The sequence below is a fragment of the Sporolactobacillus shoreicorticis genome (assembly GCF_024125445.1).
Classification (GTDB): Bacteria; Bacillota; Bacilli; order Bacillales; family Sporolactobacillaceae; genus Sporolactobacillus; species Sporolactobacillus shoreicorticis.
In genome coordinates, this window is the sequence record NZ_JAMXWM010000006.1 from 57,672 (window position 1) to 173,014 (window position 115,343).

Annotated in this window: 104 protein-coding genes, 2 pseudogenes and 1 riboswitch (2 of these 107 cut by a window edge); of the genes and pseudogenes, 67 read left to right on the plus strand and 39 right to left on the minus strand. The window is 45.5% G+C overall.

The window, feature by feature from the left end:
* Window positions 1-1,797: the 5' portion of an alpha-galactosidase gene (locus NIE88_RS06840; RefSeq protein WP_373689412.1), read on the minus strand. 393 nt of this gene lie to the left of the window's left edge; 1,797 of the gene's 2,190 nt are visible here — the first part of the coding sequence; it begins with the start codon at window positions 1,795-1,797; its stop codon lies beyond the left edge, outside the window.
* Between the two features lie 217 nt (window positions 1,798-2,014).
* Between NIE88_RS06840 and NIE88_RS06845 the strand changes: the two genes are divergently transcribed.
* The 7 genes from NIE88_RS06845 to NIE88_RS06875 all read left to right on the plus strand — a co-directional run bounded on the left by NIE88_RS06845 (window position 2,015) and on the right by NIE88_RS06875 (window position 8,937).
* Window positions 2,015-2,524 (plus strand): PTS sugar transporter subunit IIA, encoded by a 510-nt coding sequence (locus tag NIE88_RS06845; protein WP_253060582.1) that lies wholly within the window; start codon window positions 2,015-2,017, stop codon window positions 2,522-2,524.
* A 554-nt stretch (window positions 2,525-3,078) separates the two neighbouring features.
* The gene (locus NIE88_RS06850; protein ID WP_253060583.1) at window positions 3,079-3,810 is read left to right on the plus strand and encodes a Crp/Fnr family transcriptional regulator; all 732 of its coding nucleotides are present in this window, start codon (window positions 3,079-3,081) and stop codon (window positions 3,808-3,810) included.
* 42 nt (window positions 3,811-3,852) lie between these two features.
* Complete coding sequence (locus NIE88_RS06855; RefSeq protein ID WP_253060584.1) at window positions 3,853-5,160, plus strand: ABC transporter substrate-binding protein; 1,308 nt, start codon at window positions 3,853-3,855, stop codon at window positions 5,158-5,160.
* A gap of 105 nt (window positions 5,161-5,265) precedes the next feature.
* Window positions 5,266-6,153 carry a carbohydrate ABC transporter permease gene (locus NIE88_RS06860; protein ID WP_253060585.1) on the plus strand — a complete coding sequence of 296 codons (888 nt, stop codon included), beginning with the start codon at window positions 5,266-5,268 and terminating at the stop codon, window positions 6,151-6,153.
* Window positions 6,140-6,970, plus strand: a complete 831-nt coding sequence (locus NIE88_RS06865; protein WP_253060586.1) for a carbohydrate ABC transporter permease — start codon at window positions 6,140-6,142, stop codon at window positions 6,968-6,970. The genes NIE88_RS06860 and NIE88_RS06865 overlap by 14 nt, the downstream gene beginning before the upstream one ends.
* Before the next feature lie 18 nt (window positions 6,971-6,988).
* Window positions 6,989-8,077: an ABC transporter ATP-binding protein gene (locus NIE88_RS06870; protein WP_253060587.1), complete on the plus strand. Its 1,089-nt coding sequence runs from the start codon at window positions 6,989-6,991 to the stop codon at window positions 8,075-8,077.
* A 23-nt stretch (window positions 8,078-8,100) separates the two neighbouring features.
* Window positions 8,101-8,937 carry a metallophosphoesterase family protein gene (locus tag NIE88_RS06875; protein ID WP_253060588.1) on the plus strand — a complete coding sequence of 279 codons (837 nt, stop codon included), beginning with the start codon at window positions 8,101-8,103 and terminating at the stop codon, window positions 8,935-8,937.
* Window positions 8,938-9,571: 634 nt separating this feature from the next.
* Here the strand turns inward: NIE88_RS06875 and NIE88_RS06880 are convergent.
* From NIE88_RS06880 to NIE88_RS06890, 3 genes are all read right to left on the minus strand, one after another.
* Complete coding sequence (locus tag NIE88_RS06880) at window positions 9,572-10,048, minus strand: MGMT family protein (protein WP_253060589.1); 477 nt, start codon at window positions 10,046-10,048, stop codon at window positions 9,572-9,574.
* A 229-nt stretch (window positions 10,049-10,277) separates the two neighbouring features.
* Window positions 10,278-11,486, minus strand: a complete 1,209-nt coding sequence (locus tag NIE88_RS06885) for an ABC transporter permease (protein WP_253060590.1) — start codon at window positions 11,484-11,486, stop codon at window positions 10,278-10,280.
* Window positions 11,483-12,208 carry an ABC transporter ATP-binding protein gene (locus NIE88_RS06890; protein WP_253060591.1) on the minus strand — a complete coding sequence of 242 codons (726 nt, stop codon included), beginning with the start codon at window positions 12,206-12,208 and terminating at the stop codon, window positions 11,483-11,485. Before NIE88_RS06890 ends, NIE88_RS06885 begins: the two co-directional genes overlap by 4 nt.
* 194 nt (window positions 12,209-12,402) lie before the next feature.
* Here NIE88_RS06890 and NIE88_RS06895 point away from each other — a divergent pair, with 194 nt between their 5' ends.
* A complete protein-coding gene (locus tag NIE88_RS06895) occupies window positions 12,403-13,047 on the plus strand; it encodes a TetR/AcrR family transcriptional regulator (RefSeq protein ID WP_253060592.1) in 645 nt (214 codons plus the stop codon).
* 136 nt (window positions 13,048-13,183) lie between these two features.
* Here the strand turns inward: NIE88_RS06895 and pdxK are convergent, their stop codons facing one another.
* A complete protein-coding gene (pdxK, locus tag NIE88_RS06900; RefSeq protein WP_253060593.1) occupies window positions 13,184-14,023 on the minus strand; it encodes a pyridoxine/pyridoxal/pyridoxamine kinase in 840 nt (279 codons plus the stop codon).
* A gap of 227 nt (window positions 14,024-14,250) precedes the next feature.
* Between pdxK and NIE88_RS06905 the strand changes: the two genes are divergently transcribed.
* The 10 genes from NIE88_RS06905 (at window position 14,251) to NIE88_RS06950 (ending at window position 28,148) form a co-directional block, all read left to right on the plus strand.
* Window positions 14,251-16,038, plus strand: coding sequence for a putative bifunctional diguanylate cyclase/phosphodiesterase (locus NIE88_RS06905; RefSeq protein ID WP_253060594.1), 1,788 nt, complete (start codon window positions 14,251-14,253; stop codon window positions 16,036-16,038).
* 70 nt (window positions 16,039-16,108) lie between these two features.
* Window positions 16,109-17,233 carry a LysM peptidoglycan-binding domain-containing protein gene (locus tag NIE88_RS06910; protein WP_253060595.1) on the plus strand — a complete coding sequence of 375 codons (1,125 nt, stop codon included), beginning with the start codon at window positions 16,109-16,111 and terminating at the stop codon, window positions 17,231-17,233.
* A 585-nt stretch (window positions 17,234-17,818) separates the two neighbouring features.
* Entirely contained in the window at window positions 17,819-18,778 is a 960-nt protein-coding gene (qoxA, locus tag NIE88_RS06915) for a cytochrome aa3 quinol oxidase subunit II (protein WP_253060596.1), read from the plus strand.
* Window positions 18,779-18,794: 16 nt separating this feature from the next.
* Window positions 18,795-20,738 carry a cytochrome aa3 quinol oxidase subunit I gene (gene qoxB, locus NIE88_RS06920; protein ID WP_253060711.1) on the plus strand — a complete coding sequence of 648 codons (1,944 nt, stop codon included), beginning with the start codon at window positions 18,795-18,797 and terminating at the stop codon, window positions 20,736-20,738.
* Complete coding sequence (gene qoxC / locus NIE88_RS06925) at window positions 20,738-21,367, plus strand: cytochrome aa3 quinol oxidase subunit III (RefSeq protein WP_253060597.1); 630 nt, start codon at window positions 20,738-20,740, stop codon at window positions 21,365-21,367. The genes qoxB and qoxC overlap by 1 nt, the downstream gene beginning before the upstream one ends.
* Window positions 21,368-21,369: 2 nt before the next feature.
* The gene (gene qoxD, locus NIE88_RS06930) at window positions 21,370-21,687 is read left to right on the plus strand and encodes a cytochrome aa3 quinol oxidase subunit IV (protein WP_253060598.1); all 318 of its coding nucleotides are present in this window, start codon (window positions 21,370-21,372) and stop codon (window positions 21,685-21,687) included.
* A 389-nt stretch (window positions 21,688-22,076) separates the two neighbouring features.
* Window positions 22,077-22,988: a 1-phosphofructokinase gene (gene pfkB / locus NIE88_RS06935; protein WP_253060599.1), complete on the plus strand. Its 912-nt coding sequence runs from the start codon at window positions 22,077-22,079 to the stop codon at window positions 22,986-22,988.
* A gap of 124 nt (window positions 22,989-23,112) precedes the next feature.
* Window positions 23,113-25,032 (plus strand): PTS fructose transporter subunit IIABC, encoded by a 1,920-nt coding sequence (locus NIE88_RS06940; protein WP_253060600.1) that lies wholly within the window; start codon window positions 23,113-23,115, stop codon window positions 25,030-25,032.
* A 458-nt stretch (window positions 25,033-25,490) separates the two neighbouring features.
* Window positions 25,491-27,209: a phosphoenolpyruvate--protein phosphotransferase gene (ptsP, locus tag NIE88_RS06945; protein ID WP_253060601.1), complete on the plus strand. Its 1,719-nt coding sequence runs from the start codon at window positions 25,491-25,493 to the stop codon at window positions 27,207-27,209.
* Between the two features lie 540 nt (window positions 27,210-27,749).
* Window positions 27,750-28,148, plus strand: a complete 399-nt coding sequence (locus NIE88_RS06950; protein ID WP_253060602.1) for a VOC family protein — start codon at window positions 27,750-27,752, stop codon at window positions 28,146-28,148.
* A gap of 224 nt (window positions 28,149-28,372) precedes the next feature.
* Here NIE88_RS06950 and NIE88_RS06955 read toward each other — a convergent pair whose 3' ends face one another.
* Complete coding sequence (locus tag NIE88_RS06955; protein ID WP_253060603.1) at window positions 28,373-30,397, minus strand: penicillin-binding transpeptidase domain-containing protein; 2,025 nt, start codon at window positions 30,395-30,397, stop codon at window positions 28,373-28,375.
* Between the two features lie 271 nt (window positions 30,398-30,668).
* Here NIE88_RS06955 and NIE88_RS06960 point away from each other — a divergent pair, with 271 nt between their 5' ends.
* Both NIE88_RS06960 and NIE88_RS06965 read left to right on the plus strand, forming a co-directional pair.
* Complete coding sequence (locus NIE88_RS06960) at window positions 30,669-32,234, plus strand: bifunctional metallophosphatase/5'-nucleotidase (RefSeq protein WP_253060712.1); 1,566 nt, start codon at window positions 30,669-30,671, stop codon at window positions 32,232-32,234.
* 165 nt (window positions 32,235-32,399) lie between these two features.
* Window positions 32,400-33,095 (plus strand): uracil-DNA glycosylase, encoded by a 696-nt coding sequence (locus NIE88_RS06965; protein WP_253060713.1) that lies wholly within the window; start codon window positions 32,400-32,402, stop codon window positions 33,093-33,095.
* A 140-nt stretch (window positions 33,096-33,235) separates the two neighbouring features.
* Here the strand turns inward: NIE88_RS06965 and NIE88_RS06970 are convergent, their stop codons facing one another.
* The 3 genes from NIE88_RS06970 to NIE88_RS06980 are packed head-to-tail and all read right to left on the minus strand — an operon-like array spanning window position 33,236 to window position 35,680.
* Complete coding sequence (locus NIE88_RS06970) at window positions 33,236-33,754, minus strand: CcdC protein domain-containing protein (RefSeq protein ID WP_253060604.1); 519 nt, start codon at window positions 33,752-33,754, stop codon at window positions 33,236-33,238.
* 23 nt (window positions 33,755-33,777) lie between these two features.
* Window positions 33,778-35,208 carry a PH domain-containing protein gene (locus NIE88_RS06975; RefSeq protein WP_253060605.1) on the minus strand — a complete coding sequence of 477 codons (1,431 nt, stop codon included), beginning with the start codon at window positions 35,206-35,208 and terminating at the stop codon, window positions 33,778-33,780.
* Window positions 35,198-35,680, minus strand: a complete 483-nt coding sequence (locus NIE88_RS06980; RefSeq protein WP_253060606.1) for a PH domain-containing protein — start codon at window positions 35,678-35,680, stop codon at window positions 35,198-35,200. The genes NIE88_RS06975 and NIE88_RS06980 overlap by 11 nt, the downstream gene beginning before the upstream one ends.
* Before the next feature lie 250 nt (window positions 35,681-35,930).
* Between NIE88_RS06980 and NIE88_RS06985 the strand changes: the two genes are divergently transcribed.
* Window positions 35,931-36,086 (plus strand): hypothetical protein, encoded by a 156-nt coding sequence (locus tag NIE88_RS06985; RefSeq protein ID WP_253060607.1) that lies wholly within the window; start codon window positions 35,931-35,933, stop codon window positions 36,084-36,086.
* 327 nt (window positions 36,087-36,413) lie between these two features.
* Here the strand turns inward: NIE88_RS06985 and NIE88_RS06990 are convergent, their stop codons facing one another.
* Window positions 36,414-37,883, minus strand: a complete 1,470-nt coding sequence (locus NIE88_RS06990; protein ID WP_253060608.1) for an o-succinylbenzoate--CoA ligase — start codon at window positions 37,881-37,883, stop codon at window positions 36,414-36,416.
* Window positions 37,884-37,903: 20 nt separating this feature from the next.
* Window positions 37,904-38,725, minus strand: coding sequence for a 1,4-dihydroxy-2-naphthoyl-CoA synthase (gene menB / locus NIE88_RS06995; protein ID WP_253060609.1), 822 nt, complete (start codon window positions 38,723-38,725; stop codon window positions 37,904-37,906).
* Between the two features lie 215 nt (window positions 38,726-38,940).
* On the opposite strand from menB, the gene truA reads away from it, so the two are divergent.
* Both truA and NIE88_RS07005 read left to right on the plus strand, forming a co-directional pair.
* The gene (gene truA, locus NIE88_RS07000; protein WP_253060610.1) at window positions 38,941-39,678 is read left to right on the plus strand and encodes a tRNA pseudouridine(38-40) synthase TruA; all 738 of its coding nucleotides are present in this window, start codon (window positions 38,941-38,943) and stop codon (window positions 39,676-39,678) included.
* Between the two features lie 494 nt (window positions 39,679-40,172).
* Window positions 40,173-41,468 (plus strand): MFS transporter, encoded by a 1,296-nt coding sequence (locus NIE88_RS07005; RefSeq protein WP_253060611.1) that lies wholly within the window; start codon window positions 40,173-40,175, stop codon window positions 41,466-41,468.
* Window positions 41,469-41,504: 36 nt separating this feature from the next.
* Here the strand turns inward: NIE88_RS07005 and NIE88_RS07010 are convergent, their stop codons facing one another.
* Window positions 41,505-43,199 carry an adenine deaminase C-terminal domain-containing protein gene (locus NIE88_RS07010; RefSeq protein WP_253060714.1) on the minus strand — a complete coding sequence of 565 codons (1,695 nt, stop codon included), beginning with the start codon at window positions 43,197-43,199 and terminating at the stop codon, window positions 41,505-41,507.
* A 421-nt stretch (window positions 43,200-43,620) separates the two neighbouring features.
* Here NIE88_RS07010 and NIE88_RS07015 point away from each other — a divergent pair, with 421 nt between their 5' ends.
* Entirely contained in the window at window positions 43,621-44,235 is a 615-nt protein-coding gene (locus NIE88_RS07015; protein WP_253060612.1) for a hypothetical protein, read from the plus strand.
* A 391-nt stretch (window positions 44,236-44,626) separates the two neighbouring features.
* Window positions 44,627-44,980, plus strand: a complete 354-nt coding sequence (locus NIE88_RS07020; protein ID WP_253060613.1) for a hypothetical protein — start codon at window positions 44,627-44,629, stop codon at window positions 44,978-44,980.
* Between the two features lie 217 nt (window positions 44,981-45,197).
* Here the strand turns inward: NIE88_RS07020 and NIE88_RS07025 are convergent, their stop codons facing one another.
* Together NIE88_RS07025 and NIE88_RS07030 are read right to left on the minus strand one after the other, a co-directional pair.
* On the minus strand, window positions 45,198-47,420 hold the full coding sequence (locus NIE88_RS07025) for an ABC transporter permease (protein WP_253060614.1): 2,223 nt from the start codon (window positions 47,418-47,420) through the stop codon (window positions 45,198-45,200).
* A complete protein-coding gene (locus NIE88_RS07030) occupies window positions 47,420-48,118 on the minus strand; it encodes an ABC transporter ATP-binding protein (protein WP_253060615.1) in 699 nt (232 codons plus the stop codon). The genes NIE88_RS07025 and NIE88_RS07030 overlap by 1 nt, the downstream gene beginning before the upstream one ends.
* A gap of 174 nt (window positions 48,119-48,292) precedes the next feature.
* Between NIE88_RS07030 and NIE88_RS07035 the strand changes: the two genes are divergently transcribed.
* The gene (locus NIE88_RS07035; protein ID WP_253060616.1) at window positions 48,293-48,907 is read left to right on the plus strand and encodes a TetR/AcrR family transcriptional regulator; all 615 of its coding nucleotides are present in this window, start codon (window positions 48,293-48,295) and stop codon (window positions 48,905-48,907) included.
* A gap of 130 nt (window positions 48,908-49,037) precedes the next feature.
* Here the strand turns inward: NIE88_RS07035 and NIE88_RS07040 are convergent, their stop codons facing one another.
* The 3 genes from NIE88_RS07040 to NIE88_RS07050 all read right to left on the minus strand — a co-directional run bounded on the left by NIE88_RS07040 (window position 49,038) and on the right by NIE88_RS07050 (window position 52,209).
* On the minus strand, window positions 49,038-49,634 hold the full coding sequence (locus NIE88_RS07040; RefSeq protein ID WP_253060617.1) for a DUF6944 family repetitive protein: 597 nt from the start codon (window positions 49,632-49,634) through the stop codon (window positions 49,038-49,040).
* 283 nt (window positions 49,635-49,917) lie between these two features.
* Window positions 49,918-50,784, minus strand: coding sequence for an aldo/keto reductase (locus NIE88_RS07045; protein WP_253060618.1), 867 nt, complete (start codon window positions 50,782-50,784; stop codon window positions 49,918-49,920).
* Window positions 50,785-50,961: 177 nt separating this feature from the next.
* A complete protein-coding gene (locus tag NIE88_RS07050; RefSeq protein WP_253060619.1) occupies window positions 50,962-52,209 on the minus strand; it encodes an MFS transporter in 1,248 nt (415 codons plus the stop codon).
* 359 nt (window positions 52,210-52,568) lie between these two features.
* Here NIE88_RS07050 and NIE88_RS07055 point away from each other — a divergent pair, with 359 nt between their 5' ends.
* Window positions 52,569-53,774, plus strand: a complete 1,206-nt coding sequence (locus NIE88_RS07055; protein ID WP_253060620.1) for a branched-chain amino acid aminotransferase — start codon at window positions 52,569-52,571, stop codon at window positions 53,772-53,774.
* A gap of 87 nt (window positions 53,775-53,861) precedes the next feature.
* Window positions 53,862-55,016, plus strand: coding sequence for an aminotransferase A (locus NIE88_RS07060; RefSeq protein WP_253060621.1), 1,155 nt, complete (start codon window positions 53,862-53,864; stop codon window positions 55,014-55,016).
* A gap of 104 nt (window positions 55,017-55,120) precedes the next feature.
* Here the strand turns inward: NIE88_RS07060 and NIE88_RS07065 are convergent, their stop codons facing one another.
* Complete coding sequence (locus NIE88_RS07065; RefSeq protein WP_253060622.1) at window positions 55,121-55,582, minus strand: Hsp20/alpha crystallin family protein; 462 nt, start codon at window positions 55,580-55,582, stop codon at window positions 55,121-55,123.
* 128 nt (window positions 55,583-55,710) lie between these two features.
* Between NIE88_RS07065 and NIE88_RS07070 the strand changes: the two genes are divergently transcribed.
* The 5 genes from NIE88_RS07070 to NIE88_RS07090 all read left to right on the plus strand — a co-directional run bounded on the left by NIE88_RS07070 (window position 55,711) and on the right by NIE88_RS07090 (window position 61,238).
* A complete protein-coding gene (locus NIE88_RS07070) occupies window positions 55,711-56,253 on the plus strand; it encodes a cysteine hydrolase family protein (protein WP_253060623.1) in 543 nt (180 codons plus the stop codon).
* Window positions 56,254-56,330: 77 nt separating this feature from the next.
* Window positions 56,331-58,121: a DNA helicase RecQ gene (recQ, locus tag NIE88_RS07075; protein ID WP_253060624.1), complete on the plus strand. Its 1,791-nt coding sequence runs from the start codon at window positions 56,331-56,333 to the stop codon at window positions 58,119-58,121.
* Window positions 58,122-58,487: 366 nt separating this feature from the next.
* On the plus strand, window positions 58,488-58,718 hold the full coding sequence (locus NIE88_RS07080; RefSeq protein WP_253060625.1) for a DUF1653 domain-containing protein: 231 nt from the start codon (window positions 58,488-58,490) through the stop codon (window positions 58,716-58,718).
* Window positions 58,719-58,892: 174 nt separating this feature from the next.
* Entirely contained in the window at window positions 58,893-59,939 is a 1,047-nt protein-coding gene (locus NIE88_RS07085) for an ArsR/SmtB family transcription factor (RefSeq protein ID WP_253060626.1), read from the plus strand.
* Between the two features lie 84 nt (window positions 59,940-60,023).
* Window positions 60,024-61,238 carry an MFS transporter gene (locus NIE88_RS07090; RefSeq protein ID WP_253060627.1) on the plus strand — a complete coding sequence of 405 codons (1,215 nt, stop codon included), beginning with the start codon at window positions 60,024-60,026 and terminating at the stop codon, window positions 61,236-61,238.
* A 91-nt stretch (window positions 61,239-61,329) separates the two neighbouring features.
* Here the strand turns inward: NIE88_RS07090 and NIE88_RS07095 are convergent.
* Window positions 61,330-62,057 (minus strand): annotated as a pseudogene (locus NIE88_RS07095) (MFS transporter); the annotation flags it as partial.
* 257 nt (window positions 62,058-62,314) lie between these two features.
* Between NIE88_RS07095 and NIE88_RS07100 the strand changes: the two are divergent.
* The 9 genes from NIE88_RS07100 to NIE88_RS07140 all read left to right on the plus strand — a co-directional run bounded on the left by NIE88_RS07100 (window position 62,315) and on the right by NIE88_RS07140 (window position 72,460).
* Window positions 62,315-62,605, plus strand: a complete 291-nt coding sequence (locus tag NIE88_RS07100) for an ArsR/SmtB family transcription factor (RefSeq protein ID WP_253060715.1) — start codon at window positions 62,315-62,317, stop codon at window positions 62,603-62,605.
* A 548-nt stretch (window positions 62,606-63,153) separates the two neighbouring features.
* A complete protein-coding gene (locus tag NIE88_RS07105) occupies window positions 63,154-64,314 on the plus strand; it encodes an MFS transporter (protein ID WP_253060628.1) in 1,161 nt (386 codons plus the stop codon).
* A 166-nt stretch (window positions 64,315-64,480) separates the two neighbouring features.
* The gene (locus tag NIE88_RS07110) at window positions 64,481-65,536 is read left to right on the plus strand and encodes an ABC transporter ATP-binding protein (protein WP_253060630.1); all 1,056 of its coding nucleotides are present in this window, start codon (window positions 64,481-64,483) and stop codon (window positions 65,534-65,536) included.
* The gene (locus NIE88_RS07115) at window positions 65,529-66,455 is read left to right on the plus strand and encodes a carbohydrate ABC transporter permease (protein ID WP_253060631.1); all 927 of its coding nucleotides are present in this window, start codon (window positions 65,529-65,531) and stop codon (window positions 66,453-66,455) included. Before NIE88_RS07110 ends, NIE88_RS07115 begins: the two co-directional genes overlap by 8 nt.
* Window positions 66,455-67,279 (plus strand): carbohydrate ABC transporter permease, encoded by an 825-nt coding sequence (locus tag NIE88_RS07120; protein ID WP_253060632.1) that lies wholly within the window; start codon window positions 66,455-66,457, stop codon window positions 67,277-67,279. Before NIE88_RS07115 ends, NIE88_RS07120 begins: the two co-directional genes overlap by 1 nt.
* Window positions 67,280-67,350: 71 nt before the next feature.
* The gene (locus NIE88_RS07125) at window positions 67,351-68,673 is read left to right on the plus strand and encodes an ABC transporter substrate-binding protein (RefSeq protein ID WP_253060633.1); all 1,323 of its coding nucleotides are present in this window, start codon (window positions 67,351-67,353) and stop codon (window positions 68,671-68,673) included.
* 146 nt (window positions 68,674-68,819) lie between these two features.
* Entirely contained in the window at window positions 68,820-70,184 is a 1,365-nt protein-coding gene (locus NIE88_RS07130; RefSeq protein ID WP_253060634.1) for an MBL fold metallo-hydrolase, read from the plus strand.
* 74 nt (window positions 70,185-70,258) lie between these two features.
* Window positions 70,259-70,436: riboswitch (Lysine riboswitch) on the plus strand.
* Window positions 70,437-70,651: 215 nt separating this feature from the next.
* The gene (locus NIE88_RS07135) at window positions 70,652-72,049 is read left to right on the plus strand and encodes an amino acid permease (RefSeq protein ID WP_253060716.1); all 1,398 of its coding nucleotides are present in this window, start codon (window positions 70,652-70,654) and stop codon (window positions 72,047-72,049) included.
* Between the two features lie 84 nt (window positions 72,050-72,133).
* Window positions 72,134-72,460, plus strand: a complete 327-nt coding sequence (locus NIE88_RS07140) for a DUF1516 family protein (RefSeq protein ID WP_253060635.1) — start codon at window positions 72,134-72,136, stop codon at window positions 72,458-72,460.
* A gap of 112 nt (window positions 72,461-72,572) precedes the next feature.
* Here the strand turns inward: NIE88_RS07140 and NIE88_RS07145 are convergent, their stop codons facing one another.
* Complete coding sequence (locus tag NIE88_RS07145; RefSeq protein WP_253060636.1) at window positions 72,573-73,766, minus strand: aminotransferase class I/II-fold pyridoxal phosphate-dependent enzyme; 1,194 nt, start codon at window positions 73,764-73,766, stop codon at window positions 72,573-72,575.
* A gap of 247 nt (window positions 73,767-74,013) precedes the next feature.
* Between NIE88_RS07145 and NIE88_RS07150 the strand changes: the two genes are divergently transcribed.
* From NIE88_RS07150 to NIE88_RS07165, 4 genes are all read left to right on the plus strand, one after another.
* Window positions 74,014-75,273: a glycosyl hydrolase family 18 protein gene (locus tag NIE88_RS07150; RefSeq protein ID WP_253060637.1), complete on the plus strand. Its 1,260-nt coding sequence runs from the start codon at window positions 74,014-74,016 to the stop codon at window positions 75,271-75,273.
* A gap of 79 nt (window positions 75,274-75,352) precedes the next feature.
* Complete coding sequence (locus NIE88_RS07155; protein WP_253060638.1) at window positions 75,353-76,222, plus strand: NAD(P)-dependent oxidoreductase; 870 nt, start codon at window positions 75,353-75,355, stop codon at window positions 76,220-76,222.
* A gap of 226 nt (window positions 76,223-76,448) precedes the next feature.
* Window positions 76,449-76,823, plus strand: coding sequence for a DUF423 domain-containing protein (locus tag NIE88_RS07160; RefSeq protein ID WP_253060717.1), 375 nt, complete (start codon window positions 76,449-76,451; stop codon window positions 76,821-76,823).
* Between the two features lie 159 nt (window positions 76,824-76,982).
* Window positions 76,983-77,438: an HIT family protein gene (locus NIE88_RS07165; protein ID WP_253060639.1), complete on the plus strand. Its 456-nt coding sequence runs from the start codon at window positions 76,983-76,985 to the stop codon at window positions 77,436-77,438.
* A gap of 79 nt (window positions 77,439-77,517) precedes the next feature.
* Here NIE88_RS07165 and gerQ read toward each other — a convergent pair whose 3' ends face one another.
* The 3 genes from gerQ to hemQ all read right to left on the minus strand — a co-directional run bounded on the left by gerQ (window position 77,518) and on the right by hemQ (window position 79,732).
* Window positions 77,518-78,057, minus strand: coding sequence for a spore coat protein GerQ (gene gerQ, locus NIE88_RS07170; protein ID WP_253060640.1), 540 nt, complete (start codon window positions 78,055-78,057; stop codon window positions 77,518-77,520).
* A 28-nt stretch (window positions 78,058-78,085) separates the two neighbouring features.
* Complete coding sequence (locus NIE88_RS07175; RefSeq protein ID WP_253060641.1) at window positions 78,086-78,508, minus strand: cell wall hydrolase; 423 nt, start codon at window positions 78,506-78,508, stop codon at window positions 78,086-78,088.
* A gap of 477 nt (window positions 78,509-78,985) precedes the next feature.
* Complete coding sequence (gene hemQ, locus NIE88_RS07180; protein WP_253060642.1) at window positions 78,986-79,732, minus strand: hydrogen peroxide-dependent heme synthase; 747 nt, start codon at window positions 79,730-79,732, stop codon at window positions 78,986-78,988.
* 229 nt (window positions 79,733-79,961) lie between these two features.
* On the opposite strand from hemQ, the gene pta reads away from it, so the two are divergent.
* The gene (gene pta / locus NIE88_RS07185; protein ID WP_253060643.1) at window positions 79,962-80,954 is read left to right on the plus strand and encodes a phosphate acetyltransferase; all 993 of its coding nucleotides are present in this window, start codon (window positions 79,962-79,964) and stop codon (window positions 80,952-80,954) included.
* A gap of 164 nt (window positions 80,955-81,118) precedes the next feature.
* Here the strand turns inward: pta and NIE88_RS07190 are convergent, their stop codons facing one another.
* The 7 genes from NIE88_RS07190 to NIE88_RS07220 all read right to left on the minus strand — a co-directional run bounded on the left by NIE88_RS07190 (window position 81,119) and on the right by NIE88_RS07220 (window position 88,862).
* A complete protein-coding gene (locus NIE88_RS07190) occupies window positions 81,119-82,000 on the minus strand; it encodes an aminoglycoside 6-adenylyltransferase (RefSeq protein ID WP_253060644.1) in 882 nt (293 codons plus the stop codon).
* Between the two features lie 300 nt (window positions 82,001-82,300).
* Window positions 82,301-82,990 carry a M23 family metallopeptidase gene (locus NIE88_RS07195; protein ID WP_253060645.1) on the minus strand — a complete coding sequence of 230 codons (690 nt, stop codon included), beginning with the start codon at window positions 82,988-82,990 and terminating at the stop codon, window positions 82,301-82,303.
* Window positions 82,991-83,098: 108 nt separating this feature from the next.
* A complete protein-coding gene (locus NIE88_RS07200; RefSeq protein WP_253060646.1) occupies window positions 83,099-83,734 on the minus strand; it encodes a TetR/AcrR family transcriptional regulator in 636 nt (211 codons plus the stop codon).
* 388 nt (window positions 83,735-84,122) lie between these two features.
* A complete protein-coding gene (efeB, locus tag NIE88_RS07205; protein WP_253060647.1) occupies window positions 84,123-85,364 on the minus strand; it encodes an iron uptake transporter deferrochelatase/peroxidase subunit in 1,242 nt (413 codons plus the stop codon).
* Between the two features lie 21 nt (window positions 85,365-85,385).
* Complete coding sequence (efeO, locus tag NIE88_RS07210) at window positions 85,386-86,543, minus strand: iron uptake system protein EfeO (protein ID WP_253060648.1); 1,158 nt, start codon at window positions 86,541-86,543, stop codon at window positions 85,386-85,388.
* Window positions 86,544-86,638: 95 nt separating this feature from the next.
* A complete protein-coding gene (locus NIE88_RS07215) occupies window positions 86,639-88,081 on the minus strand; it encodes an FTR1 family iron permease (RefSeq protein ID WP_253060649.1) in 1,443 nt (480 codons plus the stop codon).
* A gap of 286 nt (window positions 88,082-88,367) precedes the next feature.
* Window positions 88,368-88,862: a hypothetical protein gene (locus NIE88_RS07220; protein WP_373689411.1), complete on the minus strand. Its 495-nt coding sequence runs from the start codon at window positions 88,860-88,862 to the stop codon at window positions 88,368-88,370.
* A gap of 134 nt (window positions 88,863-88,996) precedes the next feature.
* Here NIE88_RS07220 and NIE88_RS07225 point away from each other — a divergent pair, with 134 nt between their 5' ends.
* From NIE88_RS07225 to NIE88_RS07255, 7 genes are all read left to right on the plus strand, one after another.
* Window positions 88,997-89,956, plus strand: a complete 960-nt coding sequence (locus NIE88_RS07225) for a CPBP family intramembrane glutamic endopeptidase (RefSeq protein ID WP_253060651.1) — start codon at window positions 88,997-88,999, stop codon at window positions 89,954-89,956.
* Between the two features lie 85 nt (window positions 89,957-90,041).
* Window positions 90,042-90,842 carry a hypothetical protein gene (locus NIE88_RS07230; protein WP_253060652.1) on the plus strand — a complete coding sequence of 267 codons (801 nt, stop codon included), beginning with the start codon at window positions 90,042-90,044 and terminating at the stop codon, window positions 90,840-90,842.
* A gap of 42 nt (window positions 90,843-90,884) precedes the next feature.
* A complete protein-coding gene (locus tag NIE88_RS07235; RefSeq protein WP_253060653.1) occupies window positions 90,885-91,262 on the plus strand; it encodes a GntR family transcriptional regulator in 378 nt (125 codons plus the stop codon).
* Window positions 91,259-91,951 carry an ABC transporter ATP-binding protein gene (locus NIE88_RS07240; RefSeq protein WP_253060654.1) on the plus strand — a complete coding sequence of 231 codons (693 nt, stop codon included), beginning with the start codon at window positions 91,259-91,261 and terminating at the stop codon, window positions 91,949-91,951. Before NIE88_RS07235 ends, NIE88_RS07240 begins: the two co-directional genes overlap by 4 nt.
* Window positions 91,941-92,879 carry an ABC transporter ATP-binding protein gene (locus tag NIE88_RS07245; RefSeq protein WP_253060655.1) on the plus strand — a complete coding sequence of 313 codons (939 nt, stop codon included), beginning with the start codon at window positions 91,941-91,943 and terminating at the stop codon, window positions 92,877-92,879. The genes NIE88_RS07240 and NIE88_RS07245 overlap by 11 nt, the downstream gene beginning before the upstream one ends.
* Entirely contained in the window at window positions 92,872-93,828 is a 957-nt protein-coding gene (locus NIE88_RS07250; RefSeq protein ID WP_253060656.1) for an ABC transporter permease, read from the plus strand. The genes NIE88_RS07245 and NIE88_RS07250 overlap by 8 nt, the downstream gene beginning before the upstream one ends.
* Before the next feature lie 184 nt (window positions 93,829-94,012).
* A complete protein-coding gene (locus NIE88_RS07255; protein ID WP_253060657.1) occupies window positions 94,013-94,264 on the plus strand; it encodes a hypothetical protein in 252 nt (83 codons plus the stop codon).
* A gap of 68 nt (window positions 94,265-94,332) precedes the next feature.
* On the opposite strand, the gene NIE88_RS07260 is transcribed toward NIE88_RS07255, so the two are convergent.
* Together NIE88_RS07260 and NIE88_RS07265 are read right to left on the minus strand one after the other, a co-directional pair.
* Window positions 94,333-94,914 (minus strand): L,D-transpeptidase, encoded by a 582-nt coding sequence (locus tag NIE88_RS07260; protein ID WP_373689413.1) that lies wholly within the window; start codon window positions 94,912-94,914, stop codon window positions 94,333-94,335.
* Between the two features lie 126 nt (window positions 94,915-95,040).
* Window positions 95,041-95,871, minus strand: coding sequence for a lipoate--protein ligase family protein (locus NIE88_RS07265; RefSeq protein WP_253060658.1), 831 nt, complete (start codon window positions 95,869-95,871; stop codon window positions 95,041-95,043).
* Between the two features lie 163 nt (window positions 95,872-96,034).
* Here NIE88_RS07265 and NIE88_RS07270 point away from each other — a divergent pair, with 163 nt between their 5' ends.
* From NIE88_RS07270 to NIE88_RS22375, 6 genes are all read left to right on the plus strand, one after another.
* On the plus strand, window positions 96,035-96,754 hold the full coding sequence (locus tag NIE88_RS07270) for an HD domain-containing protein (RefSeq protein WP_253060659.1): 720 nt from the start codon (window positions 96,035-96,037) through the stop codon (window positions 96,752-96,754).
* 238 nt (window positions 96,755-96,992) lie between these two features.
* Window positions 96,993-97,859, plus strand: a complete 867-nt coding sequence (locus NIE88_RS07275; protein WP_253060660.1) for a queuosine precursor transporter — start codon at window positions 96,993-96,995, stop codon at window positions 97,857-97,859.
* Window positions 97,860-97,871: 12 nt separating this feature from the next.
* Window positions 97,872-98,360 (plus strand): preQ(1) synthase, encoded by a 489-nt coding sequence (gene queF / locus NIE88_RS07280; RefSeq protein WP_253060661.1) that lies wholly within the window; start codon window positions 97,872-97,874, stop codon window positions 98,358-98,360.
* Window positions 98,361-98,390: 30 nt separating this feature from the next.
* Window positions 98,391-99,083, plus strand: a complete 693-nt coding sequence (gene queC, locus NIE88_RS07285; protein WP_253060662.1) for a 7-cyano-7-deazaguanine synthase QueC — start codon at window positions 98,391-98,393, stop codon at window positions 99,081-99,083.
* Window positions 99,084-99,973: 890 nt separating this feature from the next.
* Window positions 99,974-100,765, plus strand: coding sequence for a GNAT family N-acetyltransferase (locus NIE88_RS07290; RefSeq protein ID WP_253060663.1), 792 nt, complete (start codon window positions 99,974-99,976; stop codon window positions 100,763-100,765).
* A 162-nt stretch (window positions 100,766-100,927) separates the two neighbouring features.
* Entirely contained in the window at window positions 100,928-101,050 is a 123-nt protein-coding gene (locus NIE88_RS22375; RefSeq protein WP_290446350.1) for a hypothetical protein, read from the plus strand.
* Between the two features lie 7 nt (window positions 101,051-101,057).
* Here the strand turns inward: NIE88_RS22375 and NIE88_RS07295 are convergent.
* A pseudogene (locus tag NIE88_RS07295) lies at window positions 101,058-101,576 on the minus strand (ATP-binding cassette domain-containing protein); the annotation flags it as partial.
* A 225-nt stretch (window positions 101,577-101,801) separates the two neighbouring features.
* On the opposite strand from NIE88_RS07295, the gene NIE88_RS07300 reads away from it, so the two are divergent.
* Together NIE88_RS07300 and NIE88_RS07305 are read left to right on the plus strand one after the other, a co-directional pair.
* The gene (locus NIE88_RS07300) at window positions 101,802-102,812 is read left to right on the plus strand and encodes an NAD(P)/FAD-dependent oxidoreductase (protein WP_253060664.1); all 1,011 of its coding nucleotides are present in this window, start codon (window positions 101,802-101,804) and stop codon (window positions 102,810-102,812) included.
* A 733-nt stretch (window positions 102,813-103,545) separates the two neighbouring features.
* Complete coding sequence (locus tag NIE88_RS07305) at window positions 103,546-105,522, plus strand: beta-glucoside-specific PTS transporter subunit IIABC (protein WP_253060665.1); 1,977 nt, start codon at window positions 103,546-103,548, stop codon at window positions 105,520-105,522.
* A gap of 57 nt (window positions 105,523-105,579) precedes the next feature.
* Here the strand turns inward: NIE88_RS07305 and NIE88_RS07310 are convergent, their stop codons facing one another.
* From NIE88_RS07310 to ilvD, 3 genes are all read right to left on the minus strand, one after another.
* On the minus strand, window positions 105,580-106,551 hold the full coding sequence (locus NIE88_RS07310; protein ID WP_253060666.1) for a bile acid:sodium symporter family protein: 972 nt from the start codon (window positions 106,549-106,551) through the stop codon (window positions 105,580-105,582).
* A 320-nt stretch (window positions 106,552-106,871) separates the two neighbouring features.
* Window positions 106,872-107,852 carry a bile acid:sodium symporter family protein gene (locus tag NIE88_RS07315; RefSeq protein WP_253060667.1) on the minus strand — a complete coding sequence of 327 codons (981 nt, stop codon included), beginning with the start codon at window positions 107,850-107,852 and terminating at the stop codon, window positions 106,872-106,874.
* A gap of 119 nt (window positions 107,853-107,971) precedes the next feature.
* Window positions 107,972-109,708 (minus strand): dihydroxy-acid dehydratase, encoded by a 1,737-nt coding sequence (gene ilvD / locus NIE88_RS07320; protein ID WP_253060668.1) that lies wholly within the window; start codon window positions 109,706-109,708, stop codon window positions 107,972-107,974.
* Between the two features lie 588 nt (window positions 109,709-110,296).
* Between ilvD and NIE88_RS07325 the strand changes: the two genes are divergently transcribed.
* The 5 genes from NIE88_RS07325 to NIE88_RS07345 all read left to right on the plus strand — a co-directional run bounded on the left by NIE88_RS07325 (window position 110,297) and on the right by NIE88_RS07345 (window position 113,659).
* Window positions 110,297-110,515, plus strand: coding sequence for a hypothetical protein (locus tag NIE88_RS07325; protein WP_253060669.1), 219 nt, complete (start codon window positions 110,297-110,299; stop codon window positions 110,513-110,515).
* The gene (locus NIE88_RS07330) at window positions 110,512-110,868 is read left to right on the plus strand and encodes a DUF6198 family protein (protein ID WP_253060670.1); all 357 of its coding nucleotides are present in this window, start codon (window positions 110,512-110,514) and stop codon (window positions 110,866-110,868) included. The genes NIE88_RS07325 and NIE88_RS07330 overlap by 4 nt, the downstream gene beginning before the upstream one ends.
* A complete protein-coding gene (locus NIE88_RS07335) occupies window positions 110,858-111,649 on the plus strand; it encodes a PHP domain-containing protein (protein ID WP_253060671.1) in 792 nt (263 codons plus the stop codon). The genes NIE88_RS07330 and NIE88_RS07335 overlap by 11 nt, the downstream gene beginning before the upstream one ends.
* A gap of 127 nt (window positions 111,650-111,776) precedes the next feature.
* Complete coding sequence (locus NIE88_RS07340) at window positions 111,777-113,069, plus strand: HD domain-containing protein (RefSeq protein ID WP_253060672.1); 1,293 nt, start codon at window positions 111,777-111,779, stop codon at window positions 113,067-113,069.
* 68 nt (window positions 113,070-113,137) lie between these two features.
* The gene (locus NIE88_RS07345; RefSeq protein WP_253060673.1) at window positions 113,138-113,659 is read left to right on the plus strand and encodes a YwgA family protein; all 522 of its coding nucleotides are present in this window, start codon (window positions 113,138-113,140) and stop codon (window positions 113,657-113,659) included.
* Between the two features lie 474 nt (window positions 113,660-114,133).
* On the opposite strand, the gene NIE88_RS07350 is transcribed toward NIE88_RS07345, so the two are convergent.
* The 3 genes from NIE88_RS07350 to NIE88_RS07360 all read right to left on the minus strand — a co-directional run.
* Entirely contained in the window at window positions 114,134-114,361 is a 228-nt protein-coding gene (locus NIE88_RS07350; RefSeq protein ID WP_253060674.1) for a YdbC family protein, read from the minus strand.
* Between the two features lie 44 nt (window positions 114,362-114,405).
* Complete coding sequence (locus NIE88_RS07355; protein WP_253060675.1) at window positions 114,406-114,636, minus strand: hypothetical protein; 231 nt, start codon at window positions 114,634-114,636, stop codon at window positions 114,406-114,408.
* 191 nt (window positions 114,637-114,827) lie between these two features.
* On the minus strand, window positions 114,828-115,343 hold the end of the coding sequence (locus NIE88_RS07360) for a glutathione synthase (RefSeq protein ID WP_253060676.1). 678 nt of this gene lie beyond the right edge of the window; the window shows 516 of its 1,194 coding nt (coding positions 679-1,194); the start codon falls outside the window, past its right edge — the gene reads right to left on this strand; its stop codon occupies window positions 114,828-114,830.

Sequence of the window (115,343 nt, forward strand, 5' to 3'; positions counted from 1 at the left end):
GTTACCGGACATGGCGACGGCAGCGCGCATGGCAAGCGACGTGGTCCGGCCGACCTGATGATTGGGCACTGCGGAGACATGCGCCCCCATTGCAATCGGCGGATAGACAACGCTTGTACCATACTGAATGCCTAGTCGGCAAACCGCATCGGTATTGTCGCTGGTCCATGTCTGCGGCATGTAGTAAAGCATTCCCGGATCAAAGCGCCCGCCGCCGCTTGAGCAACTTTCAAACAGAGTAGTCGGGAATGCATCCGTAAGCCGTTCAATCAAATCATAGAGACCGAGCATATAACGGTGTGCTGTTTCGCGTTGGCGATCAGAAGGCAGCAGCGCCGAGCCGATCTCGGTCATGTGACGATTCATATCCCATTTGACATAATTAATGTCCGCGTCTGCGAGAATCGCAGCTATCGATTTTTCAAGATAATCGCGCACATCCTGCCGCGACAGGTCAAGCACGAGCTGGTAGCGGCTTAGGCTGCGCGGACGATCCGGAACATGCAGGCACCAGTCGGGGTGAGTGCGGTATAAATCGCTGTCCGGGGAGACCATCTCGGGTTCGAACCAGAGACCGAATTGCAGCCCCATTTCGTGAATACGATTAGACAGCCATGTCAGTCCGTGCGGCAGCTTGCGTTTATCGACAAACCAGTCGCCAAGCGAGCTTTTGTCATTGTCGCGATGGCCGAACCAGCCGTCGTCCAGCACAAAAAGTTCGATCCCCGCTTTTTGCGCTTCTTTGGCAATCGCCAGTAATTTCTTCTCATTTAGCTTAAAATAGGTGGCTTCCCAGTTATTGATCAGGATCGGACGCTCAAGGTCACGAAATGTTCCGCGTGCGAGACGAGTGCGGTAGAGTCGGTGGTAGGTTTGTGACATACCGCCAAGGCCCTGATTGGAGTAGACAAGAACGGCTTCCGGCGTTTGAAAGGTCTCACCCGGAACCAGCTTCCAGCTGAAGTCGAATGGATTCAAGCCGATTGATGCGCGTGTGGTTTTGTATTGATCAACTTCGATGTGCGCGCGGAAATTGCCGCTGTACACGAAACTGAAACCAAATGCTTCGCCCTGCGTCTCATCAGCATTTTGGCGCATTAAGGCGAAAAAAGGATCATGCTGCGGACTGCTTGCGCCGCGTGCACTATCTATAATTCTGCTGCCTGATACCAGCGGCCGCCGGTCCATATTGCGCTCGTTATTATGTGAACCATAGAAGCTCAGACTGTCAAAACCGTCATCACGAAAATCGATACTTGCGCTTGCCGCGTTCAGAAGACGCAGCACGCTTGTTCCGATATTCTCGAATCGAACGGATCGAGTGATGGCATTGAAATCACGGAACACGCTGTAAGTGAGAACAACGGACAGTCCGGCAACCGAGTCTTGCAAAAGGATATCCAGCGATTGCGCTTCTTGGTCCTGCTCTGCATAAGTAGCGGGCAGACCATCCAGCTTCTTCTTCCCTGAATAAATCACATGTCCCGCGTAGCGCAGATCGGTGACTGTCGATCCGTTTTCAAGCTGGATCTGGTAAGCCGGATGGCGGTAATCTCCATTCCCATATGCCGGATATTCTAAGGGCAGTGTGCTCAGTGTAAAACCGCGCCGCGCGGGATCCGCATACGGTGCGAACGATCTGGGCTTGTCGGTGAGCGGTCTGCTTCCGCGGTATTGGTTAATCTTCTTTCCCCAATAGAGGTGAAGTAAGTAGCCGCTGTCTAGATGCATCACATAGCTGGACGTCCGGGTCTGCAGATGGAAGCATTTGTTTTTCGAATCGTAATTGATCATGATGAAACCTCCAAATTGAAGTCGTTCGTCTGTCGGCATTCGGAATTTTTCAGTTTACAAATCGATTTTAGAGGATAAAATCGTGTAAGTAAAGAAAGCCCATACATTTTTATAAATACGACAAACAATTACCGAGTGCACCATGTTTGCGTTCGCGGATGCCGAACAGTATAGTTAAATTAAGAAATTTTTTGCACTTTGTATGCGGAGGTGAGCAGAAATGGGCTTTTTAAAAAAATTGTTTCAAAAAAGCGAATTGAATGCGAATCAATCGGAACCAAGTGAGGCGGAAATTGCTGCATCCGGAGAATTTTATATGCCGCTGAAGGGTAAGGTTGTGCCCATAACAGAGGTTCCGGACCCAGTATTTTCTCAAAAAATGATGGGAGACGGTTTTGCGATTATTCCGGAAAATGATGTTGTCCGTTCTCCGATTGATGGTAAGATAACGAATATATTTCCTACGAAGCACGCGATCTCACTCAAGTCAGACAGCGGCAGAGAACTTTTAATACACGTTGGATTGGAAACGGTTTCTCTAAAAGGAGATGGCTTCCAGCCGCTTGCTGCGGACGGCTCGACCGTGAAGAAGGGTGACCGTTTGCTGCAGGTCGACTTCTCCAAAATTGCGGACAAGGTGCCTTCTACGATTACTTCTGTCGTGTTTACCAATTTGAATGACGGTGAACATGTCGTTGTCGAAAACGGCAGCGTGTCAATTCAATCTTAATGGAGGACCGAGCAGGTAAGAGAATCAGCTTTTAAAAGAGCTGGATCGATCAATTGAAAGTTTAAGAGCGTAGCGAAATTTTAAAGGAACAGTGGAAAATTCATGGATTACTTTTTCTCGTTTTCCTCGAAAACTTCTATTTACAAACCTTAAAAACCGGCTTTGCCAAATCTCTGGTGAAGGTATCGTCACCGTTGCACTTAGATTGATTTTTAATAATGTTTACAGCAAAAGGCCGAGCATCTGCTCGGCCTTTTGCTGTAAAAAAACAATGACGAATTCAAAATTTGTCATTACCAATATTTTCTTGATCAATCAAACTATTTACGATTACAGAATTTCATCAGATTGCTCTTCATTATGTTAAGGGAAAATATAAATTCAATTAATTGGCTTTTACATGCATTCGATACAATAAAGCTGTCAATCGTTTCAGTTGGTCTATTGTTTTTGCCAGACTGATTTATGTTAATGTTCTGTAAAATGTCGCCTGTCTGACAGAAGAGTCGGCGCGTGCCTGTTTATACTTACTACGAGGATGAGGAGAAGGTCAAATGCACATTTCATTTCTGAATGATGAACACACGGGTGACGTTTCTGAATCGCGAGGAAGCAAGCCGTACCGATCGGCATTCAGTTACGCAAGCAAGCATGGCGGTGATGGGAACAAAGGGTTGTATGATTTGTTTCGGTGTTACGGAACCCTGAAGACATTCAACAAACAAGCAATGATTTTCAGAAAGGGTGATCCTGCAAAGAATGTTTATTTGATCGAAAAGGGTCTTATAAAGATCTGTCAGATGACTTACAGCGGTCAGGATGTAACGTTCTTCATTCGCAGGTCGGGTGAATATTTCGGTATGGCAGAAATCATTCTACAGCAAAGTCACCCATGCTATGCGCAATGCTTATGTGAGAGCCGTATTTGGGTGCTTCAGTCGGACGTAATCAAAGAAAAAATAAAGACAGATTCTGCCATCACCTCCGCCTTGCTGGTCACGCTGACAGCCAGACTGATGCATGAAGAACAAATTGTTGAACAGCTTGTCTCGAAGTCAGTGTCGGCACGTGTTGCATGGCTGATTAATCAGCTCTACTTGCAGCAACCCCAACGCAGTAAATCAGATCCGATTATCCTTACACATCAGGAAATGTCTCATTTGGTCGGTTGCAGCAGACAGTCGCTTTCGGAAGTGCTCAATGAGTGGCGCTCTCGCGGGATCATCCGTTACGATCGGAAACAAATGCTTGTCCTCAAACCGAATGACTTGGCTCAGTATAGTTAATCAATTATTCTCGATTATTCGAGCTATAAAAGGAGTGTCATCATGATTCGTCGACTCAAAAGACTGGGTGTATCTTTTGTACTGCTGATCGGGATATTGGTCGTTTTATTGTCTGGATGCACATCGGGAAATCAATCAGGTTCTGGTGAAACGCACAAAACCGTTATTGAATATTGGCATGTGAACGCACAGACTCAAGGTGGACAGGCAGTCGATGAACTTGTTAAGGATTTTAATGCAAAGAGTAAAGATGTTAAGGTCGTAGCCAAATACAATCCCGACATGTATAAAGGACTGATGCAGAATCTTCAGGCTGAAAAAGCGGCTGGGAAGTCGCCGGCACTGGTTCAGGTTGGGTGGGCCTATCTTGACTATTTTTCCAATAATTTTTCTTATCTTGATCCCAATGATGCGATCGCAAAATTTGATCCTAAAAACAAATCGTTTTTAAAAGAAAATTTTCTGCCTAACGTTTTGCACCTTGCTCAGAATAAAAAGGGCCAGGTTGGTATTCCTTATTCGCTGAGCAGTCCGGTTCTGTATTTGAATAAGGATCTGTTAAAGAAAGCCGGATTAAATGAAAACGGTCCTTCGTCATGGCAGGAAGTCAGGCAATTCGCCGACACCATTAAGAAGAAAACCGGAAATTACGGATTGTATGTTCAGGAGCCTGCGGATACATGGGCTCAGCAAGCCCTAATGCTGAGCAATGGCGCTCAAATTATTACTAAAAAGGGCAAGGCGGTTTTTGCTTCGAAAGAAGGCATTGAGGCTTATCAGCTGTATCAGGATATGGTCGTTAAGGACAAGTCCGCCCTGCATCTTCCATGGGACCAGGGAGTAGATGCCTTTGTTAAAGGAAAAGTAGGCATGCTCTACACCACCATTGCACAGATGAGCAATGTGAAAGCGGGCGCTCAGTTCAAGGTTTCAACCATTCCTTCCCCACCTTTTGAAGGCAAGGAAGCCAAGGTTCCTGCCGGTGGTTCCTTTCTGGCGATTACGGCGCAGTCTGAGGATCAACAAAAAGCGGCATGGGAATTTGAGAAATATTTGTACAGCCGTCAGTCTATGGCCAAATGGACGGAGGCTACGGGTTATGTGCCGCCGCGCAAAGATGTTGCTCAGGCAAAGGATGGTTTAAAGGATTATATTGCCGAGAATCCGATGCTTAAAGCCGCTCTGGATCAGATGGATAAAGCAGTTCCATGGACCTCTTTTCCCGGTAACTCAGGACTTCAGGCCGAACAAATTATGATTGATTCAAGAGATAAAATTCTTGGTGGTTCGGGCTCCGTCTCGAAGACACTGAAAGACGCGCAGCAGCAGATCAATCAGCTGGAAAAATAATAGACCGAATCCGTCATCTGACGAAATGGGAAGGGCATTGGTTTTGCTTCATGAAAACAGTGCCCTTTCCCCACGTAAACAACAAGAAAAAGGAGGAATCGGCAAATGTCGGTGATTAGCAAAAAATGGATCTCTTATTTATTCATTTTGCCTTCTCTTGTAATTTTTGCTGTGTTTCTGATCTGGCCGGGTATTTACACTGTTTACCTGAGTTTTCTTGATTGGAATCTGATTTCGCCGACAAAGCGGTTTGTTGGTCTGCAGAATTATCTAAGTCTCTTTCAGGATCCGACTCTATACAAAATACTGATGAATACGTTTGTCTACATCGTGATTCTTTTGGTGATTAATTGTTTCATGCCGTATCTTCTGGCGTTTGTTCTTGAATTCGTGATTGTCCGAGGGAAAAAGCTGTATAAGAAAATACTTTTTCTGCCCAGTATCATCTCTCTTGTCGTTGGTTCCATGCTCTATGTGTGGATCTTGAATCCGGTTTCCGGCCCAATAGCAATTATTTTCAAGAAAATTGGTATTGATCTGCCCACGTGGAGCAGTACAAGCGGGCTTGTACTGGTTGTGCTGAGTCTGATTACCTCATGGAAAGTCTTTGGCTACAATTTTATTGTGCTCCTGGCAGGCGTTTCCAACATACCTTCGGGTGTCATCGAGGCAGCGAAGCTGGATAATATCCCGCTGCACCGTATTTTTTTTCAGATCGTTCTGCCGATGAGCAGCGCAACCGGTATTTATGTGCTGATTATGACCATTGTTCAGGGACTGCAATATATTTTTACACCGATTAACGTTGTGACTCAGGGCGGACCGAATTATGCCAGTTCCAATATGATTTACCATGCGTACCAGCAGGCTTTTGTCCTTTATAAGACGGGACAATCTGCGGCCCTGTCAACGCTCACTCTGCTTCTGTTTACTATTTTGCTGTTCCTTGAGTTCAGATTTGTCGAAAGGAAGGTTTACTATGCCGGAAAATAAAATGGAGTGGCGCAGGATTATATGGCATCTCGTTCTGATCGTCTTTGTCCTTGTTGCCTTGTTTCCAATTGTATTTGCCGTCTCTAATTCCTTTAAAGGCTTGTCGGAATCCTATAATAGTATTCTTCAGCTGATCCCGGCGCATCCGACCATTGAAAACTATAAAACGATTTTTACGTCACTGCCGCTGTATCAGATTATTATAAATACCTTCACGGTTGCAACGGTGGTGACACTGTTTAAACTGGTAACCAGTTATCTTGCCGCGTACGCCTTTTCTTTCTCACATTTTTTCGGCGATAAGCTTCTTTATTTTCTATTCATAGCGACCATTTTTGTCCCATTTACCGTCACGATGATTCCCAACTACCTGATTATTTCTAGAATCGGACTGCTGAATAATATTTACGGAGTGATTTTACCGCAGCTTTGTGATGCAACAGGGATTTTTCTTCTGACACAGACGATGCGGACGATTCCCAAGTCGTTAATTGAAGTGTCGCGATTAGACGGCGTGAAGACGGTCGGAATTTTGCGTGATATTGTTTTTCCGCTGACTCGTCCGGCCGTTATTTCTATCGGCATTATGTTTTTTATTAATTCCTGGAACGAATACGTATGGCCGACATTGATTTTAAAGGATCGTGCCAACTTTACACTGCCGCTGATTCTTCAAATGTTTATCAGCTCTGAAGGCGGAACAAATTTTCCCATTGCCATGGCGATTTCAATGGTGACGATGTTTATTCCTCTTGTACTCTATCTTTTTTTTCAAAAGTACATTTTGAATACGTTCAGCCAGTCCGGTATCAAATAAAAGGGAGGCATTGATGAAATGTCAGAAACCTGCATCCAGTTGAAATCAGTCAGCAAAATGTATGGGAACACAAAAGTTATTTCTGATTTGAATTTATCAGTAAAAAAAGGAGAACGCCTGATTTTACTTGGGCCTTCCGGATGCGGAAAATCGACGACACTGCGCATGATTGCCGGTCTGGAAACAGTTTCTTCGGGCGATTTGATGATTGACGGGCATCGGATGAACGATGTGCCGGCCGGAAAAAGGCATATTTCAATGGTTTTTCAGGATTATGCTCTGTATCCGCATATGACGATTGAAAAAAATATTGCTTACGGACTGATGGTCAACAAAGTTAATAAAGAGGAGGTTGCCCGACGTGTTGATCAAGTGCTCTCGATTCTTAATTTGAAAGGACTGGAAAGACGTTACCCACGCGATTTATCCGGCGGTCAGCGGCAGCGTGTCGCTTTGGCACGTTCCATTGCCAAACAGAGCACGATTTTTCTTCTTGACGAGCCGTTGTCTAATCTCGATGCGCAGATGAGAGTCAGTGCCCGCAATGAATTGCTGAAGATTCACGAAACGTATCACCAGACCTTCGTCTATGTGACGCATGACCAGATGGAGGCGATGACTCTTGGTCACCGTATTGCCTTAATGAGAGACGGTCAGCTGCAGATGCTTGCTACCCCCTATCAAATCTATCATCGTCCGGCGAACGTTTTTGTTGCAAAGTTTATCGGTACGCCTGCCACTAATATCGTGCATATACACTTAGATGGGGATCATTTTCATTTTCAAAATCATTCTTTAACTGCGGGCAAAGAATGGCTGCCATTAATTGCGGCAAATGGGTCGAATGAATTTCTGCTTGGTATCCGTCCTGAGCACATGCAGCTGTCGAAGATAAATAAGCCGGGTGCTCTGTCCGGAACTGTGAAGCGTGTTGAGGAATATGGCAGCCGGACAGGCGTTATTTTCAATTTTGAGGAAAGTGAAATGATCGCGATCAGCGATAGCCGCAATTGGCGGAATGGCGAACGGATTTATTTTACGTTTAATCAGAAAGCTATGTATCTCTTTGATAAGGATACGGAAAAAACAATTGGTTTTGTCGACTAAAGTAAAGAAAGGAACGATCTTCGATGATCGATACAAAAAGACTGATGTTTATTCACATGTCGGACATTCATCTGAGTCCTGTCTCCGGGAAAAATCTATTTAATATGGGTATTGATACATTGAAAAAGTGCAAGGCTGTTTTCAATGACGTTAGGAGGCGGGGGTTGAACCCGGATTTTTTCATGATCAGCGGTGATCTGATTCATGAAGGAACCGTCGAAGACTATCGCTGGCTGAAGCAGTTCTTAAAGCAAAAATCAGACGAATTTGCTGTACCTGTTTTTGTTTGTCTTGGCAACCATGACGAGCGCGAAGCATTCTGGATCGGGTATAAAGATGCGGGAGTATCCGATTTACGGCAAAGCTACTACTACAGTTTGATGATAAAGGGATTTCGGCTGATTGTGCTGGACAGTAAAAATGATGGCAGGGAGGAGGGGCTGATTAACGAAGAACAGCTGACTTGGCTGAGGAATGAGCTTCATGAACCTTCAGAAAGGGGATCAATTGTTATCCTTCACCATCCGCTTCTTTGCAGCCCACTTAGCTATATGAAATACAGTATTCTTCAAAACACAGATGAATTAATCAGTGCACTTGCAGGAAGCGATGCATGTGCTATACTCAGCGGGCACATTCATTTTAACGCCAATTATCAGATTGAAGGAATCATGAACGCGGTCATCTCTGCCGTGTCTTATGGTATAGATTGCTCAGATCCGGTTTTACATAAATTTATGGATGACAGCACGTACGGCGTTGTTGAGGCAATCGATCATGAAGTTCTGGTTGAGCAGTACAGCATGCCGTCGACCAAAACAATTAAATACGAATTGCCGATTGACCGGAAGTTGCTGTAGACAATGTGAGGAATGCCGGTTTGGTATGTTTAAAAAGACCGAGCAGCCGCTCAGTCTTTTTACCAAGTAAAGAAAGTTTCTCGTTTTACCTTGCTGATACGACGATCAATGTCACAAGATTCGGATAGGCGAGCAGGTTAAACGCCCAATCTGAGAAATAGACGGAAAAATTCCGTTTAAAATAGGAAATGAATAAAAAATTTGCCTAGGTAGACGGAGAAGTTCCGCTTATCGAATCGAAAAACGCGAGAATAGTGGATTTTGCGTTGCATAAGCGGAAAAATTACCCTTATGTACCTGCGAAACAAGCGCTATGATGCAAATAACCGGAAATTTTCCGTTTATTTTATAAAGGGCAACGTGAAAGCTACCCCATCCTGTGGAGTACAGGCTAGGGGATACCCCGCAGGCACTTGCTTTTTTGAGGAGGTTCCGGACTGCCCGCGGTCGCGCCTAATTTGATGCGCGCAACCGGAGCGCATTCAAAACCAGGCGCTTTTTGCCTGGTTTTTCTAAATAGCTTCAGTTAATCGGTGGCCGCGCGATAAAGACGACGGAGAAGAGCAGGAGGAGGAATTCGTCGAACCACCACGTAATCTTTTGCCTAATTTGCGAAATGTTCAGTTTTTTAAATCTAAGTCAAATAATGATTTTTCGTAGTTTTGAATGTAATGCCGAATTTTTTTCTACCTTTGTGAATGATTGTATGGCCTTCCGTTTCTAATTTTTTCTTTTGCGCTTCAATTCCACCAGGATATTTTGGATTCAATTCTCCATTTGCTTTTAATGTTCGCCAATATGGAGTTTTATCTTCTGAGCGTTGGTAACTGGCCCAGGCGGCAATACTGATAAAAATAGCGGCCGTAATCGGGTCGGTAAAATCAGCATCGTTTTTCTTAGAGAAGTATGCTCGAATTTCACCGGTTGTAAGCACTTTGCCAAAGGGAACACGTTTCATTAGCTCATCATAGGCCAGTGGCGGTGCGAAAAACATTTTTGCACCACCATATCTTTTGATTGTGCGTTCATCAGTCACGATTTGAATTTTTGGCATTCCTTTGTCGTTGTGCAGCAGCATGGCGTTAAAATCTTTTTTATCTTCGTCTGCCATTGAAATCGCCTCCTTTATTCACTTAAGTGTAAATAAGTCATTCATTCATTGCAATGAGAGTGTTTAAAGAAAAATGCGGAATTCCTGATTGGATTACATGAAACTTCATTCGCTTAATTGCCGTTGGCGATCCAGGAACCTCTCAACTTGCGATTAGCAGAGTTACTTTGTGTCTACTTTACGGATCAAAAAGACCGAGCAGCCGCTCGGTCTTTTAACATATCTGCAATTAATCGGCAATCGGCCGTGCACGGCGGATAACCAGTATGTTGATAACAATGAAGATGACGGAAAAGAGCAGGAGAATAAGTCCGTCGAGCCACCATCCGGAAAAGCCGGTGCCGCGAATCATGATGTTCCGCAAAGCTTCGGTTGAGTAGTGAATCGGCATCAGATTGCCAATCGCCTGCACCCAGCTGGGCAAGGTGTCGATCGGGAACAGTCCAGACAGAAAGACCTGTGGCACAATGACAAGCGGGATAAATTGGAACATCTGCAGCTCGTTTGATGCAAAGGTCGAAAGCAGGATGCTGAGCGACAAGGCACTGAAAGACAGGATGAACACGATAATCAGCACGTCCAGCAGATGTCCGATATTATATATCTTCAGTACATAGACAATATAACACGTGAGAATAAAGGACTGGACGATGACAAACAGGCCGAAACCGAACATATAGCCCCAGATAATCTGATAGCTCTTAATGGGGGAAGCCATCAGACGGTCCAGGGTTCCAGTTGTCCGCTCACGCAGGAAGGACACACCGCCGATCATGAAAATGAACAGGAATACAAAGATACCGACCATGGCGGGACCAAACGCGTCAAAAGTGTTGAGATCATCGTTTCCGTGCAGATAGGTGACATTCAGTTTCACTTTCTCCGCCGCTTTTGCTTGGTTCGGCTGCTCCGCTTTTGGTGCATTCTGCATGATCTGAGCGAGAGCCCCCGGCGCATAGTGCTGCATCGCTTCAGACATTTGCCGAATTATTTGCTGCTGCGTCTGAATACCTTTCTGCTGTGCTTTAATCACATCAGTGAACTGATTTTTCATCGATGTGATGCTCAATTGTTGCATTTTTTGCATCGACTTCTGAATCTTGTTCATAGCCAGACCGTTGCGCGACGGGTCGCTGCCTTCTAGATGAACCTTAATCGGATCTTTCAGATCAACATAGGCATCGATCTCCTTGTCGGCAAGGGATTGCCGTGCTTGAAGCGGACTCATCCGCGTATAATCAGATGCCTTAAAAGCAGACAGATAGTCGGAAGACTCATAATGAATAATGGCAAGATTCGGTTCGGAGGTTTTCGCCCCGAAAATATACCAGACAAGCGTCAGAATCAGAAGCGGCGCGATAATCAATAGAGCTAGGGTGCGCTTATCGCGGACAATCTGGCGAATGATGCGCCGCGCCATAGCAAGTAGATTTCTCATTTCTTTGCGCCCTCCTTTTCAATCGTGATAAAGATATCTTCTACAGAAGGAACGCCATAGTGTTCGGTTAATGCCTTCGGCGCACCTTCAGCAATAATTTTTCCCTCGCTGAGCAGCCCGACCCGGTCGCACTGCGCAACCTCATCCATGACATGAGTAGTCACGATAATGGTCGCGCCCTTTCCCTTTAAATAATGGAAAAGCGTCCACAGCTTGCGCCGGATCATCGGATCGAGGCCTACTGTCGGTTCGTCAAGCAAATAGAGACGCGGACGATGAACGAGAGCAGCTGCCAGTGAGAGCCGACGTTTCATTCCCCCAGAAAAATTGGATACATTTTTCTTCAAATCCTGATCTAACTCAACCGCTTTCGCTACTTCATCAATGCGCTGTCTCTTCTCCTTGCCGTGCATTCCTTGAATCGAGGCGAAAAATTCAAGGTTCTGATAGGCGCTTAATTCGTTATATAAAGCGTCGGACTGAGCCATATAGCCGAGCGAACGGAATGCGTTCAAGGTCGGGCGCTGTTCAAACAGTTCGACCCGGCCGCTGTCTGCTTTTTCAAGACCGAGAAGGATCCGGACAAGCGTCGTTTTTCCGGCACCGGACGGACCGATCAGGCCGTAAATTTCTCCTTCTTGAAGTGTGAGCGATACATCATCCAGCACGATTTGATTCTTGAACCGCTTGTGCAGATGTTCACCTTTGATCGGGTAGCTCACTGTCATCACATCCTTTATTTGTGCATGCTATTGAACACTGTGTTCATTAATTATGATAAAATGGGTAAGTGAAATGTTCAATAGTCAATGTTTAAGAAAATGGTCATTAATGAACAGATCAGATCAAAGCGTCGATTATCCGTATTCTTTTTTGATCATTGTCTCGAACGTCAATGAGTCCGGAGGGGATATACATGGCATCTGATGCAACAGATCTGCGCGTACTCAAAACACGTGCCGCCATTCAATCACATTTTCTCGGTCTGCTTTTGCAGAAGAATTTTAATGAAATCACGGTTAAAGATATCGCTTCAGCCGCAAAAATCGGTCGCGGCACTTTTTATCTTCATTATGAAGATAAATATAACTTGCTGGAAACCGTCGTCAAGGAAGGTTTAGCAGAGACTGTCGGTAAATTTCGTCCGCATGAATATTTTACAGATGACAAAGTAGTTCCCACACGAATTGTCGGCTTCGCATTGACCATTTTTCAGCACTTTAAGAAAAATGATCGGTTCTTTCGCGCGATGCTGTTTAACGAGGGAATTCCGATGTTTCGACATCGGATGCAGTCACTTTTTCTGGCGAAGTTTCGAAAAGAAATCCAACAAGTGCACCTGCCGCCGCAGAAAGCGGACCCCTTGATGCTGGAAATTCTGCCGATTTTTATTTCATCGGCGATGATTGGGCTGGTCAGCTGGTGGTTCGAAAATCAAATGCGGATATCGGATCGGGAAATGGCGGAAAGGATTTTTCTCATTGTAACGCGCGGGCCGCTCAAAGCATTGGGCCTTGGATTTCAAGATGAGCCGAATAAAAAATCGCCTCACGGAATGTGACGCGATTTTTTATTTGAATGCAGTGCGAGATTCTCAGGCAACCGCTGATCAGCGGAACGACGCATCCGGGAACCGTTCGCTTGCATGAAATAATTAGGTTGCGGGCGGTGCAGAATAGCTTGCGCTTAATTCTGCATTAATTTTTTACGGCTAATTCTTTTTTGTATGCACTATGATCCGTTGGGCCGGTGTATTCGTTAAGGCTGAACGAAGCGCGGATACCGGCAGTGACGAACGCCTTGGCTACTTTAACAGCGTCAAGTACCGACTGCCCCTTGGCCAGGCCCGCGGTTACGGCCGCCGCATAGGTGCAGCCTGCTCCATGAATGTTCGGTGTGTTGATGCGCTCATCGGCGATGATATGAAAGTCTCTGCCGTCATAAAGAACATCGATGGCCTGATCTGTATCGGGCAGTCTGCTCCCGCCTTTCACCAACGCGTTTTTTGCCCCCAGCGCAACGATTTTTTGTGCCGCTTCTTTCATTTGATCGACCGTTGTGATTCGTGGCATTCCGGTTAATCGTGCCGCTTCGTACAAATTCGGAGTGGTGACGAGCGCTTTTGGAATCAGCAATTTAAGTATCGCGGCCGTATTTTCCGGCTGCAACTCCGGCTGAATTTCTTCTTCAGCGCCTTTGCATACCATGACCGGGTCAATGACCACACGTGCTAAATGATTCTTTTCAATGGTGTCGGAGGCAATCTTGATAATTTCCGGTGAACCGAGCATACCGGTTTTCATTGCATCAACACCAATGCCGACGACAATCGTATCAAGCTGTCTCTTTAATAATTTCGTGTCCAGCGTGGTGACACTGTGCGACCAATGCTTGTACGGATCCATTGTTACGATGCAGGTCAGCGCGGTCATGCCGTAAACGCCGAGTTCCTGAAATGTTTTTAAGTCGGCCTGCATCCCCGCACCGCCGCTACTGTCTGATCCGGCAATGGTCATTGCTTTGTGAATTGTATCCATAAACCATCCTCCTCGTACCTATCTTTGTTTTTATTATAATAAGTAATCTTAAAAAAAACTATGTTCGATATTTGGCCATCGTTTCTTTTAAGCCGTTTGAGGAGAAATTTGTCGAAAAATTTTTTGTGATTATTCATTAAATCGATGGACAGGCGAGCCGATAAGAAAGATGTAGACTACTGTCACGAACAGAGGATTAATGGTTGGTGATGGAAGGCAGGTGCTTCATGTCCGGAGATCGTGAATGGATTATAAATTTTGCTGCCTTTCTGGCGATTATTCTTTCAATTGTTTCTCTGCTGATGTTTTTTCGTATTCAGAGATTGAGGATGAGAGAAGAAGGGGAGAAAATTATAAAGAAAATAACCGATGACCTGCCCGTCGGTGCGTTTATCATAAAAAATGGTGCGTTTATCTATGTGAACAGCCGTCTGTGTGAATTGACCGGTTACTCTGCTGAAACGTTGAAGCAGACCAAATGGCAGGATATCGTCTCATTGCAAAATTTTGAGGGGACGGCAGCCGTCATTAATGATTTGCGCGAAGGACGGATCGAGGCGATCGAAGAACGAATTGTTGCAGTACGTGGAGACGGAGCAAGAGTCTCCCTGATTGTCAAAGGCCAAAAAATTAGTGATATGCGTCATTCACACATCTGCGGAGGGACAGCGGATGTCGAGGAGAGCACTTATCTAAAGAGCGGTCACGGCAAAGAGGAAAATCTTATTGATCCGGTAACGGAACTCCCGGGCAGTGTCGCGCTTCGCAGACAGCTTGAACACGAAACGATTGAAAATCCAGCACTGTCGCTCGCGCTTGTGTTCGTTGATATTGACAGCATGAACAGAGTGAACGACACTATTGGAAGAGACGCCGGGGACAAGCTGCTTCAGGAAGCAGCGAAACGGCTGAGAGAATGTGAAGGGGAGCGCGTTTACCACTATCGAGGCGATGAATTCGCTATTTTATTCAAAAATCGAACGCGAGCCGATTTAAAAATGCATATGAAACGAATCATGAATTCGTTTACGGCACCGATTCAGATTCACGATACGCCTTGGTATGAAACGATCACAATGGGTGTGAGCTTTTTCCCGGAGGATGCCGACAGCGGGGGCAGGCTGATTGATTCTGCCATAGCAGCTATTCATTATGCGAAGAAAAACAGCCGCGGCAAATACGAATTTTATAATCCGGGAATAATCAACAGCTTGCGCAAACGGCTTGAGCTGGAAATGGATTTGCGTCATGCGGTCAAACGAAATGAATTTACGCTTTACTATCAGCCGCAAATCGATCTTAAGGCGGGAACAGTTGTTGGTTCCGAAGCGCTGATCCGCTGGATTCATCCGATTCGCGGTGTTATTTCTCCGGGCATATTCATTCCGCTTGCGGAGGAAATAGGACTCATTGAAGAAATTGGCGAATGGGTGTTGCGAACGGCCTGCAGGCAAACCAAGCAATGGAATGACCAGGGGCTTTTACTTAATGTATCCGTTAATTTATCACCAAAGCAGCTGTTCCAGGAAAGCTTGGTAGACTTGGTTCGGTCGTCTTTGACCGAATCGAGTCTGTCGGCGAAACGCCTGCAGCTTGAAATTACGGAGACAGCCGGTGCGGATCTGTTTGTAATGGCGCAGAAGCTGCAGGAACTGGAAGAGATTGGGGTCGGTATCAGTATTGATGATTTTGGAACAAGATACAACTCCTTGAATTATCTGAAACAATTACCATTGAGCCAGCTTAAAATTGATCAATCATTTATTCGAGGCAATCGTCATGATCATCAGGATGTCGCGCTTGTCCGAATGATTGTGGCGTTGGCAAATGAACTTAGCTTGCAAGTGGTTGCCGAAGGTGTCGAATCGGCGGAGCATGTTCAATTTCTGAAACAAACGAATTGTGCGCTTGCTCAAGGATATCTGTTCGCCAGACCGTTAACCGCGGAGCGATTCATTGAACAGATTGACCCGATTCAGCGGCAGCTCAGTGAAATGATTATGTCGGAGATTTGAGCGAAAGTTTGACTAGAACACATTATATTGAGCAGTGTTCAAGAACGAAGATAATTAGGAGGCGTTTTTCATGAAAAAAATGATTGTGCCTACCGCTTTAGTGAGCGGACTATTGCTTTCAGCAACCGGACAGCAGGCTATGGCTGCCTCAGGGCAGGATGTCGTAAATCAAGCGTTGAATTATCAAGGGAAATCATATCAATACGGGGCACCGGCTTTTTCTGAATCGGTGTTTGACTGTTCTTCGTTTACTCAGCTCATCTTTAAAAAGGCAATGAATGTTACATTGCCGAGGAATTCTGCGGCACAGGCTACGGTAGGAACAGAAGTGTCGAGAAGTCAATTGCAGCCGGGCGATCTGCTTTTCTTTGATACGTCTGGCGACGGTGGCATCCATCATGTCGGTATTTACGTAGGAAATGGACGGATGATCAGTTCGGAAGTCACTGTAGGTGTTCACGTCACAAATGTATTCAGCGGCGGAGGTTCACAGTCGTACTGGGAACCCAAATTCAAAACAGCACGTCGAATCGCGGAAAGTGCGACAAGCGTTTCGAACAATAGTCAAGCTGCCAGTGCAGCACCGTCATCAGCAGGGAACACTGCTGTTTCAAACTATACGGTGAAAAGCGGTGATAGTCTCTGGGCAATTGCAAATCGCAATGGTATGTCGGTAGCTAAACTGAAGTCTCTTAACGGGCTGAAATCAGATACCATCTATCCGGGACAGGTGTTGCAATTATCCGGGGGATCAGCTTCTGCTGTAACGGAAAATACGAAGTCTGCACGGTCGTCCGAATCAGCTGCGTCGAATCAACAGAGTTCACCAGCTTCCACCTACACGGTAAAAAGCGGCGACAGTCTCTGGGCAATTGCAACCAAGAACGGAATGTCGGTAAACGCGCTGAAATCTGCTAATGGATTAACATCGGATCTGATTTTTCCCGGACAGACGTTGAAATTTTCAGGGGCAGCGGCATCATCTTCTTCAACTGTGAAACAAACCTCGTATGCAACCGCATCGCAAAAATCATCGGCAAATGCGGATGACGACTATAAGGTGAAAAAGGGCGACAGCCTTTGGGAAATTGCAACACTTCACAGCATAACCGTGAATCAGTTGATGCGGGCAAACAATCTATCATCAATCGTGATTTATCCCGGGCAGCATTTGACGATTCCAAGCAACGTGTAACTCTGCTAATTAAATCGACAAGATAAGCTCGAGACGGATATATTATCTGTCTCGAGCTTTTTTACAAGATAAGAATTAAACAAAAGACTGTGACCAAACGCGCAGATGCGTGATACCTGCGAAAGTGCCAGCGGGGAAGATCTCGCAGGTACCGGCCTGTTCTCGGATCACCCACGGCAAGCGGCCGGCCGGAGTGTCGCTCAAGTCACATTTAAGGTAAGAAATTTTCGCTAATTTTACGCGTACGTCCTTCATGCAACGCGAAAGCCATCACGTCCTGTGAAAGAAGGAACGAGCGTTTTTTTTTGTGCGGTTTTTCTAAATGATGCAAACAGATTACCTCTTAGCAATCATAAGTGAAATTGCTTTAAATTAGGTGGGGATTTTTTTATAATGTGAATAAAAAGTGAACAATGTATGGCAAAAACAATAAAAATGGCTATTAAAAATAAAATGACGATAATTTGTAACAAATATAACTTCATATTTATTTTATTAAAGTTATAATTAAAAGTTTATGCTATAATATCAATGTTTCCTTTGTACGTAGATTGAAGAGAGAAAAAGAAAGGAGGAAGAGCAAAAGTGAAGAAATTAAAAACACACATAAAATCAATGCTTCTCTTGCTGGCGGCACCGATGCTGACCTTGCTCGCCGGGTGCTCGGATAAGATCGCTGTGCTGAATCCGCAGGGACCTGTAGCCAGATCACAATATCATTTGATTATCTGGTCGTTAATTATGATGAGCCTCGTTCTTGCCATTGTTCTTATACTATTTGTTTATGTGCTCGCACGGTATGGCCGTAAAAAGAGCAGCGGATACGATCCTGAAGATACGGGAAATAGGAAACTTGAAATAATCTGGATGATTGTTCCGGTGGTCATTTGTGTGCTGCTGGCGGTACCGACAGTGAAAACACTATTTTCATTGAGCAATCCTCCAAAGGCAACGGCAATGGAGTCCAAAACAGCGGGTAAAACGCTGACGATTGACGTTACCTCGGTTCAGTGGAAATGGCTGTTCCGCTATCCGGATCAGAAGATTGAGACTGTTAATTATGTTGTGATTCCGGCAGGTACGCCGGTTAAATTCCGTCTCCACGCCTATGACGCGATGAACGCGTTCTGGGTGCCGGAACTGGGCGGCCAGCAATATACGATGACCGATATGCCAATGAAGTTATGGCTTCAGGCAGATAAACCGGGCAACTATGACGGACGCAGCTCCAACTATTCTGGTAAGAGTTTTGCGCAGATGACCTTTAAGGTGATGGCACGTTCAGCCGCGGATTTTGACAGTTGGGTACAGGCTGTGAAGAGCAATAAACCGGTTCTGACCCATGAAAAGTATATGGAATTGCTTAAGCCGAATACGGTGAAATCACAAACGTTTTCTTCGTATCCGGAACTAGTTTCGAAGGATTTTAATAAGGCGCAGATGGAGGCGTTGATGAACGGCGAATCGGTCGAAACAGACAAAATGAACAATATGGATATGGATAACGAAAACAACGGGGAAGGGGGTCATGGCCACAATGATTGATTCCATTAAATCGTTTATGGGGTGGTTTTTTGTCACCGGAGATCCGATGATTTATGGTGCGGACGCCTCAATCGCTTTAGCTTCAATTGGTATTGTTGCTGTATTAACTTATTTTAAAAAGTGGAAATGGCTATGGGAAGAATGGCTGACCTCGGTTGATCATAAGAAAATTGGTATTATGTACATTATTGCGGCATTGCTGATGCTTTTCAGAGGCGGTGTTGATGCGTTGATGATGCGCACACAGCTGACTTTGCCTAATATGCATTTTCTTGATGCGGAACACTATAATCAAGTGTTCACAACACATGGCACCATTATGATTATCTTTGTTGCTATGCCATTTATTTTTGGGTTAATGAATATCGCTGTGCCGCTGCAAATCGGTGCACGCGATGTTGCTTATCCATTCTTAAATGCACTCAGCTTCTGGCTGTTCTTTGTCGGGGCGATGCTGTTTAATCTATCCTTCGTCATTGGCGGCTCACCGGATGCCGGATGGTCAAGCTATGCCCCATATGCCGGCGCGGAAATGAATCCCGGCGTTGGGCAAAATTATTACTTGCTCGGAGTTCAGATTTCCGGTATCGGATCATTAGCTACAGGAATCAACTTCCTTGTAACCATTTTAAAGATGCGTGCTCCGGGCATGACTCTGTTTAAAATGCCGATGTTTACGTGGTCCATATTGATTACCTCGGTTATTGTCGTTTTCGCCTTTCCGGCCTTTACGGTTGCGTTGGCATTAATGACCATTGACCGATTGTTTGGTGCACACTTTTTTACGATTGCTGCCGGTGGTTCTCCAATGCTTTGGGCCAATTTGTTCTGGTTTTGGGGACATCCGGAGGTTTATATTGTGCTGCTTCCGGTTTTTGGTATTTTCTCCGAGGTCATTGCCACATTCGCACATAAGACTTTGTTCGGCTATGCCGTCATGGTCTGGTCGATGGTGGCTATCTCCCTGCTCAGTTTTATCACTTGGCTGCACCACTTTTTCACCATGGGCAATACGGCTCCGGTCAATGCCTTTTTCTCAATATCCACAATGCTCATTGCGATACCAACCGGGGTGAAAATATTCAATTGGCTGTTTACCTTGAATAAAGGACGCATTCAATTCACGACACCAATGCTCTGGGCACTGGCATTTATTCCAAACTTTACAATCGGCGGTGTGACCGGCGTGATGCTGGCGATGGCTCCTGCCGACTATCAATATCATAACAGCTATTTCCTGGTCGCCCATTTTCACAGTACCTTGATTGCCGGGACCGTGTTCGGTATCTTTTGCGGCCTGCACTATTGGTGGCCGAAAATGTTCGGCTACTTGCTGGATGAAACAAAGGGTAAATGGTCGTTTTGGATTTTCATGATCTCCTTTAATATTTGTTTCATGCCGATGTATTTTCTTGGATTGATGGGTATGACCCGCCGTATGTATACGTATCCTGCGGGGCTCGGATGGACGCCGATCAACGTCGTGATGACAATCGGTGCCTTTGGCATGGGCGCGGGATTCATACTGATGGCTTACAATATTATTTGGAGTGCGATGCATGGGAAAAAGGATGCAACCGGCGATCCGTGGAACGGCCGCACATTGGAATGGGCAACAGCTTCACCGGCTGCGGAATATAATTTTGCGCGTATTCCCCACGTTTCAGAACGCGATCCGTTCATTGCGGCAAAGGAAGGGCGCAAATCAGGGAATGCGGCATCCGTTCAGCGCTATGCGCCGATCCATATGCCGAATAATACCGGTATTCCGGTCATCATGGCATTGCTGATGTTCGTAGCCGGATTCGGCTGTGTGTTTGAATGGTACTGGATGGCGATTCCGGGAGCAATCGGCGTTATTGCATGCATGATTGCGCGTTCTTTTGTTTACAACGATCATTACTATATCTCAGTTGAGGAAATTAAACGGACCGAATCTGCTACAGGGAGGTTATCCTAATGACAAATGCAACACTGAGTCTGCATGAGAAAGATCAAAGCAAAATGCCGCTTGAATACACGACAGAGGAGGGCGACCTCCGTATTTTCGGATTTTGGATCTTCCTTGCAGCCGAATTGGTTCTGTTCGGCACATTATTCGGTACCTATCTTGTCTTGCAGAGTCACACAGCCGGAGGTCCGACGGCAAAAGATTTGTTTGAGATCGGCCCGGTCATGGCTGAGACAATTATTCTTCTGATGAGCAGTTTTACGTGCGGATTAAGCACAATAGAACTTCGCCGCCATAACAAAAAAGGATTGATCGGCTGGATGAGTGTGACCATTCTGCTTGGACTCGTATTCATTGGACTTGAAGCCAACGAATTTTATACCTATGCTGTGCATGAAGGAGCGCCGCTTTCAAGAAGTGCGTTCCTTTCCGGGTTCTTTGTTCTGCTTGGTACGCACGGCGCTCATGTGTCGCTTGGCATTGTCTGGATTATCGGCATTTTACTGCAGCTCGGCAAACGCGGTATTACGCCGGTCACAGCACGTAAGGCATTTATGGCCGGCCTCTACTGGCACTTTCTTGATGTTGTCTGGATCTTTATTTTTACAGCTGTTTATCTGACAGGGTTGGTGATTTAAAAATGGATGAAAATCAAAAGCAAATGTCGGAGCGGATGGGGGCGGGGTTCCCTTGGAAGCAGGTGATTGGGCTGCTGCTTTCACTGGCACTTACTTTTCTTGCTTTATGGATTGCGGTTGGACTGTCACTTCCGGTACCTGTCACTTTAACAATTATTGTCGGATTAGCGATTTTTCAGGCATTCATTCAGCTGTTCCTATTTATGCATGTGACCGAAGGGACAGAGCCTGTTCATCAACTTATCGGCATTCTTTTCGGTATCTATGTTGCGTTTGCCATTGTTGGCGGAACATTATGGATATTGGCCTACGCACTGTAATAAAGGACTATGTTATGATTAAGGCGGAGCACTTGCTGCCCCGTCTTTTCTGCGCATAGAAAATAATTGGGGAAGTTCATAAATCAGTCAAAAAACGGCATTTGATGAACATTTATGAATTTATTTGATTGATAATGAACGTTTTTCACTTTATAATTAATTACTTGAGAGACCTTTCGGGTGTTTTTAATAGGACAGTCCGTAAAGATGCAAACGATTCCTTGGAGAACTGGGAAATCGCTGCCGGAATGGTATGGATCTGTGTCAAGCGGTAGACAATACAAAAGATTAACCGATCTTAGTAATGAATCCGCTCTCTATTTGAACGCTTGAAAGCTTATCTGCAATCAGTGATTATTATAAAAATTTTAATTAGGAGCTGATCATTCGTGATCTATACGTGCACACTGAATCCGGCGATTGATTATTTTCTGCAAGTGGACAATTTCAGGGCCGGTGAATTAAACCATGTTAAAGCCGACCGAAAAATGCCCGGCGGAAAGGGCATCAATGTCTCCAGAGTGTTGAAACATCTAGGACAAAACTCCAAATGTCTCGGTTTTATCGGCGGTTTTACCGGAGAATTTATTAAAGGAAAGCTTGCTGAGGAAGGAATTGAAGCTGATTTCGTTCCTGTTGACGGTGATACGCGAATCAATGTAAAGCTGAAGAGCGATACGGAAACAGAAATCAACGGAGTGGCACCGCAGATTACCGACGAACAGTTGAATGCCCTCTTTGCGAAACTGAAAAAACTGACTGCCGATGATATTCTTGTTCTTTCGGGAAGCGCTCCTGCTACTCTTCCTGTTACCATTTATAAAGATATGATGGATCACGTGAGCGTAAGCGGTGCTAAAGTTGTCGTGGATACGAGCGGCAAGGCGTTCCGTGAAATTGTCGAAGCGAAACCGTTCCTTGTAAAGCCGAATCATCATGAACTCGGCGAATACTTCGGGGTAACGATCGAGAACTTTGACGAGGTCAAAACCTATGGCAAGAAGCTTGTTGAAAAAGGGATTGACCATGTCATCATATCGATGGGCGGCAAGGGTGCGATCTACATAGACAAGGATCAATACCTCTATGCTCCGCCGGCTAAAGGTGAATTGAAAAATTCAGTTGGTGCCGGTGATTCTCTGGTTGGCGGCTTCTTATCTGAATATGCGGTCAGCGGTGATTTCAAAAAAGCGTTCCAAAAAGGTGCCGCATCCGGCAGTGCAACCGCATTTTCCGTTGATTTGTGTACAAAAGAAAAGGTAGAAGAACTACTGCCCCAAATCAAAATCAGCACGATTTAAGGACGGTTCTGTTCGTGGCTGAGAACGATGGGCTTAACTTTTTAATGAGGAAACGTGAGAACTCCGCCACTGTTAAATAACGACTGGACACCCCTTGGTGAATAAGAGAGGATGGGAAATCATAATGAAAGTGACGGACCTGTTAACGGCAGCAACCGTTAATCTGGACTTGAAGAGCACGACTAAAAAAGATGTGATGGATGAATTGGCAGCGACTTTGGATAAAGCCGGCAAACTGAATGATTTGGCCGAATACCGCGCAGCTCTGGACAAGCGTGAAGAACAAAGCACAACCGGAATTGGCGACGGAGTGGCAATTCCTCATTCAAAAACAGCGGCAGTCAAGGAGGCAGCGATTGCTTTCGGCCGTTCAAAAGAAGGGGTCGACTTCCAGTCCCTGGACGGTCAGCCGGCGCATCTGTTTTTCATGATTGCTGCAACCGATGGCGCCAACGCCACACACCTTGAAGCGTTGTCTACCTTATCGACTTTCTTAATCGATGCGGCTTTCCGTGAAAAACTGATGAATGCCGCAACTGCCGATGAGATTGTTGCTTTGTTTGACGAACAGGAATCAGAGAGTGAAAATGTGGCTGCCGAAGAGAAAAAAGCGGCAGAAAACAATACGGACGGATACGAAGTGCTGGCTGTAACCGGATGTCCAACCGGGATTGCGCATACCTATATGGCTGCCGACGCGCTGAAACAAAAGGCAAAAGAAATGGGCGTATCGATCAAAGTACAGACCAACGGTTCGACCGGAATTAAAAACAGACTCCAAGCGGATGAAATTGAAAAGGCAAAAGGAATTATCGTTGCCGCAAGTATCAACATTGATGTTGAACCGTTTAAGGGAAAACCGCTTGTTCAGGTACCAGTTACGGATGGGATTCGCCGTCCCGAAGAACTGATTAACGAAGTCATCGAAGGTAAAGCGCCGGTTTATCAGGGCGATGGCAGTGCACCGAAAGCAGCCGCCGAAGAAGAACCAAAAGGGAAAAAGATTAACATATATAAGAATCTGATGAATGGTGTCACGTACATGCTGCCGTTTGTGGTCGGCGGCGGTATTCTTATTGCTATTTCCTATCTTATTGCTTCACTTACCGGAGTTGAACTGAAACCGGTAGCCGGTGTTGTGGATGTTCATGATTTTCCGAGTCTGCTCAGCTTTATCGGAAACGGTAACGCGATGTATTTGATGATTCCGATTTTAGCCGGTTTTATTGCAATGAGTATCGCTGATCGTCCCGGACTCGCACCGGGTATGGTCGGCGGTCTGATGGCACTGACCAGCAACGCTGGATTTCTTGGCGGTCTGATCGCCGGATTTCTCGCAGGCTATGTGGTTGAACTGGTTAAATGGGCATTTCAGAAATGGCCGCAGTCACTTGACGGACTGAAACCGGTACTGATTTATCCGGTATTCGGTATCTTCATTACCGGTGCGCTGATGTTCCTGATCAATCAGCCGATCAGTGATTTTATGGAATGGATGACGCATCTTCTGAACAGCATGGGGACAGGAAATCTTGTCCTGCTCGGCCTGATTCTCGGTGGCATGATGGGTATCGATCTCGGCGGTCCGTTCAATAAAATAGCTTTTACGTTCGGCATTGCGATGATCAGTGCAGGGAACTTCTATCCGCAGGCTGCGGTAATGGCCGGCGGTATGGTTCCGCCACTCGGCATGGCGCTTGCGACAACGCTGTTTGCCCACAAGTTTAACCGCGCGCAGCGCGACTCCGGGAAAGTAGCCTATGTGCTCGGTGCGGCGTTTATTTCCGAAGGGGCTATTCCATTCGGTGCGGCAGATCCAATTCGAGTTATGGTATCGACAACGATCGGATCGGCACTTGCCGGCGGATTATCGTTGCTGTTCGGCATCGGCCTTCGTCCGCCGCATGGCGGAATCTTTGTGATACCGTTGGTCAGCAATGGGAATCCGTTCCTCTACGCATTTGCCATTATCATTGGAACGGTCGTTACCGCAATTATTTACGGCATTTGGAAGAAGCCGCTTAAAGAACAGGAAAATGCTTGATCGTTAATTGATCATCGACGTTGAAAAACCTGTGCTGTACCGTTTCTCGCCAGCGCAGTTCATGAACCGCAGCAACAGTTCGCCTGTTCACTGCGGTTTCGTGTAAATTAATTTATGAACAAATAGTAAAAAATTGATACAGTAAATTTTGACAAATAAAACACATTAATTGTACTCGCTTTCAATTTGAAAAGACTCTTGATATAATAATAGCTGTTACGTTTTCCTAACATTTAATTTATATGGGGAAATTAATGTACGGTTCGCCGTATTCATTAGTTTTTGCAGATGCATCCGGCGTACAATTGTATGTGTGGATGTCAGCATTAATCCCTGTTGCGCGTATTCGTTAATGAGAACGGTTCGATTTCAAATGGGCCCGTATTGCATTGCGATATGAATGAGCGATTCAATGAATTGCTGAACTTTTTATATCTGAAGGGTAGGGTGAACAAAAGATGTCAGAAAAGATTACCGGTATTGCTGCTTCCGCAGGTATTGCTATTGCTAAAACTTTTATTCTTAAAAATCCGGATTTGTCCTTTGAAAGAAGTACGATTACCGATAAAGAAGCAGAAAAGGAAAAGCTGAACAACGCTCTTGAAGTATCTAAAAAAGAATTGACGACGATCAAAGAAACTGCTGAAAGAGAGCTCGGAAAAGATAAGGCCGAAGTCTTTGCCGCGCACCTCATGTTTCTCAGCGATCCTGAATTTGTCGGTCAAGTTGTGTCAAAAATTGATGATGAAGGTCTGAGTGCCCAGGCTGCACTTGACGATGTATCGACCTTTTTCATTCAAATGTTTGAAAGCATGAAAGATAATGATTACATGAGAGAACGTGCGGCTGATGTTCGCGATGTGTCCAAGCGGTTGCTGGCGCATTTGCTGGGTGTTTCCTTTACTTCTCCGGCGAGCATAACTGAAGAAACGGTAATCGTTGCCGAAGATTTGACACCTTCAGATACTGCACAATTGAACCGCAAGTATGTTAAGGGTTTTGCGACCAACATTGGCGGTCGTACCTCGCACTCAGCGATCATGTCGCGTTCAATGGAAATTCCTGCTGTCGTCGGAACAAAAACCGTTATGGAGCAGGCTAAAGAAGGACAACTCGCTATTATTGACGGATTGAATGGTGAAGTCATTCTTGATCCAAGCGAAGAAGAAGTTAAAGAATATAAAGCCAAACAAGCTGCCTATAAAGAACAGCAAGAAGAATGGAAGAAACTCGTTCATGAAACAACAAAAACAAAGGACGACGCGCATGTTATTCTTGGTGCAAATATTGGTAATCCGGGCGATGTTGCTGGCGTATTGAACAACGGCGGCGAGGCAGTCGGGCTGTATCGTACCGAATTCCTGTACATGGGCCGCGACAAACTGCCGACAGAAGACGAGCAATTTGATGCATATAAAGAGGTTCTCGAAAAAATGGAGAACAAACCGGTCGTTATCCGCACACTCGATATCGGCGGCGATAAGAAGCTCTCCTACCTGCCGCTCCCTGAAGAAATGAACCCGTTCCTTGGCTTCCGTGCCATTCGTCTCTGTCTGGAACGTCAGGACATTTTCCGCACGCAGCTTCGCGCATTGCTTCGCGCAAGTGCTTATGGCAAGCTGCGGATCATGTTCCCGATGATTGCGACGATTGATGAATTCCGTCAGGCAAAAGCGATTCTCCTTGAAGAAAAAGAAAAGCTTGCTGCCGCAGGCACAAAGATTTCCGATGATCTTCAGGTTGGTATGATGATGGAAATCCCTGCTGCTGCCGTATCGGCAGATCGCTTTGCTAAAGAAGCTGATTTCTTCAGCATCGGCACGAATGACTTGATTCAATATACAATGGCTGCGGATCGAATGAATCAGCATGTATCTTATCTTTATCAGCCATGTAATCCGTCCATTCTGCGCCTTGTCAGCAAGATCATTGATGCGGCACATGCGGAAGGACATTGGGCAGGTATGTGCGGTGAAATGGCCGGCGACGCGACCGCGATTCCGCTCTTACTCGCGCTTGGTCTTGATGAATTCAGCATGAGTGCAACATCGATCCTGCCGGCAAGAAGCCAGCTGCTGAAATTATCCAAAGAAGACTTGGCAAAACACAAGGAAGCGTTCCTCAACCTTGATACGGCTGAAGAAGTGCTTGACTACGTCAAAACAAAAATGATCTGATCGCATAAAAAAAGAACCGGACAAGAACCTCAGAAATGAGGCTTTTGTCCGGTTTTTTGTTATACACTGGTATTAAGTAGCCCGGCAGAACGCCGCTTCCTGCGGCATACCGGACACCAGGCCTCCATGAACGTCGCGCCGACGGTTTGGCGAAGTCAACAGGTAAAAAAAGTTTATCTTTTACCTTGTTGAGGCGACGATAAGGTCATAAAATTCGGTCAGGTGATCAGGTAAGTGCTAAATCTAAGAAATAAACGGAAAAATTCCGCTTATTTTATTTGAAGCAACACGAAAGCCACCGCATCCTGCGGAAGTAAGAGCCGGGCGCTTTTTCCTGATTTTTTCTAAAAAGGGGAAATTGTAAAATGATGGGCAAGACATCTACGCGACGGAAGTAGCGGTTATCGATAGAGCCGTTCTATACAATTCGAGATTTCATGACCAAAATACTGCGTACTGCTCTATGATGAACTGAAAGAAAGAGAATGCTGCACAGTTGATGAAAATTGCGAAACAGCTATAAAAATGGGGGATTATAAAATGAAAATAAAGAAAACATATTTTCGCATGTACGTTAGCAATTTAGATGAGGTATTGCCATACTATGAGAAACTGCTTGGTATACATCCGGACTTACGGTTTAAATATCCAGAAATGCACCTAGAATTAGCTTCAATCGGTGATTTTCTATTTGTTGCAGGGAAATCTGAGGATTTGAAAACTTTCAATACAACCAAAGTGACGTTCATGGTTGACGCACTTGACGATTTTCTCATTTATTTTGAACAAAACAATTTTGAAATAATAAGAGAACCACGAATTGTACCAACCGGTAAAAATGTAACGGTCAGACACCCCGACGGTCTTATTGCGGAATATGTTGAACATCAACCTGACCAAGTAAAATCAGTCAATCTGACAAAAAACAAGTCAATCTAATTGTTCAATTTCGCACCCCGTCTTCTGTTGCGTCGTATCACTTATTACCATCCTTAGTAAATGATTTCTTTCGCAAAAAATGAAGCTTTCCCAAAAGGGGGTTCTAAACCAGTTCATAATTCCAAAAGGTGCATAAATCAAGGTTTTATATAATCAAAGAGGATGTCTCATTGTCAAAAAACGACTTTAAGGCATCCTTTTCTTTTCAACTTTTTAATTGTTAATTATTTCTTCAAAACCCGTTCAAAAACCTTTTTGACCTTTGGCGTGACATAGTGGCTGCCGCCATGCTTTTGCGTGTTTTCAACGATCATGGTGACCATCAGCTTCGGGTTGTCCGTATTATAGGCGACGAACCAGCCGTTTTCACGTCCGGATTCTCCCTGTTTCTTTTTAAATTCCGGCGTACCGGTTTTTCCGGCTAGGGTTAAGCCATTTATTTTTGCATCATGTGCGGTTCCTGAAGGATTGTCGATGACCTGGATCAAATCTTTATTCAATAATTGAGCGATACCGGCGGACATAACATTTTTCTTCCAGAAGGTTGGTGGATCATTGGTTTTGATCAACCGCGGCTTGATCATGCTGCCGTCATTAACAAATGCTGAATAAATCAATGATAAATGAAGCGGATTGACACTGACCTGGCCTTGGCCATAACCGGAGTTGGCAAGAAGCGAATCACTGTCCAGCTTACCATCATTTGAAATGGTCGATTTGCGCATTGGATAGTCGATCGGTAAGGACTCGCCGAAACCAAATTTCTTAACATCGGAAGCAAAGGCTGAGCCGCCGATCTTGAGCGCCGTTTGAGCAAAATAAATATTGTCCGATTTGAACAGCGCGGTTTGCAGATTGACCTTCGGATCGTGATTGACTCGAGTGACATAGTAGTCGCCCCATGAACTATTATTCTGCCATTTGCTTCCGCTGATGGCGATCTGAGTGTCAGGATTAATTGCTTTATGAGTTAAGGCAATCGCTGCTGTCAGCGGCTTAAAAGTTGATCCGGGTGCGGATGCAGCAGTAAACCGATTTCTTAGCGGTTGTTCCTTATCATTGCTCAGCTTTTGGTATTCACTTGATGAGATTCCAAGGACGAAATCATTGGGATTATAGGATGGCGTACTGACCAGTCCGAGAATGTCGCCGTTTCTCGGATCAATAGCAACTCCAGTTCCCGCATCTTTTTTTAGCTGGGCATACATGGCGTCTTGCACATTTCGATCAATCGTCAGCTGAATATTCTTACCGTTAACCGGATTTTTCTTAGCAATTGTCCCGGCTGCGGCTCCCGTGGGATCAAGTAAAATGATCGCTGCCCCGTCGTGTTGCCGGAGTTGCTTTTCGAATAGCAGCTCAAGCCCAGTTTTACCAATTACTGAGTTGGCGTTGTAGCCTTCGTTTGGATGTTCTTTTAAAAGTTCGGCAGTCATTTTGCCTACATATCCGGTTAAATGCGCACTTGCATTTTTATCAGGATACACCCTGCTTGAAACCTCTGTTTTTACGACACCGGGCAGTTCGGTTGCTTCCTTGATAAGTTTTGTTTTCGCTTGGTCCACGGTTGTAATCGGCACGAGGCTGTCTGCTTTGACCCATGAAGCGGCAAGTGCTTGATCAATTTGTTCTTTGCTGACACCAAGCAGCCCGGTCAGTTTCTTAATCGTTGCTGCCTTGTCACTGTCCGATCCCATCCTGCCGGGAACAAGATCAATTCGTGCGGCAGTGCCGTTCACTGCCAGAGGCTCGCCGTTGCGATCAACAATTTCTCCGCGCGTGCTGGCGAGCGTATCGACACGTATTCTCGAACCGGTTGTCATTTTAGGAAGAATCAGGCTCGGATTCCAGTTGATATACCAATTCTGCTTATCCCTCCGTTTCTCTTCCTTCAGCTGTACCGATTGAGAAAATTTAACCGGCCCGGCTACCGTATTGAGGGTTGCCTTCAACTGCACGGTGCCTTCCTTTTTTGTATTCTCTTTAATACTGGTTTTTAATTTACCTGCTTCGATTGCTTCATAAATTCGTTTGTATCTGGAAACAAAGTCTGCTTTACGAATACTCTTTTGTGATTGTTTTGAAAGAAGAGCATACATTTTGGAAAAATCTTGTTTCTGCCATGCTTTGACATAGTCTTCCACACGGTCCTTTGCTGTCGGCTGATTGCTGCCGCACGATGAGAGCGTGAGGAGCGCGACAAGAAAAAAGATAAAGAGGATGGGGAGCTTAAACTGATGCTTATTCATTAAGGAAAACACCTCCATAAAGTTCAAGACGGGGCTAATCATCACAATTATATTCCATCATGATTTATTCCATTCGGGTTGTCCAAATACATTTCAGTTTCTATTATATCGGATTGGACGTCGAAGTGTTGATTTGCACACATTAAAAATTATGAAACAAGAAATAAAAAAGCTTGCATTTGACGTTATGTTTCCGGAAAGGAATTTTTTTGACGCAAATGTTGCGTGGCATGGTAGTATGGTAGAGGAACGAGAGGTGAACGGTGAGACGATGAAACTGGTTATTTTGGAGACAAGCGATGTTCATGGAAACATCTATCCCATTCGATACGCAGACAACAGTCCGGAGGATGTCGGGATGGGAAAAATTGCAACACTTGTGTATAAAGAGCGCGCCAAGCATCCATGCACTTTATTAGTAGATAATGGCGACATGATTCAGGGGACGCCGCTGCTTTATTATTACGCACGATTTGATCACAAGCGTCCAAATCCGATGACGGTCATTGCAAATAAACTGAATTATGATTGTGCTGTATTTGGCAATCATGAATTTAATTTTGGCAGCGATGTGCTGAATCGGGCAGTTGATGCCTCAAAATTTCCTTGGTTGGCCGCTAATATTGTTCATGAATTAACAGGCAAACCATTTTTTGGCACACCTTATATCATAAAAAGCTATACTCATGGTCCTTGCGTGGCTGTTCTGGGTCTGACGACGAAATATGTGCCGAACTGGGAAAAGCCGGAACACATTAAAGGGATGCGTTTTGATGATCCGGTGGATACGGCTAACAAGTGGGTTCCGTTTTTAAAAAATGAGAAGAAAGTGGATGTTGTGATTTTATCTTATCATGGCGGCTTCGGACGCGATCTGGATACAGGCGAAGCGATTGAAGAGCTGAAAGGCGAAAATCAAGCATACCAGATTTGTCAGGATGTGCCGGACATCGACGTATTGCTCACCGGACACCAGCATCGGATGATCTATGGAAAGACAATTAACGGAGTGGCTGTTATTCAGCCGGGATGCAATGGCACGCATCTGGGAAAAGTGACGCTTGAACTGGAACGGGCAGTCAAGGGCTGGCAGATTACATCGAAAAGCTCCGAACTTCTTTCCGTTCGGGGAATCAAGTCGGATATGTCGCTGCTCAGTTATGTGGATGTCTATGAGCGGGATGCGCAGACTTGGCTGGATCAGCCGCTTGGCAAGATTGACGGTGATATGCGTGTTCACGATCCGATGAAGGTGCGTACTCGGGATCACCCGCTGATTGAATTCATCAATCGGCTTCAAATGAAAGTGTCTGGTACGGATATCAGTTCGACCGCACTTTTTAATAATGAATCGCCCGGGATGCCTGAGCATGTGTCGATGCGCGACATTGTCGCAAATTATATCTACCCGAACACTTTGCGGGTGCTGCGGATCAGCGGGCAGGATATGCTAAATGCACTGGAGCGGTCAGCATCCTACTTCGAGACGTATATCGGCGGGCCAATCCAGGTTAGCAAGGCATTTACCGATCCGAAACCGCAGCATTACAACTATGACATGTGGGAAGGGATTGACTATATCATCGACATTTCCCGTCCGGCGGGGGAGCGTATTGTTAAGCTGAGTTACCATGAAGCGCCGGTGAGAATGGATGGCCAGTATGATGTGGTGATGAACAATTATCGGGCAGTCGGCGGCGGTGATTACTTTATGTTCTGCAAAAAACCGATTGTCAAGGATATTCCGGTTGATGTGACGGAGCTGATTGCCAATGAAGTGCTTGAGAAAAAAATAATTAAAGCGACCGTTGATCATAATTGGAAAATTGTTTATTAAAAGTAAAGCTGTGTCAAAAGATTATGTTGGTCGTCACTATTTATTGGCTTATTCGTGAAAAGCCTTCTGAAAGACTCATCTGTTTGGCTGCGTTCACCTTCAAAATCATCAAAGGCCAATAAACCAAAGGAAAAGGGACAACTATTCAGGGAGGAGAAAAAATTGGTGAAACACATTTTGAAAAATGATTGGGAACCTTTGCTGAAATCGGAATTTGAAAAGGAATATTATCAGAGACTGCGGCAGTTTCTCAAAAAAGAGTATACAACGAAAACCATTTATCCTGATATGTACGATCTCTTCAATGCGCTAAACTACACGCCTTACGAAAAGGTGAAAGTGGTTATTCTGGGTCAGGACCCTTATCATGAACCGGGTCAGGCACATGGACTCAGCTTTTCGGTGATGCCTGGTGTGCAGCCGCCGCCGTCGCTGCAGAATATTTTTAAGGAATTAAAGGATGACCTCGGCTGTGAGATCCCAAAACACGGATGTCTGATCGAATGGGCGCGTCAAGGCGTATTGCTACTCAATACGGTTCTCTCCGTTCGCCGTGGCGCTGCGAATTCGCATAAGGGCATGGGTTGGGAACAATTTACCGATGCCGTCATCCGCGATTTAAATGAGCGGGAGCAGCCGATCGTGTTCATTCTTTGGGGGCGAAATGCCCAGGCTAAGGAAGAACTGATTACGAATAAGCAGCATTTCATCATTAAATCGCCGCATCCGAGTCCGTTTTCCGCGCGATACGGTTTCTTTGGCAGCCGTCCTTTTTCACGAACCAATCAGTTTTTGCAATCGGTTGGCGAAGCACCGATTAATTGGCAGATTTCCATCGAAGAACCGGAACTTGATAAATAAAAAAACACCGATTTGCCGAGGCACTGCGCCTTGACGAATTGGTGTTTTTTATAATAAAAGGCGATTAACGCTACCGGAAAAACTAAAGCTTGGCCACATCAAGCTTTTTTTATCATTGGGATGGACGGACACAACCGTTATTAGTTAGCATTTTCAAACGCACGACTGATTTGCTTCTGCTTGATTAACAGCAGCAGATAATAAACGACGTAATAAGCAAACATGATTAAAAGCAAACCGGCTGACCATGCACTGTTCGTGTTTATTTGCTGCGTGGCGGCTGTGTTTCCTTGAGGCATGCCGCTCGAATAAACTTCATAGAATCGGTAAAGAAGCCGCCCGATAAATAGGGCGCTGACCACACCGCCGATCCATATATTGGTTCGGTAATGCCAACGATTATCCCGATGTTCCAGTTCTGTCATTTTTGAACTGTAATAAGCCAGAGCTGCTCCGGCAAGCAATCCTAAAAGATCCGAAACAATACTGATTGGATGAGTGAGGCTGCCCGAGAGAAAAAATAAGCCAATAATCGTGAATAGTGTTATGCGAATCAACATGCGTTTTACTTTAAAAAGCTGCCAGCCGATGTTGCGGCGAATGCGGCGGTAGAGGGCAAACAAAATAAATATGATCACGATACTCCAGGAATAATTCATTGGCAGGCGCCTCCTCTAAATCGTCATTTTTTTCTGAACCAGTGAAATAAGCGATCCGCATCCTGTTCGTCAAGCTGATGAATGGTAAAGGTTTCTTGAGTGGATGCGCGAATGAACGTTTTACATGTGGATAGGTTGAGTTTCTTTTGAAAACGTGACTGCCTTTTCGCAAACGATTGAATATGTTGCTTTGTCGTAATAGTTGTGGTTTTCGTTAACCATCGATTCACAACAATGAGCCGCTTATCTATGAGTGCCCAGCCCTCTGAACGATTCTTAAACCAAATATACGCAAGAATGAACGGGAAAGCAATAAATGTATATTTCCCCCAATCCAACCACCAAGTAAGTACGGAGCATAGAACGATCCAAAAGGCCGCAGGCAGAATCATGCGATAGAGCGTGCCTCGCATGGGTAACGGATGGCGTTCAATCGGTCCGGAAAATCTTGGGATCGCTGTTTTGAGAAAGTCAGGCAATTCTTTTTTCCGGAGGAGCGGGAAAACGAGAATCGACCCGCCGTCACTTTTTTCCAAATCGATGCTGCCGCTGCAATCGGCATAGACCGTGCACCATCCGAACAATTGCTGGAACCACTGTTCTTTGATACGTATCGCTTGAACGCGGTCGGTTTTATACGTCTCATCACTTGTTTCCCAAACACCGCGATGAATGCACCATTCTTCTTCGTATATGGATAGCTTGAAGAACCCCCATCGAAGCAGCGCGCTGACCAAGGAAAAAAGCCAGAACAGAAGGATTGCCACTCCAATAATGATGATAATTCCGACAAGCGAGGCATGTTCAAGGTAACTCAATGATCGCCCTTGGATGCTATCGGGTATAAAGTCATCCGCTTGGGACCAAAGGCCGGCCACTGCGGCAATCATAACGCCTATCTTGGATGAAAGCAGTGAGGCGGCGAGCAGCCGTTTTCCGGAGAGCAGATAGATTTTTTTAGGTAAATCTTTGCTTGTTTGTACGGGCTTTTCCTCAACGGCCGTGGCGGATTGCTGCGTTTTTCCTCGGCTGACCTCGGCCTTGATTCGTTCCGCTTCTTCAAGCTTGAGCGCGGAGAGAACCGTATCGCCTTTGGATGCCTGATCCGCGGTGTCGAATTTTAATTGAACGACGCCCAGCAGACGAAGCAGCAGATTCGTTTTGATCTGCACCGATTGAATTCTCTGAATGCGTATGTAACGGTCGCTGCGGACGAGAACCCCTGAACGGATATGAAATTGATCATCGACGAACTCATATTTGAACCGCAGCCATTTAAAAAAGTTGAAGACAACGATAACAAGCGGGATGATGAGAACATAGCCGATGATATCGCCTAAGTGACGAACGCCCCATACAAAGCCAAAGCCCAGCGGCACGATGATGCCTCGCAGTGTTGCGACGGCATCACTGATTATGGCGAAGAAATGAAGATGCTTGCCGTTAGATTTCATTAGCCGGATTCTCCTTAATCAACTCGGCGATCTGATCACGAAGAGCGAGCGCGTCCGACTCTTCTAAAGCCGGAATTTCATGCGCACCGGCCGCAGTCGTGACAGATACGGCAGTCAGGCGGTGCTTGCGCAGCAGCGGCCCTTGAGTGGTCTCTACATTTTGCACGCGAGTAAACGGAATAACGGTCTGTGTAATGATGAAGATGCCGTCTTGAATCAATAGATCCTCTTGTCTGATTTCGTAGAAAAAGGTTCGGTAATTGATCGTTGGGAAAATAAATACGTAAAGGATCAGGTGGAGAATAGTGAGCGCGGCAAGCGCGGCGACAATGTAGAATAGGAAATGCGGCCAGTCAAAAAAGAAAATACTCGTGACGAATCCGCCGATGCTCAGCCAGAAAGCGATGTTCGTCATAATCGCTCTCTGGCGCCAGATCGTTAGAATTCGAGGATTAAGTTGTCTTTTTTCCATAAAGGGCACCTTTCTTTCATGCTGAGGCATGTTTGAGTCCTTTTGGAAGACTCGTGCAACAGTCATATTTTCATCCTAGTAAAATTATAGCATGGCCGGATAAACAATTATAAAAGGAAATAAGTGGAATTTATGGCGTAATTATGACATAAAAAGTTTTTGAGTGATCAGATAGGTGCTGCCTCGTACAATTCATTGCGAATCGTTCTGAATAAAAGGGTATATCAAGTAGTGAAGGGAGGAATCGAGAATGAAAACGTGTCCTCATTACAACGGTTATCAAAGTGGTACGGACATCCGCCTGAACCGATCTGTACAACAAGTTAAATGTCCCGTATGCAACGCAGAACTGGAAGTCGTTGTCCGTGAAGAAACAGGTATTAAGGAGATTAAAGCAATACAATAAAAACCGGGCTTGTCCCGGTTTTTATTTAAGGTAAAGAACGTTTATTGTTTTGCCTTGCTGGTACGACGATCAACGTCATAAGATTCGGTTGGGCGAGCAGGTTAAGCGCCCAATTTGATTTGAGAAATAGACGGAGAAATTTCGCTTATCGAACTGTAAAGCGTATAAATAGAGGATTTTTCTTTGAATAAGCGGAAAAATTACCCTTATTTACCCGTGAAAGAAGCGCCATGATGCATATAAGTGGAAAAATTTCGCTTATTTTATAGGGACAACGAGAAAGCCATCGCATCCTGCGGAATAAAAAACCGGGCCAATTCCCGGCTTTTAATTGACACGATTCATTTTTTCATATTCCTCATATAGCTTGCGCCTGAGCAGTTTGCGCGATGCATTCTCAGGCAGCTTCGCAAGAACGAAAATGCGCTTCGGCACCTTGTACGAAGCTAAATGCTGTTTACATTCGTTGATTAGTTCCGATTCGGAAAAATCGGCGCCTTCTTTAAGACTGACGAATGCGATGGGCACGCGTCCCCATCGACTATCAGGGATACCAATGACTCCTGCGCAGGAAATACCCTTGCAGCCGTTTAGAACAGATTCGACCTCAGCGGGGTACACATTTTCCCCGCCGGAAATGATCAGGTCTTTCCGGCGATCCAGCACGAACAGAAAGCCATCCTTATCGAGATAACCGATATCGCCTGAGCGAAACCATTCACCGTCAAAAGCCTCGTGTGTCGCTTCAGGATTATTTAAATAGTAGCTGAAAACGGTTGGGCCCTTAATCATAATTTCCCCCGGCGTATTGGGTGCGGCCGCTGAGATACGAACTTGGAGTGGAAAAAGCGGCTGACCCGCCGAACCAGCCTTTTCAAGCATGTACTCAGGCGGCAACGTGACCGCTTGCGAGGCCGTTTCACTCATGCCGTACGTTTGATAAATGGGCATTTGCAGATTCAGGCAACGCTTAAGCAGTGCATTCGGCACCGGTCCGCCGCCAAGCAGCACACATCGCAAGGTTTTCGGATAAGTATTTTGATCGCCGAGTGTGTCGATCATCCGTTGCAGCATAGAGGCAACGACGGAGATATGCGTGATACCGCCGCACGTAATTAATTGATTGACGGTCTGCGGATCAAACGTTTCCTGCAGATACACCGTCATGCCGTAAATCACACTTTTCATTAAAATGGACAGACCACTGACATGAAAAAGCGGGACGCAGCAAAGCCACTTGTCATCGGGTGAAAGTCCGAGATTAATTAAGGAAGCGTTCGCGTTCCACCAATGGTTTCCATAGCTGAGCACGACACCTTTCGGATGTCCGGTTGTACCCGAGGTGAAAATAATCGTGCATGGATTTTCTAATTGAATTTCTCTATTAAAGTCGTCCGGCAATGCTTCGCAGTCTGTCCACTTTTCTGAATGAATAAGCGCACAGCTGACTCGTGCGCTGACTTGCGATGCCTTTTGTTCAAACTTTTGATCTGTAATCAGTAATCGGCAGCCACTGTCCTGAATTTGGCCGGCAAGCTCATCCGCCGATAATCGGGTATTCAGTGGCACCATAACCGCGCCGAGCATCATCAGCGCGTGGACGGTGACGGCGTAAGGCAAGGTATTGCTTTGGAGCGACGCGACGCGATCGGCAGAATGAACTCCAGCCGATCGAAGTGCCGACGCAGCTTGGCGCGTGCGCACGAGTAATTGTTTGAATGTGAGCCGAGCGTCTTCCGTTTCGAATGCGATCCGATTCGGAGTCAGCCGCGCACGCTGGTTAAGCCACTGCGGCATGGACGGATTTGTTTCCGAGATCATGGGAACTTAGGAAATCTGCTGAAATCCGGATCGCGTTTCTCTTTAAAGGCATCGCGTCCTTCTTTCGCTTCGTCGGTCGTGTAGTAAAGAAGCGTCGCGTCGCCGCCGAATTGCTGAAGTCCCGCGAGTCCGTCCGTATCCGCGTTGAACGACGCTTTGAGAAATCGGAGCGCGGTCGCACTCTTCGACAGCATTTCCTGCGCCCATTTTACAGTCTCTTCTTCCAGCTGATCGAGCGGCACAACTGTGTTGACAAGGCCCATATCCAGTGCCTGCTGCGCGTTATATTGACGGCACAAATACCAAATTTCACGCGCTTTTTTGTGACCGACAATACGCGCTAAGTAACCTGCACCGTAGCCCGCGTCGAAGCTTCCGACTTTCGGTCCGGTTTGACCAAAGACCGCATTATCGGCGGCAATTGTTAAGTCGCACACGACCTGAAGCACATTTCCGCCGCCAATCGCATAGCCAGCAACCATCGCGATGACCGGCTTCGGAATGATTCGAATCAAGTGCTGCAGATCAAGCACATTCAAACGTGGAATATTATCTTTTCCGACATAACCGCCGTTGCCGCGTACCTTCTGATCGCCGCCGGAGCAGAACGCTTTTGTTCCTGCACCGGTAAGGATAATGACGCCGATTGATGCATCATCGCGTGCCCGGGCGAACGCATCGATCATTTCAACAACTGTATTGGGTGTGAACGCATTGCGCACATGCGGACGATTAATGGTGATTTTTGCAATTCCCTTATAGGTTTCGAAGAGAATATCTTCATAGTCTTTCATTTTTTGCCACTCAATTGAGGACATGAGTTCACCTGGCTTTCTGAAAAATAGGTTGATTTGTCACCGTTTTGTCAAAAGTAACACTCATATTGTAGCACAACTCATAGAGCTTTTCCGATTAAGGGTTTACTTAGAAATGAATGCTATGGGGAGAATTTGACAAGAGACTGTCATTGGTGGACAATGCGGAAGACCGAGATAAGCATCCATCACCATTGAAATTGCAGAGGGAGCAAAAGATGAACAATTACAAATTAACGATTCAGTATGACGGTGGCCGTTATAAAGGATGGCAGCGGCTGGGCAATGATAAGAATACAATTCAAGGAAAAATCGAAGCGGCGCTTACGGTGCTTGACGGCGATCCTGTGGAGATCGTCGGTTGCAGCAGAACGGATGCCGGCGTTCACGCACTTGGTCAGGTGGCGAATTTTAAAACGAAGAAGCTGCTGACTGAGGAAGGAATATATCATCATCTGAATCATCATCTGCCTCAGGACATCAGCGTGATTGACGTGGCACGTGTGCCGGAACGTTTTCATGCCCGCTATAATGCCAAGGAAAAGAGCTATTTATATAAAATTTGGAACGGACCAATCAGCAATCCGTTTATGAGGAAGTACAGCATGCATGTGGATGAAAAATTGGATGTCGGACTGATGAAGCAAGCAAGCCATGATTTCATTGGCACCCATGATTTCACCGCTTATGCCAACGCAAAATCAAAGAAAAAACCGGCAGTTCGCACAATCTCAGCAATTATAATTGACGCGCATGACGACTTCATCGATATTCGCTTAACCGGAGACGGATTCCTGTACAACATGGCGCGGAAAATGGTTGGTACATTGATTGAGGCCGGACTCGGCGTAATTGATGCATCTGCGATCCTACAAATTCTAGAATCCAAGAAACGCGTGCGAACCGGCCGCATGGCCGAAGCTTGCGGACTATACTTGGAAAAGGTTAAGTATTAGACCACTCAGCATGAATCGAAACCTCAAAGCAGTACAGAGAAAGAATGTCCATAGTCCATGATTTTTTGTTTGTTAGAATTTATTGATAAGTGAAATGATGCTCATAATTCACACCACTAGAAATTAATATTCTAAACGAGACCACTTGCTTAGGTAAGCGGTCTCGTTTAGAGGATAAGCTGTGGCCAATTATATATAGAGATGATTCGGATCATTTTTAATCATGATGAAAACTAATAGTAATTAAATTTATTTTTTATTCTATGTATATTGACAATTGAAAAATAAGGCATATAATCTTCATCATCATTAATAAACTACTAAATTTTGACAAAAAATTAGTGAATTTTCGAAGCCTCCTTAATTCTTTGTAACTTTGTAATACTTCTGATTTCGAGACGGCTCTTTTAATATGCGCAAACAAAAATGCTACCCGTAATGATCATTAAAAACAGTTATGCGTGTGCTGTTTTTCCAAATAGGAGTGATAAAATTTGCATGAATATGGTTCGAATAAAATTTACCGCGCATTGCTTAATGCGAATGTTCTCAATGGTATTGGGGACAGTTTATTTAATATCGTATTTATCATCTACGCCGCAACACTGCCCTACAAAACACTAGCCGTTTCTCTTGCCTCATTTGCAACGGTATTTCCCATCTTACTGCAACTCTTAACCGGTTACTGGGCGGATCAGACTCGGAAAAAAGTGAATAAACTAATCGCAACCCGCGCGATCCAGTGCGGATTGTTTTTGATTCTGGCAGTGACATTTACCCTCAATCATCAATCAATCCCATTGCTTCTATTCATACTACTGTTATTAATTATAGTTAGTTCTGATGTACTGGGCGAGTATAACAGCGGAATAGGGATAACTGTTATCAAGCATTCTGTTACCCCGTCTAACATAGATGATGCTGTTTCTTTATCCTCTGCCATGACTCAGATTGTGAGTATCGTTTTTCAAGGACTCGGTGCGGGACTGATTGTATTATTAAATCATAATTATGGGCTGTTCGCATTAATTAACGCGTGCACGTTTTTAGGCGCCGGTTTGATCATACTGAAAAATAGAAAAGAGATCGCTTCTAAAACGGATATAGATCCCAAGAAAACCGAATCGCCTTCCGTGCAGACCGAAAAATCGACGCATCATTTCTTTGCAAGCAGCTGGGAAACGTTGAAAGATCTTCGGCATCAGTCGACGATTTTTCCAATTTTAATTCTCTTTTTCTTAGTCAATTCAATCGGCGGCAGTTGTGAGGGCCTAATCAGCGTCACTTTGGCGAATCAATCGTTTCTTTGGCTCGGCAACTTCGGCAATACGCTGGCAATTACATTAATCATTTTTTCAGTAGGCATGATTTTGGGAGCTCTTTTAAGCAATGACTTTCTTAAAAATTGGCAGATTACATCCATCCTGAATGTCACGCTTTTCAGCCTTGTTCTAATGGCACTGGATTTTACAATTCTAGGCTCTGTTTGGGTTCTATTTATAGCAGCATTTATGGCTGCTTATACGCTTAGTAAAATCAATGTGCGCTTTTCATCCCTGATGATTCAGAAAATCGATGAAAAACATTTGGCTTCTACTGCCGGAGTCATTAATACGCTGATGATGGTTGGTGCACCTCTAGGGCAATTCGTTTTTCTAGGAATTGCGAATATCATTAATATTCATGTTTCCTGGTTTTCTTATGGTGTCATTTCCTTAGTATTAATTGCATTTTCAATTTCGGTAACAAATAAATCGAACCAGTCGGTCTCCGATGAAAAAACAATTTAAAATCCTCTACAGCCTGCGGTCTGTACTTGGAAAAGGTTAATTATTAATTGTTGGGGCAATGATCGCGTTTGATTTGATCTCAATGATGCCATTTGGCGTGAGACGAACAAAAGGAAGATGCAGCTCGGTCAGGAAAAACAGGCAGAAGAACGGATCATCAAAAGCGAATCCGTTCTTTTTCATATGTTCAATGAATTGCTCAGCCTCATGACCCAGTGCGTCAATCGTCTTTTTGCTCATGATACCAAGCAGATCGAGATTGATCGAAAATGAACCTGTCTCATCAAACTGCGCGGTGATGCCTTGGAATCCGGCGCGGATCGTTTGATAGGCATGTGCCATCGCTTCTTTGTCTCGCCCGATAATCAGAATATCCCCAGAGGCACAATAAGTGCTTGCAAGTGCGCGCAGGGAATGCGAGAAATTCTTGATCCGTGTGCTCAGATACGCACCGCTTGTCCGGCAAAGATACGTTAAATAACACTCGTTATCCGAGAGTTCGCTGCCCGGATCAAACGCGTACGGGCGAGTGATGACGCTATTTTCCAGTGACAGACCGATGGATGTCGTCTCCCGCACAGGGCGTTCATTCGGAAGATGCGTAAGATCAGCGTGATTAAAATAATGTTCGAAAGCAAAGTTTGCCGGTCTCACCACTTTTTCCCCGTCACGCACCAGCCATTTTCCTTCGAAAAGCACGCTTGTCGGTTCCGGATCATTCAAGCTGTCGATGATATTAATGTCCGCTATTCTTCCCGGGGTTATGCTGCCCGCAGTGTCATCCATGCGGTAATATACGGCGGGATTCAAGGTTGCCATGCGATAGGCGTCCGGAGCCGAAATTCCGCTTTCCATTGCAAGCTCGATCATCGACGCGTGGGTCGCCTGTTTCAAGAAGGGGAGTGAGGCACCGTCATTGGTTAACATCAGCTTGGATAAATCAAGTCCCGGCTGCTTTGTTAATCCACTCATGATCTCCGGAAGATCAGGACGGATTGACGAATAACGAATTGCGGTGTAATAGCCGAGATTCAACCGGTTGATGACATCACGCGCGGTCATTGATTCGTGGTCGGCGGAAATTCCTCCGGCCGCGAATAGATTCAACGTGGTGACTGATGAGCCGGGCAGATGACTTTCCATCCGTTTTCCGGAATGCCGGACTGCGAAAAGCTTCTCATATAGATCAGAAGAACCCAATTTGAACAGCAGCCAGTGGCTAAGTTCGCCGCCCTGCATCACATACGGCTGATTCAGCCATTTTTCCAGCGTGCGGGTTACGGGACGATGTTCTTCGAAATAAGCCCACCACAGCCATGTGTGACATTCGGTTTGATTCAATTCTTCAACAAAAGCGTGCATTTGTTTTTCATCTAAATGCGCCAATGCAAAGCTATTGTCATTAACCGAGATCATTGTTCCTTTTTCCGTCAGATAAGCGCCTAAAGCAAGCGGGTTATAGAGCAGAAACGGATGTGCATGAGGCTCGATGTAGGCTGGAACTAACACCTGGGTTTCTTTTAAATGGCAAATCTCTGTTTCTTCTGAGATCAGCGGTTCATCTGGACCAACATAGGCAATCCGGTTGCCACGGATCCATACATTTTCTTTTTGAACGATTCCTGAATAGACATGAAGCACAGAGACATCAGGAAAATATAAGGACGCCGCCTCTTTTTTAAGCGCGGTCCCAATCAGGTGGCGGTGCGTTTCTTCGGTTAATGGTTTCATCAAGCTCACATCTCATTCCAAGTAAGTTGTTTCTATTATACCGAGATGGACAAGAATTTTCATGGGTTTGATTATTTCACGCGGTGCACTATTTTTTAGGTTATGCAGATATCTTGCATATCGATCCATTCAGATTGACGATTTGGCCATTAGCGTATAAGAATCAACTTACATTTTTTGTTTACTCATTATTACCTATAATGTTATTATTAAGAAAAATAGTTTGTCTGTCACAATTAAAGCAGTAATAAACGGAACTTCTCTTGAACCTTTCTGTACAATCTATACTTTTTAAACCCTATCTGTTCACCTTTATTGTCCTCATCTACGATTTGGCATGCAGCCTCTAAAATAATCATGTTCATTAATGTTATCATTTACATCCAAAGGTTTTCTTTATAAAGAACCGAGGTTTCAGTTTATGAAAAGCGGTTTACCCAAATGGGCGGTTTTCGTATCTTTATTTCTTTTCGTTGTCGGTTGTTCAAATGGAGACACGGCTTCTTCGGAGCGTAAAAATGGAGAAAACACAACTTCAGTTTCTCCTAAAGATACCGGAAAGAGTGAAGACACAAGTCCGCATGATATTAAAAGGGAGGAAACAATCCGAACGGTTTTGAAAGGTATAGTCACAGGTCCGGATGAAGAGCAAAAAAAGTTATTTAAGAAACAGACGACAGAAGATCCTCAAGCAATGTATCCCTATTTAGAAAAAAAGTATAAATTCTTTCTCGATGAACAATACCTTCAAGAGTTTTTAAAGAATAATCAAGCAACCACTTGGCTGCAAACCGCATTCATGGCCGGCTATCAATTGAAGGCAGCAACACCGATCAAAATACAAAAAGCTAAATCCGGAGGGTACACGTTCGAATTTGATGTGGACTACAGCAAAAACGGAGAAACAAACACGGTCACCATCATTGGTGATACGAGCACCAATGACGATGACAAAATTACAGCGATAAATATAATTGACGATCAAGGCTTGTTCAAATTGTTGACTCAAAAAGTTCCGGCGCGTCATGAAAAATAGTTGAAAAATTAAGCTATTGTTGCCTGTGGCCGGCCATCAGCTGGTTTTAAATCAAGCGTCACGCGGAACAGTCCGTGATTATAAAGATAGCCGAGAGCGATTTTTGTAAATTAAATTGTTTGACATGGGGGGAGTCATCTGTATGTTTGTTGTCTTTTTTTAACCTTCTATCTGATGATTTTCATTCTTCAACGCCCGATTTTAACGGTAATTCGCTAAAAAAATACCTTAACTTGGCGTTGGTCTTGGTGTAATGGGTAGAATAATTCTGGATATTATTATGTGCCTCAGTATTGCCCTTGCCTTTCTACCGACGCTGCTGCATTTAAAATCAAGGGAACTGAGACTGTAAAAGGTTAAGAAGAAATAAGTGAATGGGAGGAAATTTGTGTTGGAGGTAATAAAAAATAGCATTTGTTTACTATTCATTATTCTGACAATTATTCAGCTAGTAGGGCTGATCTATGTACATCTTGGAAAGTTTAAATCGAGACTAACTTTAGTCATCACTCATGTGGACCTGACTAAAGTTGAACCGACGCGTTTCTTAAAGCTTAAAATTTATGCGACCATTGAGGTACTCATAAATATGACGTTGTACGTATTGTTTATCATTGGAAATGCAGATATTCGATTTTTTATAGGAATTCTATTTATTGCTCTTCCATACGCATTTGAAAAATTATTCGGCACATTTCAGTCAAAATATAAAGAAAGCGGATCAGCGATTGATTCTTACAGGTAATCCATCTCATGCAGGTACTATCCTACAACAATACATTTAATTCTCGTTCAACATGCGACAAATAAAAAAAGCTTGTGCGGATTCTTCCGCACGAGCTTCATATCTTTTTATACTATAAGAAAGGAAACTAAAACTTCATCTTTGCCAGAGGATTGGCGAAGTCATATTTTTTAATTGATTTTTAAAAGTATCACCATCAATTATATTATTCCATTCGCTATTTGAGAATGTCGCTAAGCGGGATGCGGCCGATTTTTCTTTTTCCCGCATATCGGGAAATGCCATAAGTGATCAGAATAATGACAAAACCAATGATGATAGACCAGGTACTGAGACGGATCGGAAAGGATAAGTTGGCAGATTCGCTGAACGAGCGAAACAGGCCGCCGAGGGACAAAATGATCAGCGGTACGGCGAGCGCATAACCAAGGATCACGAGTAAGGTATTGCTGCTGAGAACTAGCGAGTATATTTCTTTCTGCTTGTATCCGAATACCTTCAGCATTGAAATGGTCTCTTTATTCTCTTCAATGACGAGTGAAGTCATGACATAAACAATAATCAGGCCGATCAGAAAAGCGATCAATGCAATCGACCCTATGGTAGCCTGCAACGGCTGGAGCATTGCCTTAAAACTGTTCTGTGTGTCTTTTCGACTGATCATATTGGCGAGCTGATCGGAAGCGATGGACAATTTCTTATCCGACCAGACACCGTTATGGCTGCCGGATGGCAGATCAAGCAGCGTATTCAATCTTTCAATTGGCATATAAACAGCGGTCCCGGTGTAAACCTGTGTGATTTTATTAATTTTGATTTCGTGTTTTCTGTTATCCAAAGTGCTCGTGACTTTTATGGTACTTCCTTCGCTGACGGCCAGTTTATCCGCAAGTGGCCGGGTGATAATCGTCTGGTCCAGAGAGAGGCGATGCCCGTTTGAATCGGGCAGTTTCAAATAATCCGATGGATGCCGAACACCGTACACCGAAAAAAGATTTTTGGCATTTTTCGTTTTTCCTTCAGGCGCGAAGGAGAAGACGGAGTAGGCTTCGCCGTGTGATTCAGCGGTCGTTTTTATGCTGTTGTAAAGATAATTATATTCATAATGGTTCGCATCGTGATTGCCGTCCATCATAAACTGAATCGAATTCTGCAGACCGAAGCCAAGCAAAAGCAGCATCGAAGCAAAGGTTACGCCAAACACCATGAGCAGCGTCCTCGGCACATTTCTTACCAGTTCACGGATCCTGAACTTGTTTTTGAAACGCAGACTATTCAGGTGCAGATGATGTTCCAGAAAACCGGTTTTACTTTTCTTTTTGCCGCCGCGCATGAGTTCAAGCGGCGACATCTTGAGTGCCCGATGAATCACCAGCCAAGTGACCGGAACAAGCAGCAAAGCAGGGAGCAGGATGCTGAGCAGCAGAACCGGCGGATTCCAGTACATCGTGATGATCGGAACATTAAAATAGCCGACAAAAAATTGAAGCATGGGCTTGACGGTCATCAGACCGATGGCCGTACCCAGTGCGCTGCCAATGAATGAGACGACCCAGGCATAGGATAAATAATGACGCATAATTTCCCGCCTCTTGTATCCCAATGCGTAAAGTGTACCAATCTGAACAAACTCGGTTTTCAGGGTTCGCCAAAGGATAATGCTGACCAGGCCGCAGGTCAACAGAAGAATTGCGATGGGAAGAAAACCGGTCATCCCCTGTATACTCTTGATTTTTTCATTAACGAATAGAATGCGCGGATTGTTCGCACTGTCCAACCATCCGGTCACTCGGTTCGTGCGGTTTACCGCTTGCTTGAAAGCAATCTTATCTGCACCGTGATCAAAGTGTGCGCTGTAAGAGGCAGCGCCATGATTTAATTGTTTGAATGCCTTTTCAGAGATGACGCCAATTCCGAATTTTTTGCTGTCGGAGAACAGGTCACTCTCGCTTTTTAAAGGATACATATAATCCGGAAGAACCATGAATCCGGCTATTCTAAATTTCTGATCACCGATCAGCCATGAATCGCCAACTGACAGATCCTGTGCTCGGGCGAAGCTCGGATCAAGCAGAATCTCGTCTGTTTTCCGAATGGCATGCCCCTCCTGAATAAACGGTTTATTGACGCGATCGGATGGGCTGAATAGACGCAGCGTTGTGTCATGATCGAAGGAAGCATCAAAGCTCAAGCGTTTTTCGAGGCGTGCGTGATAAGCTTTCTCGAAGTTCTGCAGATTATTGAGCGGTTTCTGCACGGTGAAATGAGCATTTTCCTGAACATGTTTATTCTGAAAATCCCGGTTATTGGTGTCCAGATTAGTACTCAAAATGCTGAAGAGTGTGAAGATCATGCAACTGAGTATGATCAGGATGATCGAGCCGATATACTGTGATTTATGCTCGGCCATCGTTCGCCTGACTTTTCGGTTGAGCACCATTACCATTCAATCCTTTCTGCCGGAATTTTTTCTTTATTGATCCATGACTCGGTGATTTCCCCGCTTCGAATGCGGACAACCCGGTCCGCGATTCCGCTGATCGCATTATTGTGAGTAATAATCAGAACGGTCGTGCCAAGGGTTTTATTGATTTTTTCAAGAAGCGCCAGAATGTCTTTGGACGTCTTATAGTCGAGTGCGCCGGTCGGTTCATCGCAGAGCAGCAATTCAGGATTTTTAGCGACTGCACGGGCAATGGAAACACGTTGTTGCTGACCACCGCTCAATTCGCTGGGAAATCGTTTTTTCTTATCCGTAAGGCCGACCGCATGCAGAATATCATCAACCTTCATCGGATGCGCGCTGATGTTGGTGGCGACTTCCACATTTTCTTCCACAGTAAGGTTAGGAATCAGATTATAGAACTGAAAAATGAATCCGACAGAGGCTCGTCGATAGAGCGTCAATTTCTTATCATTCATGTCGGTGATGAACTTGCTGCCGATCTTGACGGTTCCGCTGTCCGCGCGGTCAACACCGCCGATAACGTTCAGCAAAGTGGATTTGCCCGAGCCGGAAGGCCCGAGAATCACACCGATTTCCTTGCGTTCAAGAGCAAAATCGACGTCGGTCAAGGCCTGAAACACCACGTCGCCGGTGCGATACGTTTTATTTAATTGATTAATCTCAATAAACATAAGTTGTACCTCCAATGATTATATTATGAACAATAAATGTTTTTAACGTTCATAATATACATCAAATGATCAACACAATCAATACATAGTGAACAAATTTTATTAATTGTGTTAGTAAAATGGGATATGGTAAAATAAAAGCAATAACTACTGCGAAGGATGACGGATGAAAATATGGATGGATACAAGAGACGAGCGGAGAAGACAAAGGAACGGATTAAAAAAGCGGCGTCCGAACAGTTTGCCGTTTTCGGAGCTGAAAAAGTAACAATGCGCGACATTGCGGCAAAAGCCAATGTGTCACCGGTCACCGTCTATAAATATTTTGACAATAAGGATGTGCTCCTTGAGCAGATGCTGGACGACTTTGCGAAGGGGGTCAATGTGTTCTTTGATCAGCTTTTATCTGAAGAGTTGCCCTTCCCGGAAAAAATCAATAAGGTTTTCCAGTATACAGCGAAAAAGAAAAAAATATTTAATGACAATTATTTTAAAAAGCTTTATTATGCACATTCGGAAAATGTTCAGCAGACAAACGAACGCTACTTGAAGCCCGTGAATGGTAAGCTGGTGCAATTGATTGAGCAGGGAAAAGCAGAGCATTATGTTGATTCCGCTCTTTCGGAGAAATCAATCTTCTTTTTCATGCAAATGCTGATTGACACATTTTCCGATCAGGAGAAAGCGATGGCGGTCGATGAATCCATGAGAATCGATTTAACGCAGATTTTTTTCTACGGACTGGCGGGTCCAGGACGATTTAAACGGGCGGAGCGTGCGGAAGGGTGATTCTTCTCTTTTTCATCGAACCGAGTCCTTAGTCGATGGAATAAAAGTCAGTCAATCATCACTGTGTGTTAATTGATCCGCATTGCAGTCAAAAAATAGAGAAAGATGATTTGGAAATGACGGTGCTTTCTTAGTATGGATTTTTAAATAGTTTATCCTCGTCCATTCCCACCTGATCGAGCACAGCTAAAAACGAAAGAACTGCACCGATGGCCTGGACCCAACTTCCCGTTGTGTCGATCCGTTCTGATTTTGTTTCATCGGCTGTTTGGTTTAACCGGAGTATTGATGAGGCACCTTGAAGAGAATTGCCGGCGATTTGCAGCAGGTTGCCGATAACTGATAGAGCAACTGATCGGTTCCGCTCTTCCGAAACAAGATTAGAATGCAGTGAAAGCGAGCCGCCAAGTGCTTGAAGCCAGTTACCGTTCAAAGTGGCACGGATACCGTTTTCTTCAGGACCATGTGCAATTGCCCCATAAATGACCAGTGAGTTTCCGAAGGCTTGTGTTCCATCGCCGATTGCATCCAGTCCATCACTTTTATTGGCGTCAAGTGCGCTGCCGGCGGCTTGAAGCGCGTTGCCGATAATACCGAGTTCACCCTTTAGCTGTTCGGGAATCGTTACATTGGGCGTGGCTCCGACCGCAGCGACAATTGTGCCGAGCGCGTTAATCAGCGCGTATTCGGCCTCCTGAATCTGCCCGTTCATCGCTCGCTCCCCCATGCCAACCTCTCTTTATGTCTAGTTTATTCAATCCGCCTGAAATGGTTGCGGGACGACCGCTTTTTCAACTGGCTTGTCAGACCTAAAACGATCAAAAGCAAAATCAATACAGTTGTTGAGAAACGATCCAATCGTAAAATGAATCTTCCGCATATGGAGTTTGTTTGTATTGATAAGAAATAGTTGAAGAAACTTTTGATTAAGTCGCGATTACACTGATTACAATCAAAAAAAGATCATCCAGCTTTTTTGAACTGAGTGATCCATGTATCTCTTTTCAGTTTTATACAGCTTGAGACAAAATCTTAAAATCTTCATCGCTGAGCGTGATTCCTGCTGCTGTAATGTTTTCTTTAACATGGGCGACAGATGAGGTGCCTGGGATCGGAAGAACCACCGGTGACCGCTTAAGCAGCCATGCAAGGGCAATCTGAGCTGGCTTAGCGTTGTATTTTTTCGCGATCTTGTCGAGAGGTCCGCCTTCCTTAGCCAATTGACCGGTCGCAAGAGGAAACCAAGGAATGAAGGCAATCTTCTCTTTCTCACAATAATTCAATACCATTTCCGAATCACGTTTGGCCAGATTGTACAGGTTCTGAACAGATACAATCGGTGTAATTTCATTTGCAGCCTGAAGTTCACCGACACTTACCTGGCTGAGACCGATGTGACGAATCTTTCCTTCCAGCTTCATCAGTGCAAGTTCGCCGATCTGATCAGCTAGCGGTACTTTTGGATCAATTCGATGCAGCTGGAGCAGATCAATCGAATCTTGGCCGAGCGTACGCAGGTTCATTTCCACTTGCTGGCGCAGATATTCCGGTCGACCAACTGGAATCCATCGATCAGGTCCTTGACGGGTGTTGCCTACTTTGGTTGCGATGACCAGATCACTTGGATAAGGATGGAGTGCTTTTTTAACGAAATCATTAGCAATATATGGACCGTAAGCATCTGCCGTGTCGATAAAATTGACACCTAAGTCAACGGCTGTTTGCAGCACATGTACGGCTTCATCGGGATTTTTCGGATCACCCCAGACACCCGGCCCGGTCAGTTGCATCGTTCCGTAACCTAATCGATTAACCGGCAAATCACCACCAATTTTAAAGGTGCCTGCTGATGCGGCAGTAATTGTTTGTTCAACCATTCCTATTCCTCCTTGTATAAATGATCAGGGAACGCACTTCTGATGAATTTCTTGATTCGGATTCATCATAATGTTCTTGTGAACGGATTTCAAAAGAGATGCTCGCAGTTAACGAAATGGTCACAAAATAAAAAAGCTCATGCGGAATTTTTCCACATGGGCTTCATATCTGTTCAATTATTTATAACGTGCGCGTCTCGTGGAAAAAGCCGGCTGCACCCGGCGATGATGACCGAATCGTAAAGCAAGGCGGGCAGGACGTCCGCTGCGCAACCGATTGATCACCAGCAGAAAGACTAAGTAAGCAGTTGCGATCCCAACAATATACCACAGGGTTGCAGCCATGCCTGCGCGGTCGATAGCTACTCCGGTGACAGCCGGGAAAATGGCTGAGCCGAGTCCGGATAATCCTGAAATGATCGGTGTGACCAGATTTGCGCTGTTCGGAATGGAGTAGTTTGCATAGACGAGCGTGATGGAATAAATGCCGGACATCATCAGTCCCAGCGTACCGACAAAAACATAACCCATCAGCGCATTTTTTAAAAGAATAAACAAAAGCAGAGAAGCGATTGAACCGCAAATGCTCATCAGCAGGTAGGTACTATAGGTGAGTTTGCGGATAATGATTGCGGTCGCCGCACGGCCAATCACCATCGCGCCCCAGAAAATGCCGATGCTGATCGAAGCATAATACGCAGCTTGATTCAGATAATGCATAAAAATTGACGACATGAAGTTGTTCAGACTGCCTTCAAATCCACCATACAGGAATACGATCAAACCAAACAGTCCGAGCACGATCCATTTTAGGTGTGCACTTAGCGGCCGCTGTATATCACTTGAACCGGAAGCATCCAGAGGCTCACGGTTATCGACCATTTGTTTTGAGTAGGAAATCTGTGTCCAGACGATGGCGAGTACAACTGCGAGTACAGCAGTAATCACAAATAGGTAACGCCAAATGCCGTGCGCGATAAAGAAGCTGGCAAGCAGCGGCATGGTAAATGCGCCGAGACCAAAAGAAACTTCCAAATAACTCATGGCGACCGCCTGCCGGCCGATGAATACTTCGATAAACATCGTTGCGACCACGATACCAATCGCAGCCGAGCCGACACTATTCAAAAAATAAAGTGCCATGAACAGCGGGAATGGCGGCAGCAGCAAAATACTGAATTGTGCCAAGGCGATGATCAGAGCGGAAATGGTCAGGATCGGTTTCGGATGAAAGCGGCGATTCAGATATGAAGTAAGCAGAACGCCTGCAAGAAATCCCATTGCGCCAACAAAAATCAGTCTTCCGCCAATTGTGTATGATACATGGTAATAGCTTAAAAGTTCAGGCATCACAGATCCGATTGAAATAGCAGTCAAACCGGTTAGAAAATACAGGGCACAAGAGGCAAAGGTAAATTGGCGCATAGCAAGCGCTCCTTTCAGATGAAAAATAAAAGTAAGATCACCGAATTGCTTACGTGACCTTCTAAGTCAACCAGAACATTGTAGCAGGATCGGCCACGTAAGAGAAGCTTTTTTACTCATTTTTTTTGCTTTTTTTACACTTCGTTTTTCAGCCTTTTTTTATGCAAAAAAATTGCGGAAATGAGTGCGGCTGAAATACATGGAATATTAATGAAGCTGAACATGAATAATAACGTATGAAACGAATCAGATTCGGTGCGCCTTATATTCTCCTTAACGATTTTGCAGGGGATATGGCGTACTTGATAACGGATTGATATAATTAAGTAAGGAAAACAAATTTTAGGAGGATTTGAATCATGGGGCAGTCGATCGCGTTTCATAAAGCGGATCACTTGAAAGTGAAGCCGAACGCAGACGGACTAGGTTTTGGCAAGTATTTTACCGATTACATGTTCGAGATGGATTATTCTTTGGAAGAGGGCTGGCATGATCCGAGGATCGTTCCCTACGGACCGATTACTCTTGATCCTGCCGCGACCATTTTTCATTATGGACAGGAAGTCTTTGAAGGGTTAAAAGCTTACCGTACTGAAGACAAGCGTATTTTGCTGTTCCGCCCGGACAAGAACATGGAGCGGATGAACCAGTCCTGCGCGCGACTGAACATCCCGGAAATTGATGAGAAATTCGTGATTAAAGCGATTAAGAAACTGGTTGCCATTGAAGAGGCGTGGATTCCATCTCAGCCGGGACAGTCACTGTACATTCGGCCGTTTATTATCGGTACGGATTCGGCACTTGGCGTACATCCTTCAGCGACCTACAAGCTGCTCGTCATTCTGTCCCCAGTCGGATCCTATTTCGGCAATTCAATGAATCCTGTGAAAATCTATGTTGAAGACGAATATGTCCGCGCCATTAAAGGCGGTGTCGGCTATGCGAAAACAGCAGGAAATTATGCTGCCAGTCTTAAGGCCCAGACCAAGTCGGAAGAACTGGGTTTTGATCAAGTACTATGGCTCGACGGTGTGGAGCACAAGTACATCGAAGAAGTTGGCAGCATGAATATTTTCTTCAAAATCGATGATGAGGTTTGGACGCCGGCTCTGAACGGAAGTATTCTTCCAGGTGTCACACGCGCTTCGGTGATCGAAATGCTCAAGCACTGGGGTGTGACTGTCAAAGAAAAGAAAATTTCTGTCAATAAACTGTTTAAGAAGGCGGAAAAACAGAAGCTTAAAGAAGTTTTCGGTACAGGGACAGCGGCTGTCATTTCTCCGGTCGGATTCCTGAAATGGGATGACCATGTTATAAAAGTAGCCAACGGCAAGACCGGAAAACTATCGCAAAAATTATATGATACGCTGACCGGCATTCAAACCGGCAAGATCGAAGACAAGCTGGGCTGGACTCAAGAAGTGAAAATTGAAAAAAAAGAAGTAGCTGAAAAAGTCAACCCAGAGGCGGCAAAGGCACCAAAGGCCGCAGAAACAGCAGAAAAGCAGAAAGAAACAAAAAAAGAAGAAAAATCAAAAGAAGAAAAAGCAGTGGTTACTGACTAACGATCAGGAAAACCCAAGCCTTCGCGTGAATTTAAGGCGCGCGGGCTTTTTCTGTATTTGATGGGGAGCGTGAGGAGCTTGGCATCTATGGAGCGTTTGGTCAATGAACGCGTCCGCGCGATTCGGATCAGCGGCATTCGGCAATTTTTCAATAAAGTAAAGGATTATCCCGGTGCGGTATCACTGACAATTGGTCAGCCGGATTTTGCTACACCGGAGCATGTAAAAAACGCCGGGAAGGCAGCGATCGACCAAAATAAAACAACCTATACGGCGAATGCGGGTTTACTTGAGTTAAGGCAAGCTATTTCCGATTACGTTGCGGATAAATATGATCTTCATTATGAATCGGAATCGGAAATTATTACGACCGTCGGCGCAAGTGAGGCCATTGACCTTGCCTTTCGTACCTTACTCGAGCCGGGGGATGAGGTCATTCTCCCGGGACCTGCGTATCCGGGATACGCCGCGCCGATTACACTCGCCGGCGGAGTTCCGGTCTATATCGACACGCGAGAAACCGGCTTTAAAATGACCGCCGATCAGATTGCGTCACACTTAACGGATAAAACAAAGGCGGTCATCCTTCCTTATCCATCCAATCCAACCGGATGCGTACTTAGTAAAGCGGAGGTCGCGGCAATTGCCAATGTGTTGGAAGATAAATCTGTTTTTGTCGTATCGGATGAGATCTACAGTGAACTGATCTATGGGCAAGAGCATGTTTCCATTGCGGCATTCCCAGGCATGAAGGAAAAGACACTGGTGATTAACGGGCTGTCCAAATCACACGCGATGACCGGTTGGCGCATGGGCTATATTTTGGCGGACAAGCCAATTGCCGACCAACTGATCAAAGTCCATCAATACGGTATTTCCTGCATTACGAGCATTACTCAGTATGCGGCGATTGAGGCACTGACGGTAGGCAAGAATGATGCCGAACCAATGCGCAAAGCCTATAAGGGGCGGCTGGATTACGTGATCAGCCGTCTTGAGGCTATGGGGATGGACGTTGTACATCCCACAGGCGCCTTTTACGTATTTCCTTCAATAAAGAAGTTTGGTTTGTCATCTGAAGAATTTGCTCTACAATTGCTTGACAAGGAACGACTTGCGGCGGTTCCGGGAAGTGCCTTTTCATCTTATGGGGAAGGCTATCTGCGCCTCTCCTATGCCTATTCGATGGATGTCCTGAAGGATGGACTGGATCGTCTGGAACGTTTCGTCGCGCGGTTTTGATTGAAAAGGGAGCACGAAAAAGAGGATCGGAGCCTTTTTACTCCGATTCTCTTTTTTAATACTATTAGGAAAAATTTTAAACGCATTTTGGCGAAGTCAAGTTCCTAATCTATGGAAAGATTATGTCCGGTTTTTGGTGACTTCGGTCCATGAATTTTGAGAATGCCGTTGGTGTAGGAAGCCTGCGTACGCGCCCGGTTGATGGAGTACGGTAAAGTCACAACACGCTCAGCATGATCGAATCGGCGCTCATGGCTGTAGACGCCGGTTTCTTGATGCTGCGATTCCATTTCCACATCGTTATCCACAGCAATTTTTACTTTATCGCCAAGCAGTTCAATACGAATACTGTCACGATCTGCACCGGGCAGTTCTGCTTCAACCACCCATTCATCGTTTGTGTCATAGAGCCTGACCGGAAACCCGGTAAACGAATGATTGCTGAAAAAATCGTCGATTGATTTCAACACATCACCGAAAGGATTGCTTTGGAAAAACGCGTCGAGATCATTCATCAGATTTCTTCTTTTTGGCTGCTGCGGTTCTCTAGGGTCTTTGCTATCCACTATGATCCCTCCTCCTGAATGCTTATCTAACATCAGCATATGAATCAGGATGCTTTTTGTTTCATGGTTTTACTTGAATGCTCGGCGGGGAATTTGGAAATAATGGGTGAGCAGAGGAGGGGAAGGCAATGGCGAAAAAAGATATGGCTTTACTGATCATCGATATGATCAATCCGCTCCAATTCAGTGAGGCCGGAATGCTGCTGAATGGAATGAAACAAATGATCGAGCCGCTGGCTGATCTGATCGCGCGTGCGCGCCATAAAAGTGTTCCGATCATCTACGTGAATGACAATTCGGGCAGATGGGAATCAGATCGCGATTATTTAATTCATGACGCTTTAAGTGGGCCGGGCGCGTCCGTTGTTCGTCGCATTCTCCCCAATCCTTCCGATTATTTCATTATTAAGCCGAAGCATTCGGGATTCTTCGCGACACCGCTTCATGCGCTGCTGCATGATCTAGGAATCGAGACAATTATTCTTACTGGAGTTGCCGGGAATATCTGTGTGCTTTTTACGGCGAACGACGCGTACATGCGTGATTACAAACTTATCATTCCGCAGGACTGCTGCGTGTCGAATGTCAAAGAAGATAATGAGTATGCACTGCGCATGATGAATCAGGTGCTTGGCGCGGATACCCGTGCTCAGGCAGAGATTAAGCTGTGACGATCGAATACCATTTATCCCTAAAATTTATGGTAAGATGAAACTAGATTATTAAGGACGAAAAGGTGGTTTCATTGATGGTCGACGCAGCTCATCAAGCGCTGAAAAAATATTTTGGCTATGATCAATTTCGCAAGGGTCAGGATCAAATTATTTCCCGCCTGCTTGATGGCAGGGATACAGTCGGTATTATGCCGACGGGCGGTGGAAAATCGCTTTGCTACCAAATTCCCGCGCTGCTCTTTTCGGGAGTGACACTGGTGATCTCGCCGTTGATTTCCTTGATGAAAGATCAGGTGGATGCTCTGGGCAACGCGGGCATTCATGCGACCTACATAAACAGTTCGCTAAGCTTTGCGGAAGGAAAGTCGCGACTTGCGGCCGCAGCAAGCGGAAACTATAAATTAGTTTATATTGCACCGGAACGACTCTCGGTTCCGGATTTTGTCCGTGCGTTGGAACGGATGAACGTGTCACTGGTCGCGATTGATGAGGCGCACTGCATTTCGCAGTGGGGTCATGATTTTCGACCGAGCTATCGTTCCATACCTGCAATGATTACCCGATTTAAACAAAAGCCCACAGTTGTTGCGCTCACGGCAACGGCTACACCTCATGTGACGGCGGATATTCGTCAAATGCTCGAAATCGCGCCAGATGGTGTGGTGGCAACCGGATTTGCTCGTGATAATTTAAACTTTCAGGTGATCCGCGGTCAGAATGCGGATACCTTTTTGCTTGACTATTTAAAAAAGAATCAAGATCAGCCGGGAATTGTTTACGCGGCGACACGCAAGGAAGTGGACAGGCTTTATGCGCGGCTTGCGCAGAAAGGGCTTGCCGTCGGCCGTTACCATGCCGGTCTTTCGGAGCAGGAACGCGCCTCGAGCCAGGAGCGCTTCCTTTATGACGATCTTACCGTGCTTGTTGCAACTAATGCTTTTGGAATGGGGATTAATAAATCAAATGTACGGTATGTGATCCACTACAATATGCCGCGCAACATTGAAGCCTATTATCAGGAAGCCGGGCGTGCAGGTCGTGATGGTGAAAAAAGCGACTGCATTCTCTTGTTCGCGCCTCAGGATATCCGGTTGCAGAAGTTTTTCATCGATCAGTCTGAGATGGATGACGTGCTGAAGAAAGCGGAGTACCATAAATTGGATCAAATGATCGGCTACTGCCATACGGAAACCTGCCTTCAGGACTATATTCTGCGCTATTTCGGCGAACAGAGTCCTCAGCCGTGCGGTCACTGCGGCAACTGTTTCGACACACGTGAAAAATCGGATGTGACTGTTGACGCGCAGAAAGTACTGTCTTGCGTGAAGCGTCTGCGTGAACGCTACGGAAAAATGATGGTCACTAAAGTCCTTGCTGGCGCATCAGATCAGAAGCTGCTTTCTTTTCGACTGAACCGGCTGCCGACATACGGGATTATGAAGGATCGAACGCAAAAGCAGATCAGTGAATTCATCGACTTTCTGACAGCCGAGCAGTATCTTGTGCAGCAAGGCGGTGCTTTTCCCGTTCTCGCTTTAAGCGAGCGCTCGCTGCCGGTACTCAAAGGTGAGGTAAAGGTTCTTAAAAAGGGAAGCGTTCGTGCGGAACGGCTGGCTGTGGATGACGCGCTCTTTGATGTACTCAAGCAGGTGCGCAAAGAGTTAGCGCAAACAGAATTTGTTCCTCCATATATCATTTTCTCCGATCAATCACTGCGAGAGATGAGTGTGCGGCTGCCAGCGACCGATCATGACTTCCTGATGATCAAGGGTGTCGGTCAGCAGAAACTGGAAAAATATGGACGAGCCTTCATGGAAGCCATTGCCGAGTATCAGGCTGAACAGAAAGAATCGGTTAAATTCTAAACCATAACTTTTATTACTGGTTTTCGCGACTGTAATCCTCTCAGATTTACTTTCTATTATTAATGAATGATGTTAACTCAAAAGGATGAGATGAGAACGGTTGTTTCTATGATTCGGCATGGCGAATCACCGAAAAATGATCGGAATGAACGAACAGAAGGACTGACCGTTCGAGGAATGCGTGATGCATATCAAGTGACCTTTTGTTGAAAATTGTTCTTACGAGCGAGTTGAATTTTTTGCTTCAGATGTCTAAACACGATCTATATTAATTGGACTTTGAAGGATTGAAACCAATAAATAGTTAAGAAGACTGTGGACCAATCATTAAATTTAAGCATGTTTCGATCGGAGTGCATTTATCCTATGAGAACGATTCAGGTACATACAATTTACCGTCATTTTAAAGGGAACCTATATTATGTTGAGGATGTCGCAATCGACTCGGAAACGGAAAGAGAAATGGTTGTTTATCGAGCCATGTACGGCGAGCGGAAACTATGGGTCAGACCTAAAGAAATGTTCTTATCGGCGGTTGATGCGAGAAAAGCGAATCCAACCGGACAGCATAATCGCTTTGAAGTTTATCAAGGATGATTATTGAAAGATTACTGTTATTGCTCACTGTAATTTTAAATCAATTCCGCTCACTACGGATGAATATACAAATTAAATTTTTTGTGGAAAGAGTATTCGTTTATGTTATAATTCGATTATTATAAAATATAATATTTTATTTGTATCAAAACAAGCGATGATTGAGGCGATGAAATGGCAAAAAAACCAGAAGTTCATTATGTAACCTCTCCGGTATTTGAATTGCTGGCGGCGATGTTTCGCGTGGCAACGCCGAGCCAGATTCAGTCGGATGACGTTTTAATGATCAAAGGAAAAGCGATTCAATTAAAGCAATGGGTTGATCAGAGACGATTGCTTTTACCGTCAAATGTAAAAGACGAATTGGATGTGTTTTTCAGTTACGAAAGTTTTCTTGGCCTGACGCTCATTCGTTACGCCTGGGAAACAAAGGCTCATCAAGATGTGGCTCTCTTTTTAAAAGCGCTGACAAAGCTTGATGCTCGTGAATGGTTTGCTTATTTTCTCCATACCGGTTATGGATCGGGTGACAGTGTTGATCCGAATCAATTAAGTACAACGACGGCAGCTATTGATCAGAGTAATCTGCCGGAGCAGGAAAAGTGGAAGCTGCTTTATTTGTATGTGCACAAAGAAGAAACGAAACAGCGAGTGATTCAGCTTTTGCGAACATTCTATGGGTTAATAAGCGATGAATTCAAATATTTTTTAGCACAGCAGCAGGTCGTCCTTGATCAAGTTAAGGACTTTGCTGAATCGCTTGGGGCAGATTCTTTTCTGATGCGGGTGTCAAAAAAATATCAAATGCCTGTTAATCAAATGGATGAAATCGTTTTGGCGCCGTCTGTATTCTATGATCAATGGTCTTTTACGACCAGCACAGACAGCTTTTGCCTGTTTCTTTTTGGAATCAGGCAGCTTCCTTTTGAGGAGTCGGCATACTCAGCAGATAAAGATAAGGTAGATCAAGCATTTAAAGTGCTTGCTGACGAAAAACGTTTGAGCATTATTCGCTTGCTTAATCGGAGTCCTTTATACGGCTATGAATTGGGCAAACGATTGAACTTATCCAATTCGACCATCTCACATCATCTGTCCTTATTGGCTTCTTATGACTTAGTCCGGCCGGTCCGGAATGAAAATCGAGTCTATTACGAAGTGAAAAATGATCAGATAAAAAAACTGATGGAACAAATGCTTCAATCGCTGATAAAAGATTAGGTAGTGTTTTTATTTTTTTAATTGTACATTCGATATAAATGAAATTAGTTATTTTATTATTATCCAAATAAAGAGGCGAAGATTATGAATTTTTTGGTACGCAACCGTCAATTTTTCATTCTGCTAGCAGGGCAGGGCATTTCTATATTTGGCGGTCAAATTTATTATGTGGGGCTGATGTGGACGATTATGAAACAAACAGGTTCTGCAATGTCACTTGGCGCAAGTGTGATCTGTATGACGCTTCCGGTTATTCTTGTCATGCCCTTCGCGGGCGTGCTCGCAGATCGAAACATTAAAAAACAAATGGTGATGATTGCAGATGCGGTGCGCGCATGCCTCATGTTTCTTGTTGCCTTGCTTCTCTTTGAAGGCTATTTTTCACTTACGATCATTAATCTTTGTCTTGTCATCATTTCCGTCGTGGATGCCTTCTTTAATCCCGCTCTGTCTTCTGCGATCCCGCTTATTTTGGATAAGGATCATTTATCAAAGGGGAATGCGGTTTTTGAGTTTATTCGGCGCACGTCCGCCATTATCGGCCCGGTGGTTGGGGGCTTTCTCATTACTTTTTTTTCAATTGGTTCTGTGTTTGTTTTAAATGGTCTTTCCTTTTTTGTTTCATTTATTTTTTCACTGTTCTTAAAAATTCCTCAGGTAACTCAAGCAAAACCGCATGAGTCGTTCGTCTTCAAGTTCAAGGAAGGACTTATCTATACGATTCATATAAAACGACTTTTGTTTCTCACATTGGTTGGCGGTGTGATTATTAACTTCTTTCTTGCGCCGCTTGATGTGCTTATTATTTTTACAAGTAAACAGCTGAACTTTGGTTCGACTGGTGTCGGTTGGATCGAGGCATCAATTTCCGTCGGGGCTTTATTGGGCAGTATAGCAATTCTTTTCGGTCACATTCGTAGTCAGATCGGGTTCGCAGCTGCCGGACTTATTTTTGAAGGTGTGTCACTCATTTTGTCAGGACTTTTCCCGGGGCTAGTCTCATTTATTCTTTTTTTCGGACTATTAGGATTGGGCATCAGTTTTGCCAGCATTGGCATTGGCACAACCCTTCAATTAATTACGGATGACGATAAACGTGGTCGTGTGAACAGTTTCAGTTCTATGCTCAGCTCTTGTACGGTGCCACTTGGTATATTATTTGGTTCGTTCCTGACGAGTAAGCTGGCTGTTCAATGGATCTTTTTCTTTTTTGGTCTGATTGTCGCCGGTTCGGTGATGCTTCTTTATGCACCATTTAAAGAGGAGCTTCAGATAAATAAAGTATTTAGGCGACAGTAAATCTTTCTTCTGCTATGGCGTAATCGTTGCTGATTCGACTACCCTGTTTACTAAGAAACCTGTGCTCAAACGTTTAAACACAGGTTCTTTATCAGGCTTTTTTATGAGTGAGAAACAGACTTGGGATGAAGATAAGCGCAAGCATAACGGCTGAGACGAGGAATCCGGCATGGTAACCGGCCAAATGATTGGCGATGGATGGATGCAAACCTTGTATAACCGTTGCGACAACCGTTGCGATCACGGCCGAACCGAAACTTGAACCAAGATTTTCAATAATATTAATACCGACACCTGCTTCCAGAAGCTGTGTGCTATCCAGCCCGGTATACGCGTCGCTTGTTAACGGCAGCATAATCCCTCCAAAACTGGTGCCTCGAATGAACAGAACGATAGAAAGCCAAATCATACTTGTTTTGTCCGTGATAAAAATAAACGGAATGGATCCGATCAGTGCAAGAACAAGGCTGACCATAACGACATACTTTGCACCGATCTTATCAATCAGTTTCCCAATCATTGGCCGGGTAACGAGCATACCGATGCCTTGAGGGATTAACGCAAGTGCTGCTCCGATGGCCGTGAAACGACGAAAGCTTTGAAAAAACAACGGTAGAATTAACATGGGCCCGATGATGGCAATGTTTGCTAGGAACAACCCAATGCTTGATGCCGCGAAGTGCTTGTGTTTAAACAAATGCACGGGAAGTACGGTTCGATTCTTTCTGACATGATTATAGATGAGATAATTACTATGAAAACAAAGCCAATGCACATCCATAGGATTGTGTCGCCATTGTTAAAGGATGTATGATCCGCTCATCTTATTAATTAAGTCCCTAAGTTCCATCAAAACCTGTTCTTCTTTGTTCATGGCCGATCCTCCACCTCGTTGGTGCGTTACCACTAATATAGTAAACGTTTGTTTCCATTTCAACACTTACTGTTTTAAGGCGGAGCGAGAAGTGGGAAAAGCAACCGAAGCCCCAAGTACCGCTAATCCGTTATCCAGTGATGCTGAAATTTGTAATCATGTAATGCTTGCAATCATCAACGTATCGATCTATCATAGTTGTATGAATATTGAACTAAAGAAAGATGACGAGATACGTGTGCGTATTTTTAAGGCTTTGTCGGATCCGACGAGAATTGAGATCATTCGAACACTGTTTAAGGCAAATAAAGAGATGGCTTGCGGGGAGGTTGGCGAAGTTTGTGCTGTCTCTAAGTCGAATGTTTCGTACCATTTTCGCACGTTGCGTGAAGCGGGATTAATTATCGTGAGAAGGGATGCGCAGACAAAGTTCACCCGAATAGATAAAACGACTTTTCACAACTATCTGCCGGGATTTCTAGAGACTCTGTAGGCAGAATAAAAAGGCTGCCCGATTAAATGAAGTGGGCAAACCAATAGAGCAGCTGCATGACGGCCGGACATTGGTTGGTTTTTATTACAGGTAAAGAAAGTCTATCGTTTTGCCTTTAATAAGGATTCGGTTGGGCGATCGGGTAAGCGCCAAATCTGAGAAATAGACGGAGAAATTCCGCTTATCGAATCAAGAAACGTGAAAATGGAGGTTTTTCTTTGAATAAGCGGAAAAATTACCTTTATTTACCTGTGAAACAAGCGCCATGATGTATATAACTGGAAAAACTCCGCTTATTTTACTTGTTACTTAATAAGGAACCAGAATTTTTTCTGTTTAAGACAAGGTTGATGATTCAAAACCGAATTTGGAGCAAAGGATCTTTCTCTGTAAAAAAGCTTTCGCTAAATACGCATATGTTCTGTATGCGACGCGAAAGCCACCGCATCCTTTGAAAGTAAGGACCGGGCGTTTTTTGTCCGGTTTTTCTTCCTTATATAGTTCAATTGTTATACAACTAATAAATAAAATGGAACGGATGTGCGAACTTGAAAAAAATATTAAGTGTGTTTTTCTTAATCATGTTTGTCATTGGTACGGATACATTTCTCATCTCACCGCTTCTCCCTACACTCAGAGATCAATTTGGCGTCGGTCGCGCGCAATCAGGTTGGATGGTAAGCATTTATGCTCTCGGATATGCCCTTTATGCACTTATCGGCGGTCCGCTTTCTGATCGCTGGAACCGTAAATTGGTTCTGATCGGCGGCATGTCAGGGTTTGCCTTTGCCACTTTCCTATGTGGTTTTGCAGAAAGCTTTTGGCAGATGCTGTGTCTGAGGGGGCTTGCTGGAATTTTTGCCGCTGTAGCGAGTCCTCAAGTTTGGGCGTTAATCCCTATTGTGGCACCGCCTTCGAAAATCTTGAAGGCGACAGGTGTTGTTGCTGCCGGATTGGCTGTCTCACAAACACTGGGTGTTCCTCTTGGCAGCTATTTAGCACGTCAATCATGGTCGATTCCGTTTTTTATTCTCGGGGCATTTACACTCGTTCTTATTCTGCCTGCGCTCTTCATTATTCCTAATACCCACACGAAGCAGGCAGATGCGCGCACGGCCATCATTGCTCGTTATCGGGAATTACTTGGAACAAGAAAAGCCCAGTATGCTTTCCTTGCCTATTTTGTCTTTCAGGCAGGGAATTTTGCTGCATTTACTTTTCTGGGGACCTGGCTTGCAGATCAATTTGTGATGACGATTGATCAAATTGGAACTGTTTTGCTTTTTTTGGGATTAGGCAATATCGTCGGCAGTTTTTATGGCAACCTCGTGGTGGTTAAGATGGGAAGGAAAAATGCTTTATTAACCGGTTTTGGTCTGATGGCGCTTATCTATTTGCTAATGGGTCGCTCACCGTCTGTTGTTTTCGTGCAAGTGGCTTTGTTTTTAATCTTTTTCATTGCAGGTACACTTTTTCCGTTGATGATGGCTCAACTGCAGATGCTCTCCGACACCGCCCGTGGGACGATCGCTTCGTTAAGCAATGCAACGATGTATGGAGCAACAACCTTTGGTGTCTACATAGCGGGTTTGCTCTATGTCCATGCAGGAGGTTTTCAATCGATTTGTATCTTTGCGTCTTTTACCTATATTCTTTCAGGATTCTTGTGGATGAAAAGTGGTTCCCTACGAGGTATACATGACAAGTAACCATTTTGACTTGCAAATCTATGTAAATTCCGCTAACAATAATGCTTTTTTCGCTCTATTGTGTTATTCACAAAAAATATTTACACTTTTTTAAAATAAAAGACAATTATAGTGATGAAAAATGTGGTATTCTGAAAGGCTAAATAGATTAAGGAGGACCTTATTCTTGAAACTAACGTTGAATCAACTCACGTTACGCTTTTCGGATGTTACCGCTGTCGATCATTTGTCCTGTACCGTCAATGACGGAGAATTTGTTTCTTTACTTGGGCCAAGCGGGTGTGGCAAAAGCTCGACCCTATTTATGCTGGCCGGACTCTATCAGCCGACAGAAGGAGAACTTTTCTTTGATGACACGAAAGTGAACACTGTCGAACCGGAGCATCGGGAAATCGGTATGGTCTTCCAAAACTACGCATTATATCCGCATATGAGTGTACGTAAAAACATCATGTTCCCATTGAAAATGAAAAAAGTTTCGCGTAAGGAAGCTAATGCGCGAGCGGTTGAGATTGCTGAGCTAGTAAAGATCGAATCGCTTTTAGAGCGCAAACCAGCGCAGCTTTCCGGTGGACAGCAGCAGCGCGTCGCGATCGCACGCGCGCTTGTGAAGCATCCGAAGCTGCTTCTCCTTGATGAACCTCTATCAAATCTTGATGCCAGGCTGCGCATCAACATGCGAGCAGAAATTAAACGAATTCAACGTCAAGTAGGCATTACCACTATCTTTGTCACCCATGATCAGGAAGAAGCACTCAGCATTTCCGATCGCATTTTATTGATGAATCAAGGCCGTTTCCAACAGTTTGACCATCCTCAAGATGTCTACCTTCACCCGACCAATCGTTTCGTTGCTGAATTTCTAGGAAATCCGCCAATTAATCTATTGCCTGTGAACTTCTCGGAAGGAACGGCTCGCCTGGTACAATCGGACAAGCAAGCAAATAGTTATCTCGGTGTTCGACCGGAACACTTGGCCGTTGTTAATGATGGAGCCAATGCGTTACGCGGTCGATCGGAAAGCATTGAATCAGTGGGCAGGGATCATGTTCTGACCGTTGCCATTCAAAATCAAAAAGTGAGAATACTTATTGACGCCGATCAGCCGATCAAGGCAGGAGACATGGTCTATGTCAGGCCGAAGCCGGATCGCGCATATCTTTTTGATAACGAAGGAAATACGATCACCGCGCAATGGAACGGAGGATTGACCGATGATTGAACGCCGGACGTGGAAAAAAACGTTGCGGGCACTTCTCTACTTGGCGCCGGCATTAGCGTTAATTATTGTTTTTGATGTGTATCCGATTATTAAATCATTTCTAATTAGCTTTTATACCCGATATAACTATTTCACGGATGTCGTTTACGCGCGCGGCATAGACAATTATTTATCAATCTTTAATGATCCGGAGTTCTGGCTGTCACTGCGCAATACGGCGATCTTTGTTCTTGGTGTTGTTCCCGCCTCCATTTGCCTGTCACTTGCCGTAGCTGTTTTGCTTAATCAGAAGATACGCTTTCGCGGCTTGCTTCGAACGATCTATTTTATTCCATTTGTGACTTCGGTTGTGGCTGTGTCCGTTGTCTGGCGTTGGATTTTTCACTCTCAGTACGGATTGCTTAATGCAGCACTCGGCTTGGTAGGTATTTCCTCAATTCATTGGCTGACCGATCCGAATTGGGCCATGCCCGCACTTATTATTCTGGCAATTTGGAAAGGCCTCGGCTATAATATTGTCATTTTTCTTGCCGGCTTACAAAATATCGACAGCAACTATTATCGGGCGGCAAGAATCGATGGCGCTTCACCATGGCAGCGTTTCATCCATATCACGGTTCCGATGCTTTCAGGGACGACCTTATTCGTCTCAATTATCGCGATGATCAACGCGTTCAAGGTGTTTGACGAGATTTATGCGTTATTTAACGGCTATCCCGGACCGGTCAACAGCGCGGAGACCGTTGTCTACTACATATACAACAAATTTTATGTTCAGAACCAATACGGCATTGCCTCGGCTGCCTCCTACGTTTTATTTCTGATTATTTTTGTACTGACTTTGATTCAGCTTAAGGTAGGCGGGCAGAAAAAGGAACGTACACGCAGCAAAAAATTAGCGACTGGAGGTGGCCGTTGATGCGTCGCGGGGCTTTTTCTAAGGGTTTTATTTATCTTCTCTTAATTGCCGGGGGTATTTTAATGCTTCTTCCCTTTGTCTGGATGATCAGTACGTCGCTCAAAGCACCGAATCAGGTCATGACACTGCCGCCGATTTGGCTTCCGCATCCGATTGAGTGGTCGAATTATCTTCATGCATGGCATACTGCACCGTTCGCACGTTATTTGTTTAACAGCATTTTTGTAGCGGCATTAAGTACTCTTGGCGTGCTGCTTACAACAATTCTCGCCGCCTATGCGTTTTCGCAAATCAACTTTTACGGTCGGGATGTGGTTTTCTCCATTTTGCTTGGCACAATGATGGTTCCGGGGGAGATCTTGCTAATTCCCAACTTTGTTACATTAGTAAAGCTGGGCTGGATCGATCATTATGAGGCGCTGACGGTTCCGTGGATGGCCAGTGTTTTCGCAATTTTTCTTTTACGTCAGTTCTTCTTGTCGATTCCAAAAGAGCTGAGTTATGCAGCCAAAATGGACGGGTGTAGTGACTTTAAGTATCTTTGGCTGATCATGGTACCCATTTCCAAACCGGCACTCATTACGATCGCTTTACTGCAGGTCATCGGCAGCTGGAATTCGTTTCTATGGCCGCTGATTGTCACCAATTCAATGACGATGCGCACGATGCCGGTCGGATTGATGGCATTCAGTTCGGAAGCCGGAACAGAATACAATTTACTCATGGTGGCTGCGACGATGGTGATTCTGCCGATGATTATTCTTTTCATCATTCTGCAAAAATACATCATTGAGGGGGTGACCCGAGCCGGAATCAAAGGATAAAATCAGCATCCATGTCGATGACCGCAACCAGCCTATTACCGTACAATTAAAAATTCGGGAGGAATTTATTCATGAGAAAGTGGATTGTGGCTCTTGTTACGGCAGTCCTCATTTTAGCGCTCACCGCTTGTTCGTCATCCAAAGGAACGTCAAGCTCCGGTAAAATCAGCGACATTCCTGATAAAATCAGCAAGCCGGTGACGATCACCTTCTGGCATGCGATGAATGGCGGACAGGAAAAAGCGTTGCAGCAGCTTGTCAAGGAATTTCAACAAACACACAAGAATATTACGGTTAAACTGGTAAATCAAGGAAACTACAGTGATTTAAGTACAAAATTAACTGCCGCAGCTAAAGCGCATACGCTGCCGGTTATGGCCCAGGCTTATGAAAACTGGATGTCGAGCTACATTAAGAACAACCAGATTGATGACCTGACACCTTATGAAAACAGTACCAAGCATGGTTGGAGCGCCTCGGACAAGAACGATATTGTCAAAGTATTCTTAGACAGCAACACGTTTAACGGCAAGCTGTACGGCGTACCTTTCAATAAAAGCACGGAGGTTCTCTTTTACAATACCGATTATTTAAAAGAGAAAAAGTTGTCCGTTCCGCAAGACTGGGATCAGCTGAAAAATGCGGCAACGAAGCTGACAGGGACAACGGGTAAGAAAAAAGTAGTCGGGCTTGGATTTGAGAACGGAATCGGGTTTGACTATCCGGCTTGGGTTCGCCAGGCAGGCGGGCAATATGCGGATGAAAAAGCGAATAAGTTGCTGTTTAACTCTGCTGAAGGTAAGGATGCCTTGAATTTTTTGACAAATATGACGAAAAACGGTACCGCTCGTCTTGCTGGTGAAGATAATTATATGTCGGGGCCATTCTCAAACGGAGATGTCGCGATGTATATTGGTTCCAGCGCCGGGATGTCGTTTGTTCAGAGCGGCGCAAAAGGAAAAGTTAATTGGGCAACGGCGCCGCTGCCGAAAGGAAAAGAGGCGGCGACTCCGTTCCAGGGAACAAATCTTGTCATGTTCTCTTCCGCAACTCCGGATCAGAAACTGGCCGCTTGGGAATTAATGAAGTATCTCTCAGATAAAAAACCGACAATGGAATGGGCGAAAGCAACCGGCTATGTTCCGGTCCGCAAGTCGGTGCTGGATGACGCAGAATGGGAAAGCTTTATTAAAGAAAACCCGGAATATGCCGCGGCAGAAAAACAATTCGATTCAGGATTCTTTGAATTTAGAAGTCCGGGAACGGAGCAAGTCAGCAACATTTTAACCAAGGAAATGCAAGCCGTCTTCTTGAATAAAGAATCCGTTGAAAAGGGACTGACCAGTGCCGCAAAACAGGGACAAAAAGTGCTTGATCAGGAAAAGGATAATTAATCGATTGATTGTGAATGTGGAATAAGATGTGACGGCGGGTTCCTGACAGACGGGGACCCGTTTGTTGATGAAAAGGTAACTTTTGTAAGCGAAGAACGGATTAATTTGAACTCGCCAAGTTTTTCTATCAATTGGGAGGAATGGGTATGCAAGACAATGAAGGGACGCACATTCGCTTTTGGGGCGGACTGCGCACCATTGGCGGAACGATTGTGACCATTCAGCACGCAGGATGTCGGCTTATTTTTGATTTCGGACGAACCTTTTCGGCGCAAAGTGAATGGCTGAACACGAGTGTATCATCCAGAATCGGACGCACGGTTCATGACGCTATCCGGCTCGGCGCATTGCCAAGAATCGATGGTCTATACAGTGCAAACCAGCTGCGAGGCATCGAAGGGGTTTCGCCGTATGAAGAACGAGCACAGCAGACGGAAGTTTATCTTTCGCATATGCACCTGGATCATATGGGGGCGATGGATACGATTGCACCGCAAGTGCCCGTTTTCATGACGGCTGAATCGCTTCAACTTGCTCGCGCTTTGGATGAATCCGGTGAACGGCTTCCGATCGCGCGCAGCTACGAGTCACTTGACTATGATTGTCCCCATTCACTTGGGGCCATGACAATCACACCGCTTTTCGTTGATCATGATGTACCCGGCGCGAGTGCGCTGCACATCCGGACACCGGACGGTTCAATTCTTTATACCGGTGATCTGCGCTTGCACGGCTTTCATCCGGAAGGGACAAAGGCATTTATCGGTAAGGCGAAGCGGCTTGGTTTTCGGTTGCTCCTCATGGAGACGACTACCTTGTCTTTTGACGAAGAAATGAAGGAACCACTCGTCGGTCGCATGGAAAATGTGCCGCAGCTCATGACCGAAGATGCTTTGGCAGAGCAATGTGCCGAATGGGGCGGACAAACAAAAGGTCTTGTTATTTTTAATTGCTACAATCGCAATGTGGAACGTCTGCACTGTATTGTTGCAGTGGCTAAGCAAATCGGACGTGCGGTTGCGTTTGATCCAGCAACCGCTCATATCCTTCATACGTTTTATCCGAATGACGAAGTGCTTATTTTTCGGAAAAATGCCGATCAGGCAAGCATCCTTCATCTAAAAAAGGATATGTGGGCCGATGCGGCAATGATTCATGCGGATCCGCGTCGGTATATGGTGCAGTGCGCCTATTCGGACAGTCTGGAGCTGCTCGATTTGGATTTGAAAAATGCTCTTTATATTCATGCAGGCGGTATGCCGCTCGGTGATTATGATCCTGATTATCAAAAACTGTTGAAATTACTTAGTGATCTTGGCGTTGTCTATGTCCCGCTCAATTGTTCCGGTCACGCGGCACCGCAGCAGTTAAAATGGATCCTTGATCAGCTCGATCCCGATGTCCTTATTCCGTTACATGGGTTCCATCCGGAACGGCTTGTTCCCGACCGAGGAAAGCAGTTTTTGCCGGAATACGGTAAAGAATATTCTTTAAACGATCTGTTCCGATGATATGTTTTGGTTGTCAATTATTTTTAATCAAGGTACAATAAGTTCTGTTGTTAACCAATCTCCTCACAGGATCGCGAGGGGGTAGAGGTGCGGCAGTTAAGACAAGCGCATTTGAGGCGAAGAGACGCCGGACGGTGCGTGTAAGGAACTGCCGCCGAAGTGCGTTCGGATTCTCTTGCCGAGTGCACTGGGTCCGTTTTCGAAAGGAGCGGGACTGTCACATGCATAGGCATGTGGTGCGCTATCGGAGGAAGATGTGCGAGGAGTAAATGGATCAATAAGCCTGCATGTAAGCAGTTCTTATTCGTTTTACTATGAAAATTTTCCGTCCGCCGAAGCCATTGCGTTGCTTCGACGGACGTTTTATTTCTTCACATATCTCCCCGAAAAACAGAGAGGGAGAGAGAAACGTGCAACAGAAGACAAAGAATCAATTAAGGCGCGGATTAAAATCACGCCATTTAACGATGATCGCTCTTGGGGGAGCGATCGGGACAGGACTGTTTCTTGCCAGCGGAAACGCAATCTATACGGCCGGTCCGGGCGGCGCGCTGCTCGCGTATGGATTGACAGGCGTCATGGTCTATTTTCTGATGACCAGCCTTGGGGAGCTGGCGACCTACATGCCGACCAGCGGATCATTCAGCACCTACGCGACGCGGTTTGTCGATCCGTCGTTTGGTTTCGCGCTTGGCTGGAATTATTGGTACAATTGGGCAATAACCATTGCGAGCGAACTGTCCGCTGCCACACTGATCATGAAATTCTGGTTTCCTGACAGTCCGTCAGTGCTTTGGAGCGGTTTGTTTCTGCTCATGATCTTCTTGCTTAATGCTTTGACGGTTAAAGGCTATGGCGAGTCGGAATACTGGTTTGCGTTTATTAAGGTCGCAACGGTTGTCATTTTTATTATCATCGGACTTTTGATGATTTTCCGCGTTCTTGGCGGCGGCGTGCCGGGGTTTGATAACTTTGCCGTTGGCGATGCGCCGTTCCATGGCGGATTTTTGGCGACATTCGGTGTATTTCTTGCGGCCGGCTATTCCTTTCAGGGAACGGAGCTGCTTGGCGTGAGCGCCGGTGAAAGCGAGCATCCGGAAAAAAGTGTTCCGAAAGCAATGAACACAATTTTTTGGCGTATCCTTCTGTTTTATATACTCGCAATCTTCGTTATTGCCATGATCATTCCTTATACGAGTCATAACTTGTCTGCATCGGATTCGATTATGGTCAGTCCGTTCACCTTGGTTTTCCAGAGAGCGGGTCTTGCGATGGCCGCCTCGGTCATGAATGCGGTCATTTTAACGGCGGTGCTGTCTGCCGGAAACTCCGGATTGTACGCTTCGACGCGTATGCTCTATGCGCTGGCTAAAAAGGGAAAAGCACCGAGGTTTCTTGGTTACGTCACGCGGAACGGGATTCCAATCTGGTCACTCGTTGTCACCGCGGCGTTCGGTCTGCTTGCGTTCTTCGCCTCCGGATTCGGCGACGGTATTGTTTATAACTGGCTGCTCAGCGCCTCGGGCATGTGCGGATTTATCGCTTGGCTCGGCATCGCGATCAGCCACTACCGTTTCCGCCGCGCCTATGTCGCCCAAGGCGGCAAACTTAGCGATTTGCCTTACCGGGCGAAGTGGTTCCCATTTGGTCCGCTGTTTGCCTTCGCGGTGTGCCTAGTTGTGGTGGTCGGTCAGAGCTTCGGCGCGTTTTCCGGCGGCCGGATTGATTGGGGCGGAATTGTCGCCGCCTACATTGGTATTCCGATTTTTCTTGCTGTTTGGCTGATCGCCAAATGGAGGATGAAGTCAAAATTGATCCCTCTTGATCAGTGTGATCTGTCACGTCATACAGAGCAACAAGATTAAGATCAAAACTGGGAAAAATGTGTCATCATGATAAAATAGAAGAAAATCTGGTGATTGATTTATAAACTGAAAAGAGGAAAATCGATGCACACTTTGCTGCAAATCCACGGCCTTGTCTGGGGCCTGGTGGTCATCTTTTTTATCTTAAGCTATGTTTTACCTGATCAAAAAATATGGAGTATGATCCTGCGGACGGCTTATTTAGTTATGATCATAACCGGAGTGGTGATGCTGGTTCTCATCCACTTCCCGCTGATGCCGACCATTAAAGGCGTACTTTCCTTTGCTTTAATCGGGCTCATGGAAGTGGCGATAGGCAAACGTAAGAAGAAAGAAATCTCATGGTTCATTCCTGTTCTCATTGCCGCACTGCTTCTTGTTATTGTATTTATGGGCTATCATGTCATTTAAAGAAAACAAATTAATTGGCAAATCTTGGTGCGGACAGAGGTTCAGTTGTCCTTACTTTCTTATTTGTGTAATCTAAAAGAACTTTTCCCGGCATTTATCGGGAAAAGTTCTTTTAATTCTGTACTGGCGTTTCTTTGAGAATTCCGGAAGCTTTGATTCGTTCGGCGGCTTCCTTCAGCCGTTCCTCGGATTCGAGCAGTCCGGCGCGGACGAACTGGTCGCCGTGAGTGCCAAATCCGGCGCCCGGTGCCATCGCAACATGCGCGCGTTCAAGAAGGACATTGGCGAAGGCTTCCGAGCTATAACCGCGTGGAACCCTGAACCAGCAGAAGAACGAGCCCTGTGGAGCGACAACATCCCAGCCGATCGCACGCATGCCGGAGACGAGGATGTCACGGCGATGCTCGTACAGCGCGCATAATTCTTGGACGGATTGCTGCGATCCGAGCAGAGCAGCTGTGGCCGCGTCTTGAATGGCGCTCGGCACGTCTGAATGATCAATATCATGGAATTGGCTGAGCGCCCGGATGATCGAAGCATTGCCGACAGCGAACCCGATCCGAAAACCGGCCATATTGTATGTTTTGGATAATGTGTAGATTTCAATCCCTTGTTCCTTTGCGCCCGGAGTCTGCAAAAAGCTGAGCGGGCGTCTGCCGTCAAAGCCAAAGGCGGCGTAGGCGAAATCGTGAACAACCGGAATGTGATGCTTTTTTGAAAAGGCAACGGTATCGGCGAAAAATTCTTTTGTCGCCATCGCTCCTGTCGGATTGTTCGGATAGTTCAGCATCAGAAGCTTTGATTTTTGCAGAATGTTTTCAGGAATGGTTCGATAGTCCGGTAAAAATCCATTCTCAGCGCGAACCGGTATGCCGTAGGTTTCAGCCCCCGCCAATTGCGGGCAAGCAAAATAGAGTGGATAGCCGGGATCGGCCGTCAGCATGATCTCGCCCGGATTCAGCATCGTTTGCGGGAGGGCGGAAATAGCGACGGTTGCACCATCAAACACAGTGATTTCCGTATCCGGATCAACAGAGACGCCGTACTCGCGCAGATAGAACGCACGGATTGCTTCTTTTAGTCCTGTTTTGCCGCCCGCAGGAGGATAGCCTTGATTTTTATGAAGTTGTGCCGCTTGATTCATTGCCTGAATAATTGGTTTGGGGGTCGGTTGATCAGGACTTCCGGTATGAAGATGAATGATATCAATACCCTTACTGACTACCGAATGAATCCGATGATCGATGCTGGTAAAGTAATTGTCGGGAAGCGCTTGTACCTGACGGGATGGGATGAATTCAGCCATTAATAACCCTCTTTTCCTTACATTCTTCCTATAGACTATGAACTGCAGCCTATTTTCGTTCGCTTTGGCGTGCGGTAAGCGCCGCCTTTAGTTTCGCAGCAAATTTAATGATAACCTTTTTTGGTTTTCTAATCTATAGCCGCTCTCGGAACCGTTTCTCGGCGCGATGAATAAACTAGTGTGAAATGCCTATGCATCTGCAGAAATAAGCATGCCTGCAAATGACGGGTGCGGGAAGGGTGGAACTATGTTTGTCTATACAGTGCGGGCTGGTGACTCATTGTTTGCAATCAGCCAAAAATTTGATATTCCTGTGAATACATTGAGAGCAGTAAACGGATTGACAGCGACGAATATCGTCACCGGTCAGTCGCTGCTCGTGACAAGTGATGTTTATACCGTTCAGCCGGGCGACAGCCTTTGGACGATCTCACGCATGGCGTATGTTCCGTTAAGTGCGCTGCGCGAGGCGAATCCGGGGATTAATCCTGAGCGTTTAAGTCCCGGCCAGAAAATTAATCTTCCGGCGATCGATCGCCGTGTGGCGACTCATTTCAGCTATACTCAGCTTCGGACACCGGCACTCGATCAAGCGGTCATTACGGACAACGCGCCATATTTGACGTATATCGGTATTTTTGAAACACATTTTAACTGGAACGGCGATTTAAGTCCGCTCAATGACAATGCGGCCGTTCTTGCGTCTTGGCGCGGGCGGGTTACACCGATTATTACGGTGACAAATTTAACTGAGACCGGATTTAATTCGGCATTGGTACAGCGCGTGCTGAATACGCCGGATGTTCAGCAGCGTTTAATCGATAACATGATCAGTTATGCGACTTCAAACGGGTACGGCGGGATCAATGTCGATTTTGAAGGCGTGCTGCCTGCCGATCGCAATGCTTTTGTTATGTTTCTTCAGGCGTTAAGTGAGCGCACGCAGGCGGCGGGGCTCAATCTCAGTATTGCGGTTCCGGCCAAGACCGACGATACGGTGCCATGGGTGCGCGGCTATGACTACGAGGCAATCGGAGCGATTGTCGATCAATTTTTTATCATGGCCTATGACTGGCATCATGCGGGCAGCGAGCCGGGACCGACGGCACCTATCCAGGATGTCATTGCTACCGTCAATTACGCAGCCAGTGTGATGGATCGGAATAAGATGATCATGGGTACACCGTTTTACGGTTATGATTGGCCGATTCCTTTTTCCAGTCAGAATCCGGGCAGAGCCATTACCTATCAGGCGGCGGTAAATCTCGCTATGAGTGAACAGGTGCCGATCAACTATTCGGCGGCCGATTATGCTGCTTATTTCTATTATACAGACGACAGCGGGCAGAACCGTGTTGTCTGGTTTGAGGATGTACGCAGTCTGTTTGAAAAGGCGCAGATTGTCTATAATGCACGGATCGGCGGGATCGGCACATGGCAGCTCAACTTTGCGATGCCTCAGTATCCATGGGTGTTCACTCACTTTTTCCAGATTCGCAAGGTTTAACCGCCTTGCATATAACGTGAAAACAGGCGCTGTTCATGCTATCGTTAACCTAGAATTGATAGGAAAGCGAGTGGGATGAATGGCAGTGAAGACGATTGGATTTGTTGGAACGGGAGTCATGGGAAAAGGGATGATTCGCAATCTGATGAAGGCGGGATTTACGCTTCAAATCTATAACCGAACGAAAAGCAAGGCGGCTGACCTTATTTCAGAGGGCGCCGTTTGGAAATCGAGTCCTGCAAAAACGGCTGAAGGAGCCGATGCGGTCATTACGATGGTCGGGTATCCTAAGGATGTCGCTTCTATTTACTTTGATAACGGGATCATTGATCATGCCGAATCGGGCGCTTACTTAATTGATATGACCACCTCATCACCTCAGCTTGCGGAAAAAATTTATCAGGCAGCCGCGGAAAAAGGATTGCACGCACTGGATGCCCCGGTTTCCGGCGGTGATGTCGGTGCCGAGAACGGTACGTTGTCGATCATGATTGGCGGAGATGCTCAAGATGCCGAGACCTTGGCACCTGTCTTTCAAGCTATGGGGCAGAAAATAGTCTATCAGGGAAAAGCCGGTTCGGGCCAGCATACAAAAATGGCGAACCAAATTGCGATTGCATCAAACATGATCGGCGTTGCCGAAGCACTCAGTTATGCGAAGCATGCTGGGCTGGATACTGATAAGGTGATGGAGAGCATTGAAACAGGAGCTGCCGGCAGCTGGTCGCTGACCAATCTTGGCCGGCGCATGCTGAAAGGCGATTTTGAGCCCGGCTTCTATATCAAGCACTTGATCAAGGACGAGCGAATCGCGCTCGAATCCGCTGAAACGATGGGCCTGGATACACCGGGACTTGCATTGTCCAAGAAAATCTATGATAAACTGGCTGAAAAAGGCGAGGAAAACAGCGGAACTCAGGCGATTTATAAAAAATATTGGAATAAGTGAGTAATTGAGAGGAAAAGCTGCGGCTGAAGTGCACGCAGCTTTTGTTGACTCTAGTATTTGTGAACAATTTACATTAAAAAGCCGAAATGCTCAATTGGTCAAAGCGATCGATAAAATCTTGAATACTACTAATCTATGAGAGCTTTTCTGAGCCGCACATGCGACGAGCCCTTTGAGAGGTGCTAGAATAAGATCAGAATCGTTGTTGAGAGGATTTGAGCTCATGATGAAAGGTTTTATTGTTTTTGGCGCCGTGTTGGCGCTGTTGTCTGTCACGTTCGGCGCGTTTGGGGCGCATATATTGAAGACGCGGCTTAACGAGCAAGATCTGGCCGTGTTTCAAACGGGTGTTCAGTATCAAATGTATCATGCGCTCGGACTGATTGTGATCGGTATCCTCGCACTGACCGTATTCAGCGGGCAGAACACTTTACTTTCTTGGTCCGGTTGGCTGATGACCGTCGGCGTTCTCCTTTTCTCAGGCAGCTTGTATGCGCTGACGCTGAGCGGTATTCGCGTGCTTGGCGCGATCACGCCAATCGGCGGTGTTGCTTTTCTCGTCAGCTGGCTGCTTGTTGTGATCGCTGCGCTGCGCGCATAATTGCAAGCAGGTTCCGGAAACATTAATAAGCGATCAGGAGAGGGCGTGGACATGCTCTCTTTTTTCTATGGAAAATAAGTTATACTTAATGATAAAGTAGATGCAATGTCGGAATGTAACAGAGCATTGTTAATTTGAACGATACCGGAGGCTTTTGTAATGAATTGGAGAGAAAACAGGATTGAGTCTGCTCTAAACGGGACAAATCCGATGGTTTTGTCGAAAATGAAAAGCGGTTTTGCAGTTATCGGAGATACACAGTTTTTACCCGGCTATTGTGTTTTGCTTCCAAATAAAGAGGTATTTAGCCTCAATGACCTGACGATTGATGAACGTTCACAGTTTCTAACGGATATGAGCTTAGTAGGAGACGCGATTATGAACGTTTGCCAGCCTCTTAGAATCAATTATGATATTTTAGGAAACACAGACGCTTTCTTACATGCGCATATTTTTCCAAGATATGAATGGGAAAAAGAGGAGAGAAGAAAGGGTCCTGTTTGGTTGTATGACTCATCCAATTGGTATGATGAAGCAAAGCAGTTTAATGAAGATAAGCATGGCAAACTCAAAGAAGAGTTGGCAAATGATCTGAACCACGTATACGGAAAATAATAAGAGCAGATATCTGCGGAACCACATGAACACAAAAACGGAGCGTCTCCCTTTATGGAGAAGCTCCGTTTTTCTGGGATTATCTGCCGCCCGGTTGAGGCGGCGCGTAAGGATATTCATAGCTGAGCGGACCGGTGAACTCGAAGTAATTCACAAATACCATCGGAATGAGGTAGCGGACTCGGGATTCTTCGTCCTCAATGATCACATGATCACGTCCGGCGGCTTCGACCGTACCGGTAAATGATTTCGCATTCCACTGGCTGTTGCCTTCAAAGGTACAGTAAACTGTTGCTGTCTTGCCAAGATTCAACCTCAAAATATTTTCGATGTAAGACTGCTCGACAAAGGGCAGCGGCATTACCTGTTGCGGCACCGGTGCTGTCGGTTGACCGGTTTGCGGCACCGGTATTGTATACGCGGGATACGGATAAGGCACCGATTGTGCGGTGGGCGGAAGCCCCGGTCCCTGTGTCAACTGTCCCTGGAACGGGAACGTACCGCTCGGCTGCTGCGGTGCGGTCTGCTGCCTGGATGCGTCCCACTCCGGTTGCGCGCCTTGATCGGGATTGAATGACGCACCATACGGCCAACTGTCTGGTGGAAATTGAACACCCATATAAAGTCACTCCTTAGCAATAAAATGATCAATAAACATTTGGACAAACCGATTCGGTAGGCGAGAAGAAACAATGCGCTTTAAAACGTCCGGTGTTCCATTGATTGTACCATTGGGCGGGGCAAGCGCCCGCAGGTTGGAAGAACCAAAGCGCGTTCGATGCCGGGTGAAAACGTTCACCTTTAAGCGTTCGCTCGGCAAGACGTTTGTCCTGCGCCCGCGCCGCCTGATAAAAGTAGCCCTTCTGCGTCGCTTCAAATCCGCCGGGACTTTGGAAAACCATTTGTTGGATCGTTCTCAGGCCCTCGAAGTCAAGGCAGTTCCCAAGTACACGATTCACGCCGACATTGCCGACCATCAGCATGCCGAGCTGTCCGTCGCCTTCCGCTTCTGCGCGCATCAGCCGGGCGAGCAGGGAAATATCATTAGATGTGTGTTGAACCACGGCCATAGCCATAAATCCCCCCTTTGCGAACAGAAACTATAAAACTTATTTTCAAGTAGGCATGGATTCACCGATTTACGTACCTTAAAGCCTATGCCCGGTAACGTAAATGATGACAGTAGATAGGGAAAAGCAGCAGCAAATCGCAAAAAAGATCCGAGAGTCTTTTTTAAAGGGAAGGAAGGTTTATCGTTTAGCCTAGCTGATACGTCATTCACCTCATAAAATTCAGTGCGCGATCGGGTAAACGCCCAATCTGAGAAATAGACGGAGAAATTCCGCTTATTGAATCGAAAAACGTGAAAGTTGGAGGGTTTTGCGTTACATAAGCGGAAAAATTACCCTTATGTACCCGCAAAACAAGCATCATGATGCATATAACCGGAAAATCTCCGCTTATTTTATAGGGATAACGCGAAAGCCACCGACCCTGCAAAAATAAGGACCGCGCGTTTTTCGCCCGGCCCTTTTCGATTTTGGAAATTATAAAGAAAACTTTTGATTAAAAAGTTCCTGCGTGAGCTGCGTGCCGACGAAGAATGATCCAAATTCCCCAAAGCGGGCGCTTGCCTCATCGAAACGCATTTCATAAACAATTTTTTTGAATTGCAGCGGATCATCTGAAAAAAGAGTGACGCCCCATTCCCAATCATCGAAACCGACGGAACCGGTGATGATCTGATGGATTTTACCGGCATATTTGCGGCCGATCTGCCCATGGCTTTTCATCATTTCCCGCCGTTCTTCCATTGGAAGCATGTACCAATTATCGCCGTGTTCGCGTCTCTTATCCATTGGATAAAAGCAGAAGTAATGAGTCTTCGGCAGAATCGGTTTTAACCGTTCTTGAACACGCGGATTGGCGTAGGGATCGCCCCCGGACTTGCCCAGATAGTTACTTAATTCAACAACAGAAACAAAGGAATAGGCAGGGCTTGCAACCTCGCTTAATTTGGATTTATCAAACTCGGTTTCCAGATCGCTCAGCTCGTCCATGGTCGGACGAAGCGAAATCATGACGAAGTCCGCTTTCTGTCCGAGTACGGAATACATGGCGAAACTGCCGCCGCGTGCATCTTCGTTCAGCTCCGCCTGGGTCAGAAACTGATTAAACTCCATTAAAGTCTGCTGCCGTTCCCACTCGGATTTTGATTTCCACTCCTGCCAGTCAATCGTTCGAAAATCATGCAGGCAGTACCATCCGTCCAGCGTTTGGGCTGCTTCAGACATAGTGAACACCTCTTTTTTGTTTTGCAAAATGAAAGTGTGAACGAAGGGGATAACGTTAGCCCGTGTGTAAGAAAACTCAGCTTATTTGGGAGTCACTTGTTCGCCCGCTTAGTCTAATATAGCATAGATAGTGCCTAGGGACGCATGAAAATAACTTTCCCAATGTAGGATAAGTCTAATTGGTTTATACTTATTATAGATTAAATTTTATAAGGGGGCGGATTGATAAATGGCGGATTTATTTGAACGATTGAAGCCGGAGATAAAGAAGGGCAAACCATCAATAATTTTTCCCGAGAGTGCGGATGAACGGATTGTCGAAGCGGTACAAACCCTAGCGGAAGAAGAACTGATCGTGCCGATTCTGATTGGAAAAACTGAGGACACATCCGATGCGTTGAGAAAGCTTGCCGAAGAGAAAAAGGTTATCTTCACGCATCCTGAGACGGACGAAGAGATGCCCGCTCTGATTGATGCACTGGTTACGCGTAGAAAAGGGAAGACCGACGCGGCAAAGGCAGCAGAATTGTTAAAAGATCCGTGCTATTACGGAACGATGCTTGTTTATATGGGGAAAGCGGACGGGTTGGTCAGCGGCGCCGCCCATTCAACAGCGGAGACCGTGCGCCCGGCACTTCAGATTATTAAAGCCCAGCCGGGGAAAAAACGTATTTCGGGTTCCTTTCTTTTGGTAAAAGGGGAAAAAGAATTTGTTTTTGCCGACTGCGGTATTAATATCTCGCCGGACAGCGAAACCTTGGCGGAGATTGCGGTCGAATCTGCGGAGACAGCGAAAATGTTCGGCATTGATCCGAAAATCGCCATGTTGAGCTTTTCGACAAAAGGCTCGGCGAAAGATCCGTCGATTGATAAGGTGACTGAGGCGGTGAAGCTGGTTAAGGAGCGGGAACCGGAACTGCTCGTGGACGGCGAACTGCAGTTTGACGCCGCTTATGTACCGGAAGTTGCCGCAAAAAAGGCGCCGGGCTCACCGATTGCCGGCAAGGCGAACGTATTCGTTTTCCCGAATATTGACGCGGGCAACATCGGTTACAAAATGGTGCAGCGGCTTGGCGGCTATGTGGCGATCGGACCGATCCTGCAAGGCTTGAACAAGCCGGTGAATGACTTGTCGCGCGGCTGCTCGGCCGATGATGTTTACAAGTTGGCGTTGATTACGGCGAAACAAGCGTTAAGTGCTGCTCAGCCTCAAAATGCATAATGATCTGAAAGAGCACAGCCGGATACTTCACCGTGATCTGTGCTCTTTTACTATCTCAGAAGAATTCTTTTCAAAAGCATTTAAAAACTAAATCCGGAAACTAGAAATTAACCCAAAAAATCGGGAGCCGCACGATATGACGGCTTCCGATTCTCTGTATTATCTTAGTAGATCATTTTTGCATCGGCAGGCAATTGGTGCACATGGTTCAAATAAGCGGAGACAAGCCGGTTCTCGTTTTCTGCATAGGTGTAACCGAAATGGTCGGCCACCTGCTTTGCCAGCGAGCGGAACAGACGGCCCATTTGAAACAGCGACTGCCATATATGCTCAGGATCAGCATCCGGGTAGGTGAGCAGATAGTTTTGCCATACTGATTCTTCGACATAACGAGGCAAGTATTTGCCGCATTTTCCGGCACTCACCGTAAAATCGGTACGAATTCCGGCATACCAAGAGAGCATTTTCAACATCATGTCACGGACGTATTGCTCAAGCATCGTTTTGGCATAGGGAACTTCTTCGCGCCACAATCCCTTAGCTACATAAGGCGATACCCACCAGAATTCATTGCAGCAGTCGGCGAACTGTTTCGCGCTCGGCGGAAGAATTCGGTAGTTCCGATCATCCGACGGCGGCACGGAAGCAAATTGTTCCTCCTTATCAAGCAGGATGATGCTCAGGCTGTCGCCGTTCACCCATTCCTTCGCTTTTTCCGAGGTCATAAGCGTTAAGTCAATCCGATTTCCGTCATCAAACAACATTAAATAAGCGAATTCATCCTTGACCATATCGCCGAGTCCATTTCCAATATCCATCAGGTCCGGCAATTGCATGATGATCCGTTTGCCAAATTGATCAACCCAATGATGGTTCACTGTAAATGAAGTGATGTCGCGAACCACATAGACAATATCGTAATCTTGAAAACAGTCATGCGGCGCATCGGGATTGGCGTGCGAGCCATTCATGATCACCGCGCGAATCCGTTCATCTTTCTTTGCAGTATCTAAAATCAATGCCTTCATTTCTTGTTCGTTTCTCATTTATCTGCCTCCGATTTTGTGATGTAATCCTCTGGAAAAGCATGAGAGGCTGGAGGTGGTCGCGCGCAAGTCTAAAGTCGATTCAAACGTTTTTTCATAAGGCGTTCCTCCATTTTCTATGGGTTTGTTACAAGATTTCATGATTTCGTTAAAACTGTACGCCGTGCTTTTCTCTCAAGGACAGCAAGCGCAGCGCTGCTGAGAATTTGTTTCCGCATACAAGAGCCAATATCCATTGCTCACCTTGCACTTCACCACCTCTATTCACAGCAAAAATTCTCACTCTATTTTGAAGACGGGTTACTGAAATCTTATTCTATCTCTATTTGTTGGTATACCGTTCTTTGCTTTTACCCATGCGCCGTTTTTGAATCGTTCATATTCTTCAAAAGCACAAGGCAGCCCTTTTGCCGTTGATATATCACTACTGTCCATAAGCTGAAAATGTAAATGTGGACCAAAAGAATTTCCCGAATTTCCTATTTTACCAATAGCTTCGCCTTTTTTCACGCTCTGACCAACTGAAACTTGAATAGACCCTGTTTGAAGATGACATAAAGCAGCATATACATTGTTGCGATTTTTTATAATAACGTAGTTGCCTGCGATGGATCGTGCATCATCTTTTTTAGGGTTAAAATAATGAGCGTTTTTATAAGCATTAGATATATCTGATAGCAATTTCGTCCGTGTTCGTTCTTTATAACCGTCCTCCACCTTTACAACGATTCCATTGCAAGGTGCATATATTTCTTTCCCCCAACAATAATATTCGTTTACCGGAATCCCAAAAAGAAGATAGTGCAACAAACTTGCTCGATAAGCAGGTAAGCCAGTTCTTTTCCAATCTACTTGTATAAAATCATAAGCATATCTTGTCCCTAATTTGTTCGTGCCGTGACTCGGAATTTTTGTTCCCGGTGTATTAGGGGAAAGCCATTCCCCCTTCAAAGGAAATGCTACAATTATTGGTTCACGCATTTCACTCATTGCGTTCCTCCTGTCAATCCATTCTTTACCTCATTAAAAATAATGAGTGCTGCAAGTGCAAATACAAGTATGCGTACATTCCGTTTAGAATGAACATGTTTCATGCGCTTATTCATGGTGTGATGTGTAGAACAATTTTCTAAGTTCATCAAAATACTCATCTATTTTTTTTATAAGAACTTCGCTGTTCAAGGTGTTTATATCACTATTACGAATGTCCTCTAATAGTTGATTGGTAAATCCAATATTAGACCAAAATATAATCTGCTTGCACTTTTCAATAGCTAATCCTTTTCTAAATTTAGTTTTATCTACTTTATCAAATAGTTTAGGGTAACAGTTTAAATGTTCATTGTGCGCTCTGTTTTCAAGTTCCTTATTAATTTCGGCGGAATGAGTAGCTCGTGTGAGTTTACTAAGCTCTGAAATCCAAGGATATTTTTCAAACAGCTTTATTTGCAAAAGATATGATTGTCGTAATTTGTTGAAAATATCTTTTTCATCATAATTCATCAATTCAAAGTATTCCTTTTTCATTAGGCCTGCGAAGTAATCATACGCAATAAGGAAAAGTTCCTGTTTGCTACTTACATAATGAAACATGAGGGATTTAGAAATTCCGGCTTCTTTTGCGATTACATTGGTTGAAGCATTGTCATACCCTTGTAATGAAAATTCTTTTAATGCGGCATTTAGAACAGCGTCCCTTCTTTGACGGTCTAAATCGAATAATTTTGCTGGCATGGCAGCTCCTTTATACTAAGCAATGTTTTACCTAATAGGTCAATAATAGTATATATTCATTTATCTGATAGGTCAACGAAAAACATGATAACCATGCTGTATTTTCAAATTTGAATCGTTACATTCTCGTATTTTGTGCCTTGTGCATTTACTGTTTCCTCTGTTCCTGCTGCGAAGTATGATAAACACCTTATCGATTTACTCGGCGTCCTTAACCTTGTTTTTGAGTGCAACATATCTTTGATTCATTTACTTTCACTTATCGGTCAGTTCGCGATATTCCATTTTCATGCCTTTGTCGGCAGGATGATCCTGCCATTCGTCACGATTGCTTACAATCGCTAAAAGCCCTCACGCAAAAAAATTGCGCGAGGGCTTTTGTGAAAAATCATTCAAATAAATGCTGAGCGAAATATTCGTTCTTCTTAATTCCGGCCGGAATGGCAAAGAGGCCGGTTGCGACATGATCAATGTATTCGTTCAGCGCGTCACTCTTTCCCAGTACGCGAAGCATCGGAATGAAGCTTTCCTGAGGCTTGTTCTGGTAAGAGATGAAGAGCAGTCCTGCGTCCAAATTTCCGGTTGCCGGCTGAATGCCGTTTGTATACGAGTAAGCGCGCCGATAAATTTTCTGACCGGTTTGGTGCGCCAGACCCACATGCGAGTCTCCCGGTTGTTTACTTATAATGACGGGTTCATGTTCGTGTGTCCGTCCGAAAGCGGCTCCGGAATTTTTTTTGCGGCCGATGACCTGTTCTTGATCACTGTAAGAATCCCGATCCCATGTCTCGATAATCATTTTAATCTTCCGATAACCGAGGTACGTGCCGCCGCGCATCCATTTCGGCTCATCGCTGCTTGTCCAAACGACCTTGTTTTGGTCATCGGGGTCGGTGACATTAGCCGTGCCGTCTTTAAAACCAAACAGATTTCGCGGTGTTTTTCCCTTTGGACCATTGAGAAAGCCTGTTTCCATCCAGCGGATATTCGCTGTTCCGAGTGCTTCTTTGATCAGGTTGCGCAAGGCATGGAATGCGACTTGCTGAATGTCGGCACAAATCTGAACGCAGATGTCGCCGTTGGAGATTGACTGATCGAGCGTTTCATGAGCGATACGGGGCATCGGCGTCAGCTGTTTCGGCATTTGACTGGCGAGACCGAACCGATCCTTTCCGTTCTTCATAAAAAAGGAATGTCCGAGACCAAAGGTGATCGTCAGATTGGCGGCGCCAAGATCGCGCGCCTCATTTGTATCATTCGGCGGCAATTCCTTGTTGCTGCTGTTGATTTCCCTTTTGCCCTGTATCAACGTTGCGGCAAGGCGTGTCCAGGTAATAAAGAGTGCCATAATTTTCGCTACGTCATGGATTGACGGATCAATGTCGAACGCCGCGAGATAACCGTAGCCTTGCTGCGCGGTTGTCACACCGGCTTGATGCGTCGCGAAAAAAGGAATTTTTGATTCGTTCGCGGGGTCTGTTGCCGCCTTGTCGCCAAACAGCTCAAGCGCTGCACCCAACCCGCTCGCACCGAGGGCGATTCCGCCGCCGGCAAGTGCTGACATTTTTAACATTTCCCGTCTGGAATAGCCCTTTTTTTGCTGCGGAGTACCAAGTTCCTCATGATCCATTTGCGATCGACCTCTTTCTTGTTAGAAGATTTTCGCCGTTTGAGCCATCAGCTTTGAGAGTTTGCTAAGTTCGTTGCTGATTTCTCGGATTTGGTCTTTACTCAATTTTGTATAGTCTTCGTATTCTGTGTCGGACTTTTTGTATTTCAACATTTGTTTATCGAATGCCTGAAATTGCTTGTCGATTTGGTTGGCCAAATCCTTATGCCCCTCGTTAAGCGCAGGGATTGCTGCCTGGTAAACGGCTTCGGAACCATCGACATTCGCTTGCAGGTCGACTAAATCGGTGTGAGAATAGCGTTCTTCTTCGCCGGTAATCTTGCTTGTCGCGGCTTCTTCAAGCAGTTCCATTGCACCGGCAACCATTGCCTTCGGTGTTAATTTAAATGTTTTTGATTTTTTCTGAAGATCAAGCACATCGGTCATTAATTTGTCAGCATACTTGCTCTGCCCCTTGAGGCTGTTCTTTTCCCACAACGCGCGTTCGATTTCGTGGAAACCGGTCCATTTAGAGACGTTGTCGACGTCGTTAATGCGGGCGTCGATTGCCGGATCCAAATCACCGAAACTTTCAGCGATCGGTTCGGCACGTTCATAGTAGATGCGCGGCAGTGTGTAGAGTTTCTTAGCTTTTTCAACATCGCCGGCCTTAACCGCCTTGACAAAGGGTTTGGTTGTTTTCACAAGCATGTCGATTTGTTCATCGGCATATTTGAGATAATCGTCAACCGCTTGATCCATCTGTTTTGATGGTTTGGTTTTGGTTTCCTTCGCAGTAAGCAGATCGTTCAATTGTCCGGTTAATGCGGTGCTGTTTTCTTTTATCTGCGCAACGTCAGGATCGGCGAGATTGGATTGTGCGTAAATTGGCTGCTGATAGCGTTCAATTTTCGCGTATTGGAGTGGGAATCGATCGCGTACGCCGTTTTCATAGGAAAGCCATTGCGTGTTAATTTGTTTCCCGTATTTTTTGATTGCATCCGTATCGTTCTTTTTCAGTGCGGCTTGAAGCTTGTTGTTGAGTTGCTTCATTTTATTTGTGCCTTGCTTGACCGGATCATTTGTTGCTTGTGATGTTTTGCTGCTGCTGGATTTTTGCGTGCTGCCGCATGCGGTGATGACCGGCAACAGCAGGATCGCGATTAATAATAGAAAGACCATTTTCTTTTGACTTTTCATAGTGATGATTAAGCCTCCCTGGCATGTTTTTTTGTTTTATACTATAAGTGCAGCTAGGTCTTCACCTTCGCTAGAAGCGTAGCCTCACAAGTTTTCTAATGTGATGCCGCTGCTCGTCGCTCCTTAAGAATGATGAAAATGAAGAGCAGTAAGCATGCGACTTGCGGGATCGTACTGTACCATGATGGGAAAATACTCAGACTGTTGATCGATGGCAGCGTGTCCGAAACCGTTGACGGCAGAATGCCTGCCATTTGCAGACTGTGAATACCGGACCCCATAAACTTGAAACATAAATAAAAGACGACAAAACTCGAGATCATGAAAAACGGGCGAAGCGGCAGCAGGACACCGAGTTTCAGCATGAGAAAGCCGATGACAATGAGGACGCCGAAGCCGGCAGCGATTCCTGATGCCAGTTGTACTGCCGGCATGCGCCCGGCCATTCCGATTAAGAAGATGACCGTCTCCATCCCTTCGCGAAGAACGGCGATAAATGCAAGCGCGGCAAAGGAGATCATTTTTTGCTTGCTGATCGCCTGACTGGTTTTGGATGTGATAAACGCGTTCCAACGTTTTATGTCCGCATTCCGGTGCAGCCAGTAACCGACATACAGCAGCATCAGACTCGCGATTACTCCGGACCAGCCGTTGATCAATGAGTTGTTGTTCCCGAAGGCTGCGACGGAGAGCAGGAAGGAAACGAGCACGCCGACTGCGAGGCAGACAAGAACAGCGAGGCTTGTTCCGCTCCAGATCCACACCTTCGCAGGTTTTGAATTTGCTTTGCGGGCAAAGGTTAGCAGAGCTCCGATGACCAGCAGAGCTTCAAGGCCTTCGCGAATCGGAATCAGGGCTGCGTCCCACATCCCATAGTTCGCTGAGGCAAGCGGCTTCAGGCTTGTGATCATTTCTTCGACCAGCGGCAGCGCTTTTGCATGCATCTTCGGATCGGCAAGGTAAGCATCCATCATGACCAAATTTTTCTCGGATTCGGTATAAATGCTTTGCGATTGGCTGACGACGTCGCCTTCAACGGACAACCAATCCTGCTGAAGCTGTTTGACCTGAGATGCAGCAGTGACCCAGTCCTTCTGACTCATCGACTGCTTTGCGTTGCCGAGCTCGGTTATGTAAGAAGACAGGGACTGGTGCCCCGACTTTGTCGTTCCGCCATATAGACCGCTTTGATAGTCTTGAAGCGTCTGCCGCAGCGCACTGAGACTCTTAATCGATTGCGCGCGATTGCCGTTAAGCAAATCCAGAGAAGCAGAGCTGATATCCTGACTCAACTGGATCGATGCATCAAGGGAGCTCTTTGAGACGGTGGTTTTATTGTTTTGCCACCATTTTTTAAAAGATGAATAATCCGTCTCGGCAGATTTCCCATGTTGCAGTGCGGTGATCGCATGATTCAGATCGTTGAGCGCGGGGGATACATCGACCGCTTTTTTCGCTTGTACGGTTAACGGATACATTGACAGCATTGCAATCAAGATAATCAGCATGGATGCACCGATGCACCGACTAAATTTCATAGTCAGGCCTCCTAAATCGGTAATGATAATCATTTTCAATTAAACAATTATAGTTTAATAGCCCAAAAGAATACTGTCAATATAAATTCAAATAAAACAATTAATATTGTGATATATATTATAGATTGATTATAAATTATGTTTAATGCATATCTGAAAATTAAAGTCAGAAGAAAACACTCATTGCAGCATGACCGATTGATTGAAGCTGAAGGAACTGAATCGAGGTCTAAACATTAAAAAATTGACTTAATGAAAAAATCGCCGCAGACTCGCGGCGATTCCTTTATTTTTTAACAAATCCTTCTTCAACTAAATATTCTGCTGCCTCTTTATAGCTACGGAATGTTCCATCGAGTTCATCACCTGCATAAACGTTCCAAAGCTCGTTGTCATAGATGATTTCAAGTTCCTGCCGCCCGCTTGGTGTTACCCATTGTTCGTGATCATTCCCGTCAGCTGTTTCCTTTTTATAAACACCTTCAGGGGAGAGGGCGAAAATCGTTTTTTTCACCAGTGTGTGAAGCTCCTCTCCGGAGAAAGCACGAATGTTGACCATACCTTTCGAATCAGCTTCGTAGCCTTCAATGTCCTTTGCGTATACATAGCCGTTGCCGTTCGGATGCAGATGGTACACGACGGTTTTCTTATTCGCGGCACTTCCCGGATACTGAAAATTTACTCGTCCCAGGGAAACAGATTTGCGCTCTAGTTCAGGAAACGATTCGAAAATCGATAATTTTTGATTGTAATCAAGTAGCAAAGACTTCTTCAACTCCATTTAATCAAGTTTGTCGATTTATTATAGCATATCTTGCCTGTTAACAATAATCGTACTTATTTGTCTATGTCTGTTGCTAATATCAATGGTCTAGTGTACTGTGATACTAATACTGTGAGACCAGGAGGCACATAATGAACGAGATCAGGAAAGAACGAAAAAAGGTAAAAAAATATTTTCGTCACTTGGGGATTACACTCCTGTTTCAGACAGGAGTGTTGTGGAGCGTTGTTGGCATTTATCTGATCGTGTTGACTTTGCAAGCGATGTTTCTTCATCCCCATTTAACGGAACAGCAGTTTGAGGCGCGGGTGATAACACCTGTGAGTGAGAGCGGATGGCCGATGATTGCGGCGGTTTTGGTTGCGTTTATCCCGCTCTTGATTTACCGGAAAAAGAAGTTCTTTACTTATGATCTGAGAACGACGAAGCGAAGGATGACGGTCAATGTATTTGTCCTAGGACTGATTGCGGTGCTTGGGGTGAACGCCATTATTTCATCGGTGATGTATCCTGTGGAGTGGCTGCTCAATCTTTTCGGGTATACGGCCGATCCGTCAAAAGAAATCTTGGAAGGTTCCAAGACAACAAGTATGCTCGTATATACATGTTTGATCGGGCCGATCCTTGAAGAATTTGTCTATAGAGGCGTTGTGATGCGCAGCTTGGAGCGGTTTGGGTCTGTTTTTGCGATTACGATTTCCGCACTGCTATTCAGTATGATGCACGGGAATATCATTCAAATTCCTATGGCCTTCGCGATCGGCATCGTGCTTGGTTATTTAGCGAAAACCTACGGCATCTGGTTAACCGTACTGATTCACATCGCGAATAATTTGTTCAGTGAAGGATTTAGCGCGCTTCCTTCGGCCATGTGGTCAAATGTTTTTGACATCATTATGGCCATTGTTTTCATTGGTACCGGCTGCGCTTTCCTTAATAAAAATAAGCGCACTATTAAAGAAAAATTAAGCGGTATACGCGGAAGGCTTCCTGAAAAACGTCTGTGGCTATACTTTTTTACGTCGATTCCGATGATTCTGCTGCTTCTTTCCAATCTTGTGGTCACTATTCTTGGCGTAGAGAAACTGTAAACCTATGCGCTATCTAATGTTGACAATATTAATATTCTAGTGTACTATATAACTAATACAATAATATGAAAACGGGGGAAGAGCTATGTCTATTTGGTTTGCATTATTAAAAAAAGAATTGCGGCTGGGCTGGATGGCATTCATGATTTTTCTTATTTTGCAGCTTCTATTAATGGGACTGGGCATTTTTTTGAATCTGCGTTTTGGCAGCAATTCAGATGTGGCTCCTGTAGTGATCGGGGTCATGCTGACTGTCTTCCTGCTGTTCTATGTTCCAGTCTATCTGCTCTTTAACGTGATACAAGAGCGCAAGACGTTTCATCTCTGGATGCAGAATCCGCTTCCGGCGTGGGCGATGCTCTTGGCGAAATTATCGGGAGCGTTGGTTTATTTTATTGTGACCATGGTAGTGGTAGGCAGCTATACATGGGTGAGTCTTGCCAGATTGGATGATGTTCCGCAGGAGCTGTCTTTATTCGGATTAGCTGTTTTTGCGATAGCGATTTTGCTTTGGAGCGGAATCGGCGGTGGTGTCGGTTTCCTGTTTCTGTGGACAGTTCAGCGGACGATGCGCTCGCGAATCGGCAAATGGTCATGGCTGGTACTGATCGTCGGAATCGGCATTTACAGTTATATTGACAACAAGCTGACACAATTCGGTATTTTTGATGTGCTGACAAATTGGGGACCCGTGCCGGCGAGTTTCTTTTCCCATTTGTTAATACCAACAGGAGCCAATACCGCATCTCAAGACTTCAACAGTTTCTGGGCGGATCTCGGCACAGAACCTCTGTACATTGGGAGCATCGTCCTTGATCTGATTGTTACTGCAATTTTCTTCCTTATTACTGCCTGGCTTACGGATCATGAGTTGGAAGCTTCATAATGAACGGGAATATAGAAATCAACTTCAAGGAGGCAAGCGAGCATGGCACAATCATTCAATCCATCTGTTCCCATCTATTTGCAATTGTGCGAGCGGATCAAAAACAAAATTATCCGCGGAGAAATCGGAATGGGCGAGCGCTTGCCGTCCGTGCGCGATATGGCTATTGATTCCAGTGTGAATCCTAATACAGTACAGCGAACATACAGAGAGTTAGAAGACAGCGGAATTGTAGCGAAAAAAAGAGGTCAAGGGACCTTTGTAACCGAAGATCCGCGCATACTTGAAAAAATGCGTGAGGAATTAAAGATCAGTCATATTCGTCTTTTTGTCTCTGAAATGCGAGAAATGGGTTATTCAAGTACAGAAATGCTTGCCGGATTGAAGGATTATTTAGATACAAAGGAGGAAGATCAATGATTCAGTTAGAAGGAGTAACCAAGCGTTATTTGACGAAAAAAGCGCTGGACGGCATCAGTCTCCAAATTGAACCCGGACATATTGTCGGCCTGATCGGATCGAATGGGAGCGGGAAATCGACGACCTTGAAACTGATCGCGGGGCTTCTTCGACCCACGCGTGGTACGGTTCTGGTTGACGGAGAAATCGCAAATCGCAGAATCTGCCGGAAGGTCGCCTATTTGTCTGAATTGGATACCTATTACTCTTTTTTTACCGTTAAGCAGACCGTTGACTTGTACGAGCAGACCTTTATTGACTTCAATCGTAAAAAAGCGGAGGAGATGCTTGATTTTATGAAGCTCGACCGCAGTCAAAAGGTCAAGCATCTTTCGAAAGGAAATCGCGGCCGGTTGAAGATTGTCGTGACGCTCGCGCGAGAAGTACCGTTTATTCTGATGGACGAACCGCTTTCCGGGTTGGATCCGATGGTGCGCAGCTCGATTATTAAAGGACTGATTTCATTTATTGATTTGGAAAAGCAGACCGTCATTTTAACCACACATGAACTGCAGGAAATTGAGCCGCTGCTTGACACAGTTATTCTGATCAAGAACGGAGTGATCCTAGAGCGTGAAAGCGTCGAAGATATTCGTTGTAATGAAAATTTAAGCCTAGTGGATTGGATGGTGGAGAAGTATGAGCAATAATGCCGAAGCAAACAAACCGTCAGTTCGGCTGGAACATGTAAGCAAGCGGATCGGCGGAAAGACGATTATTGATGATTTAAGTTTTGATATTTACAGCGGCGAGGTGTTCGGATTTCTCGGACCCAACGGAGCAGGGAAAACGACAACGATTCGAATGATTGTCGGTCTGATGCGAATGTCCCAAGGCAATATTTACATACAAGGGCACAGCATCAAGGGCGAATTTAAAAAAGCGATTCGTCAGGTTGGAGCGATCGTAGAGAATCCGGAGATGTATAAATTCCTCACGGGCTATCAAAATCTGTTGCACTATGCGCGCATGATCCCCGGCATCAGCAAGGATCGGATTATGGAAGTTGTGAAGCTGGTCGAACTGCAGGATCGAATTCACGAAAAGGTCAAGCGCTATTCACTTGGGATGCGTCAGCGGCTCGGTGTGGCTCAGGCATTGCTGCACCACCCGTCCGTATTAATCTTGGATGAACCGACAAACGGGCTGGACCCTCAAGGAATCCATGACTTGCGCAACTATATGCATAAGCTTTCACGTGAGGAAAATGTTTCTGTTATTGTGTCAAGTCACTTGCTGACAGAAATGCAACTGATGTGTGACCGGATCGGTATTCTGCAAAAGGGCAAGCTGATCGGCGTAGAGACAGTCAGTGAGTTCATCGAAAAAGGAGCCGCGAAAGTGCGGATGCAGGTCGATGATGCCAGACTTGCCGCGCAGATCGTCAAAGATAAACTGTCGATCGATGCGGCTGCTCCTGATGAAACAACCATTGAGGTCCCGGTTGATCATGATAAAATTCCGGTAGTCATCGACACCTTAGTCATCTCGAAGATCAAGATTTACAGTGTCATCACTGTTGCAAAATCACTTGAAGACAGATTCCTGGAAGTAACAGGGGGGAAGAGCGTTGAGTAACTTTTTCGGATTACTTCAAAATGAGAATATGAAAATCTACCGCAGAAGCTCTGCAAAGGTCATGTTGATTATTATGCTGGGTCTGATCCTTGCCGCAGGTCTGATCATCAAATTTTCCGGCGATCAGCCCAAGGACGACCCACACTGGAAACAAACGCTAGCTCAGGAAAATAAAGAATTGAACAAGCAAATGGTGTCGATTAAAGGAAACAAACAGGTGACGGAATCTTTTAAGAAAGAGATTGCTATTAATGAGTACCGTATTGAACATAATCTGAAACCGCAAAAAGGTGAAACCTTGTGGAAGTTTGTGGACGATACCGCGTCGGGCCTTATCATGGTCATCAGTATTTTTACCATTATCGTTGTATCGACATCAATTGCCAGCGAATTTGATACCGGGACGATTAAACTGCTTCTGACCCGGCCGATTTACCGTACCGAGATTCTGCTTTCTAAATATGTTTCCGCACTGCTGTTTACGGTTGCCTGTTTGATCACGCTCTTTATCGCTTCATGGCTGCTCGGAGGGATCCTGTATGGCTTTGGCGGAGCGGGTGAAGCACATCTGCTCTATGATAATGGAACTGTTTATCAATCCAGCTGGACAATTGACGTATGGAAGAACTACTTGCTGAACTGTGTCTCGCTTTTTATGATGGTCACATTTGCGGCACTGATTGCCTCGATGTTCCGCAACGGCGGTCTGGCGATTGGGTTGTCGATATTCACCATGATGGCCTCATCCATTGTGATTACTTTTCTACAAAAATTTGACTGGGTTAAGTATGTCCTGTTTGCCAATACGGACCTGACTCAGTATACTGCCGGAACGCCGCTGCGCGAGGAAATGACGCTCGGATTCTCGCTGACTGTACTTGCCGTGTATTATGTCATCTTTGTACTGGTCGGCTGGGCCTTTTTCACGCGGCGCGACATCAAAGCATAATCACTCAATACATTGCAATTTGGAACCGGGCGGTTTTTGCCCGGTTTTTCTATGGGAAAATTTTCATGAGTGCTGAAATTCTCTCATGCTCTTCTTATTATTAATCAAAAGTTCATAATAAGAATGTAAGCTTAAGGTAAGTAAAAGGAAAGGCTTGCGAAAGATTCAAGGAGGAGAACGAATCATGAAGAATATCTTTTCTTTTAAAGTCTATGCTGCCGCATTTCGCGTTAAGCAAATGATTCGATTTTACAAACACTGTGAAAAAATGGGACAGGATGTATACATTTACGGAAAAAATCAAGTGAAGCAAATACACAAGATGTCTGATTGGTTGAGCGCATTGATTGAAAATTTATCGCTTGGCGAGGAATGCTTGGTTGTTGTGGAAGGCAGCAGAGCCAATCAGCTGAGAAACTCCTTTTCAATGGCATAAATGGGTAATAATAAAATAAAAAATAAGCAGTCGGCTCCGTTTTGAGCTTCGGCTGCTTATTTTTATGTTCAACTGTGAATGACCACTTTTGTATTGTACGGAATATGCTCATAAATCCATTTTGAGTCGGGGACAGTCAGGTGGATGCATCCGTGTGAATCTTTTTCGCCTAATTTCTCGGCATCCGCAGTCAGTATCTGTTTGTTTTGATCCATCGGCACGCTGTGAAACAAGAATTCACCGTGATTTTTCCATGAAACCCAATACTTTGCGCCTTCCTTGTACTTTGGTGAATAGAACCATTTGCCGCGCTCGGCTTGAATATAGTACGTCCCCGTCGGTGTTGTCGTATCCGGATCTGTATCTTTTCCGGTTGACGCAATCATCGTATACAAAGTTTTCGTGCCTTTTTTTATATATACTTTCTGATCTTTTATCGAAACATCAATCCAAATCGGTTCGTTTTTTGTCAGAACGGGATAGCTTCCGCCTGATGGCTTGTCCCAATCAACCGGGATCGCTTCTTGCTTGGATGACTGGTTTTTTTCTGCCTGTTCTGAATTGCCAGCATGTACTTTATCTGCAAGATCCGATACGCTGTTTGCCTGAAAGGAGGGCATATAGGAAGTTAAGGTCAATGACAGAAACAGAGCGGCAATGATACCACATCCCTTAATCAGCACGTTCCTCATCACCCTCTTTCTCCTTTAATCGTGTTGTTTGTTGTGCTGATAATAGGTTTCGAACGCCGTAATCCTCATGCTGGGGCAATTGGTTTAATTTGTACCGAGGATTTTTTCATTTCTTTGAATCATGCGATCATAGTATTGTCCAAAATAGCGAACTTCTTCACCTGAAAGCGAATCGGATGAGCGAATCGGCGCAATCGATCGCAAGGTTCGAAGACACAGCTGCGTGATTTCCGCTGATGTGCATGCTTTCCCTGTTAGCTCTTCGAGGGATGCCATCACGTTCGGATCGATGTCCGGATAAGAAAAACGTGTCGTTTCTTGTTTCAATCCGTGCAGGTAAAAGTCGCGAATCAGGCGCGCACGATCGGATCCGCTGCCTGAGACGCAGAGATAGATTTGCACGGCAACCCCTTGTTTCACGCGGCGCTGCGACATGCCGGCAAATTTTTTCCCGGCAGCGCTGAGATCGTATCTCCCGGGGCAGTAGGATCGGGTGATCTCTCCGCTTTCGAACGAGACGCCGATTGGTGAAAGTACTTTGCGGATGAAATCGACCATTGCTTGAAACGCATCATCTATAGAAAGCGAGCGACCTTTTTCGGAAAAGATCAGTGAAAGATTAAGGACGCCCTCATCAAGAACGACAGCAAGACCTCCGGAATTACGTACGATATAGGTGAATCCGTGGTCGCGCAGAACGGTTAATCCATCCTGAAAGTGCGGGAGTTTTGTGTCCTGAATGCCAAGCATCACGGTTTGATGATGTACCCACAGTCTGGCTGTACATGGCGATTCACCCGTACCCACCGCTTGGCAAATCGCATCATCAATAGCAAATGATTGCCTGCCGTCGAACCCTTGGCCAAGGGTTGACTGATCGATCACACGCCAGAGTGGCTGGTCAATGAGTGACACAGGGAAGACCTCCTTCGGTTAATGCCGTATCTATCGTCTATTATCTATTATAACAGGCATTATGTGAATCATAGATCAAGAAGTGTCGTCAATCATTGAGAACAAATTATGATGAAGATTTATTTTGTAAGATATAATAAAAAAAGAAAAGAGGATGGATGCGATGGATCTTGTTGCGCGCACGGCGAATTATGTTCAAGAGAAATTTTATGGAGAAAGCAGTGGGCATGACTGGTGGCATATTCACCGTGTTTATGAGACGAGCATGCAGATTGTGGCAGGCGAGGCGATCATGAGCATTAAAGAAGATGTCGTCGCGCTCGCAGCACTTTTGCACGACATCGCTGATTGGAAATTCAACGGCGGTAACGATGAGGCAGGTCCACGCGCAGCAGCAGAGTGGCTCGGCTCGCAAAATACTGATGTTTCCGTCATTGAAGATGTATGTACCATTATTCGTGAGCTATCGTTCAAGAGTGCCGGGGTCCGGACACCAATGACGAGTTTAGAAGGAGAGATTGTACAAGATGCCGACCGGTTGGACGCGATTGGCGCGGTCGGAATAGCCAGGGCGTTCGCCTATGGCGGCTATAAAAGGAGAGCACTGTTTGATCCTAATGTTTCGCCGGCAGTGCATCAAACTGCTGATCAATATAAAACGCAGCAGTCGCCAACAATAAATCATTTCTATGAAAAACTGCTGCTCCTGCACGATCGTATGAACACAGAAACGGGAAAACAACTTGCGGAGCAGCGTCATCTTTTTATGCTTAGCTTTCTGAATCGTTTTTTTGAGGAATCTCATGAAATGGATTCTAGGCATGCCCATCTGCTTCAACAGATCATTAAAAACGGAAGGAATGCAGGTGAGCAGGGGGATTAATCAGAATAGGATCACGTGGTGACGTGCATAAGAAGCGTAGCTGGCACCGTTTTACTTGCAGCAGCGCTGTCATGCAAGAACGGAGTTTTTCGACTTGACGGGCAGCCGGTCATATCAAGCAGGTCAACAATTTCGTATGCTGTTGTTGCTCGCAACGCAAAGAATGGGAGCTCGCAGATTTTGACGAATCGAGCGAAGCACATGTTTGACAGGAACAAAACCTAGTTTGTGAGAAGTGTTGCTGCATAGACGGAATGATTCAATTAACCTGATCGGTTTCCGCTTTTTCAGCAAGATTCGTCCGGAGTACGCAAAAAAGATGCTTTGTCTTCTTGTCAATCCGGCAAAGCCAATCTATAATCAAGAAGTTGCAAGCTTGGCAGAGTTCGAGACCCTCCTCTGCCGTACCAAAAAAACTACGGGAGTGATCGAAGTGAATCATCAGCAATTGAAAGTAAACATCCCTTTCAAACTTATTTTTTTATCGATGGTCTTTATGACCTGCCTCATTGCCGCAAATTTAGTCGCATCGAAGCTTTTTTCCATCGGCGGCTATTCCATGACGTCGGGCATCATCATCTATCCACTCACTTTTCTTGTATTAGACAGTATTACAGAATGCTGGGGCAAACCGGTCGCTCAGAAAATCGTTTGGATCGGTCTGCTTGCAAATGTTTTGTTTACCCTGCTTCTCCAGGCGGCGATTCATTTACCTGCCGCGCCTTTTTGGAAGGGGCAGGAGGCTTTTGCCGGAACACTTGGCGCAATGCCACGCATTGTTGCAGCCTCACTTTGTGGGTACAGCCTATCCCAAACGCTCGATATTGCTTTGTTTGTCGGACTGAAGAAGCGGACAAAGGGAAAGATGCTCTGGCTGCGGAGTCTGTTAAGTACAGCAATCAGCCAGCTTGCTGATTCAACCGTATTCATGTTTGTCGGATTTGCCGGCACTCTGCCTATTACAGCGATTCTGACAACAATCGGCACTGAATATGTGCTTAAATTTTCCTACGCGGTCATTGGTGTCCCGGTGATCTATTTAATTGTGCACTGGATTCGCATGCGGGAAAGCGCTCGGGTAAGCACGATACTAAATCAAGACTGAGAGGTGTTTGTGATGAGTGATCGAAAAAATGAAGGATTAACCCTGCTTGAGAATAAAGGGGCCACCTACACGTTCGACTATAATCCCAGGCTGCTGGAGGCTTTTCAAAATCAGCACCCGGAGCGTGACTATTTTGTTAAATTTAACTTTCCTGAGTTCACGAGCCTTTGTCCAATCACCCATCAGCCCGATTTCGCGACATTGCATATCAGCTATGTTCCTGCACAACGGATGGTTGAGAGCAAATCGCTTAAGCTTTATTTATTCAGCTTTCGTAATCATGGTGATTTTCACGAGGATTGTGTCAATAATATCGCCGATGATCTGATTCGGCTCATGGATCCGAAATACTTAGAGATCTGGGGAAAATTCCTGCCTCGCGGCGGCATCAGCATTGATCCGTACGTTAATTACGGCAAAAAAGGGACGCGTTGGGAGCAGGTCGCTTTTGACAGACTGAGCAAGCATGATCTGTATCCGGAACGCATTGATAATCGCTAAGAAAAGCACAATATGGAGGAGCGATTAGTTGTGAAAAAAGCAGTTATTGTACTCAGTGGAGGGCTCGACAGCACAACCTGTATGAGCATTGCCAAAAGCGAGGGCTATGAACTCTGCCCGATCACATTCTGCTATGGGCAGCGTCATCAGCGTGAAGTCGAGCAGGCGAAGAAAATTGCTGCTTTCTACGAAGTTGCGCAGCATCGCATTGTAGATCTCGATTTTTTCAGGCAGCTCGGCGGTAGTGCTTTGACCGATACTTCCATCCATGTTCCTGATGACGGAACTGAAAAGGGGATACCGGTGACCTATGTTCCCGCACGGAATATGATTTTCCTCTCGCTTGCGACGGCGTATGCCGAGGTCATCGGTGCAGAAACGATTTTTACCGGTGTATCCTCGGTTGACTACAGTGGTTATCCGGATTGCCGCCCTGAATTTATCCAGAGTATGAATCAGACGATTAATTTGGCGACAAAAACCGGTGTCAGTGCGCGCCATTTGACGATCAAAACACCATTGATGCATCTGACCAAGGCAGAAACCGTTCGCTTAGGCGTGGAGCTCGGTGCCCCCTACCGGCTGACGACCTCTTGCTATAATGGTGGCGAGAAAGCATGCGGGGTATGCGACAGCTGTCGCTTGCGAATCAAAGGCTTTAAAGAAACAGGATTGATTGATCCGATTCCGTATCAAATTGCGATTGACTGGACGAATGAATAAAGCATAAAAGACGAAGAGCAGAAGCAGATTCTGCTCTTTTATTGCAAGAAAAGAAAGTTTTGGTTATGCCTGGTACGATAATAAGTTATAAGATTCGTAGGCGATCAGGTTAAGCGTCAAATCTGATAAATAGACGAAAAAATTCCGCTTATTGAATCGAAAAACGTGAAAACGAAGAGTTTTTCTTTGTATAAGCGAAAAAATTCTCCTTATTTACCCGCGAAAGAAGCGCCATAACGCATATAAGCGGAAAATCTCCGCTTATTTACTCTCGCCAGATTTAATTAAGAGACCGATAGGACGAACCATTCTTTTTTCAAGAACCCCTCGTCTGGATGCGTGACGCTGAACCGTAAGGCGCGGGTATTACGAAATGTACAATTGTGAGTATCCATAATCTTTTCACTTGTTTTTTTATTGGCATACCCTTTATGCAAAGTCGGAAGACCCGCAGATACGAGCGTGTCTGAAGAGGTTCACGGTGCGACTGCGGCAAGCGAGCAGCTGAAGGTCTGTTCAAGACAATGTTGCTGATTCAAAACCACATTTGAGTAAAGGAACTTTTACTAAATACGCATATGTCTGTCTGTATGCAACGAGAAAGCTACCGCATCCTGCGGAAGTAAGAACAGGGCTGTGCACGGGATCTTCCTAATGAGCAGATCTGCCCGTACCGAAATGATGTGTGCCAATCATAAAAATGTGGCGCATAAATGTGCGGCCTGTCACAACCATTTATTCGTAAATCAATTAAAATATTAGACAAATCATTGTCCGGGCAATGCGTTCGGATGTGTGCATAAATGTAATCATTGACATAATGATGCAGTCCTTGGAATCGTGCTGTATTTTTAATACAGAAAACCGAAAATAGAGGGGGGCTCGCGCGTATGATTCGACAGCTCACGGAGAAAGACAGAGATCAAGTCTTAACATTTGCCGGCGGGCGGCCGGCAGAAAACTTATTTATACTTGGAGATATTGAGGCCTTCGGTATAGAAGGTGATGCGATCACTTTGTGGGGAGATTTTAATGAACAGGGAGAACTGCTAAGTATTTTACTTCGTTATTTAGGCAATTTCATTCCCTATGCGCGCGATCCTAAGCTGCTTGACGGCAGGGGCTGGGCGAAAGTGATCGTGGAGAGCAGCCAAGTGAAGCATTTGTCCGGGCTGCAGCATTTAGTGGAAAAAGTTATTGCGCATATCGATCTGCCGGTTTTGAATAAACAATTGTGCCACTATGCGAAGCGGGATCCCCTGCTTTCTATTGATAAGACGCTCATTCGCAAAGACGTGAAGATGCTTTTTCCTGAAGAGGCAGGGAAAATCGTTGCACTTCGAAAATCAATATTTACTAATTATTCCGATACTTCATCAACAATTCAGAAGAATATGGACAAAGGTATTTCACGAACTTATTATATTGAAAGAAATAATGAGCCGGTCAGCAGCGTCTCGACGGTTGCCGAGACAGCGGGTGCAGCGATGATCGTCGGCGTCTGTACGAAAAAGGAGTACGAGCATCAAGGTTTTGCCACGAGCTGTCTGAGTAAAACAATCCGAGCACTTAGTGCGGAGCATAAACAGCCCTGTCTGTTTTACGACAACCCGGCGGCAGGACGGATTTATAAAAAGGTTGGCTTTATGCCGATTGAAAAATGGATGATTGTCAGCTATTGATTCATAGGTACTGTTAAAGCTGCTTGGCAACCTGCCGGCAGTTTTTTTGTTTAGGAAACGATAAAATATCGACTTGTGGATAATCTTCATTAAACGATCCTAAAGGTTTTTATATCCATGCTGAGCGGAAAATGAAAGATGCTGAAGGAGATGCGAAATAGATTGGCCGATATTCAGTTCGGCCGGAGATTGCCGAATACCGCATTGAAAAAGGATAAAGAGGCTGAAATTGAATACCCGTTCTGCTTCGGCGCAATGAAACGCGCGAGACAAAGTCCCAAGTAATTTGCCTTTACTTGGGACCTGATGAGGTCGCGTTAACGTCTTTAGCAGCCCTTGAATGTGTTGTGTCTACATAATCCAAAAACAGATCTTCCAGATCTTTGCCCCGATGCATTTGCATCAGTTGTTTGAGTGCACCTTGATATAGGAGCGCGCCCTTAGTAATAATGCCGATATCATCGACAATCTGCGCAACTTCTGAAAGGATATGGCTGGATATAATGACCGTAATCTCTCCATCAGTAAACGAATGGATAAGTTGGCGCATTTCACGAATACCAATTGGATCCAACCCGTTTGTCGGTTCGTCCAGAATCAGCAGCCTCGGCTGGTTTAACAAGGCAATAGCGATACCAAGCCGTTGCTTCATGCCAAGCGAATAGTTGGAGGCCCGTTTCCGTGGGCTCACATCACTTGGTCCAACCGTTTCAAGTACTTTAGCAATTCTGCTTTTCGGCAGTCCAAGAAGACGCTGATACACCTCAAGATTTTCCCTGCCTGTCAGATGCCCATATAGTGCCGGACTTTCGTTCTTGCAGTGCTGAGCACAGGTGGGAAAAAATCTGAATATAGTTGTAATTGATAATGAATATCGTTATCATATAAAATAACGATAGAGTAATGATTAGAAACGCATCTTAATAGTATTGTTTACCGGTTTTCTATTTATTCCTGGCAACATAAGCAGAGTATGCTGTTCTGATATGGAGAGCAAGCTGCGGCGTCTGGCATCACTAAATAAAGGAGTTTATCAATGATCGATTTATATGACGTAACCATAATCGGCGGGGGACCGGCCGGTCTCTATACGGCCTTCTACAGCGGTATGCGGGCACTCAAGACAAAACTTATTGAAGCGAGAAATGATTTGGGTGGCGTGGTCACACATTTTTATCCTGAAAAAACAATTTATGATCTCGGGGGTATTCCCGGAATTAAAGGGGAAGCATTAATCGACCAGCTTCAAACGCAAGCGGAAACGTTCCAGCCGAAAATCATTAAAAATCAGGCCATTGCAGACATGGAGCGGCGGGCAGATGGCACGTTTAAGTTAATCAGTACAAACGGCGATCTGCATTATACGCGCAGAATCATTTTGGCAGTTGGAAGCGGCACGTTTGAAGTGAACAGGCTTCAATTAGAGGAAGCTCGCGAATATGAAGGAACCAGTCTGTTTTATGCGGTGCGCCGTATACAGCAATTTTCTGGAAAAAATGTCGTTATCTCCGGAGGAGGCAACGGGGCACTTGACTGGGCAGCGGAACTCGCACCACTATGCAAACGTGTAACCGTTGTGTATCGTGGTGAAAGGTTCACACATGCGCTTGAGCATAATCTTGAGCGAATGAATCAATACGGGGTTCAAGTGAACTATGCAAGCGAAGTAACGGGACTCTCCGGTGAGAACGGTCAATTACGGAATGTAACGGTTCGTGATGCGGGAGATCACCTGCAACAGATCAAGGCGGATGCACTGATTGTAAACCACGGTTTTCAATGCGGTCTCGGTGCGCTTGAACAGTGGGGCATGGCACTTGAAACGGAAACTAATGGAATTCTGGTTGATCAGCGAATGGAGACCTCGATTAAAGGCATCTTTGCGATCGGCAATGCTGCCTCTTATCCGCAGAAGCTATACTTAATCGCCGCAGGATTTGTGGAAGGGCCAATAGCAGTCAACAGTGTGAAGCATGACCTGGACCCTGATGCGCCTTCTCAGGCGATGGTCAGCACTCACCACCATTTTTTCACTGAAATGATCTAAATGAATCATATTGACCAATCATCGGGAGACCGGTGATTTTTTTCTTAAATGAAGTAAGAAAGAATAAACATTCAGATCAAAGAGAGGAACTTCAACGGACGGTGTCCACTTCCTATCACTGCACTCTGCATGCGGTACCTAAATACCTGTGGTTTATGACAATAAAGTTGTTTCCTGAAGAGGCGTTTGCCGCGATAAAAGATAGACGGTGAAGTATGGAATTAACGACAATGCGAGTTAAAGCTAATGTCACAAAAGTGAACGTTAATACCTAGAAACAACGGTGCAAAAGTAAAAGCGAACCTCCAAAATGTCAAAGCGATTTCTTATAAGTTAAAACAAAAATTTGAAAGGTTTCCAAATGTGGGGGCTTTTCCCTTTTCTCGTAAACCTTTTACTAGAATTTATTAACTGTATCATTTGCGTTGCCACTGTTCTGCTCAGAACTTACCAATGGATAATTTTTTCAATGTATTAAACTGCTGTTTGTTGAAAAATAGAACGAATAGAAATTATTTTTCATGAAAATTAATTTGACACGAAAGCGTTTTTATTTTACACTGAATTCGCTCAATTGTTTACACCGAATAACATTTTGTGCACAATAAATTCTTAATTCATGAACTTCTATTTAAGCAAAAATGATATAAGCAAGTACTTTAAAAAAATTCACAATACGAGCGTATTTTTTATCGTCATTCATTAATGGAAACGGTTAATGGGAGGTTCCTAAATGGGAAAAAAGGATTACGGTCAATTAGCAAACGATATTGTCGCGAATGTCGGAGGCAGGGAGAATGTCAAGTCCTTGATCCATTGTGCGACACGGCTGCGTTTCAGGCTTAATGATCAGAACAAGGCTAATAAGGAAAACCTTGAAGCTTTGCCGAATGTACTGACCGCAGTCAGTGCCGGCGGTCAGTATCAGGTCGTTATCGGCGATGAAGTGGTGCCGGTTTATGAAGCGATCATGGATCAATACGGCTTTAGTGCGGTAGACAGTAAATCGTCCGCAGCTTCGTCCGAGGATGAAGAGGAGGCGAAATCGGAAAATTGGTTTGAACGCTTTGTTGCTGTCATTTCGGGTATTTTTACACCGTTTATTTCGGTGCTTGCGGGTGTGGGTGTATTGAAAGGCGTGGCGATACTCATTGCGACCTTTCATTGGCTCCCGGCGAATTCACCAATTTTTCTTATCATCAATACCTTAGCTAGTGGCGTGTTCACCTTGCTGCCGATTTTTATTGCCATTACGGCTGCGGATAAATTCAATACAAACCGATATATTGCCGTCGCGCTTGCTGCTGCGATGATTTATCCGCTCACTGACAGTCAAATTCCGAAGGTTGCTCATCTGTGGGGCTACGCCGTTGACTTTAAGACTTATGGAGGCGCGGTCATTCCGACCATTCTCGCGATTTGGCTGGAGAGTCATATTGAGCGCTGGTTTAAAAAGTATTTGCCTGCGGTAATGCAGCTTGTTTTCGTTCCTTTTCTGACGTTGATTGTTGCCGGATTGCTGACGTTTCTTGTCATCGGTCCGCTTGGCACGGCTCTGGGTACGGGACTTGCGTATGGTTATAAATTTTTATATGAACTAAGCCCGCTTATTGCCGGGGGTATTCTCGGCGCGACCTTCCAGATCTTTGTTATTTTCGGTTTGCATTGGGGCATTTTGCCTATATCAATGATCAATATTCAAACGTATGGTTATGATACGCTGCTGGCGGTCATGATGGTCGCTGTTGCCGGTCAATTCGGCGCAGTTGCTGCTTCGATCTTTAAAGCGAAAAAATTGAAGAACAAAGAAATTGCTATCTCGGCTGCGATCAGCGGATTCTTCGGAATCACCGAGCCGGCCATCTACGGCATTAACCTAAAGTATAAAAAAGGTTTTATTTTCGGACTTGTCGGCGGCGCGCTCGGTGGCGCCGTAGTCAGTGCGGCGGGTGTGAAATGCTTCAGCTATACGCCGATCATGAACGTCTTTGAAATGCCACTGTTCATTGGGAAAAATTCTAGTATTGTATGGGCATTTATTGGTTTCCTTGTCGCTTTACTCAGTTCGTTCCTTCTTGTACTCATTTTGGGATTTAACGAAAGCAATACAGAAAAATTGTTTGCAAAGGTGACTTCCGGGAAGAAAAGTCTGACCGAAAAGAAAACGGCGAAGCTTGGTTTGGCGGATCAGGAAGAGGCAGCGGTTGCGATTGATTCGGCTGAACCTGAGGTAGACACATCTGATCTAACCTTAGTGGATACGATCAACAGTCCGATCGAAGGCGATGCGGTGCCGCTTGCAAAGGTTGATGATCCGGTGTTCAGTTCCGGAGTGATGGGTTCAGGGGCCGGTGTGATTCCGAAAAAAGGAGTCTGCACATCCCCGGTCGACGGCGAAGTGACCGTGGCTTTTCCAACCGGACATGCTTATGGCATAAAGGCTAAGTCAGGTGCGGAACTTCTGATTCATATAGGGATTAATACGGTTGAACTTAAGGGAGAACATTTTACTCCGAAGGTTGAAGCCGGTGCGAAAGTGAAGAAAGGCGATGTTCTGGCAACCTTTGAACCGGATAAGATTAAAGAAGCCGGTTGTGATACAACGACAATGGTTCTTGTTACTAATACAAATGAGTACGAAGCGGTTGTTCCCGAAACAACAACGCCCGCCTCACCTGAAGCAGCATTGATTCGGATCTATAATAAATAATAAAAACAAACAAAGCCCGTGAACCGATTCGTTCACGGGCTTTGTTGCTGCTTGCGGTCAAGCCGGATCAGGCGTTTGTTCGGACTTTAGCGTCTCTTCTTTAGCCGTTTTTCCAGCCCAGTAAGAGGCGAGTATGGGTCCGGAGATGTTTTGCCAGACACTGAACAGAGTGCCAGGCACAGCTGCCGCCGGAGAAAAAAAGAGCAGAGCAAGTGAAAGACCGAGTGCGGAGTTCTGAGTAGAGACCTCAAAAGTGATCGCCCGGTTTTTTATAGGACTGACAGCGAACAGTTTGCCGGCAAGAAAGCCGAGCGCAGTGCCGAGCACATTAATCAGTACAACAACCGGGATCAGGATGAGCATTTCCGCCGCAAACAGGCGCGCGCTGTTTGCGGCTACGACACCGCCAATGATCAGCAGGATGGCTGATGTTGAGACAAGCGGGAGAGCGGCAGTTGCCTTGGCGATTCGTTTTCCCAGAAGTGCATTTGCGGCGAGACCGAGCCCAATCGGCAGCACGACAACTTCAAGTACATTGATAAAAAGTGAGAGAACGGGAATGCTCACCCAATGTCCGGCAAATATGAGCAGGAGAACAGGGAGCATTATTGGGGCGATAAATGTGGTCATCGTGCCGATAGAAACACCAAGCGCAACATCTCCCTTGGATAGGTAGCACATAACATTCGCAGCTGTTCCACTTGGACAGCAGCCGACGAGAATCACTCCGGCTGCGACTGCATCCGGAAGCTGAAAGAGCGCGCAAACGGCAAATGAGCAAACGGGCATGATCAGGTAGTGAGCGACGACACCGAGAGTTACTTCTTTCGGTGCTTTGAAAACACCTGCGAAGTCGGATCGTTTAAGGGTCATGCCCATCCCAAACATAACAACACCAAGTAAGTAAGGGACATAAGGAATGACCCATGCAGCGAGATTTGGCTGGAAATAGGCAATGGCGGCAGCGGCGAGAACAAACCATACAAATTGTGCGCTTACAAAGGCGCCCATTCTTGAGATTGTCTTCAAGGAACATACATCCCTTCTGTTTTCGTTTGTTTTTTGTCACTTAGCAGAGAACTTACCAGGAATTGCTTGTATCCCTTAATTTCGTTTCGGGTATTCCCGTCAATACTTAAAAAGTCCCCATGTGAACGGGGACTTTTTTCGAATCCCTCATTGCGGTGATTATCTGTCTGATATAGAAGGATCCGGTAAACCATTGAAAGAACAAATTTGGTCTTGAAAATATAGCATTTGCAATAAATAAAGTCAACGTAATTTAGCATATTCCGAAGCAGGCTGCGTTTATTCTTGTTAAGGCCGATTAAAGCATTTCAATAAAATGATTACTGCGTTGTGACCGCATCAGCTTCAGAGACAGCGTTTTTCTCAGCCTTCTGTTTTCCGGCCCAATAGGAAGCGAGCAGAGAGCCGGACATGTTGTGCCAGATACTGAACAGTGTTGCAGGTATGGCGGCGGCGGGCGAGAAGAACGCCATGGCCAGCGCGACACCGAGTGCCGAATTCTGCATGCCGACTTCGAACGTGATCGCCCGGCTTTTCGGATGACTCATTCCAAGCAGGCGGCTGAAGAAGAAGCCTAGTGCGTAGCCGAGCAGATTATGAAGGATGACAACAGGTATAATAATCAATGTGCTGGCGGTCAGCAAGTCGCCGTTTTTATTTGACGCGGCAACCACGCCGCCGGCGATCAGGATAATAGCGACCGTTGATACGAGCGGTAATGCTTCTGTTACCTTGTGCACCTTCTTGCCGAAGAAAGTATTTACAAGTACACCGAGAACAATCGGCACGATGACGATTTCCACAACGCTTACGAATAGCGAAGCGGTCGGGATCTTAACCCAGTGTCCCGCAAGCAGCCACAGCATGAAAGGGAGCATGACGGGCGCGATTAATGTGGATACGGCGCCAATCGAAACACCAAGCGCGACGTCCCCCTTCGCAAGAAAGCACATAACGTTTGACGCGGTTCCGCTCGGGCAGCAGCCGACAAGGATCACACCGACAGCGATTGCGGGCGGCAGACGGAATGCAAAACAAAGCGCGAAGGCAATGAGCGGCATGATTAAGTAGTGCGCGCAGACGCCGATGATGACATCCTTTGGACGCTTGAATACGGCGGCAAAGTCGGATTTTTTCAGAGTCATGCCCATTCCGAACATGATGATGCCGAGCAGATAGTTGACGTACGGGAGTACCCATGTGATGACACTTGGCTGAAAATAACTGATCGCGGCGGCGGCCAGTACGAATAGTGAAAAATATTTACCTAAAAATTGTCCTGTAGCGACAATAGCCTTCATTATTTAAACATCCTTTCTGTTTTCGATTATCCTTTTTCTTATCTCTTTTTATGTCAGCAGACAATCAAAGTACTGCTCATGATTCTGTGTCACTATCTATTTAAACCCCCAAATTGTTGTTATTGGCGCACCGGATCTTTGTCTTCTGTACCGGTTTGTTCGCCGGCGGACGTCCACGCTTCGGGCAAACGCATGACGCCGCCGGTATGCGCTGAGGTAACCAGTGCGGCATAACGGGAAAGGTAACCGGAACGAACCTTTGGAACGAATGGCTTTAGTTCTTTACGGCGCTCAGCCAGTTCTTCGTCGGTCACGGCAAGATGTACTGTGCGTTTGACCAGATCAATTGTGATCGTATCGCCATCTTTAACGAGGGCGATCGGACCGCCGGAAGCAGCTTCCGGAGATACATGTCCGACGGAAATACCGCGCGTCGCACCGGAAAAACGTCCGTCGGTAAGCAGAGCGACATCCTTTCCAAGCCCGCGACCGACAATCGAGGATGTCGGCGCCAGCATTTCCGGCATGCCCGGGCCGCCTTTTGGACCTTCATAGCGAATGACGACAACATGACCTTTGCGCACGGTGTGATTGTCAATTGCTTCGACCGCCTCATCATGCGAGTTAAAGCAAATTGCTTTGCCTGTGAACGTTTTTACGGAAGGATCAACCCCTCCCGCTTTAATGGCAGAGCCTTTTGGCGCGATGTTGCCAAAGAGAATGGAGAGACCACCTGTTTTGCTGTAGGCATGATCCAGCGGATGAATCACATTCGGATTTTTAATTTCTGCATTTGCAACATTTTCGTGAATCGTTTTGCCGGTAACGGTGATTCGTTCAGGATGTACGACATTGCCGATATCAACAAGTGTTTTGATAATTGCCGACATACCGCCCGCGTCGTGGACATCTTTCATCGAATAAGAGGAACTTGGCGCGATTTTTGCCAGATAGGGCACTTTTTCAGCAACTTTATTGATGCGATTCAGGTCATAGTCGATACCGGCTTCTGAGGCGATGGCCAGCATGTGGAGAACGGTGTTGGTTGATCCGCCCATAGCCATATCAAGGGCAAAGGCGTCGTCAATGGCTTCCGGGGTGATGATGTCACGCGGACGAACATTGTTTTTTACAAGGTCCATTAATCGAACCGCGGATTCTCGGATCAGGTCGCGGCGCTCTTCCGAAGTCGCTAAAGTGGTTCCGTTTCCAGGCAGGGCGACACCAATCATTTCCATTAGGCAGTTCATCGAATTTGCGGTAAACATACCGGCGCAGGATCCGCAGGTCGGACAGGCCGTTTTTTCCAGATCAAGAAATTGTTCTTTGGTCATTTGGCCTTCTTTAAAGGCACCCACTCCTTCGAAAACGGAGGACAGTGTCAATGCCTTGCCTGTAGCGGATAATCCAGCCTCCATTGGTCCGCCGGAACAGAATATTGCAGGGACATTCGTGCGGACAGCCGCCAGCAGCATCCCGGGCGTGATTTTGTCACAGTTCGGAATGTAAAACACACCGTCAAACCAGTGGGCATTGATCATCGTTTCCGCCGCGTCCGCAATTAACTCGCGGCTTGGGAGTGAGTAACGCATGCCGATATGCCCCATCGCGATGCCGTCATCGACGCCAATAGTATTAAATTCGAATGGGATTCCGCCTGCTTCTCGTATCGCTTTTTTTGCTACATCGGCGAGTTCGCGAAGATGGACATGTCCGGGAACAATATCCACATAGGAATTACATACCGCAATAAAAGGTTTGTGCATATCCTCTTCGTTTCTTACGACGCCTGTTGCCCGGAGCAGACTCCTTGCCGGAGCACGATCCACGCCTTTCTTGATCTCATCACTTCTCAATCTCTCTCATCCTTTCTGTTTTTTAAAACTGTGGAACTAAAAAACTCCCATTCAAGATGAATGGGAGTTTTGTCCGACTCCCACCTACGCCAAGGAGGACCCGGACAATCGATTGAATTTTCAACGATTGCCAAGGCCCTAGCTAATAATCAAGACTCGTAGGTGGGATAGGAATGACATAATGATCAACCTCTTAAGATAATTAAGAAATTTTGTAAGACAAAATATAACACTCGTAGAGAGATCCGTCAACATGATTTTTATTAAAATGGTCTTTAAATGTGCTGAGAACCCGGATATACAGCTGTAAAAGGTCGTTGGCGGGCGATAGGAAAGGCCTTTTTTGCTTGCGATTTGTGTCTCAGGGCGAATTTATGCACACATTGATTGTTTCAGAGACTAATTAATTTTATACTGTAGAGAATGGTAATGAAGGGAAGCAGAATGAAATGTCGACTTGGAATGGCACAATGTAAGGGGAGCTTTTTTGAAACCGTGGTTGATCTGGCTAAACTGTTCATCGGCCTTTTTTGATCGCGCTTGGCATAGTTTGCACCATTAACGCGAATTTGGGCTTGCAGCCATGGAATGTACTGCAATCAAGGCCTTTCAAGAACATTGCCGATTACCATTGAATCGGCCAATATTCTGGTAGCTTTATGCATTGTCATCCTGAACAGAATGTTTGGTGAGAAGATCGGGATCGGCACGTTGGCGAATATGCTTCTTGTCAGCCTGTTTATGGACTTGTTGCTTCTAAATCATCTTGTTCCGAAGTGCACCAATTCGATGCACAGCTACTTATGATTCTCGCAGGCTTGATCATTTTCAGCTTCGGAACCTATCTGTACATCAGCGCGAGGTTTGGCGCCGGTCCCAGGGATGGGCTTATGGTGGTGCCCGCGCGCAAGACCGGGCAATTGGTTCGTACGGTGAACGAAGGCGCGGCATTCGTGTTTGGCTGGCTTTTAGGAGGATCCGTCGGGATTGGAACAGTGATTATGTTGCTGCTGATCGGTGTTTTTGCTCAATCAGTTTTCAAGCTTTGCCGTTTTGATGTGAAAGTGGTTCGTCATGTCTATCTGGATCGGCAAATGGTCGCCAGAATTTTGACTAAAAGTAAATCGCAAAATGGAGGAAATGATCGACATGGCCTTTGATACACATAACCATACCCATTTTTCTTTTGATGCGGACATGGACATTCAAGAAGCGCTTCGGAAAGCGGCGCAATACCAATTGAATTTGATTCTTACGGAACACTACGACTTGAACGAGCGTCAGGACGACGGTACTCCAGTTGATTTTGAGATTAGTCAATACTTTGACACTTATTCTTCTTATCGAGGCGAGCATCTTCTGCTTGGCATTGAGCTTGGTTTGGACAACCGTCCCGATTATATCGCGCGCAATCGCGCGATCGTCGAAGCTCATCCGTTTGACATGGTGATCGGTTCCATACATAATCTGCAGGACTTCGACTTGTATACGGATCTTGCGAAGAACTTTTTAAGCAAACAGGATTTCTTCACGCAGTATTTGATCTATGCAGAACACACGATCCATCGCAACCCATACATTGACACATTTGCTCATATTGATTACCCGTGCCGCTATCTGGATTATGCCGACAATGTGCTTCGCTACGAAGACTTTCCGCTTTTAATTGACAATTTTCTCAGCACGCTGATTGAGAACACGATTTGTCTTGAAATCAATCTGCGCCTGATTGACCAGAGCGGTTTTCGCGAGGGTCTCGAAAGCATTGTCCGACGCTACCGTGAACTAGGCGGCTGCTATGTGACGATCGGCGGAGACAACCATTCTCCGGACACTATTGGCATCAAGTATCCGCTTGGCGCAGCCATGGCCAAAGCGTATGATCTGACCCCCGTTTATTTTAAAAACAGGAAACGAATGGTGGACGAACCGATGCATTGATCATACAGTTTCTCAGCAAACCTCTGTTTTCATTTTCTGCTCAATCAAGTTATAATGATCGCAGTACATCGTGGCTGACCGGGACGGGGATCCTGTCTGCACGAGCTGCAAATAGGACGTGATCGTGTTGGCCCGCTCATTTCAGAAATTGAATGAAGAAAAGGTGTTCAAGGACCCGGTGCACCGTTATATCCATGTCCGTGACCGATTGATTTGGGATCTGATCGGAACACCGGAATTTCAGCGGTTAAGGCGAATTCGGCAGCTTGGTACGACGTTTCTGACGTTTCACGGGGCAGAGCACAGCCGGTTCGGTCATTCACTGGGCGTTTATGAAATTGCAAGGCGTGTCATCGATATTTTTAAATACAGAAATCATTGGGATGATTCAGAGACAATGATCGCTCTTTGTGCAGCGCTTCTTCATGATGTGGGCCATGGGCCTTTTTCCCATTCCTTTGAGAAAGTGTTCGGAACCAACCATGAAGAATACACGCAAAAAATCATTCTGGGCGATACGGAAATACATCGTCTGTTGGAAGAGCAGGGCGAAGGCTTTGCCGGGAAAGTCGCCGATGTGATTGGCAAAACGTATCCTAATCGGCTCGTTGTCAGTTTGATTTCCAGTCAGATTGATGCTGATCGTATGGATTATCTGCTTCGTGATGCCTATTTTACCGGTGTCAGCTACGGTCATTTTGACATGGAACGTATTTGGCGGGTGATGCGCACTCAGGATGACCAAATTGTTTTTAAACTGTCAGGGATGCATGCGGTCGAAGATTATATCATGAGTCGTTACCAGATGTATTGGCAGGTCTATTTCCATCCGGTAACGCGCAGTGCCGAAGTTATTCTCACACAAATTCTTCACCGAGCAAAAGTGCTTTTTCATGAAGGATTTCGTTTCAAATATGCGCCGTTTCCATTGATCAAGATCTTTAAAGGGGAAATGGCGCTCAAAGACTATTTGAAACTGGACGAGTCTGTGATCCTCTATTTTTTCCAGGCTTGGCAGGAGGAAAAGGACCCGATTCTGAGCGACTTATGCTGCCGTTTTATGAACCGCCGCTTGTTTAAGTATGTGGAATTTACACCTTCATTGATCGAATCAAAAGATCAGCTTGCGGGAGCATTTCGGGATGCGGGAATTGATCCGGATTACTATTTGGAGGTCGATTCTTCGTCAAATTCGCCTTACGATCTCTATCGGCCGGGAGAGGAAGGGGAACGGCAGCCGATTCAGCTGCTTATGCCGGACGGGACACTTCATGAACTCTCTCAAGAATCTGATGTGGTCGGATCGATTACCGGCATGCGGCGTACCGACGTCAAATTATACTATCCAAAGGATCGGGTGTTTGAGCTTTCAGAGCACGCGTCATGCAGAGAACAGATACAGAAAATTTTAGGAATCTAAGAAACAGCACAACAGAAGGGACATGGGTTAAGAAAAAAGAGATCATGTTACATGGGGGAAAATGAAACATGTTGGAAGACCACGCGAAAATTGCTGCATTAATTAATCAAACCGGTGGAATTTCCGGGCGTAAGAAACTTCAAAAGGCGGTCTATATCTTTCAGAGGCTGGGCTATCCTTTTGAGCAGATTTTTCATTTTCACTTCAATGGGCCTTATTCAGAAGAACTGTCGATCCAGCTTGAGGAATTATGTGATTTCGGATTTTTAATTGAAGATCGTGAAGACCATAATGAGGAGGAAGAGACGTGCTACTATCGGATCTCGGAAGCCGGTCAAGGCTTCTTGACTCATTATAAAAATGTATTGCCGACTGCGTGCAGACTTACGCAGCAGATCATGAACCAAAATGCCTTGTTTCTTGAATCGGTTGCGATCCTGCTTTATTTTGATCATCTGCCTCGCATCAAAGCAGTCGAAAAAGCAAGGACATTAAATAAAGAGACGGTGGGGGACAATCTGGAGCATGCGCTTGCCTTTATTGATAAAATTCGCTTGCTCCAATCCATTGAGCTGTCGATCTCGCAATAAGAGATAAAAGAATAGGTGAATACAGGCGGACGGTTTTTGCCAGCAAGTAAAGAGTTTATCGTTTTGACTTGCTGGTACGATAATTAGCGCCAAAAGATTCGGTTGGGTGATCAGGTAAGCGCCCAATCTGATAAATAGACGGAAAAACCCGCTTAATTAGAAAATGAATTGAATAAATCGTTTGAATAAACGGAGAAATTCTGCTTACCGAATCGAAAAACGTGAAAATACTGGATTTCGCTTTGCATAAGCGGAAAATTCACCCTTATTTACCTGCGAAACAAGCGCCATGATGCAGATAACCGGAAAATTTCCGTTTACCTTATAAGGGGCAACGCGAAAACCATCACGTCCTGCAAAAGTAAGGGTTGAGCGTTTTTTGCTTAGCTTTTCTTATATGAACGTGCAGGGACAAAAGAATGGCGATTAAACACAGGCGGACGGCTCTTTGCCATCCGCCTGTCCGATTCCTGTTTAATTTAGTTCGTCAAGCTGATTCAAGAGCTGCTTGAGTGCCTTAAGATCGTCCACACTCAGCGTGATGCCCTTACCCATTTTTTCTCCGTCTGGAGCCCAATCGCGCAAGTCATATTTTGGAGCGCGTCCGTTCCAACTGATGATGTTCAGCTGTTTCGACCACCCACTTGAGGATTCGGTCAATTTTCCGATTTTCTTAATTAGTTCAAACTGGATGTTGCTCATAATCCTTTCCTCCTAAACGCATGATGGCTTGTCAGAGCGATGTATTACAAAAGGACAAAATGCTCATGAAACCAAGAGCCGCCGCTTAGAAGTTCGTTACTGTCGGCGATAATATGCGGCTCACCCTCTTCGTCCTGTGTGATCAGATGGCCTTCGTTGTCCTGCTCTGCCATGTAAAAGTTATTTACCTTAAAAAGAAGCCGCGTTTCAAAAAAATCAATGGGTACTTCAACTGTCTCTCCATACACGCTTTTGATGCATCTCACCAAGATCATGCTTTACGAATCCTCCAGAAAACAAACATAGCTGTGCCCGATAAGCGATCAGGCCTACTGCGCAACCGTTAGATCTGAGAAGGCTTTTCCGCCATTCCGGGACATTCTTACAATTAGAATAAGGGTTGTATCCATATTTGGCAATGGCTTAGATTCGGGATTGTGCGTGAATGCGTCTCTGTGAATTATCCTCATGAACGTGAAGGATTCAAATACATATCCTTCATATTTCTGGCCCAGTTCATTGCCGCCGACGGATTGCTCGCATATTCAGAGCGAACGCGTGTTGCATAACTCAGTTGTTCATCATGCCAGCGTGCTTCCGCATCGCGAAGTGCTTCGTCATAAACCGGCAATAGGCTGTGTTCATTGATAAATGTTCGCAATGCGTGAAACATGGCGTTCATTTTGCTCACAAATTGATTGGAAACATGAACGAGTGCCGCTTCATTCGATAATGCCTCTGTATCTTTTTGATCGGCTCTGGTAAATGCAGCGTGTTCATGATGCGCACACCAGAGCAGATAAAGATGCATTAAGTAAAGATCGTTCGGATTAATTGCTGACTGATAGAGAGGATTGAGATCAGCAATCCGTAGTTCGACACGACTTGCGTCCGGACGCCTTGTGAGATCTTCAAAGCCTTCCCCTTTAATGCGAACGAACTGATAGAGTTCGCGGGGACTTTCAATCAGCCCTTTTTCGAC

What these genes read in the sequence shown, in the direction of transcription:
- NIE88_RS07100 (WP_253060715.1), top strand. Translation starts at nt 62,315, where the DNA reads ATGAATATTGAACTAAAGAAAGATGACGAGATACGTGTGCGTATTTTT.
- NIE88_RS07145 (WP_253060636.1), bottom strand. Translation starts at nt 73,766, where the DNA reads ATGGCTGAATTCATCCCATCCCGTCAGGTACAAGCGCTTCCCGACAAT.
- NIE88_RS07125 (WP_253060633.1), top strand. Translation starts at nt 67,351, where the DNA reads ATGAGAAAGTGGATTGTGGCTCTTGTTACGGCAGTCCTCATTTTAGCG.
- gerQ (WP_253060640.1), bottom strand. Translation starts at nt 78,057, where the DNA reads ATGGGTGTTCAATTTCCACCAGACAGTTGGCCGTATGGTGCGTCATTC.
- NIE88_RS06895 (WP_253060592.1), top strand. Translation starts at nt 12,403, where the DNA reads ATGGCATCTGATGCAACAGATCTGCGCGTACTCAAAACACGTGCCGCC.
- NIE88_RS06880 (WP_253060589.1), bottom strand. Translation starts at nt 10,048, where the DNA reads ATGGCAGACGAAGATAAAAAAGATTTTAACGCCATGCTGCTGCACAAC.
- queF (WP_253060661.1), top strand. Translation starts at nt 97,872, where the DNA reads ATGAGTGATCGAAAAAATGAAGGATTAACCCTGCTTGAGAATAAAGGG.
- recQ (WP_253060624.1), top strand. Translation starts at nt 56,331, where the DNA reads ATGGTCGACGCAGCTCATCAAGCGCTGAAAAAATATTTTGGCTATGAT.
- NIE88_RS07230 (WP_253060652.1), top strand. Translation starts at nt 90,042, where the DNA reads ATGTCTATTTGGTTTGCATTATTAAAAAAAGAATTGCGGCTGGGCTGG.
- NIE88_RS07025 (WP_253060614.1), bottom strand. Translation starts at nt 47,420, where the DNA reads ATGGTGCTCAACCGAAAAGTCAGGCGAACGATGGCCGAGCATAAATCA.
- NIE88_RS07330 (WP_253060670.1), top strand. Translation starts at nt 110,512, where the DNA reads ATGATTCTCGCAGGCTTGATCATTTTCAGCTTCGGAACCTATCTGTAC.
- NIE88_RS06980 (WP_253060606.1), bottom strand. Translation starts at nt 35,680, where the DNA reads ATGGAAAAAAGACAACTTAATCCTCGAATTCTAACGATCTGGCGCCAG.
- NIE88_RS07215 (WP_253060649.1), bottom strand. Translation starts at nt 88,081, where the DNA reads ATGAAATTTAGTCGGTGCATCGGTGCATCCATGCTGATTATCTTGATT.
- NIE88_RS07070 (WP_253060623.1), top strand. Translation starts at nt 55,711, where the DNA reads ATGGCGAAAAAAGATATGGCTTTACTGATCATCGATATGATCAATCCG.
- qoxD (WP_253060598.1), top strand. Translation starts at nt 21,370, where the DNA reads ATGGATGAAAATCAAAAGCAAATGTCGGAGCGGATGGGGGCGGGGTTC.
- menB (WP_253060609.1), bottom strand. Translation starts at nt 38,725, where the DNA reads ATGTCCTCAATTGAGTGGCAAAAAATGAAAGACTATGAAGATATTCTC.
- NIE88_RS07200 (WP_253060646.1), bottom strand. Translation starts at nt 83,734, where the DNA reads ATGCCAGCAAAATTATTCGATTTAGACCGTCAAAGAAGGGACGCTGTT.
- NIE88_RS07350 (WP_253060674.1), bottom strand. Translation starts at nt 114,361, where the DNA reads ATGAGCAACATCCAGTTTGAACTAATTAAGAAAATCGGAAAATTGACC.
- NIE88_RS06885 (WP_253060590.1), bottom strand. Translation starts at nt 11,486, where the DNA reads ATGAGAAATCTACTTGCTATGGCGCGGCGCATCATTCGCCAGATTGTC.
- qoxB (WP_253060711.1), top strand. Translation starts at nt 18,795, where the DNA reads ATGGGGTGGTTTTTTGTCACCGGAGATCCGATGATTTATGGTGCGGAC.
- NIE88_RS07220 (WP_373689411.1), bottom strand. Translation starts at nt 88,862, where the DNA reads ATGGAGTTGAAGAAGTCTTTGCTACTTGATTACAATCAAAAATTATCG.
- truA (WP_253060610.1), top strand. Translation starts at nt 38,941, where the DNA reads ATGAACAATTACAAATTAACGATTCAGTATGACGGTGGCCGTTATAAA.
- NIE88_RS07315 (WP_253060667.1), bottom strand. Translation starts at nt 107,852, where the DNA reads ATGAAGGCTATTGTCGCTACAGGACAATTTTTAGGTAAATATTTTTCA.
- ptsP (WP_253060601.1), top strand. Translation starts at nt 25,491, where the DNA reads ATGTCAGAAAAGATTACCGGTATTGCTGCTTCCGCAGGTATTGCTATT.
- NIE88_RS06975 (WP_253060605.1), bottom strand. Translation starts at nt 35,208, where the DNA reads ATGAAATCTAACGGCAAGCATCTTCATTTCTTCGCCATAATCAGTGAT.
- NIE88_RS07015 (WP_253060612.1), top strand. Translation starts at nt 43,621, where the DNA reads ATGAAAAGCGGTTTACCCAAATGGGCGGTTTTCGTATCTTTATTTCTT.
- hemQ (WP_253060642.1), bottom strand. Translation starts at nt 79,732, where the DNA reads ATGTCTGAAGCAGCCCAAACGCTGGACGGATGGTACTGCCTGCATGAT.
- NIE88_RS07045 (WP_253060618.1), bottom strand. Translation starts at nt 50,784, where the DNA reads ATGGTTGAACAAACAATTACTGCCGCATCAGCAGGCACCTTTAAAATT.
- NIE88_RS07090 (WP_253060627.1), top strand. Translation starts at nt 60,024, where the DNA reads ATGAATTTTTTGGTACGCAACCGTCAATTTTTCATTCTGCTAGCAGGG.
- NIE88_RS07040 (WP_253060617.1), bottom strand. Translation starts at nt 49,634, where the DNA reads ATGGGGGAGCGAGCGATGAACGGGCAGATTCAGGAGGCCGAATACGCG.
- NIE88_RS07050 (WP_253060619.1), bottom strand. Translation starts at nt 52,209, where the DNA reads ATGCGCCAATTTACCTTTGCCTCTTGTGCCCTGTATTTTCTAACCGGT.
- qoxC (WP_253060597.1), top strand. Translation starts at nt 20,738, where the DNA reads ATGACAAATGCAACACTGAGTCTGCATGAGAAAGATCAAAGCAAAATG.
- pta (WP_253060643.1), top strand. Translation starts at nt 79,962, where the DNA reads ATGGCGGATTTATTTGAACGATTGAAGCCGGAGATAAAGAAGGGCAAA.
- NIE88_RS07055 (WP_253060620.1), top strand. Translation starts at nt 52,569, where the DNA reads ATGGGGCAGTCGATCGCGTTTCATAAAGCGGATCACTTGAAAGTGAAG.
- NIE88_RS07150 (WP_253060637.1), top strand. Translation starts at nt 74,014, where the DNA reads ATGTTTGTCTATACAGTGCGGGCTGGTGACTCATTGTTTGCAATCAGC.
- NIE88_RS06845 (WP_253060582.1), top strand. Translation starts at nt 2,015, where the DNA reads ATGGGCTTTTTAAAAAAATTGTTTCAAAAAAGCGAATTGAATGCGAAT.
- NIE88_RS07245 (WP_253060655.1), top strand. Translation starts at nt 91,941, where the DNA reads ATGAGCAATAATGCCGAAGCAAACAAACCGTCAGTTCGGCTGGAACAT.
- NIE88_RS07235 (WP_253060653.1), top strand. Translation starts at nt 90,885, where the DNA reads ATGGCACAATCATTCAATCCATCTGTTCCCATCTATTTGCAATTGTGC.
- NIE88_RS06955 (WP_253060603.1), bottom strand. Translation starts at nt 30,397, where the DNA reads ATGAATAAGCATCAGTTTAAGCTCCCCATCCTCTTTATCTTTTTTCTT.
- NIE88_RS07085 (WP_253060626.1), top strand. Translation starts at nt 58,893, where the DNA reads ATGGCAAAAAAACCAGAAGTTCATTATGTAACCTCTCCGGTATTTGAA.
- NIE88_RS07115 (WP_253060631.1), top strand. Translation starts at nt 65,529, where the DNA reads ATGATTGAACGCCGGACGTGGAAAAAAACGTTGCGGGCACTTCTCTAC.
- NIE88_RS06940 (WP_253060600.1), top strand. Translation starts at nt 23,113, where the DNA reads ATGAAAGTGACGGACCTGTTAACGGCAGCAACCGTTAATCTGGACTTG.
- NIE88_RS07060 (WP_253060621.1), top strand. Translation starts at nt 53,862, where the DNA reads ATGGAGCGTTTGGTCAATGAACGCGTCCGCGCGATTCGGATCAGCGGC.
- NIE88_RS07155 (WP_253060638.1), top strand. Translation starts at nt 75,353, where the DNA reads ATGGCAGTGAAGACGATTGGATTTGTTGGAACGGGAGTCATGGGAAAA.
- NIE88_RS06985 (WP_253060607.1), top strand. Translation starts at nt 35,931, where the DNA reads ATGAAAACGTGTCCTCATTACAACGGTTATCAAAGTGGTACGGACATC.
- NIE88_RS07300 (WP_253060664.1), top strand. Translation starts at nt 101,802, where the DNA reads ATGATCGATTTATATGACGTAACCATAATCGGCGGGGGACCGGCCGGT.
- NIE88_RS07120 (WP_253060632.1), top strand. Translation starts at nt 66,455, where the DNA reads ATGCGTCGCGGGGCTTTTTCTAAGGGTTTTATTTATCTTCTCTTAATT.
- NIE88_RS07035 (WP_253060616.1), top strand. Translation starts at nt 48,293, where the DNA reads ATGGATGGATACAAGAGACGAGCGGAGAAGACAAAGGAACGGATTAAA.
- NIE88_RS07270 (WP_253060659.1), top strand. Translation starts at nt 96,035, where the DNA reads ATGGATCTTGTTGCGCGCACGGCGAATTATGTTCAAGAGAAATTTTAT.
- NIE88_RS07195 (WP_253060645.1), bottom strand. Translation starts at nt 82,990, where the DNA reads ATGAGTGAAATGCGTGAACCAATAATTGTAGCATTTCCTTTGAAGGGG.
- NIE88_RS07080 (WP_253060625.1), top strand. Translation starts at nt 58,488, where the DNA reads ATGAGAACGATTCAGGTACATACAATTTACCGTCATTTTAAAGGGAAC.
- NIE88_RS06990 (WP_253060608.1), bottom strand. Translation starts at nt 37,883, where the DNA reads ATGCCGCAGTGGCTTAACCAGCGTGCGCGGCTGACTCCGAATCGGATC.
- NIE88_RS07305 (WP_253060665.1), top strand. Translation starts at nt 103,546, where the DNA reads ATGGGAAAAAAGGATTACGGTCAATTAGCAAACGATATTGTCGCGAAT.
- NIE88_RS06855 (WP_253060584.1), top strand. Translation starts at nt 3,853, where the DNA reads ATGATTCGTCGACTCAAAAGACTGGGTGTATCTTTTGTACTGCTGATC.
- NIE88_RS07345 (WP_253060673.1), top strand. Translation starts at nt 113,138, where the DNA reads ATGTTGGAAGACCACGCGAAAATTGCTGCATTAATTAATCAAACCGGT.
- NIE88_RS06910 (WP_253060595.1), top strand. Translation starts at nt 16,109, where the DNA reads ATGAAAAAAATGATTGTGCCTACCGCTTTAGTGAGCGGACTATTGCTT.
- NIE88_RS07165 (WP_253060639.1), top strand. Translation starts at nt 76,983, where the DNA reads ATGAATTGGAGAGAAAACAGGATTGAGTCTGCTCTAAACGGGACAAAT.
- NIE88_RS07325 (WP_253060669.1), top strand. Translation starts at nt 110,297, where the DNA reads ATGTACTGCAATCAAGGCCTTTCAAGAACATTGCCGATTACCATTGAA.
- NIE88_RS06950 (WP_253060602.1), top strand. Translation starts at nt 27,750, where the DNA reads ATGAAAATAAAGAAAACATATTTTCGCATGTACGTTAGCAATTTAGAT.
- NIE88_RS06905 (WP_253060594.1), top strand. Translation starts at nt 14,251, where the DNA reads ATGTCCGGAGATCGTGAATGGATTATAAATTTTGCTGCCTTTCTGGCG.
- NIE88_RS06970 (WP_253060604.1), bottom strand. Translation starts at nt 33,754, where the DNA reads ATGAATTATTCCTGGAGTATCGTGATCATATTTATTTTGTTTGCCCTC.
- NIE88_RS06870 (WP_253060587.1), top strand. Translation starts at nt 6,989, where the DNA reads ATGTCAGAAACCTGCATCCAGTTGAAATCAGTCAGCAAAATGTATGGG.
- NIE88_RS06865 (WP_253060586.1), top strand. Translation starts at nt 6,140, where the DNA reads ATGCCGGAAAATAAAATGGAGTGGCGCAGGATTATATGGCATCTCGTT.
- NIE88_RS07030 (WP_253060615.1), bottom strand. Translation starts at nt 48,118, where the DNA reads ATGTTTATTGAGATTAATCAATTAAATAAAACGTATCGCACCGGCGAC.
- NIE88_RS07135 (WP_253060716.1), top strand. Translation starts at nt 70,652, where the DNA reads ATGATCGCTCTTGGGGGAGCGATCGGGACAGGACTGTTTCTTGCCAGC.
- NIE88_RS07240 (WP_253060654.1), top strand. Translation starts at nt 91,259, where the DNA reads ATGATTCAGTTAGAAGGAGTAACCAAGCGTTATTTGACGAAAAAAGCG.
- NIE88_RS06860 (WP_253060585.1), top strand. Translation starts at nt 5,266, where the DNA reads ATGTCGGTGATTAGCAAAAAATGGATCTCTTATTTATTCATTTTGCCT.
- NIE88_RS07010 (WP_253060714.1), bottom strand. Translation starts at nt 43,199, where the DNA reads ATGAAACCATTAACCGAAGAAACGCACCGCCACCTGATTGGGACCGCG.
- NIE88_RS06960 (WP_253060712.1), top strand. Translation starts at nt 30,669, where the DNA reads ATGAAACTGGTTATTTTGGAGACAAGCGATGTTCATGGAAACATCTAT.
- efeB (WP_253060647.1), bottom strand. Translation starts at nt 85,364, where the DNA reads ATGGATCATGAGGAACTTGGTACTCCGCAGCAAAAAAAGGGCTATTCC.
- NIE88_RS07335 (WP_253060671.1), top strand. Translation starts at nt 110,858, where the DNA reads ATGGCCTTTGATACACATAACCATACCCATTTTTCTTTTGATGCGGAC.
- NIE88_RS07130 (WP_253060634.1), top strand. Translation starts at nt 68,820, where the DNA reads ATGCAAGACAATGAAGGGACGCACATTCGCTTTTGGGGCGGACTGCGC.
- pdxK (WP_253060593.1), bottom strand. Translation starts at nt 14,023, where the DNA reads ATGGATACAATTCACAAAGCAATGACCATTGCCGGATCAGACAGTAGC.
- NIE88_RS07290 (WP_253060663.1), top strand. Translation starts at nt 99,974, where the DNA reads ATGATTCGACAGCTCACGGAGAAAGACAGAGATCAAGTCTTAACATTT.
- NIE88_RS06850 (WP_253060583.1), top strand. Translation starts at nt 3,079, where the DNA reads ATGCACATTTCATTTCTGAATGATGAACACACGGGTGACGTTTCTGAA.
- NIE88_RS07140 (WP_253060635.1), top strand. Translation starts at nt 72,134, where the DNA reads ATGCACACTTTGCTGCAAATCCACGGCCTTGTCTGGGGCCTGGTGGTC.
- efeO (WP_253060648.1), bottom strand. Translation starts at nt 86,543, where the DNA reads ATGAAAAGTCAAAAGAAAATGGTCTTTCTATTATTAATCGCGATCCTG.
- NIE88_RS07225 (WP_253060651.1), top strand. Translation starts at nt 88,997, where the DNA reads ATGAACGAGATCAGGAAAGAACGAAAAAAGGTAAAAAAATATTTTCGT.
- NIE88_RS07175 (WP_253060641.1), bottom strand. Translation starts at nt 78,508, where the DNA reads ATGGCCGTGGTTCAACACACATCTAATGATATTTCCCTGCTCGCCCGG.
- NIE88_RS07160 (WP_253060717.1), top strand. Translation starts at nt 76,449, where the DNA reads ATGAAAGGTTTTATTGTTTTTGGCGCCGTGTTGGCGCTGTTGTCTGTC.
- NIE88_RS07255 (WP_253060657.1), top strand. Translation starts at nt 94,013, where the DNA reads ATGAAGAATATCTTTTCTTTTAAAGTCTATGCTGCCGCATTTCGCGTT.
- NIE88_RS07355 (WP_253060675.1), bottom strand. Translation starts at nt 114,636, where the DNA reads ATGATCTTGGTGAGATGCATCAAAAGCGTGTATGGAGAGACAGTTGAA.
- NIE88_RS07190 (WP_253060644.1), bottom strand. Translation starts at nt 82,000, where the DNA reads ATGAGAAACGAACAAGAAATGAAGGCATTGATTTTAGATACTGCAAAG.
- NIE88_RS06875 (WP_253060588.1), top strand. Translation starts at nt 8,101, where the DNA reads ATGATCGATACAAAAAGACTGATGTTTATTCACATGTCGGACATTCAT.